The sequence below is a fragment of the Massilia sp. LXY-6 genome, assembly GCF_051233485.1.
GTDB lineage: Bacteria > Pseudomonadota > Gammaproteobacteria > Burkholderiales > Burkholderiaceae_D > Telluria.
Genome location: NZ_JBKFGF010000046.1, coordinates 56,889 through 137,690, shown reverse-complemented (window position 1 = coordinate 137,690; position 80,802 = coordinate 56,889). Strand labels below are relative to the sequence as shown.

Annotated in this window: 80 protein-coding genes, 1 tRNA gene and 1 other RNA gene (1 of these 82 cut by a window edge); 52 read left to right on the top strand and 30 right to left on the bottom strand. The window is 65.7% G+C overall.

Annotated elements, in window-relative coordinates; genetic code table 11:
• From ACI48D_RS20000 to ACI48D_RS19985, 4 genes are all read left to right on the top strand, one after another.
• Positions 1-280 (top strand): electron transfer flavoprotein subunit alpha/FixB family protein (locus ACI48D_RS20000; RefSeq protein ID WP_435572997.1); only part of this gene is annotated, 280 nt, incomplete at its 5' end.
• Positions 281-419: 139 nt separating this feature from the next.
• The gene (locus ACI48D_RS19995; RefSeq protein ID WP_435572996.1) at positions 420-2,210 is read left to right on the top strand and encodes an acyl-CoA dehydrogenase; all 1,791 of its coding nucleotides are present in this window, start codon (positions 420-422) and stop codon (positions 2,208-2,210) included.
• A 220-nt stretch (positions 2,211-2,430) separates the two neighbouring features.
• Entirely contained in the window at positions 2,431-2,826 is a 396-nt protein-coding gene (locus tag ACI48D_RS19990; protein ID WP_435572995.1) for a hypothetical protein, read from the top strand.
• A gap of 243 nt (positions 2,827-3,069) precedes the next feature.
• Positions 3,070-3,810, top strand: a complete 741-nt coding sequence (locus tag ACI48D_RS19985; protein WP_435572994.1) for a hypothetical protein — start codon at positions 3,070-3,072, stop codon at positions 3,808-3,810.
• Between the two features lie 19 nt (positions 3,811-3,829).
• On the opposite strand, the gene ACI48D_RS19980 is transcribed toward ACI48D_RS19985, so the two are convergent.
• Complete coding sequence (locus tag ACI48D_RS19980; protein ID WP_435572993.1) at positions 3,830-4,243, bottom strand: TM2 domain-containing protein; 414 nt, start codon at positions 4,241-4,243, stop codon at positions 3,830-3,832.
• A gap of 248 nt (positions 4,244-4,491) precedes the next feature.
• Between ACI48D_RS19980 and rpsP the strand changes: the two genes are divergently transcribed.
• The 10 genes from rpsP (at position 4,492) to ACI48D_RS19930 (ending at position 13,336) form a co-directional block, all read left to right on the top strand.
• Positions 4,492-4,740, top strand: coding sequence for a 30S ribosomal protein S16 (gene rpsP / locus ACI48D_RS19975; protein WP_047825634.1), 249 nt, complete (start codon positions 4,492-4,494; stop codon positions 4,738-4,740).
• 32 nt (positions 4,741-4,772) lie between these two features.
• Positions 4,773-5,348 (top strand): ribosome maturation factor RimM, encoded by a 576-nt coding sequence (gene rimM / locus ACI48D_RS19970; protein ID WP_435572992.1) that lies wholly within the window; start codon positions 4,773-4,775, stop codon positions 5,346-5,348.
• A 35-nt stretch (positions 5,349-5,383) separates the two neighbouring features.
• Positions 5,384-6,145, top strand: coding sequence for a tRNA (guanosine(37)-N1)-methyltransferase TrmD (gene trmD, locus ACI48D_RS19965; protein ID WP_435572991.1), 762 nt, complete (start codon positions 5,384-5,386; stop codon positions 6,143-6,145).
• A gap of 108 nt (positions 6,146-6,253) precedes the next feature.
• Positions 6,254-6,634: a 50S ribosomal protein L19 gene (gene rplS, locus ACI48D_RS19960; RefSeq protein ID WP_258844539.1), complete on the top strand. Its 381-nt coding sequence runs from the start codon at positions 6,254-6,256 to the stop codon at positions 6,632-6,634.
• A gap of 34 nt (positions 6,635-6,668) precedes the next feature.
• Complete coding sequence (locus ACI48D_RS19955; RefSeq protein WP_435572990.1) at positions 6,669-7,361, top strand: CoA pyrophosphatase; 693 nt, start codon at positions 6,669-6,671, stop codon at positions 7,359-7,361.
• 130 nt (positions 7,362-7,491) lie between these two features.
• Positions 7,492-8,451, top strand: a complete 960-nt coding sequence (locus ACI48D_RS19950; protein WP_435572989.1) for a CobD/CbiB family protein — start codon at positions 7,492-7,494, stop codon at positions 8,449-8,451.
• A gap of 106 nt (positions 8,452-8,557) precedes the next feature.
• Positions 8,558-8,908: a DUF3579 domain-containing protein gene (locus tag ACI48D_RS19945; protein WP_435572988.1), complete on the top strand. Its 351-nt coding sequence runs from the start codon at positions 8,558-8,560 to the stop codon at positions 8,906-8,908.
• 85 nt (positions 8,909-8,993) lie between these two features.
• A complete protein-coding gene (locus tag ACI48D_RS19940; RefSeq protein ID WP_435572987.1) occupies positions 8,994-9,443 on the top strand; it encodes a CBS domain-containing protein in 450 nt (149 codons plus the stop codon).
• 174 nt (positions 9,444-9,617) lie between these two features.
• Positions 9,618-12,392: a M16 family metallopeptidase gene (locus tag ACI48D_RS19935; protein WP_435572986.1), complete on the top strand. Its 2,775-nt coding sequence runs from the start codon at positions 9,618-9,620 to the stop codon at positions 12,390-12,392.
• A 152-nt stretch (positions 12,393-12,544) separates the two neighbouring features.
• Entirely contained in the window at positions 12,545-13,336 is a 792-nt protein-coding gene (locus ACI48D_RS19930) for an SDR family oxidoreductase (RefSeq protein WP_435572985.1), read from the top strand.
• A gap of 39 nt (positions 13,337-13,375) precedes the next feature.
• Here the strand turns inward: ACI48D_RS19930 and ACI48D_RS19925 are convergent, their stop codons facing one another.
• The 10 genes from ACI48D_RS19925 to ACI48D_RS19880 all read right to left on the bottom strand — a co-directional run bounded on the left by ACI48D_RS19925 (position 13,376) and on the right by ACI48D_RS19880 (position 23,929).
• Positions 13,376-14,116, bottom strand: a complete 741-nt coding sequence (locus ACI48D_RS19925) for a GntR family transcriptional regulator (protein WP_435572984.1) — start codon at positions 14,114-14,116, stop codon at positions 13,376-13,378.
• 69 nt (positions 14,117-14,185) lie between these two features.
• On the bottom strand, positions 14,186-15,253 hold the full coding sequence (locus ACI48D_RS19920) for a flavodoxin family protein (protein ID WP_435572983.1): 1,068 nt from the start codon (positions 15,251-15,253) through the stop codon (positions 14,186-14,188).
• A 146-nt stretch (positions 15,254-15,399) separates the two neighbouring features.
• Positions 15,400-16,704, bottom strand: a complete 1,305-nt coding sequence (locus tag ACI48D_RS19915; RefSeq protein WP_435572982.1) for a tetratricopeptide repeat protein — start codon at positions 16,702-16,704, stop codon at positions 15,400-15,402.
• Positions 16,705-16,855: 151 nt separating this feature from the next.
• On the bottom strand, positions 16,856-18,334 hold the full coding sequence (gene nagZ / locus ACI48D_RS19910) for a beta-N-acetylhexosaminidase (protein WP_435572981.1): 1,479 nt from the start codon (positions 18,332-18,334) through the stop codon (positions 16,856-16,858).
• A gap of 19 nt (positions 18,335-18,353) precedes the next feature.
• A complete protein-coding gene (locus ACI48D_RS19905) occupies positions 18,354-19,364 on the bottom strand; it encodes an SIS domain-containing protein (RefSeq protein WP_435573002.1) in 1,011 nt (336 codons plus the stop codon).
• A 13-nt stretch (positions 19,365-19,377) separates the two neighbouring features.
• Positions 19,378-20,481, bottom strand: a complete 1,104-nt coding sequence (gene nagA, locus ACI48D_RS19900) for an N-acetylglucosamine-6-phosphate deacetylase (protein ID WP_435572980.1) — start codon at positions 20,479-20,481, stop codon at positions 19,378-19,380.
• Positions 20,478-21,365 carry a BadF/BadG/BcrA/BcrD ATPase family protein gene (locus ACI48D_RS19895; protein WP_435572979.1) on the bottom strand — a complete coding sequence of 296 codons (888 nt, stop codon included), beginning with the start codon at positions 21,363-21,365 and terminating at the stop codon, positions 20,478-20,480. Before ACI48D_RS19895 ends, nagA begins: the two co-directional genes overlap by 4 nt.
• A 96-nt stretch (positions 21,366-21,461) precedes the next feature.
• The gene (locus ACI48D_RS19890) at positions 21,462-22,541 is read right to left on the bottom strand and encodes an AI-2E family transporter (RefSeq protein WP_435572978.1); all 1,080 of its coding nucleotides are present in this window, start codon (positions 22,539-22,541) and stop codon (positions 21,462-21,464) included.
• A gap of 30 nt (positions 22,542-22,571) precedes the next feature.
• The gene (htpX, locus tag ACI48D_RS19885; RefSeq protein WP_435572977.1) at positions 22,572-23,441 is read right to left on the bottom strand and encodes a protease HtpX; all 870 of its coding nucleotides are present in this window, start codon (positions 23,439-23,441) and stop codon (positions 22,572-22,574) included.
• A gap of 167 nt (positions 23,442-23,608) precedes the next feature.
• A complete protein-coding gene (locus ACI48D_RS19880; RefSeq protein WP_435572976.1) occupies positions 23,609-23,929 on the bottom strand; it encodes a Dabb family protein in 321 nt (106 codons plus the stop codon).
• Positions 23,930-24,041: 112 nt separating this feature from the next.
• Between ACI48D_RS19880 and ACI48D_RS19875 the strand changes: the two genes are divergently transcribed.
• Entirely contained in the window at positions 24,042-26,069 is a 2,028-nt protein-coding gene (locus ACI48D_RS19875) for an acyltransferase family protein (protein WP_435572975.1), read from the top strand.
• Here ACI48D_RS19875 and ACI48D_RS19870 read toward each other — a convergent pair.
• Genes ACI48D_RS19870 through ACI48D_RS19860 form a run of 3 tightly spaced genes read right to left on the bottom strand, consistent with a single transcriptional unit; the run spans position 26,066 to position 29,854 of the window.
• Entirely contained in the window at positions 26,066-26,440 is a 375-nt protein-coding gene (locus ACI48D_RS19870; protein ID WP_435572974.1) for a GFA family protein, read from the bottom strand. The two genes, ACI48D_RS19875 and ACI48D_RS19870, sit on opposite strands and share 4 nt — an antisense overlap.
• 24 nt (positions 26,441-26,464) lie before the next feature.
• The gene (locus ACI48D_RS19865) at positions 26,465-28,453 is read right to left on the bottom strand and encodes a CocE/NonD family hydrolase (protein ID WP_435572973.1); all 1,989 of its coding nucleotides are present in this window, start codon (positions 28,451-28,453) and stop codon (positions 26,465-26,467) included.
• A gap of 54 nt (positions 28,454-28,507) precedes the next feature.
• Complete coding sequence (locus tag ACI48D_RS19860; protein ID WP_435572972.1) at positions 28,508-29,854, bottom strand: GIN domain-containing protein; 1,347 nt, start codon at positions 29,852-29,854, stop codon at positions 28,508-28,510.
• A 154-nt stretch (positions 29,855-30,008) separates the two neighbouring features.
• Between ACI48D_RS19860 and ACI48D_RS19855 the strand changes: the two genes are divergently transcribed.
• The 9 genes from ACI48D_RS19855 to bufB all read left to right on the top strand — a co-directional run bounded on the left by ACI48D_RS19855 (position 30,009) and on the right by bufB (position 37,013).
• Positions 30,009-30,833, top strand: coding sequence for a metal-dependent hydrolase (locus ACI48D_RS19855; RefSeq protein WP_435572971.1), 825 nt, complete (start codon positions 30,009-30,011; stop codon positions 30,831-30,833).
• Positions 30,834-30,871: 38 nt separating this feature from the next.
• Positions 30,872-31,057: a hypothetical protein gene (locus ACI48D_RS19850; RefSeq protein ID WP_047825655.1), complete on the top strand. Its 186-nt coding sequence runs from the start codon at positions 30,872-30,874 to the stop codon at positions 31,055-31,057.
• Positions 31,039-31,551: a hypothetical protein gene (locus ACI48D_RS19845; protein ID WP_435572970.1), complete on the top strand. Its 513-nt coding sequence runs from the start codon at positions 31,039-31,041 to the stop codon at positions 31,549-31,551. The genes ACI48D_RS19850 and ACI48D_RS19845 overlap by 19 nt, the downstream gene beginning before the upstream one ends.
• A gap of 1 nt (position 31,552) precedes the next feature.
• Entirely contained in the window at positions 31,553-33,190 is a 1,638-nt protein-coding gene (locus tag ACI48D_RS19840; RefSeq protein ID WP_435572969.1) for an AAA family ATPase, read from the top strand.
• A gap of 1 nt (position 33,191) precedes the next feature.
• Positions 33,192-34,010, top strand: a complete 819-nt coding sequence (locus ACI48D_RS19835) for a general secretion pathway protein GspB (RefSeq protein WP_435572968.1) — start codon at positions 33,192-33,194, stop codon at positions 34,008-34,010.
• Complete coding sequence (gene mobB / locus ACI48D_RS19830) at positions 33,997-34,539, top strand: molybdopterin-guanine dinucleotide biosynthesis protein B (RefSeq protein WP_435572967.1); 543 nt, start codon at positions 33,997-33,999, stop codon at positions 34,537-34,539. Before ACI48D_RS19835 ends, mobB begins: the two co-directional genes overlap by 14 nt.
• 65 nt (positions 34,540-34,604) lie before the next feature.
• The gene (locus ACI48D_RS19825; protein ID WP_435572966.1) at positions 34,605-34,817 is read left to right on the top strand and encodes a YjfB family protein; all 213 of its coding nucleotides are present in this window, start codon (positions 34,605-34,607) and stop codon (positions 34,815-34,817) included.
• A gap of 209 nt (positions 34,818-35,026) precedes the next feature.
• Positions 35,027-35,311 (top strand): BufA1 family periplasmic bufferin-type metallophore, encoded by a 285-nt coding sequence (locus ACI48D_RS19820; protein WP_435572965.1) that lies wholly within the window; start codon positions 35,027-35,029, stop codon positions 35,309-35,311.
• A 4-nt stretch (positions 35,312-35,315) separates the two neighbouring features.
• Positions 35,316-37,013, top strand: coding sequence for an MNIO family bufferin maturase (gene bufB, locus ACI48D_RS19815; RefSeq protein ID WP_435572964.1), 1,698 nt, complete (start codon positions 35,316-35,318; stop codon positions 37,011-37,013).
• 36 nt (positions 37,014-37,049) lie between these two features.
• On the opposite strand, the gene ACI48D_RS19810 is transcribed toward bufB, so the two are convergent.
• The 3 genes from ACI48D_RS19810 to fumC form a co-directional block, all read right to left on the bottom strand.
• Entirely contained in the window at positions 37,050-37,340 is a 291-nt protein-coding gene (locus ACI48D_RS19810; RefSeq protein WP_435572963.1) for a DUF883 family protein, read from the bottom strand.
• A gap of 169 nt (positions 37,341-37,509) precedes the next feature.
• On the bottom strand, positions 37,510-37,722 hold the full coding sequence (locus ACI48D_RS19805; RefSeq protein WP_435572962.1) for an RNA-binding S4 domain-containing protein: 213 nt from the start codon (positions 37,720-37,722) through the stop codon (positions 37,510-37,512).
• Between the two features lie 192 nt (positions 37,723-37,914).
• Positions 37,915-39,309 (bottom strand): class II fumarate hydratase, encoded by a 1,395-nt coding sequence (gene fumC, locus ACI48D_RS19800; RefSeq protein ID WP_435572961.1) that lies wholly within the window; start codon positions 39,307-39,309, stop codon positions 37,915-37,917.
• Positions 39,310-39,404: 95 nt separating this feature from the next.
• Between fumC and ACI48D_RS19795 the strand changes: the two genes are divergently transcribed.
• From ACI48D_RS19795 to ACI48D_RS19785, 3 genes are all read left to right on the top strand, one after another.
• Positions 39,405-40,556 carry a type IV pilus assembly protein FimV gene (locus tag ACI48D_RS19795; RefSeq protein ID WP_435572960.1) on the top strand — a complete coding sequence of 384 codons (1,152 nt, stop codon included), beginning with the start codon at positions 39,405-39,407 and terminating at the stop codon, positions 40,554-40,556.
• 376 nt (positions 40,557-40,932) lie between these two features.
• Complete coding sequence (locus ACI48D_RS19790; protein WP_435572959.1) at positions 40,933-41,313, top strand: winged helix-turn-helix transcriptional regulator; 381 nt, start codon at positions 40,933-40,935, stop codon at positions 41,311-41,313.
• Between the two features lie 97 nt (positions 41,314-41,410).
• Entirely contained in the window at positions 41,411-41,728 is a 318-nt protein-coding gene (locus ACI48D_RS19785) for a DMT family transporter (RefSeq protein ID WP_435572958.1), read from the top strand.
• A 51-nt stretch (positions 41,729-41,779) separates the two neighbouring features.
• Here ACI48D_RS19785 and ACI48D_RS19780 read toward each other — a convergent pair whose 3' ends face one another.
• Positions 41,780-42,061: a flagellar protein FliT gene (locus ACI48D_RS19780; RefSeq protein ID WP_435572957.1), complete on the bottom strand. Its 282-nt coding sequence runs from the start codon at positions 42,059-42,061 to the stop codon at positions 41,780-41,782.
• Between the two features lie 330 nt (positions 42,062-42,391).
• Here ACI48D_RS19780 and ACI48D_RS19775 point away from each other — a divergent pair, with 330 nt between their 5' ends.
• The 4 genes from ACI48D_RS19775 to ACI48D_RS19760 all read left to right on the top strand — a co-directional run bounded on the left by ACI48D_RS19775 (position 42,392) and on the right by ACI48D_RS19760 (position 48,268).
• Entirely contained in the window at positions 42,392-45,007 is a 2,616-nt protein-coding gene (locus ACI48D_RS19775) for a M1 family metallopeptidase (RefSeq protein WP_435572956.1), read from the top strand.
• Positions 45,008-45,054: 47 nt separating this feature from the next.
• Positions 45,055-47,136 carry a M13 family metallopeptidase gene (locus tag ACI48D_RS19770; RefSeq protein ID WP_435572955.1) on the top strand — a complete coding sequence of 694 codons (2,082 nt, stop codon included), beginning with the start codon at positions 45,055-45,057 and terminating at the stop codon, positions 47,134-47,136.
• Between the two features lie 146 nt (positions 47,137-47,282).
• The gene (locus ACI48D_RS19765; protein WP_435573001.1) at positions 47,283-47,906 is read left to right on the top strand and encodes a class I SAM-dependent methyltransferase; all 624 of its coding nucleotides are present in this window, start codon (positions 47,283-47,285) and stop codon (positions 47,904-47,906) included.
• 179 nt (positions 47,907-48,085) lie between these two features.
• Positions 48,086-48,268, top strand: a complete 183-nt coding sequence (locus ACI48D_RS19760; protein WP_435572954.1) for a CsbD family protein — start codon at positions 48,086-48,088, stop codon at positions 48,266-48,268.
• Positions 48,269-48,337: 69 nt separating this feature from the next.
• On the opposite strand, the gene ACI48D_RS19755 is transcribed toward ACI48D_RS19760, so the two are convergent.
• Positions 48,338-49,552 (bottom strand): c-type cytochrome, encoded by a 1,215-nt coding sequence (locus ACI48D_RS19755; protein ID WP_435572953.1) that lies wholly within the window; start codon positions 49,550-49,552, stop codon positions 48,338-48,340.
• Positions 49,553-49,710: 158 nt separating this feature from the next.
• Positions 49,711-50,808: an AI-2E family transporter gene (locus ACI48D_RS19750; protein ID WP_435572952.1), complete on the bottom strand. Its 1,098-nt coding sequence runs from the start codon at positions 50,806-50,808 to the stop codon at positions 49,711-49,713.
• 120 nt (positions 50,809-50,928) lie between these two features.
• Here ACI48D_RS19750 and ACI48D_RS19745 point away from each other — a divergent pair, with 120 nt between their 5' ends.
• Positions 50,929-51,108: a CsbD family protein gene (locus ACI48D_RS19745; protein ID WP_435572951.1), complete on the top strand. Its 180-nt coding sequence runs from the start codon at positions 50,929-50,931 to the stop codon at positions 51,106-51,108.
• Between the two features lie 148 nt (positions 51,109-51,256).
• Here ACI48D_RS19745 and ACI48D_RS19740 read toward each other — a convergent pair whose 3' ends face one another.
• The 3 genes from ACI48D_RS19740 to ACI48D_RS19730 form a co-directional block, all read right to left on the bottom strand.
• Positions 51,257-53,476, bottom strand: coding sequence for a S9 family peptidase (locus ACI48D_RS19740; protein ID WP_435572950.1), 2,220 nt, complete (start codon positions 53,474-53,476; stop codon positions 51,257-51,259).
• A gap of 342 nt (positions 53,477-53,818) precedes the next feature.
• Positions 53,819-55,228 carry an MATE family efflux transporter gene (locus tag ACI48D_RS19735; protein ID WP_435572949.1) on the bottom strand — a complete coding sequence of 470 codons (1,410 nt, stop codon included), beginning with the start codon at positions 55,226-55,228 and terminating at the stop codon, positions 53,819-53,821.
• Between the two features lie 150 nt (positions 55,229-55,378).
• Positions 55,379-56,287 carry a c-type cytochrome gene (locus ACI48D_RS19730; protein ID WP_435572948.1) on the bottom strand — a complete coding sequence of 303 codons (909 nt, stop codon included), beginning with the start codon at positions 56,285-56,287 and terminating at the stop codon, positions 55,379-55,381.
• Between the two features lie 224 nt (positions 56,288-56,511).
• Here ACI48D_RS19730 and ACI48D_RS19725 point away from each other — a divergent pair, with 224 nt between their 5' ends.
• From ACI48D_RS19725 to ACI48D_RS19710, 4 genes are all read left to right on the top strand, one after another.
• The gene (locus ACI48D_RS19725; RefSeq protein WP_435572947.1) at positions 56,512-57,438 is read left to right on the top strand and encodes a DnaJ C-terminal domain-containing protein; all 927 of its coding nucleotides are present in this window, start codon (positions 56,512-56,514) and stop codon (positions 57,436-57,438) included.
• Between the two features lie 3 nt (positions 57,439-57,441).
• Positions 57,442-57,753 (top strand): chaperone modulator CbpM, encoded by a 312-nt coding sequence (locus tag ACI48D_RS19720; RefSeq protein WP_435572946.1) that lies wholly within the window; start codon positions 57,442-57,444, stop codon positions 57,751-57,753.
• A 95-nt stretch (positions 57,754-57,848) separates the two neighbouring features.
• Positions 57,849-58,445 carry a type 1 glutamine amidotransferase domain-containing protein gene (locus ACI48D_RS19715; protein WP_435572945.1) on the top strand — a complete coding sequence of 199 codons (597 nt, stop codon included), beginning with the start codon at positions 57,849-57,851 and terminating at the stop codon, positions 58,443-58,445.
• Positions 58,446-58,465: 20 nt separating this feature from the next.
• Positions 58,466-59,059 carry a type 1 glutamine amidotransferase domain-containing protein gene (locus ACI48D_RS19710; protein WP_435572944.1) on the top strand — a complete coding sequence of 198 codons (594 nt, stop codon included), beginning with the start codon at positions 58,466-58,468 and terminating at the stop codon, positions 59,057-59,059.
• Between the two features lie 65 nt (positions 59,060-59,124).
• Here the strand turns inward: ACI48D_RS19710 and ACI48D_RS19705 are convergent, their stop codons facing one another.
• Positions 59,125-59,313, bottom strand: coding sequence for a hypothetical protein (locus tag ACI48D_RS19705; RefSeq protein WP_435572943.1), 189 nt, complete (start codon positions 59,311-59,313; stop codon positions 59,125-59,127).
• Positions 59,262-59,582, bottom strand: a complete 321-nt coding sequence (locus ACI48D_RS19700) for a hypothetical protein (protein WP_435572942.1) — start codon at positions 59,580-59,582, stop codon at positions 59,262-59,264. Before ACI48D_RS19700 ends, ACI48D_RS19705 begins: the two co-directional genes overlap by 52 nt.
• A gap of 8 nt (positions 59,583-59,590) precedes the next feature.
• Here ACI48D_RS19700 and ACI48D_RS19695 point away from each other — a divergent pair, with 8 nt between their 5' ends.
• Entirely contained in the window at positions 59,591-59,992 is a 402-nt protein-coding gene (locus ACI48D_RS19695) for a sensor histidine kinase (RefSeq protein WP_435573000.1), read from the top strand.
• A 211-nt stretch (positions 59,993-60,203) separates the two neighbouring features.
• Positions 60,204-60,298: transfer RNA gene (locus tag ACI48D_RS19690), tRNA-Ser, on the top strand.
• 230 nt (positions 60,299-60,528) lie between these two features.
• On the opposite strand, the gene ssrA is transcribed toward ACI48D_RS19690, so the two are convergent.
• Positions 60,529-60,887, bottom strand: a transfer-messenger RNA (tmRNA) gene (gene ssrA / locus ACI48D_RS19685).
• Between the two features lie 138 nt (positions 60,888-61,025).
• Between ssrA and ACI48D_RS19680 the strand changes: the two genes are divergently transcribed.
• A complete protein-coding gene (locus ACI48D_RS19680; RefSeq protein WP_435572941.1) occupies positions 61,026-61,904 on the top strand; it encodes a class I SAM-dependent methyltransferase in 879 nt (292 codons plus the stop codon).
• A 51-nt stretch (positions 61,905-61,955) separates the two neighbouring features.
• Here the strand turns inward: ACI48D_RS19680 and ACI48D_RS19675 are convergent, their stop codons facing one another.
• From ACI48D_RS19675 to ompA, 4 genes are all read right to left on the bottom strand, one after another.
• Positions 61,956-62,612, bottom strand: a complete 657-nt coding sequence (locus ACI48D_RS19675; protein WP_435572940.1) for a glycine zipper 2TM domain-containing protein — start codon at positions 62,610-62,612, stop codon at positions 61,956-61,958.
• 106 nt (positions 62,613-62,718) lie between these two features.
• Positions 62,719-63,426, bottom strand: coding sequence for an HAD family hydrolase (locus ACI48D_RS19670; protein WP_435572939.1), 708 nt, complete (start codon positions 63,424-63,426; stop codon positions 62,719-62,721).
• A gap of 23 nt (positions 63,427-63,449) precedes the next feature.
• Positions 63,450-64,151, bottom strand: coding sequence for a bifunctional 2-polyprenyl-6-hydroxyphenol methylase/3-demethylubiquinol 3-O-methyltransferase UbiG (gene ubiG / locus ACI48D_RS19665; RefSeq protein WP_435572999.1), 702 nt, complete (start codon positions 64,149-64,151; stop codon positions 63,450-63,452).
• Positions 64,152-64,279: 128 nt separating this feature from the next.
• Positions 64,280-64,996, bottom strand: coding sequence for an outer membrane protein OmpA (ompA, locus tag ACI48D_RS19660; RefSeq protein ID WP_435572938.1), 717 nt, complete (start codon positions 64,994-64,996; stop codon positions 64,280-64,282).
• 404 nt (positions 64,997-65,400) lie between these two features.
• On the opposite strand from ompA, the gene gyrA reads away from it, so the two are divergent.
• From gyrA to rfaE1, 13 genes are all read left to right on the top strand, one after another.
• Positions 65,401-68,016, top strand: coding sequence for a DNA gyrase subunit A (gene gyrA, locus ACI48D_RS19655; protein WP_435572937.1), 2,616 nt, complete (start codon positions 65,401-65,403; stop codon positions 68,014-68,016).
• Between the two features lie 208 nt (positions 68,017-68,224).
• Positions 68,225-69,313, top strand: coding sequence for a 3-phosphoserine/phosphohydroxythreonine transaminase (serC, locus tag ACI48D_RS19650; protein WP_435572936.1), 1,089 nt, complete (start codon positions 68,225-68,227; stop codon positions 69,311-69,313).
• Between the two features lie 54 nt (positions 69,314-69,367).
• Positions 69,368-70,438 (top strand): prephenate dehydratase, encoded by a 1,071-nt coding sequence (gene pheA / locus ACI48D_RS19645; RefSeq protein WP_435572935.1) that lies wholly within the window; start codon positions 69,368-69,370, stop codon positions 70,436-70,438.
• Positions 70,439-70,468: 30 nt separating this feature from the next.
• A complete protein-coding gene (gene hisC / locus ACI48D_RS19640) occupies positions 70,469-71,584 on the top strand; it encodes a histidinol-phosphate transaminase (RefSeq protein ID WP_435572934.1) in 1,116 nt (371 codons plus the stop codon).
• On the top strand, positions 71,585-72,493 hold the full coding sequence (locus ACI48D_RS19635) for a prephenate dehydrogenase (RefSeq protein ID WP_435572933.1): 909 nt from the start codon (positions 71,585-71,587) through the stop codon (positions 72,491-72,493).
• Between the two features lie 3 nt (positions 72,494-72,496).
• Complete coding sequence (gene aroA / locus ACI48D_RS19630; protein ID WP_435572932.1) at positions 72,497-73,828, top strand: 3-phosphoshikimate 1-carboxyvinyltransferase; 1,332 nt, start codon at positions 72,497-72,499, stop codon at positions 73,826-73,828.
• 110 nt (positions 73,829-73,938) lie between these two features.
• Positions 73,939-74,601, top strand: coding sequence for a (d)CMP kinase (cmk, locus tag ACI48D_RS19625; RefSeq protein WP_435572931.1), 663 nt, complete (start codon positions 73,939-73,941; stop codon positions 74,599-74,601).
• Between the two features lie 89 nt (positions 74,602-74,690).
• Positions 74,691-76,397 carry a 30S ribosomal protein S1 gene (gene rpsA / locus ACI48D_RS19620; protein ID WP_435572930.1) on the top strand — a complete coding sequence of 569 codons (1,707 nt, stop codon included), beginning with the start codon at positions 74,691-74,693 and terminating at the stop codon, positions 76,395-76,397.
• An 18-nt stretch (positions 76,398-76,415) separates the two neighbouring features.
• Entirely contained in the window at positions 76,416-76,721 is a 306-nt protein-coding gene (locus tag ACI48D_RS19615) for an integration host factor subunit beta (protein ID WP_008446215.1), read from the top strand.
• Positions 76,722-76,875: 154 nt separating this feature from the next.
• On the top strand, positions 76,876-77,178 hold the full coding sequence (locus ACI48D_RS19610) for a LapA family protein (RefSeq protein ID WP_435572929.1): 303 nt from the start codon (positions 76,876-76,878) through the stop codon (positions 77,176-77,178).
• Between the two features lie 28 nt (positions 77,179-77,206).
• Positions 77,207-78,382 (top strand): lipopolysaccharide assembly protein LapB, encoded by a 1,176-nt coding sequence (gene lapB / locus ACI48D_RS19605; protein WP_435572928.1) that lies wholly within the window; start codon positions 77,207-77,209, stop codon positions 78,380-78,382.
• A gap of 12 nt (positions 78,383-78,394) precedes the next feature.
• Positions 78,395-79,798, top strand: a complete 1,404-nt coding sequence (locus ACI48D_RS19600) for a UDP-glucose dehydrogenase family protein (protein ID WP_435572927.1) — start codon at positions 78,395-78,397, stop codon at positions 79,796-79,798.
• 9 nt (positions 79,799-79,807) lie between these two features.
• Positions 79,808-80,802: the 5' portion of a D-glycero-beta-D-manno-heptose-7-phosphate kinase gene (gene rfaE1, locus ACI48D_RS19595; RefSeq protein ID WP_435572926.1), read on the top strand. The gene runs 10 nt beyond the window's last position; the window shows 995 of its 1,005 coding nt (coding positions 1-995); the start codon lies at positions 79,808-79,810; the stop codon falls past the right edge of the window.

Sequence of the window (80,802 nt, the reverse complement as noted above, 5' to 3'; positions counted from 1 at the left end):
CAAGCTGGGCGCCGCCATGGGTGCCTCGCGCGCCGCGGTGGACGCCGGCTATGTGCCGAACGACTGGCAGGTCGGCCAGACCGGCAAGATCGTCGCGCCGACCCTGTACATCGCGGTGGGTATTTCCGGCGCGATCCAGCACCTGGCCGGCATGAAGGACTCGAAGACCATCGTCGCCATCAACAAGGATCCGGAAGCGCCGATCTTCTCGGTGGCCGACTACGGCATCGTCGGCGACCTGTTCGAGATCGTGCCCGCGCTGGTCAAGGAACTCGGCTAAACGACTTCCCGCGCAGGCGGGAACCCATACTGAGCCAACCGGAATCGCACAAGATAGCGCTTCTCTCACTCGCATGGGTTCCCGCCTTTTTCACGACCGACATTTGACGTTTACGTAAACGAAAAATCAGGAGACCAAAGTGAGCTACAACGCCCCTTTGAAAGACATGCTGTTCGTCGTGAACGAACTGGCCAACCTGGCCGAGATCAACCAGTTGCCGGGCTGCGAGGATGCGACCCCGGACACCGTCGAGGCGGTGCTGGAAGAGAACGCCAAATTCTGCGGCGAAGTCGTCGCCCCGCTGAACCATGCGGGCGACAAGGAGCCGAGCTTCTGGAAAGACGGCAGCGTCACCACTTCGAAGGGCTTCCGCGAAGCCTTCACCGCCTTCGCTGAAGCCGGCTGGCAAGGTGTGCAGCATCCGGTCGAATTCGGCGGCCAGGGCTTGCCGAAGCTGGTCGCCACCCCGTGCATGGAGATGCTGCACGGCGCCAACCTGGCGTTCGCGCTGGTCGCCCTGCTGACCGACGGCGCCATCGAAGCCCTGCTGACCGCCGGCACGGACGAGCAGAAGACGCGCTTCATCGAGCCGCTCATCTCCGGCAAGTGGACCGGCACCATGAACCTGACCGAGCCGCAGGCCGGCTCCGACCTGGCCGCCGTGCGCACCCGCGCCGTCCCGCAGGGCGACGGCACCTATAAGGTCTTCGGCACCAAGATCTTCATCACCTACGGCGAGCATGACATGGCCGAGAACATCATCCACCTGGTGCTGGCGCGCACGCCGGATGCGCCCCCGGGCGTGAAGGGGATCTCGCTGTTCATCGTGCCGAAGTTCCTGGTCAACGAGGATGGCTCACTGGGCGAGCGCAACGACGTGCACTGCGTCTCGATCGAACACAAGCTGGGCATCAAGGCCAGCCCGACCGCGGTGCTGCAGTTCGGCGACCACGGCGGCGCGATCGGCACCCTGGTCGGCGCAGAGAACCGCGGCCTGGAATACATGTTCATCATGATGAACGCGGCCCGCTTCGGCGTCGGCATGCAGGGCGTCGGCCTGGCCGAGCACGCCTACCAGCAGGCGGTGGCCTTCGCCAAGGAGCGCGTCCAGTCGCGCGCCGTCGAAGGATCGAGCGGCCCGGTCGCCATCATCAACCATCCGGACGTGCGCCGCATGCTGATGTCGATGCGTTCGCAGACCGAGGCGGCGCGCGCGCTGGCGTATGTGGGCGCGGCGTACAGCGACATCGCCCACAGCCATCCGGAGGAAGCGACCCGCAAGGCCAACCTGGCGATCTACGAATACCTGGTCCCGGTCATCAAGGGCTGGTCGACCGAGATGTCGGAGAACGTGGCGCGCGACGGCGTGCAGGTACACGGCGGCATGGGCTTCATCGAAGAGACCGGCGCGGCCCAGCACTACCGCGACGCCAAGATCCTGACCATCTACGAAGGCACGACCGCGATCCAGGCCAACGACCTGGTCGGCCGCAAGACGGTGCGCGACGGTGGCGCGGTGGCCAAGTCGATCATCGCCCAGGTCCGCGCTACCGAGGCGGCATTGGCCGAGCAGCAGGGTGCGGACTTCGCCGGAATCCGTTCGCAGCTGGCGGCCGGCAGCGCCGCACTGGAGCAGGTGGTCGACTTCGTGGTTGCACATACCAAGTCGGACCCGCGCGCGGTGTTCGCCGGCAGCGTGCTCTACCTGAAGCTGGCCGGCATCGTGCTGGGCGGCTGGCAGATGGCGCGCGCGGCCCTGGTCGCGCAGCGCAAGCTGGATGCGGGCGAGGGCGATGCCGCCTTCTACCGTGCCAAGATCGGCACGGCGCGCTTCTTCGCCGACCATGTCCTGTCGCAGGCGGATGGCCTGCGCCACGCGATCGTCGACGGCAGCGCCGGCGTGCTGGCGCTGGAGGTCGAGCAGTTCTGACGCATCGCGTTTTCGGCGCGGCCACGGCCGCGCGTGCGGTATCGGGCGGCCCTTGCGGGCCGCTTTTCATTTTCAGGACAGATTTCTTTCCTGTTATCCATTGTGCATAAGCTTTAGCTGGCCTCAAAGCGGGCTCATCCAGACGGAACTAACGTGTTCTCAAGCCGCGCATGAGCCGCGCGGCCCACCAATCTGAGTCGGCTCGATGAGGAGAAACACCATGGGTAACGAGGCATACGACGAGGACCGCGATCACGACCACGGCCACAATCACGACCACGACAAGGAGTGCCGGCACGACCACGACCACGACGAGTACTGCAAGTGCAAGAAGGAGCGCGACGAGTACAAGCGGGAGCGTGATGAGTACAGGAAGGAACGCGACGAGTACAAGAAGGAGCGTGATGAGTGGAAGAGGGCGGCCTGCAAGTACAAGAGGGAGCGTGACGAGTACAAGGGCTTCCTGAAGGAAGCTCTGGAACGTCTGGGCGTCGCGGTACGCAAGCTGGATCACCTGCTCGACGACCTCGTCGATGCCAGCAAGAAGATCGGCAGGGATTGCGACAAGGGCCATGACAAGGACCACGGAAAGGAGTGCGAGAAGGACCATGACTGATCCCGGGATCCCGGGTAAACGCCACCAGGGCCGCGGCCGCCGTGCCGCGGCTTTCACCCCGCCAGTTTTCTCGTCACCGTATTAGGCCGCCGGCGGCAAAATGTTGTGCCGCACAGACCCCTGTGCGCGTATCCCGCCGCACTTGAGCGTCCTTAAATTTCCGCTTGATGCATTCCGCATAAAATCGTCGAGTCCGCACCCATTCCACGTTTCCAACGCAGGGCCTGACAAGAAGGAGCAAGCATGTTCACCATGAAGCCTAGAAGGATGTCGCAGATGACGATCAGCCTGGCGATGCTGTCCGCGCTGGGTGCCTGCGGTGGTGGTGGCAACGATCCGCCCACGCCGCCGGTGTCCGGTCCGGAGGCACCGACGCCGGCGACGCCCACGCCGCCGGCTCCACCGGCCCCGCCGACCACCCCGACGCCGCCGACGCCGCCTGCGCCGCCGCCCACCGATCCGGCCCCGCCGCCACCGCCCGAATTGCACCTGGCGCCAGGCTATACCGAGGTCCAGGCGGTCGAGGCCTTGAGCACCCCCTACTGGTCGGACTGGAGCTATACGGGGACGGCTCCCATCGACGGCGTCGCCTGCGCCAGCAGCGAGGCATACCACATCCACGCGATGATCTCGATCTACCGGAACGGAATGCGCCTGGCGCTGCCGAAGAACATCGGCCGCCGCGCCTGCCACTACGATATGCATACCCATGACGGCACCGGCGTGATCCACGTCGAAACCGCGGTGCCCAAGGTCTTCACGCTGGGGCAGTTCTTCTCGCTATGGGGCCAGACCCTGAGCCCCGCCGAGGTGGCCGGGCTGCCGGGCGCGCCGACGTTCTACGTGGTCCAGAACGAACGGATCACGAAGATCACGCAGAATCCCGACGATATCACCCTCGAAGCCCACAAGGAGATCGTGATCGTCACCGGCACGCCGCCCGCCGAGCTGCTGCGCTTCCACTGGAGCACCAGCGGCTTGTGACGGCCGGCGCGTGGATGCGTCAGCCGTAGGCGCCGCCCGTGTAGAGCAGGTCGAACAGGCGTGAGATCGTCGCAATCACGGCGGTGGCGCCGACCAGCATGGTCAGCACCAGCAGCACGGCGAGCAGCCAGTTCGACCGCGATTGCCGGCCGGATGCCGGGTTGAACCTGGCATCCCATTTCTCGTCCGGCGTCACGCCGATGGCGAGTGCTTCGACGAAGCCCGCGATGCAGGAGATGAAGATGGGCAGCAGCACCCAGAATCGATTCGGCGCGTGACCCAGGCCGTAGACAAGGCCGGCCGCCGGCAGGCTGCAGACGTGCAGCAGGCCGAGCCGGTCGACGCCGCCCCTCAGGTAAAAGCGGTGGATGCCCAGGCCGCCGAGGATGAAAGCGAGGGCAGTGGCGAGGATCTTGTTCTTGTGTGTCGACATCGAAGCTGGGCGCTCCTGCTGTTATGAAAAGGAAAGATTCCAGTATCGTGCAAAACGGCTGGCCGCGCCACCAGGCCGTCGCCGGGCCTTGCCGATGGTAGCGCTGGCGAGAAAAATGAGCGATAATGCTGGATTCGGCCGGTCTGCGCGCCGGGTTATTTGTTTTTTATACAAACGCTTGCTGAGGCACGGCGCGGCGCGCTATAATCGTCGGCTTTCTCCGTCCAGCACAATTTTTTGGAAATATTATGGTCGTTATTCGTTTAGCTCGTGGTGGTGCCAAGAAGCGCCCGTTCTACAACATCGTTGCAACCGATTCGCGCAACCGTCGCGATGGCCGTTTCATCGAGCGCATCGGTTTCTACAACCCGATGGCTTCGGGCAAGGAAGTTGGCCTGAACATCACCGCTGACCGTCTGGCCTACTGGCAAGGCGTTGGCGCGCAACTGTCGCCGACCGTTGCTCGTCTGGTCGCTGGCCAGCAAGTTGCTGCCTAAGCAGCACACCAAGTAGCAAAGGTTTTACTGGTTTGACCGATTCAGCAGCAGGGGCCAAGGTCCCACAGGAGCTTGGCCAGATCCCCGGCGACCTGGTCCAGGTCGGGCACATCACCGGCGCCTACGGGCTTCGTGGCGGTATCCGCGTCACGCCTTACTCGACGGATGCCGATGCGCTGCTGAACGTGAAAACTTGGTGGCTCGACAAGCCGGCGCTGCGTCCCGTCCAGGTGCGCAGCGCGAAGTACCATAGCGGCGATGTCACCGCTACCCTGGTCGATGTCACCGAACGCAACGTGGCCGAAGCGCTCAAGGGCGCAACGGTGCAGGTGTCGCGGGCGGATTTTCCGCAACTGCCGGAAGACGAATACTACTGGTCGGACCTGATCGGCCTGGATGCCGTGAACCTGCAGGGCGAAGCCCTCGGGAAGGTCGCCGACATGATGAGCAACGGGCCGCAGTCCATCTTGCGTATCGTGGCTCCCCTTGACCCCAGTGCGCCGGAAGCGAAAGCGGAAGAACGCCTGGTGCCGTTCGTGGACCAGTTCGTCAAGACCGTCGACCTGAAGGCAAAATTGATTACCCTGGACTGGGGCCTGGATTATTGACCCCATCCCGAAGTTCCTGAAGAGACGAGGTCCCGATGCAGTTTGACGTCGTGAGCTTGTTTCCCGAAATGTTCGCCGCACTGACGCAGTCGGGTGTGACCCGGCGCGCGCACGAGCAGGGCTTGTGGAAGCTGTCGATCTGGAATCCGCGCGATTTCACGCAGGACCGCCACCGCACCGTCGACGACCGCCCGTATGGCGGCGGTCCCGGCATGGTGATGCTGGCCAAGCCGCTCGAAGCGACGATCAATGCAGCAAAGCAGCGCCAGGTCGAACTGGGCTTGCCGGCGCCGCGCGTGGTGTTCATGTCGCCGCAGGGCAAACCGCTGACGCACGAGCGCGTGATGGCGCTGAAGGACGAGCCCGGGCTGGTCGTGCTGTGCGGCCGCTACGAAGCGGTCGACCAGCGCTTGCTGGACCGCTGCGTCGACGAGGAGATTTCCCTCGGCGACTTCGTGCTGTCCGGCGGAGAATTGCCGGCGATGGCGCTGATGGATGCCGTGGTGCGGCAATTGCCGGGTGTGCTGGGCGACGACGCCTCGGCGGTCGAAGACAGTTTCGTCAACGGCTTGCTGGATTCGCCGCATTACACACGTCCGGAAGTGTACGAAGGCGTGTCCGTGCCGCCGGTACTGATGGGCGGTAACCACGCCGAGATCATGAAGTGGCGCCGGCAGCAGCAGCTGGCGGCGACCGCGAAGAAACGGCCCGACTTGCTGGACCTGGCGCGCAGCGCCGGTCGTTTGACGAAGGCCGATGAAAAGTTTTTGGCCAGCCTGGAACAGGCGGCCGACTGAGATTTGCACCGTGTTGGTGTAAAAGCGGGCGTAACAACCCGATATTTAATCCCATCCTCTACCGGGCAACCAGTACAGCGCCGGCAAGATGGTTACAGGAGTCATACAATGGATCTGATCCAGCAACTCGAGCAAGAAGAAATTGCGCGCCTCGGCCGCAATATCCCTGATTTCGCACCGGGCGACACCGTTGTCGTCAGCGTCAACGTCGTCGAAGGCAACCGCAAGCGCGCCCAGGCATACGAAGGCGTGGTCATCTCGCGTCGTAATCGCGGCCTGAACTCGAACTTCATCGTTCGTAAGATCTCGTCGGGCGAAGGCGTCGAGCGTACTTTCCAGCTGTACTCGCCGCTGATCGCTTCGATCGAAGTGAAGCGTCGTGGTGATGTGCGCCGTGCGAAGCTGTACTACCTGCGTGAGCGTTCGGGCAAATCGGCACGTATCAAAGAGAAACTGCCGACCCGCAAGACCGCCGCTGCCGCTCAGTAATAGCGCTAGTAGCATGGAAAAGGCATCCAAACGGATGCCTTTTTCTTTTCTGGAGTCCGTTTTGGTAAAACTGCATCTCGATCCCCAAAGTTTGCCCGTCGATGCGATCGCCGGCGAAGCCGCCCTGCCGCCCGAGCGCCTGCAGGCTGCCTGGCTGCGCCAGCGCCTGGCGCATCCGGCAGCCTGGGAGCCGGAGCTGCCGCAAGACTTGCGCACGCGTTTTCCCGTGCTGCGCCGCGCCGCCGTACTGGTGCCGATCGTGCAGCGCCCCGAAGGCCTGACGGTCCTGCTGACCCAGCGCACCGCCCACCTGAACCACCACGCCGGGCAAGTCAGTTTCCCCGGCGGCAGTGTCGAAGAGCTCGACTCCTCGCCGATCGAAACCGCGCTGCGCGAAACCGAGGAAGAGATCGGCCTGGCGCGCCGCCACGTCGAGATCATCGGCGTGCTGCCCGAGCACATCACCGCATCGAGCTACCTGGTGACCCCGGTGGTCGGCCTGGTCACACCGCCGTTCGAGCTCATCGCCGAATCGAACGAAGTCGCCGAGATCTTCGAAGTCCCGCTGGCCTTCCTGATGAGCGGCATGAACCACCAGCGCATGTCCTTCGAGCTGCCGGAAGGGGCAGGGCGGCGCAATTTCTACGCCATGCCCTACGAGCGCTTTTTCATCTGGGGCGCCACGGCCGGCATGCTGCGCAACCTGTTTCACCTCCTGCGAGCATAAAACCTGGATCCCCGCCGGCGCGGGGACGGCATCCGATCGGAATTGGGCGGTGAACGCCGCATTGCTTCAAACGGTCCTCTGCGCTATCGTAGCGGGCAATGAAGCCTGGCAACAATTCAAAGGACCGTGAATGACTTTCTTTTCGATTCTGTGCGCGCTGCTCATCGAGCAGTTAAAGCCGCTGCGCGCAGATAACCAGATCTACGCCGAGATCAAGCGCTTCGCCATGCGCATCGAGGCCTGGTTCAACGCCGGCCAGGTGAGCCATGGCCGGCTGGGCTGGTTCCTGATGATGGCCGGGCTGATGCTGCCGACCGCGATCGTGTACTGGGTGCTGCTGCATTACGGCCTGGTGTTCGCGGCCTTCGCCTGGAACGTGCTGATCGTCTACCTGACCCTCGGTTTCCGCCACTACAGCCATTATTTCACCTCGATCCAGTTCGCCCTGAACGCCGGCGACGAAGCCACCGCGCGCACCCTGCTGGCGGAGTGGACCCGGATCGACACGGTCGGCATGGACAGCGCCGAGATCGCCCGCCTGGCCGTCGAAAAATCGCTGATCACGACCCACCGCAACGTGTTCGGCGTGTTCTTCTGGTTCCTGATGCCGCTCGGCCCCGCCTGCGCCGTCATGTACCGCGTCTCCGAATACCTGGCGCGCGCCTGGAACGAACCCGACCACATGCGCAACGAAGCCTTCGGCCAGTTCGCTGCGCGCGCCTTTTACTGGATCGACTGGATTCCGGTGCGCCTGACCGCGATCGCCTTCGCCGTGGTCGGCAACTTCGAGGACGCGATCTATGCCTGGCGCAACTTCGCCGGCCGCTGGGCCGACGAGTCGAAAGGCATCATCCTGGCGGCCGGCGGCGGCGCCATGGGCGTGCGCCTCGGGTCGCCGCTTGAAACCGCACCGCGCATCGTGCCGCTCGATGCCGCCACCGTCGAGCTCTCCGACAGCGAGGCCGACGTGTTGCCGGGCGAGGAGCCAAGCGTGCGCGCACTCCAGAGCACCGTCGGCCTGGTCTGGCGCGCGCTGTTATTATGGATGCTGCTCCTGCTCCTGCTTTCCGGTGCAGTATTGCTTGGTTAAACACTCCGGAAGAGGACGAGACTGTAAAGGCTCGTCCCCAGGTCTTCTATAAGATATAATACTGGGGTTGTTCTCATCCACGCTTCATGTTTCAGCAAGCAGCACTATGGCCGAGTTACCGCAAACCGCGAAAGAACTCGCCGACGAATTTTTCATTCTCGGCGTTACAAGTAAAGGCAGGCAATTCCGCCCGAGTGACTGGGCTGAGCGTCTGTGCGGCGTCATGTCGTGCTTCCGCCCAGCGGGCAGCGGCGGACCCAACGCGCACCTGAAGTTCTCGCCCTACGTCCACCCGACCGTCGTCAACGGCGTCAAGTCCGTGGTGGTGAACAATGCCCTCAAGAGCGTCGAACCGCTGGCCTATCACTTCGTGGTGAATTTCGCCAAGGACAACGACCTGCAAGTGGTCGACGCCTGCTACGTCCCGCCGCCCGGCGAAAAGAAACCTGGCGTTTGATCTTCCGTCGCAGCTTTGGTTTAATATAGGTCAAAGCTGTTCTACCTTTCGGCGTTAGCGTAAGCGCTTGACGATGGAGGAGGCGATGGAAGTCGGAAAGCTCAGCACCACGGATACCGTGTGCTGCTCCCGCGATGAAAGCGTGCAGGGAGCGGCATTCCTCATGCGCAAGCATCACGTCGGCGACCTCGTCGTGGTCGAGGAGCCGGACGGTGAGCGCATTCCCGTCGGCATCGTCACCGACCGCGATATCGTGGTTTCCGTCATCGCCCTCGGTCTCGACCCCCTCGGCCTGCAGGTGGGCGACATCATGACCGACGATCTGCTCACGGCCGGCGAGAACGACGACGTCTACGCCACCATCGAACGCATGCGCCTGCGCGGGATCCGGCGCGTGCCGGTCGTCTCCGACAGCGGCGCACTGGCCGGCATCGTCAGTGCCGACGACCTGCTGACCTTCCTGGCCGAAGAGATGGAAGAACTGTCCCGCATCAGTCCCTACCAGCAACAGCACGAACGGCGGGCCCGGCAGTAGAGCCGGGCTTTTTACCGCACTGCGACCCTTTTAAACTGCAACTAACCGACATTGGATTGCTGGGTTGCAAACCGGTAAGCCAGCCCTAAGTCTGCCTCTGTTACCATGCTGCGCTGCCGTGCACGAATCGCACGGCACCCATTACGACAGACATGACAGAACAGACGGGGTGACATGAGCTCGAGCTTCCTGCAGCGCGGCGCGGCCGCATACGTGATCGTCGGCAGCCTCGCCGCAAGCGGCGCCGGCCCGGCCTGGTCCCAGCGTGCGCCGAGTACGCCTGATGTGCCGAATGCGCCCGCAACGCTGCCGAAGGGCGTGCTGCAGGGGCCGTCGGTCGAAGGCATCACCGAATACCGCCTGCCGAACGGCCTGAAGGTGCTGCTGTTCCCGGATTCCTCGCGCCCGACCGTGACCGTCAACGTCACCTACCTGGTCGGCTCGCGCCACGAGAACTACGGCGAAACCGGCATGGCCCACCTGCTCGAACACCTGATTTTCAAGGGCTCGCCCAGGCACCGCGACATCACGGCCCAGTTTTCCGACCGCGGCATGCAGTTCAACGGCAGCACCTCGCTGGACCGCACCAATTACTACGAGGTGTTCCAGGCCTCACCGGAAAATCTGCAGTGGGCGCTGGAGATGGAAGCCGACCGCATGACCCATTCCTTCATCGCCAAGAAGGACCTCGATTCCGAGATGACGGTCGTGCGCAACGAGTACGAGGAGGGCGAGAACTCGCCGTCGTCCGTGCTGATGAAGCGCATGCAGAGCGTCGCCTACGACTGGCACGCCTATGGCCGCGCGACGATCGGCAACAAGAGCGACATCGAGAACGTCAAGATCTCGAACCTGCAGAATTTCTATCGCACCTATTACCAGCCGGATAACGCCGTGCTGCTGGTGGCCGGCAAGTTCGACCCGAACCAGACCCTGCGCTCGATCGGCAAGCTGTTCGGCGCGATCCCGAAGCCCAAGCGCACGCTGCCCGATTTCTGGACCGTCGAGCCGACCCAGGACGGCGAGCGCAGCTTCATGGTGCGGCGCCAGGGCGACGTCCAGATCGTCGCCGTGGCCTACCACGTGCCGTCCGGCCTGCACGACGACAGCGACGTGCTGAGCTTCTCTTCGACCATCCTGGGCGACGTGCCGACCGGCCGCCTGCACAAGTTGCTGGTCGAGACCGGCAAGGCCAGCCAGGTGTTCTCTTTCGCACAGACCGGCTATGCGCCCGGCCTGCAGTACTTCGGCGCCGTGGTCAAGAAAGGCGAGCCGATCGAACCCGTGCGCGCCGCCCTGACCGAGGCAGTGGAAAGCTTCGCCCAGCATCCGCCGACGGCCGAGGAAATGGAGCGCACCAAGCGCAGCTACCTGAACGGTTTCGAGCGCAGCCTGAACGATCCGCAGCAAGTCGGCGTGGCGCTGTCCGAAACCGTCGCGCTGGGCGACTGGCGCCTGTTCTTCGTCGGACGGGACCGCGTCCGGAAGATCACCGCCGACCAAGTGGCCGCGGCCGCGGGCCGCTACTTCAAGCGCGACAACCGCGTGACCGGCACCTTCCTGCCGGACGATAATCCGCAGCGCGCGGTGGTTCCGCCGGCGCCGAGCGTGGAAAGCCTGCTGAAGGACTTCAAGCCGCAAGCCTCGACCCTGAGCGCCGAGGATTTCGAGCCGACCCAGGCCAACATCATGAAGCGCACCACGCTCACCACGGCGGGCGGCGTCAAGCTGGCCCTGCTGCCGAAGAAGAACCGTGGCCAAACCGTCACGGTCGACCTGCGCCAGCACTTCGGTGACGAGCAGAACCTGTTCGGCAAGGGCGCGGTGCCGGGCTTGACGGCGGCCATGCTGATGCGCGGCACCGCCCGCTACGACCGCGTGCAGCTGGCCGACGCCTTCGACAAGCTGAAGGTCTCCGGCGGCCTGACCCATTTCCAGACCACCCGCGAGCACCTGGCGGAAGCCCTCGAACTGGTCGCCCATGTGCTGAAGGAGCCGAGCTTCCCGCAAACGGAATTCGAGCAGCTGCGCCGGCAGTCGCTGGTGGCCCTGGAAGCCAGCCGCGGCGAACCGACAAACGTCGCCTCGCGCGCGCTGAACGAGCATTTCGACATCTACCCGAAGGGCGACATCCGCCACGAGACCACGCTCGAAGAGGACATCGCCGACCTGAAGGGCGCCACCCTGGACCAGGTCAAGGCCTTCCATCACGACTACTACGGCAGCAACCCGGCCGAACTGGCCATCGTCGGCGATTTCGACGCCAAGGAGATCGTGCCGCTGGTCGACGGCCTGTTCGGCCGCTGGAAGGCGCCGATGCACGTGGCACCCGTGCTGCGCAAGTACGCGAAGATCGCGCCCATACACCAGATGTTGAACGCGCCCGATAAGGAGAACGGGTTCTACCTCGCGCGTATGAATCTCGACCTGAACATCGACGACCCCGACTATCCGGCGCTGATGCTGGCCGATTACATCTTCGGCGGCGGCGGCGGCCTGAAGTCGCGCCTGCTCGACCGCATCCGCCAGAAGGAAGGCCTGTCCTACGGCGGCGGCACCCAGCTCGTGGCGGGCGATTTCGACCGCGCCGGCATGTTCGCGCTCAGCGCCATCGCGGCGCCGCAAAACCTGGCCAAGGTCGACGCCGCCGTGCACGAGGAACTGGCGCGCGCCCTCAAGGATGGCTTCACGGCTGCGGAACTAAACGGTGCCAAATCCGGTCTCATGCAACAGAGGATCCAGAACCGTGCCGACGACGGTGCACTGGCGGCCGGCTGGACTTCCTACCTGTACCGTGGCAAGACCTACGAATGGTCGGCCGAGTTCGAAAAACGCATGATGGCGGTCACCTTGCCGCAGCTGAACGCGGCCTTCCGCAAGGCCATTGATCCGTCGACCTTGTCGGTTGTGATGGCGGGCGACTTGGCCAAAGCCAAGCCGGCACGTTGAGACACGCATGAATGCAACACTCAGCCGTTCTGTATTTGAAGAAAAGGCTGAGAAACTTGGTCAATGCCCGGTGCGGGCGCTATGATGTTGCCTGTTTGAAGTATTGCTAATAGGCAGCAAACGTTGCGCTGAAATATTGTGAAGGAAGCATCATGAAGGGCATGACCAAGGCGCCGCCGAGCGGGATTTCCTACGCCGGCAAGGTAGCGCTGGTAACGGGCGCCGCCGGCGGCATCGGGCGCGCGATGGCGCTGGCATTCGGGCGCGCAGGCGCCTGCGTGGTGGTTGCCGACAATTCGGTCGACGGCGGCCACATGACCGCCGCGCTCATCGTCGAGGCCGGCGGCAAGGCCTTGTTCGTTAAAACGAATGTAACGTCGGCCGCCGAGGTCGACGCGCTGGTCGACAAGGCGGTGTCGCACTACGGCCGCATCGACGTCGCCGTGAACGGCGCCGGCATCGAGGAGGAATCCCTGCCGCTGGCCGAGGGCGGGGACGAGCAGTTCGACCGCATCATGAGCGTCAACGTCAAGGGCGTCTGGCTGTGCATGAAGAGCCAGTTGCGCCAGATGCTGAACCAGGAAGGCGGCGGCGTGATCTGCAACGTGGCCGACGCCGGCGGCCTGGTGGCGGCGCCGAACCGTGCCATCTACGCGGCGTCCAAGCATGCGGTGGTCGGCCTGACCAAGACCGCGGCCGTGGAGTACGCCAAGTCCGGCATCCGCGTGAACAGCCTGTGCCCGGGTGCCGTGAAGACGCCGATGCTGGTCCGCATGCTCGAGCGCGAGCCGGGCCGCGACAAGAAACTCAAGGCCGCCCACCCGATGGGCCGCATCGCCGAGCCGGCCGAAGTCGCCAGCGCGGCCCTGTGGCTGTGCTCGGAGCAGGCGTCCTTCGTCACCGGCCACCAGTTGGCCATCGACGGCGGCCTCACCGCAATGTAATCGCCGCCCGACCGTGGGCACCACGTGCCCATCATGACATTACGTGGCGCTCAGTTCCGCCACGAAGTCGTACATATCGCCGCGGAAGTAGGACCGGCAAAACTCCACCGCCTGCCCATCCGGCAGGAAGCCCAGCCGCTCGACGCACAGCCCGGCATCGCCTTCCTTCGATTGCAGCAGCTTGGCCTGCTCGGCGTTCAGCAGCAGCGCCGACAGCCGTTGCAGCGCCCGCACCGGGCGCTTGCCGGCCGCTTCCAGCGCCTCGTACATCGAGGTGTCGACCGCATCCAGCGAGGGCAGGGCGGAGGCGGCGATGGTCGCGTATTCCAGGCACATCGGCATGTCGTCGGCGTAGCGGATGCGGTGGAAGCGGTACACCGCCGCGCCCGGCGACAGGCGCAGGCGCAGCGCCTCTTCCGGCGTCACGGTCCCTTCCGAACGCTTCAGCCAGACGCTGCGCGGGGTCCTGCCGCGCGAGCGCATGTCCTCGGAGAACGAGGTCAGCTTGGCGAAATTCTTTTCGATGCGCGTATTGATGAAATTGCCCGAGCCCGGGCGCCGCACCAATAAACCTTCCTCGACCAGGCCGTCGATCGCCTTGCGCACCGTGATGCGCGAGATGTCCAGTTCGGACGCCAGCTGGCGCTCGGCCGGCAGCGCCTCGGCGGGACCGTAGACGCCGCGGTCGATCGCTTCGCGCAGGGCGCGCTGCAACTGCTGGTAGAGCGGCAGGTTGCTGGTGGCGGAGAGGTGGTGCATCAACTGCGCGAGAGAGGACATGCGGCGGATAAGCGGATCGAGTGGAATGATCCGCCGATCATACCAAATAAAGACCGCCTTTCTGACCCTCTATTTTGGCCGCGGGTTGGACAGCCCGCGGTTCACCTCTACCCGCTTGCCCGAGCGGATGTCCCGCACCGTCGCGCCCACCGCGCGCGCGACGTTGCGCACCTCTTCCTGGAAGGCGGTGTCGCGGTCCAGGGTCGCGTGGCTGTCGGCATACGATTCGTAGTAGCCGACGTAGCGGTCGAGCTGCGAGGTCGGGCTGGCCGAGACCAGGCCCATCCAGTCCAGCCAGTCGGACAGCGAGCGGCGGGTGCCCTCGATGCCGGCCACGTCGCCGTGCACCACCAGGCCGTAGGCGCGCCCGGCCAGGTGCTTCGGGTAGTCCCAGTCCTTTTCCAGCGCCTTGGCTTCCTCCGCTTCCTTGCCGTGGGTCGAGCTGGGGTCGGGGTTGCCGCCATCGGCGCAGACCAGGCGGTCGATCATCAGCTTCAGCACGGCCGGCACCTGGTACCAGTAGACCGGGGTGAGGATGATGACGCCATGCGCCTGCACCCAGCGCTCGTAGATCTCGTTCATCCAGTCGTTGTTCTGGTGCAGCGAGTGGTTCGGATAGCAGCTGCAGGGCCAGTGACACAGCGGCATCGCGGTCGACACGCAGGCTTTACACGGGTGGATGTGGCGGTCGAAGTCGGAAGTGAGGAGGGACAGGTCGAGCAGGTCGGTGTCGAAGCCCTCTGCCAGCAGGACTTCCTCGCACATTTTGCTTAGGCGCCAGGTTTTGGAAATCTCACCGGGGCAGGAGCCGTCGTTGCGCGCGGCCCCATTGATCAGGAGGATACGGCTGAGCGTTGTCGGCTCCTTCTGCTTGGCTTCGGCGGCCAGCAGGCGGTCGCGCGCCTCCATCCACTCGACCGAGACCTCGTAGTCGGGATCGGCAAAGCCCGGCCCCGCCTTCACGGTCGACGGCGCCTTGTGCGACTTGATGTAGGCTTGCCAGGCCACTTCCTCGACGGCGGCCAGTTCATGGCCCACTTGCTCGTAGAGCGGATCGAAGAAGTTGCGGGAGAAGCGCAGGCGGAATTCGTCTCGGTCGAGCTTGGCGGGCGCCTGGCCCTTGCGTACGGTGGTCATGACCGGCCTTTCGGAAGAGGTTCCGCGCCGATTATGGAACAGGGTCCTGTTGTAGCCGGTACGCCAGCTAACACAGGAATGAAAAAGGCGGTGCGGCCCTTGGGACCGCACCGCCTTCCGGCAATGCCGATGCCGGCTCGGCGAGCTTACTTCGCGTTGCTGCCGCCCGGGTTCGGGTGGTTCGCCAGCACGATGGCGTACTTGGCGATGTCGGACAGGCCGCCGCCCGCTTTCACGGTCTGGAAGGTCTGGATTGCCTTGTCCTTCTGGCCGGCGCGCAGGTAGGCCATGCCCAGGCGCACCCTGGCTTCGTCAGGCTGCTTCAGGCCGCCCTTGGCGATACCCTGCTCGATGAAACCGATGCCCTTGTCGAACTGGTCCATGGTCACATAGGCCCAGCCCAGGTTGACTAGGCCGGCGCCGGTTTTGGACTTGGCGGCCGAGGCTTCGCCGGACGCGATGTTCTTGGCGTCGTTGGCGGCTTCCTTGGTGGCGCGGTCGCGCAGCTGGCGGTGCTGGGCGGCCGCGCTGCCGGTGCCCAGTGCGCCGGCGGCGAAGCCGGCGTCGACGACCTTCTTGGCTTCGGTCGGGAAGCCGTCCTTCAGGGCCAGCTCGGCCAGTTCGGTGTACATCTCCGGCGTCATCACTTTGACGGCCGCGAATTCGAGGCGCAGCACGTCGGTGATGTTGACTTCCTGGAAGCCCGGCTTGCGCACGACGCCGCGGTTGATCGTGTCCATCCAGTAATCGTCGTTCGGATAGTAGGTGATCAGCTGCTCGAGGCCGTACAGGTAGGCGTTGTCGTCCTTGACGCGGTTGGCGGCCGAGGCGTACAGGCGTAGGTCTTCCGACGACGGTGCCTTGCCGCTCTTTTGCGCGGCTTCCAGTTGCGGACGCAGCAGCTTCATCGCGTTCGCGAAGTCGTTGCTCAGGTAGTAGGAACGCACCAGCGGCGCGGTCGCCGCGTCCGAGTTCGGGTTTTCAGCCTGGAAGCGCTTGAACCATTCGATGGCTTTCGGATAGTTCTTGGCGTTGTAGTACATGCCGGCCAGGGCCTGGGTGAACTGCGCCTTGTCGGCATCCGGCAGCTTGCCCGAGGCAAGGATCGCTTCCAGTGCCGCGATCGAGGCCTGCTCGTTGCCGCTGGCGGTGGCCAGCGACAGCTTCATGCGGTTCAGCACATAGGTTTCATACGGAGTCTTGTCCGGGAAGGCTTCGGCCTGGTTGACGCGATTCTGCACTTCCGTGTAGTTCTTCGCATCCATCAGCGGCTTGACCTGTGCCGGGTCGAGCAGCTTGAACAATTCCGGGCGGACCGTATCCGGCTTCGGCTGGGCGGCGGCCTGGGCGTTCTTGTCTTGCGCGTAGGCGCCGTGCATCAGGGCCGGCGCAGCGTTCAGGCCAATGGCGGCCAGCATCAGGGCTAGGCGGGCAAAACGGAATTGGGACATGAATAATCCTTCTCTTTAATGACGATGATGAAACTATGACAAAGCGTGCATTGTCCCACAAACCGCTGAATGGGGGCCGGACAATTGTGCCCCAGCCGGAGCAGGGGCGGAGTCGTCGTTACAATGCGTTACCGCACCTGCATTCCAGCAATCAAAACCCCGGCACCGGGCACACGCCCTCGGCCTCGATCTCGCCCGCCAGCCAGGCATTGACGGCCTCCAGTGCCGGCGGCGCGAAGCCGTAGGTCATCAGGGCGGGAGCGGCAAAGTCGAGCGCCTGGTACGGGTTCCACAGGGCCAGGTGCAGGTCGGGGCGCCAGGTGGCGCGTGCATGCGGGCCGTAGCGGCGGCGCGACGTGGACGCCAGCACCGTCAGGCGGCCGTCCTGCGGCAGGGCGTCCCAGGCGAAGCTTTCCGGATCGGCGAAGGTCGCCAGTTCGACGTCGTACAGCTTGCCCAGCGAGGCGGCAATCTGCGCCGCCGGCACCCCGGCTTCCGATACGCCGTCGCTGACCACGTCCTGGCGCGCGACCAGGCGCAGGCGGCTGCCCGGCGCGGGGCGCGGCGGCGTGCCGCGTGTAGTGAGCGCGCGGCGCCAGGCGCGTGACATCAGGGCGCGGTCTTCGGCGTCGGTCGCGTAGGGGGCGCTGCCGGCCGGATGCGCCTGCGCCAGCTTGTCGAGCCGGTCCAGGCGAGCCTGGACGGCGTCCATCGGCAGCCTGCCGTCGGCGATCGCGGCGGCGATCGCATCCAGTGTCTCTTCCTGCGTCTCGCGGCTGCCGATCGCCATCACCATGTCGGCCCCGGCCGCCAGGGCGTTCACGGCGGCCTGGCCGGCGCCGTAGCGGTGCGCGATCGCGTGCATGTCCATGCCGTCGGTGATGATCACGCCCTCGTAGCCCATGGTCCCGCGCAGCAGGTCGGTCAGGATCGCACGCGACATGGTGGCCGGGTGCTGCGGATCGAGTGCCGGGTAGACGATGTGGGCGGTCATCACGGCCGGCGCATGCGGGGCGGCGGCGCGGAAGGGCGCGAACTCGAAGCGTTCCAGCTCGGGAAGAATCTTGTCGACCGTGGGCAGGTCGCGGTGCGAGTCGACGTGGGTGTCGCCGTGGCCGGGGAAATGCTTGACGCAGCAGGCCACGCCTTCAAGCTCGCTGCCGTCCATCCAGGCCATCGCCAGTTCGGCCGCGCGCACCGGGTCGGCGCCGAAGGAGCGTTCGGCGATGACCGGGTTGAGCGGATTGTTGTTCAGGTCCAGCACCGGCGCGAAGTTCCAGTTGAAGCCCATGGCCTTCACGGCGCGGGCGACGGCGGCGCCGACGTCCTTCGCCAAGGCCGGGTCGTCGGCCGCGCCCAGCGCCATCGCCGACGGCGGCGGCGGCACCCACAGCGAGCGCACCACGGCGCCGCCTTCCTGGTCGAGCGCGATCAGGGCTTGCGGACCCATGGCATCCAGCAGGGCTCCCGTGAAACGGGTCAGCTGGGCCGCGTCCGTCATGTTCTGGCGGAACAGGCAGGCCCCGCGCACCTTGTGCTCGCGGATGAAGGCGGCGCTGTCCTCGTCCAGTTCGGTGCCGAACAGCCGGATCATGATCAGCTGGCCGGCGAGTTTCCTGTAATCGCTCATCGTATTCGATCCGGTCGATTCAATTCGTTCTGGTGACCTTGCTCAGGTGGCGCGGCTGGTCCGGGTTCAGGCCGCGCGCCTTCGCCAGTTGCGCCGCCATCACGTAGAAGGCCTGGATCGCGACGAGCGGATCGAGGTCGGGCGTGGAAGCCACCGGCAGGTCGAGGTCGCGGCCCGGCACGTCTTGCGGCGCCGCCAGCAGCACGCGCGCGCCGCGTCCGCGCATCTCCTCGGCCAGCGCCACCTGGCCGGCCTGGGCCGGGCCGCGGGTCGCGAAGATCAGCAGCGGATAGCCTTCCTCGATCAGCGCCATCGGGCCGTGCTTGATCTCGGCGCCGGAGAAGGCTTCGGCCTGCAGCGCCGAGGTCTCCTTGAACTTCAGGGCCGCTTCCAGCGCCACCGGGAAGCTGATGCCGCGCCCGACCACCATGATGTTGCGTGCGGGCGCCAGCACGTCGATGGCCTTCGACCAGTCGGTGTGCGCCGCGCGGCCGAGGGCGTCGGGCAGGGCGCGCAGGCCTTCCTTCAGCTCATCGTCGCCCTGCCATTCGGCCACCAGGCGCGCGCCCGCGCTCAGGCTGGTGATGAAGCTCTTGGTCGCGGCCACGCTCAGTTCCTTGCCGGCATGCAGCGGCAGCGCCCATTCGGCGGCCGCGGCCAGCGGCGATTCCACGTCGTTGACCAGCGCGACCGTGGTGGCGCCGCCGTCGCGGAAGTAGCGGATCGGCTCGACCACGTCCGGGCTCTGGCCGGACTGCGAGATCGACACCGCCAGCGTGCCCCTGGTCTGCAGCGGCGATTTATACAGCGTCACCAGCGACATCGGCAGCGAGGTCACCAGGCGGCCGAGGCGCGCCATGGTCAGGTAGGCGAAATAGTTCGAGGCGTGGTCCGAACTGCCGCGTGCCACCGTCACCACGTTGTGGAAGTCGGTCGATGCCAGGCGCCGGCCGAGTTCCGCGTAGCGCTCGACGTCGTTCGACAGTTGCAGGGCGACGCAATCGGCGGCGGATACGGCTTCTTCCAGCATCAGCGAGGTGGGTTCAGAGCTCACACAATTCTCCTTCGATACAGACAGCTTTAATGCACAAGTTGCGGTCGAGGACGACCAGGTCGGCGAAGCAGCCCGGCGCCAGGCGCCCGCGGCGGCTTTCGCCTAAATAATCGGCGGCATTCGTGGACACGCGGCGCGAGGCGTCTTCGATCGACAGGCCGATCGAGACCAGGTTGCGCAGCGCCTGGTCCATGGTCAGCGTGCTGCCGGCCAGGGTACCGTCGGCCAGGCGCACGCCGCCCATGCATTTATGGACGACCTGGCGGCCCAGCATGTACTGGCCGTCCGGCATGCCGGCGGCGGCGGTCGAATCGGTCACGCAGAACAGCTTCGGGATGCTGCGCAGCGCGACCTTGATCGCGCCCGGGTGCACGTGCAGCAGGTCGGGGATGATCTCGGCATACTCGCCATGCGCCAGCGCGGCGCCGGCCATGCCGGGTTCGCGGTGGTGCAGGCCGGGCATCGCGTTGAACAGGTGGGTGAAGCCGGCCGCACCGTGCTCCAGCGCCTTGACGCCATCCTCGTAGGAACCGTTGGTGTGGCCGATCTGCACGCGGATGCCGGCGTCGGCCATTTGACGGACCAGGGCCAGGTGGCCGTCGATCTCGGGCGCCACGGTAATCAGGCGCAGCGGCGCTTCATCGTTGAAGCGCCTGACTTCCTCCATCGAGGCTTCGCGCGCGAACGGCGGCTGGGCGCCCAGCTTGCCCGAGTTGATGTACGGGCCTTCCAAGTGCACGCCGAGGATGCGCGCCTCGTCCTTGCCGCGCTCCTTGCAGGCGGTCCCGATGGCGCTCAATGCGCGTTCGATGTCCTCGACGGGCGCGGTCATGGTGGTGGCCAGCAGGCTGGTGGTGCCGTGCTTCGCGTGCAGGCGCGCGATCACGTGCGGGGCGTCGCCGCCTTCCATCATGTCGCGTCCGGCGCCGCCGTGCACGTGCAGGTCGATGAAGCCGGGCAGGATGTAGTCGTCGCCGTTGGCCGAGGGATCGGCGGGCTGGCCGTCGATGGCGGCGATGGTGTTCGGTTCGCCGCTGCTGACGCGGACTTCGCCGCGGATCCAGCCGCCGGGGGTGAGGATATTGCCTTTCATTGGCGGTCCTTGATATGAAGCGCGATCATGCGCAATGCGCCGGCCGCCGAATCGCCCTGCGGCGCCGTGGCGCGGGCCAGCAGCCCGGCGGGCAGGAAGTTGCGCAGCGCGGCGCCCAGGCCGCCGCACAGGGCCAGCGGCAGCGCGGCGTCGGGGTCGAGCGCATGGGCGATGGCGGCGACTTCACGGCCGGCGTCGAGCAGGATCGCGCGCGCCGCCGGGTCGCCGGCCGCCGGGTCATCCGCATGGCGCAGCACCAGCGGGGCCAGGCTGGCGTAGGCAGTCTGGGAGGCCTTGCCGAGCCAGACCTGGATCGCGTCGCGATGGCCGCCGCAGGCCTCGATCACGCTGTCGGCGAAGGCGCTGCGTGGGCGCCGGCCGTCCAGCACCTGTTCGATGTGGGCGATGGCGCGCAGGCCGATCCAGCCGCCGCTGGCTTCGTCGCCGGCCGGGAAGCCCCAGCCGCCGACTTCACGCCGGGTGCCGTCCGCGAACAGTACTTCGCCGACGCTGCCGGTGCCGATCGCGACGATGGCGCCGGGTGCGCCGCCGTGGGCGCCCATCAGGGTCGTGAAGCCGTCGGTCTCGAGGCGGATCGCCGCATAGCCGGGATTGGCGGCCGTGAACTCGGCCGCCCACTGCTTGTTGTGCACGCCGGCCAGGCCGAGGCCGATGGCAAGGCGTTCGGGGGAAGGCTGCTGGACGCCGCCGGCCGCGAAGGCTGCGGCCACGGCCTGCTGGACCGCGTCCCAGGCGCGGGCGATGCCCAGGCCCAGGCCGGAGGGGCCGCCGGCGCCCTGGGCAATTTCGGCGCCGTCGGCGCGCGCGAGGCGCACGCGGGTGCCGGTGCCGCCGCCGTCGACGCCGATCAGATAATCAATCATGTTGAAGCTCGTGCCGGAAAGGTCAGCGCACTATAGGAGCGGCTGTTAAGCTTGTCAACAGGTATTTAAGTGGTATTCACCGGTTCTGTGCGGCTATCAGCTAAGTTGCTGATCTTTAAGAGGACGACTGGTATTGTCAGTGGTATTGTCCTGCCGGCCCGCGCGCAGCCAGCCGAACAGGAGCGCCATCATGAAGGGACCGACGAACAGGCCGATCACGCCCAGCGTGGACACGCCGCCGAGCAGGCCGAACAGCACCGCCAGGAAGGGCAGGTTGACGGCACGGCCGATCAGCTTGGGACGGATGAACTTGTCGACCATGAACAGCTCGACGGCGCCCCAGCTGAACAGGCCCAGCGCGGCGCCCGAATGGCCTTGCCCCAGCAGCAGCAGCGACACCATCGTGAACGAGAGTGGCGCGCCGCCCGGCACCAGGGCCAGGTAGCCGGTGATCACGGCCAGCAGGGCCGGCGCCGGCGCCCCGGCCAGTGCGTAGGCAATGCCGAGCACGACCCCTTCGAGGATGGCGACCGAGCACAAGCCCAGTGCGGTACCGCGCACCGACAGCGGGAACACCCAGCGCAGCGTGGGGTAGTGGGCCGGCAGCAGGCGTTCGCCGGCGCGGTCGACATAGCGCACCACGGCGGGGCCGTGCACGTAGAGCATGAACAGGGTGAGCAGGGCCAGGAACAGGTACAGGGCGTTCGCCAGGATGTTCGAGCCCCAGGTGCGTGCCGCGCCGGTCAGGTGCGGCATGATGTCGCCGACCGTGCTGCGCGCCAGGATGCTGATCCCGCCCGGCTGGGCCAGGTGCTCGTTCCACCACTTGATCGCCGGCTCGGCCACCAGCGGCAGGCGTTCCAGCCAGGCCGGCACCGGGACCCCGTCCGCATTGAGGTGGGCCAGCAGGTGCTGCACGCCCGCCAGCTCGCTGCTGAGGGCATTGAACAGCAGGATCGAAGGGCCGGCAAAGGCCGCCACCAGCAGCAGGACCAGGAACGCGGCGCTGAGAGGACGCGGCCAGCCGCGCCGCAGCAGGCGCTCGTGCAAGGGCCAGGTGATCACCGCCAGCAGGCCGGCCCAGGCGAGTGAACCCAGGAAGTGCTGGAGCACGAACGCCAGTCCGATCGCAAACAGCAAGGGCAGCGCGGACTGCGCGAATGGCGAATACCGCATGTGGTTCCTGGTCTCCTTCTTGAGCCCGTCTTACGCGCGCTGCAGGGCTGCGATGCGCTCTTCGCAGGACGGGTGGGTGCTGAACAAGGACAGCATACCACCGCCGGCGATGCCGGAGGCGGCCATGTTCCGCGGCAGCTCGCCCTGTTCGATGCCGCCCAGGCGGCGCAGGGCCGCGATCATCGGGCGCGGCGTGCCCATGATGTTGGCCGAGCCGCGGTCGGCGCGGAACTCGCGCTGGCGCGAGAACCAGGCCACGATGATGCTGGCCGCCAGGCCGAACAGCAGGTCGCAGACCACCGAGGTGACGTAAAAGGCGATGCCCGGGCCGCTCCTTTCTTCGTCGCGGCGCAGGAAGCTGTCGACCGCGTAGGCGACCACGCGCGCCAGGAATACCACGAAGGTGTTGACCACGCCCTGGATCAGGGTCAGCGTGACCATGTCGCCGTTGGCGATGTGGGCCACCTCGTGCGCCAGCACGCCTTCGATTTCCTCGTGCGTCATCGATTGCAGCAGGCCGGTCGACACCGCCACCAGCGAGGAATTCTTGGTCGCGCCGGTGGCGAAGGCGTTCGGTGCGCCTTCGTAGATGGCCACTTCCGGCATCGCGATGCCGGCCCGCTGCGCCTGCGCCGCGACCGTGTTCATCAGCCACGCTTCGGTCGCGTTGCCGGGTTGCCGGATCACGCGTGCGCCGGTCGACCACTTGGCGATCGGCTTCGACATCCACAGCGAGAGGAAGGCGCCGCCGAAGCCCATCAGGGCCGCGAAGCCGAGCAGGGCGCCCAGGTTCAGGCCATTCGCGCTCAGGTAGCGGTTCACCCCGAGCAAGCTTGCCGAGATGCCCAGCACGAGCATGATGGCCAGGTTGGTAGCGATAAAAAGGATGATGCGTTTCATGACTGCTTATCCCGATCAGGTTATGTTTCCAAGGCGGAAGCATAACCCAAGCGCCGCATCGGAAAAACGGCAGTTTTTGGAACGATCGCTTCGAAAAAACCGAAGCTCTGCAATCACACCATCGGCCAAGGCGCCGGCATGAGCCGCAGGCGCAGTTCAGGCGGCGCTCATTGCGCCCAGTAGTCAATCACCAGCGAGCGCTCCAGGCAGGCACCCAGCGTGTCGACGAAGGCCTGGTGCGTCTCATGCAGCAGGTAGACGTTGCGATCCTCTTCGCTGGCGAAAGTCAGCGTGAAGCAGTGGGTAAAGCCCTGGTTCAGGCCTTCCGGGCTCACGTTGCTGCCCCATTCGTAAGTGGTGATGCCGGGAATCAGATCTTTCAGCCTGCCGAAGCCGGTGACGATGGCATCGATCTGTTCGACGGTGGCGCCTTCCTTGAACGCAAACAGGACGACGTGGCGCAGGGTGGTGGAGGTGTTGGGAGTCATGCTTCCCATCATAGTCACAGCCAAGCGCGTTGATGCGCACGATTGACACCCGGTTTGACACCAAATAATCGTTGAGCAAGACTGTCGGGATGCGTCATGTGGAGGTGAACACATGGATGTTCGTCGAGACAGCACCGGATCTCTCCAGGCAAGCGCCGCACACGCGATTTCCTACCGCCCGGACATCGATGGCCTGCGCGCCGTCGCCGTCGGCCTGGTCGTCCTGTTCCATGCCTGGCCCAAGTGGCTGCGCTCCGGCTTCATCGGCGTCGACGTGTTCTTCGTCATCTCGGGTTTCCTGATCACCTCGATCATCCTGAAGGACCTGAAGCAGCGCCGGTTCACGATCCGCGGTTTCTACGTGCGCCGGATCAGGCGCATCTTCCCGGCCCTCATCACCGTCGTGCTGGCGGTGCTGGCCTTCGGCTGGTACGTGCTGCTGCAGCAGGAATTCAGCCAGCTCGGCAAGCACATCGCGGCGGCCGCGGCCTTCCTGTCGAACCTGGTGCTGTGGGGCGAGGCCGGCTACTGGGACAACGAATCCGTCACCAAGCCGCTGCTGCACCTGTGGTCATTGGGCGTGGAGGAGCAGTTCTACCTGGTGTGGCCGGTCGTGCTGGCGCTGTGCTTCCGCGTCAGGTTCGGCATCCTGGCCTTCCTGGCCCTGACCCTGACCGGGTCCTTCCTGTACGGGCTGTACGCCACCTTCCACCATCCGGCCGAAGCCTATTTCTCGCCGGTCTCGCGGTTCTGGGAACTGGCGTCCGGCGGCCTGGTGGCGTATGCGATGACCAAGAAAAGCCCGCTGCTGCCGATGCCCTGGCTGGTGTCCGCGATCGGCGTGGCGCTGCTGGCGCTGGGCGCGGTCCTGATCAAGGGCCAGGCCGATTTCCCGGGCGCCTGGGCGCTGCTGCCGGTGCTGGGCACCTGCGCGCTGATCGCCGCCGGCAATACCTCCTTCATCAACCGGCGCCTGCTCGGCAACAGGCTGATGGTGAAGATCGGCCTGGTGAGCTATCCCTTCTACCTGTGGCACTGGCCGCTGCTGTCGTTCGGCTACATCATCGAGGGCGAGAAGCCGCAGCCGACGATGAAGGCGGCGCTGGTGCTGGCGGCGCTGGCGCTGGCTTTCCTGACCTACCACCTGGTCGAGCGGCCGGTGCAGAAGGCGCCGGACCGGCGCCGCGCGATCCAGGGCCTGGTGCTGGCGATGGCCTGCTTCGGGGTGCTCGGGATCATGGTCAAGGGCGGCCTGCTGCGCGAGCGCATGCAGGCCTCCGAGGTGGCCCGCTACATGGGGGCGCTGAACGACCTCGGCTTCCCGGATCCGGCGATGAAGCCGCTGCGCTACCACGGCTCGCTATTCCAGCAGCTTGCCGGGAAAGGCAGCGGCACCACGGTGCTGGTCGGCGACTCCGTCATGGAGCAGTATGCGCCGCTGGTGTCGGCAGGCTTGCGCGAGGCGCGCTTCAACCGCAGCCAGGTGATCTTCGCCACCCAGGGCGGCTGCCCGCCGATCGAGGGCGCGGTGCGCCTGCCGCGCCTGCGCTACCCGACCTGCACCACCTCGGTGAGCGACGCCTGGCGGCTGGCGGCAGCGAAGGAAGTCGACACCGTCGTGATCGCGGCATCGTGGTACGGGTATTTCGCGGACTGGCAGGTGGACGTGCAGATGCCGGTCGGCGGCGGCCTGCAGACCTTTCCGGCGAAGCCCGCGCACGAAGCGGCCTACGCCGCCCTGCACCAGTCGATCGCGCGCCTGGTCGATGCCGGCAAGCGCGTCTTCCTGATCCTGCAGCCGCCGTCGGGCAACCTGTTCGACCCGCGCTCGATGATCACCGGCTCGCGCTTCGGCCAGATGAAGCCGCGCACCGACATGGAACCGTTCCGCGTCGAACGCTTCTACAACGACAACGCCGAGCCGCGCAATCGGCTGCTGCGGATCGCCCAGGCCACCGGCGCGACCGCCATCGATCCGGTCGACACGATCTGCAAGGATGGCATCTGCCCGACCATGACCGCTGCTGGTGAACCGATCTACACCGACCCGGTCCACATGCGGCCCTTCTATGTGCGCAGCAAGGTCCGCTACCTCGACCCGGCCCTGAACGGGACCGATAAAGGCATGGCGATGCGCTAAGCGCTCCAGTTGTCGTTCCTGCCGTCGAGCCAGGAAATCGGCGCCGCCGCCAGTTCGTCGGCCGTCACGTCGTCGAGGCAGTGCACGCTGACCGCCACGTAGGAGCCCCAGCGCGGGGAGAGGCCCTTGCCGAACGGGCGCACGCCGCAGGTCGCGCAAAAGAAGTGCTGCTCGGTGCGCGTATTGCAGCGGTACTCGGACAGCGACGCCTCGCCCCGCAGCAGGCGGAAGGCGTCCGCGGGAACGATCGCCGCCCAGTTGCGCTGCTTGGTGCAGAGCGTGCAGGGGCAGACGCGTGTAACGGCGGATCGTCCCCTGGCCGAGGTCGAGGTCGGCCTCGAAGGAGACCGCGCCGCAATGGCAGCTGCCACGATGCGTCCTCGGGGTGGCCATCGTCAGGGCGCCGCTTCCACGAGCGGCAGTTCGATGAAGCTGCTGTGGTAGATCCGCTGCGTCGCTTTTTTATAGTCGTCCGGCTTGGCGAAGAAGATGTTCTCCACATAGGTCTGCGGATTGCGGTCGTACAGCGGGAACCAGCTCGACTGCACCTGCACCATGATGCGGTGGCCCGGCAGGAACACGTGGTTGGCGGTCGGCAGGCCGAAGCGGTAGGAAAGCGGCCGGTTGGCGGCCAGCGGCTTCGGCTTGTCGTAGCCTTCGCGGTAGCGGCCGCGGAAGATGTCGCCCGAGATCATCAGCTGGTAGCCGCCCATTGCCGGCTGGCTGCCCACCTGGTCCGGATACACGTCGATCAGCTTGACGACCCAGTCGGAATCGGTGCCGCTGGTCGAGGCGACCAGGTTGGCGACCGGCTCGCCGCTGATCTTCACCGGCGCGCCCAGGACGTCCGAGACGAAGGTGGCGACGTCGGTACGGCCCGAGGCTTCGCGCTGGTCGTCCACCATCCAGCGCGGCCAGGACTGGCCCTTCGCTTCGTCGTAGCCGTAGGGCGGGATCGGCCGCTGGCGGAAGGGCACCGGCTTGGCCGGATCGGACACGTATTCGTCATAGGCCCTGGCATCCGCAGGGCCGCCGAGTACCGCCTTCTGCTGCCCGGCCAGGCGCAGTGCTACCTGCCTGATCGCGCAGGCGCCGCCGGCCTGATCGGCGCAGCCGCTCGGCCACGACGCCAGCGTGCGCCATTGGTTGGTGCCGGTCTCGAACGCCGTCACGGTCGGGATGTCGGGGACGGACTCGTTGCCCTTCAGGTGGCGCTCGAGGAAGGGCCGCAGCACCGCCTGGCGCCAGTACAGGGCGGTGTCGCTGCCGAACTTGAGCGCGCCCAGGCTGCTACCGTCGCCGATCGCGCCGCCGTGGTTCCACGGTCCCAGCGACAGGTGGACCAGGTTATTTCTGTCGTTCGGCTTGATCGCCTTGTAGACCGCGACCGGGCCGTAGATGTCCTCGGCGTCCCACAGGCTGTGCACCAGCAGGGTCGGCACCGTGACCGGCTGCTTCGCCAGGATCTTGTCCATCGCCTGCTGCTGCCAGAACGCGTCGTAGGCCGGGTGCTGCACCAGCTTGCGCCAGAAGCCGCTCTGTTCCAGGCCGCGCCGGCGCGCCAGCTCGCCGCTCGACCCGGCGCGCATGTACATGTCGTAGTCGTCGTAGTTCGTGCTATACCACTTGGCCGTGTTCCCGCGCGTGACCACCTGCTCCATGATATACGAGAGGTTGATCTGGCGGAATGCGCCGTGGTGGAACCAGTCGTCGCCCATCCAGCCGTCGACCATCGGGTTCATCGGCACCGCGGCCTTCAGCGCCGGGTGCGGGTTCACCAGCGCCATCAGGGGCAGGAAGCCATCGTAGGAAATGCCGATGATGCCAACCCGGCCGTTGGTCTCGGGGATGTTCTTGACCAGCCAGTCGATGGTGTCCCAGGTGTCGGTCGAGTGGTCGACCGGGGTCGGGTTCAGCGGGCCGTGCAGCGGGCGGTTCATCACGTAGTCGCCTTCCGAACCGTACTTGCCGCGCACGTCCTGCACCACCCGGATGTAGCCGCCTTGCACGATCACGTCGGCGGCGTTGTCGTAGCCGGTCAGGATGCTCTCCAGGTCCGAGCTGTCGGCGTGGCTGGTCATGCTGGCCGCGTCGTAGGGCGTGCGGGTCAGCAGGATCGGCGCCTTGTTCCCCCCATTCGTCGCGCCTTTCGGCACGATGATGACGGTGTTCAGGCGGGTGCCGTCGCGCATCGGGATCATCACGCTACGCTTGACGTAGTTGAAGCCCTCGGTCGGCGCCTTGAATTCCGCCGGGGTCTCCGAGGGCAGGGCGGGATACTGCGGCGCCGGGGCCGGGGCCGGCGCCGGCGCAGTCTGGGCCTGGGCGAGGCTTGCCGCAGCCAGCGCGCAGATCAGCGCCAGGCGGGTGCTTGGTGACTTCATGGGTGTCCTTGCTCTTGTCATGAACGGTTACATTAGCACAAGGCTTAGCCCGTTTTAATTCGCCATCTGGCGCGATCCGCTGCGGTCGACCAGCAGGGCGGTCCTGCCCTTGTCCCTGCCGATCACGTTGACGGCCGCGCTGCCCGGGCCGCGCACCGAGATGTCGGTCTGGCCGGCCTCCAGGCGGCGCCCTTCGAGGCTGCCGGAACCGCTGATCTGCGCACTCACCTGCGCCACGCTGCCGTCGATGCGGGCGTCGCCGGGGCCGTCCATTTTCAGCAGCAGGCGCTTGCCGGACATGCTGGCGGCCAGGCCGCCGGAGCCGTGCAGTTCGGCGTCCAGGGTGTCGCTGACGTTCTGCAGCTTCACGCCGCCGGGGCCGCGGCTGCGCACGATGGCCTTGTCGACCTTCAGTTTGTCGCCGTTCAGGTCGCCCGAGCCGCTCACCTCCACGCTCAGCTCGCCGACGCTGCCGTCGATGCGGGCGTTGCCGGGGCCGGCCAGGCGCAACTGGCCGGACGCCGCCTGCAGGCCGCGCACGCTCAAGTCGCCCGAACCGTGGACTTCGGCGTCGAAGCGGCGGATGTTCCCGCCGATGCAGGCATTGCCCGGTCCGCGCTGCACGCTGTGGGCGCCTTCGACCAGCAGGTCGCAGCCTTCGAAATCGCCCGAACCGCTGCTTTCCAGGTTCAGTTCGCGGCTGGTGCCGGACAGTTTCAGGTCGCCGGGGCCGCGCATCCGCGCCGTCACTTTCACCACGCGCAGCGCGTCCGCCGTCAGGTCGCCCGAACCGCTCAGCCGGGCGGCCAGCGCGTTGCCGATGGCGGCCAGGCGCACGTCGCCGGGGCCGTGCATGTCGACCTCGACGTCGCCCGCCTGCAGGCGGCGCAGGTCGAGGTCGCCGCTGCCGCTGCTCTCCAGCGCCAACTGGCGCACCGCGCCGCTCGCGCGCAGGTCGCCGGGGCCGGTGCTGATCAGCGTGAAGCGCTCGCCGTTGGCACGGTCGAGCTCGACGTCGCCGCTGCCGCTCATCCTGAGGCTCTTCAGGCCGGTGGCGCCGATGGTGACTGTGGGAATGTCGCGGCGCTTGCCGAAGCCGAAGCTGACACTGAATTTGCCGGCCGGGCGCACGATGAGGGTAGCGCCGCGCACCGCGACTTCCATCTCGTCGAGTTGCTTGCGCTCGCCCGAGACCTGCACCGCCTGGCGCGCCTGGGCATCGATCACGACGTGGTAGGGGCCGGACAGTTCGATGGCGTCGAAGGCGCCGACCTGGCGCTGTTCGGTGACGATGCCGGTGGCCTGGGCCTGTGCCGGCGCCTGGGCGAAGCTGGCGTGGCTGGCGATGCTGGCGCAGGCGATGGCGGCGGCGATGGCGGTGAGCTTGATGGCGGTCTTCATGATCTCGTTCTTCTCGTTATCGATGGAATGTCGGCGGTGCCGGGAGCCTGAACGATAGGGCAAGCCCGGAGTGCCTGCATGCGAAAACCGACGGACGCGCAAAAACGCGGGATCAACGGCAGAACAGCGGGGCCGGACGGGGTATATTTGGCACATGTCCACGCTCACCGTCCGCAAGCTGAACGTCGACCTCTCCAGCGGCTTCGCGCGCCACTGGCTGGGCGGCGACGTGTATCGCACCGCCTTCATGAACGCGCTGTCGATGAGTTTCCCGCTCGGGGAGCAGATGTTCATCGACAGCGTGCGCGCGGCCCCGCTTGACGCGATCCCCGATCCGGCCCTGCGCGCCGAGGTGAAGGACTTCGTCGGCCAGGAAGCCAGCCACCGCTTCGTCCACCAGCAGTACAACGCGGAACTGGCGCGCCAGGGCTTCGGCTACACGCTGGAAGCGGAGATCCGCGCCCGCATCGAACTCGTCTCGAAGCTGCCGGCGCTCGACCGCCTTGCGATCACCTGCGCGTTCGAGCACTACACGGCGATGTTGGCCGACTACGTGCTGCGCCACCCCGAATGGCTGGACGGCGCCGACCCGCAGATGCGCACCCTGTGGTCCTGGCACGCGGCCGAGGAGAGCGAGCACAAGGCCGTCGCCTTCGACGTTTACCGGGCCGCCGGCGGGGGCTACCGGAAGCGGGTGCTCTGGTACCTGCACGTCAGCCTGATCTTTTTCTGGGATAGCGGCCGCCAGACCATGCACAACCTGCGGCGCGACCGCGCGGCCTGGCGCTGGAGTACCTGGGCCAGTGCGGCGCGCGCCTGGTTCGGCCGCAAGGGGCTGGCCTGGCACCTGTTGAAGCCCGGCCTGGATTACCTGGCGCCGCGTTTCCATCCATGGCAGCATGACAATCGTGCCCTCCTGCAGACGTGGCTCGATCGCAATGACGACAGCTACCGTGCGATCGGCAGCACCTCGGCCTGAAAATGTCATAATGGATGGTTCGTGAAAGGGAGAAATTCGTGATTCGCTATTTGGGCACACGCAAGAATGCGGAAGGTGCCGCCGTTTATGTCTTCATCGTCAACGGCATGGAAAAGGAAGTGCGCGAGCACGCCCTGAAACAGCATCCAGGCTGCTACGATGCGCTGCCGGCGTCGGTGAAGGCGAAGATCGCCGCCAACCGCGCATGGTTGTCCAAACTGTGAGCTTGCCCGCGCGGACGGCGCTGGTGTCGCTGTTGCTCTCGTGCGCCGCCGGCGCGGCGTCCGCCCAGGCCCAGGACAAGCAGCCATCCACCCTCGGCCCCGTGATCGGCAGCGCGCTGCTGTGCCGCGGGCAGGTCGACAACAGGTATTTTTATTCCTGGCTGAGCGCCCATTTCGGCGCCCCGTACAAGCACGAGGGCGGGGCCTACTGGTTCCGCACCGGCGAGGCCAGCTTGTGGGGCACCCCCGTCAGCGAGGTGATGGTCGGCGACGACACCAATGAACTGGCCTTCGTGGCCGCGGTGGCCGAAGTGCCGCCGGACCAGCTCGAGCAGGCGGTCCGCGCCGCCGCCGGCGTGCGCCACCTGGCGACGGACACGTCGCCTTACCCTTTGCGGGTTTCCCATGCCGGCAGCACGATTGCCTACTATAGTGCAGGGGCCAAAAGCAAAATATACTGCGCGAAGTTCAAACCGCTTCCGGCACGGCCTTAGCATGTACACAGACTACTTCAACCTGAAGCAACAGCCGTTCTCGATCGCGCCCGATCCGCGCTACCTCTTCATGAGCGAGCGCCACCGCGAGGCGCTGGCCCACCTGCTGTATGGGATCGGCAGCGGCGGCGGCTTCGTCCTGCTCACCGGCGAGATCGGCGCCGGCAAGACCACCGTGTGCCGCTGCTTCATCGAGCAGATTCCCGACAACTGCCGCCTGGCCTATATCTTCAACCCCAAGCTGACGGTCGAGGAATTGCTGCTGACGATCTGCGACGAGTTCCGCATCGAACTGCCGCCCGCATCCGCCGGCACGCTCGGCGTCAAGGGTTACGTCGACGCCATCAACGGCTACCTGCTCGACAGCCACGCCCAGGGCAACAACAACGTGCTGGTGATCGACGAGGCGCAGAACCTGTCGCCCCAGGTGCTGGAGCAGCTGCGCCTGTTGACCAACCTGGAGACCAGCGAACGCAAGTTGCTGCAGATCATCCTGATCGGCCAGCCCGAGCTGCGCACCATGCTGGCCCAGCCCGAGCTGGAACAGCTGGCCCAGCGCGTGATCGCGCGCTACCACCTCGGGCCGCTGTCCGCATCCGAGACCGGCGCCTACGTCGCGCACCGCCTGACGGTGGCGGGGGCACATCCGGGCAACCCGATTCCGGGTTCGCTGGCGCCGCTGATCCACCGCCTCACGCATGGGGTGCCGCGCCGCATCAACCTGCTGTGCGACCGCGCGCTGCTCGGCGCCTACGTCGAAAACAGCCGTGAGGTGACGCCGAAGATCCTGCGCCGCGCCGCCCAGGAAGTGTTCGCCGGCGAGGGTCCGGCGCCGGGCGGGCGCGCTGCGGCGCCGCTGCGCTGGCCGCTGGTGGCGGGCGGGGTGCTGGCCGGGGCCGCGCTCAGCGCCGCGGCGTGGCAGGCGGTGCCGCATGCGTCCGCGCCGGCGCGGGCGCCTGTTGCCGCCGCCGCCGTGGCCAAGCCGCGTGCGCAGCAGCCTGCAGCGACACCCAGGGTGGCCGACACGGGCACTGCGTCCGCCAAACCGCTGCTGCTGGCAACCCAGACCGAAGCACTGCGCGAGCTGGGCACGCTATGGGGCCAGCAACTGCCGACCGAACAACCCTGCCAGGGCGCGCCGAAGCTGAACCTGCGCTGCTACCAGGGGCGCGGCGGCCTGTACGAACTGCGCCTGCTCGACCGTCCGGCCATCGTCGCCCTGCACGACGGCCAGAAGCTGGGCTATGCGGTGCTGACGGCGATGGACGAGAACAGCGCCACGCTGAGCGTCAACGGCCAACGCCAGAAGGTCAGCCTGGCCGCGCTGGCGACCCGCTTCGACGGCGAATACACGACCTTGTGGAAAGTGCCGCGTGCCTTCCGCGAGGAGGTCCATCCCGGCGACACCGGCGCCGACGTCGACTGGATCGCCGGGCGCCTGGCGCAATTGAACAAGCTGGAGGCTCCGCCCGCCGAGCGGCCGCTCGACGAGCCCACGCGGCGCCTGCTGCGCGCCTTCCAGTCCGGACAGAACCTGAAGGCGGACGGGGTGGCCGGTCCGCGCACCTATATGCGCCTGAACCAGCTGAGCGGGGTCGACGAACCGCACCTGCTCGCCGCCAACGGGACGGGAAAATAATATGTCATACATCCTCGAAGCCCTGAAGAAGGCGCAGGCCGAGCGCCAGCTGGGCAATGCGCCGACCATCCACGCGCCGCAGCCGGCGCAGGCGGCCCAGCCGGGCCTTGCCGCCAGCCGCAAGCCGCTGTTCATCGGCCTGGGGCTCGGTGTGCTGGTGGTGGCCGCCGCTGCGCTGTTCCTGTGGCAGCGCGGGCCAGGGCCGGCCGCGCCGGCAGCGGCTCCCGCGGTGCTGGCGCCTGCCGGGCAGGTGGCGGCGTCCGTGCCGCCGGCCGCTGCCCCCGCGCCCGCGACGCGCGCAACGCCCGCAGCGACGGTACCATCCATGGCCGCGGGCGCCGCGTCGAACACGCTGGTGGTGAGCGCACCGCCAGCGCCACCGCCGGCGCCGCGTCCACACGTGGCCGAGGCGCCTGCGCGCGCCGTGCCATCCCCGGCGCCGTCCGCTGCCGCCAGGGCAGGGCGGGACGCGCTGGCGTCCGCCGCGCCGCCGCGTGCTGCGGCTGCGACCACGGCACCGCCGGTTCCGCCGCGGTCCGCCGCCGCAGCGCCGCGCGCCGCTGTGGCATCTGCCGCGCCGGCGCTGGAAGACAGCCTGCCTTACCTGCAGCAGCTGCCGGACGCGACCCAGCGCGAGGTGCCGCGCGTGAACTTCGGCGGCTATATGTATTCGGCCAACCCGGCCGACCGCCTGCTGATCGTCGACAAGACCCTGCGCCACGAAGGCGAGGAAGTCGCGCCCGGTCTGGTGCTGGAGAAACTGCTGCCGAAGGCGGCCGTGATGAATTTCCGCGGCGTGCGCTACCGTGTCGCCTACTGAGGCCGGCGCCGCGGGGCAGGGTGGGGTGCTGGGCGTGGTCGGCTGGTCCGGCAGCGGCAAGACCACGCTGCTGGAATACCTGGTCGGCCAGCTGGCGGCGGAGGGCCTGCGCGTCAACGTCATCAAGCACAGCCACCACGACATCGTGCTCGAGCCGCCGCAGAAGGACAGCGCGCGCCTGCGCACGGCCGGCGCCGCCGAGGTGATGATCGCGTCTCCCTACCGCTTCGCGATCCAGCACGAGCTGCGCGGCGCCCCCGAGCCCGCGCTCGAAGAACACCTGGCGCGCCTGGCGCCGGCCGACCTGACCCTGGTCGAAGGCTACAAGTGGGCGGCGATCCCCAAGCTCGAAGTGTTCCGTCCCGAGCTCGGCCGCTCGCCACTGTATCCCGAGGATGCGCGGATCGCCGCGGTGGCGTCCAGCGTCGCCGCGCCGCCCGGCCTGGCGCGGGATGTCGCCTGGCTCGACCTGAACCAGCCGGCAACCGTATTGCGCTGGATCAAGCGTCGTCTGGTGAGCGCAGCCTAAAGTTTTGCCCCGGCCTGCCGTTACATGAGGATATCCCGCATTGGGCCCTCACACAGGAGACCGTCATGGACGTCATGGGAGTTGCCAAGCTCGCCACCAGCATCGCCGATACCGGAACCCGGCAGGACGTCAGCATCGCCGTTCTCAAGCGGGCGCAGGACATCCAGGCATCGGCCGCCACCCAGCTGCTGGACGCGGTGCAGTCGGCCGCGCCGGCGCCTCAATTGTCGCAAAATCTGCCGGCGCACCTGGGCAAGAACGTCAACACCACTGCCTGAACCAAATCGGCACCGGTCCGGCGATGGCGCCGGCAAAAAATAAGCGGGCGCGTCAACAGAATCGCGGCCCGGCGCGTTATGCATTCCACGTACCCGGCGCGAGGGCAGGCCACACAATAGACCCGCTCTTGCCGCCACCATCGCTGCCCCGCGCAGCCGCACAAGGCCGTCCCCGCCGGTGTACGCATTCCGAAGGAGAATCCCTATTCATGAATAAACGACAAGCACTGCTTGCTGCCGCGCTCGCGAGCGTGTGCGCCGCGAATGCGACCGCCAAGGGCCAGATGGACATGCAGGCCAAGGGCGAACAGGAAAAATGCTATGGCGCGGCCAAGGCCGGTCAGAACGATTGCGGCACGGCTACGCATGGCTGCGCCGGCCAGGCGGCGGTCGACAACAATCCGGCTGAATGGCGCAACGTTCCCAAGGGCAGCTGCGGGAAAGCCGGCGGCAAGCCGACGCCGCCGCAGCAGCAGGGCAAGCAAGACAAATAAGGCCGTGACAAATAAGGCCGTGATGCATGCGCTTGCGGCACGCGGCGTCGGCATCGGCCTGCGCGTGCCGCACTACCGCCAGCTGTTGGAGCAAGGCCCTGCGCTCGGCTGGCTTGAAGTGCATACGGAAAACTACCTGGCCCGCTCGGGCTGGGACTGGCATGTATTGCAATCGCTGCGCCGGGATTATCCGGTCAGCCTGCACGGCGTCGGTCTGGGCCTGGGTTCGGTCCACGGCTTTTCCGAGGAGCACCTGGAACGCGTGCGTGCGCTGGCCGCGGCGATCGAGCCGGCCCTCGTCTCCGAGCACCTGAGCTGGGGCGCGCTGCGCGACCGCCAGCTCAACGACCTGCTGCCGCTGCGCCTGGATGCCGCCGCGCTCGGCCTGGTCGCCGCCCGCGTCGAGCGGGTGCAGGACGCGCTGCGGCGCCCGATCCTGGTCGAAAACGTTTCCACCTACCTGCGCTTTGCCGGTGACGCGATGAGCGAAGCCGAATTCCTGGCCGCGCTGGCACGCCGCACCGGCTGCGGCATCCTGCTCGACGTCAACAACCTGTACGTCAACCAGTGCAACCACGGCGAGGATGCCGTCGCAGCCCTGGATGCGCTGGCGGGCCTGCCGCCGGGGACGGTCGGCGAACTGCATCTGGGCGGCCATCTCGTCACCGCGCTTGCCGTCATCGACCACCACGGCGACCGCATCGCGCCACCCGTGTGGACACTGTACCGCGAGGCGCTGGCGCGCTTCGGCGCCGTGCCGGCCCTGGTCGAGTGGGACACGGACGTGCCGGCGCTCGAGGTGCTGCTGGAAGAGGCGAGGGAAGCCGAGCGTATTGCCGCCGAGGTGGCGGGCGAGCCGGTGCGAAGCCTTGCGTCCCGAGCGCCTGCGCCGCTTACCAGCGTGGCACAGCCCGCAACGGACGACGGCGGGCTGGCCGAGCTGCAACAGGCCTTCGGCGCCGCCCTGGTCGACCCCGCGCTGGCACCGCTGCTGGCACCCCGGCTCAAGGGCGATGCCGGCCGCCTCGGTATCTACCGCGGCAATCTCAGCAGTGCCTGGCGCCGCGCGCTGGCCTCGGCCTATCCGGTGCTGCGCCGGCTGCTGGGCGAGGAACGGTTCGACGGTCTGGCACGCGCCTATGGCCGGCTTCAGCCGGCGCAGGACCCGGACCTGAACCGCTTCGGCGCCGGCCTTGCCGATGTTCTTGCTGGCGATGAGGACCGCCCCTGGCTGCCGGACCTTGCCCGTCTCGAATGGTCGGTCCACGAATCCTGGTACGCGCCGGATGCGCCGGCGCCTTCCGCATCCGGCCCGCGCTCGGTGCTGGCCGGCTTGCGTCCGGATCAGTTCGGAGCCAGCCGCGCGATCCTGCATCCGTCGCTGCGCCTGCATGCATCAGGCTGGGCCACGGCTCCGCTGTGGCTGTCCCTGCAGCCGGACGGCGCCGCGGCTCCCGCGCAGATGAAGCAGGCGAGCCACGCCCTGGTGCTGCGCGCCCACTGGCAGGTGAGCGTGCGCGAGCTCGGCGCGGCAGAGTATGCGGCGCTGGCGCGGCTGGCGGATGGGGCGCATTTCGGCGCCGCCTTCGATGCGGCCTTCGACGTCGACGAGGAGGCGCCGATCGCGGACTGGCTGGACGGCTGGCTGAAGAGTGGCGTGCTGACGGGGATCGTTCAGGAAGCCGGCCCGCCCTCGGCGTAAGGCGGGGCCGGCGCAGGTACGGTGGCCCTGGGGGTTTCAGTGATAGCGGAAGGCGCGCAGGACGCGTTCTTCGCCGGTTTTATCGTGGTGCATCTCATTGGCGGCCCGGGTGGCTTCGATCATCCGGGACAGCTGTTCCTCCTCGAAACGGGCCAGTTCTTCGTTGGCCGCATTCAAGGCCATGGCCAGCTTGGCGCGCGCGCTCTGGTACACGAGGCCGGTGTAATGGTCGGTGTTCTTGAGCAGTTCTTCCGCATTTTCGATAACGAGACGCAGGTCGCCGATGAGCCTCTGCTGCGTCATTGAGCTTGGGTCTGGGGTATCCATCTTCCTCACCTTTAGCCGATTGTTACGCCTTCAATATAGAGAAGGAGGACTGCCCAAGTTTGTCAGCGCGCAAACGTCACCCCTACAGCCGGGGACGGCTAATCCGGTGCGACCGGCAGGTGCATCCGACAGGACGCACCGCTTTTTTGTGAGCGAAAGAGGAACTTTTTTAGCGGACAGTGATCCGCACATCCCCAACGCTCACGACCTGGCCGGCACGGATCTTGGCAGTCTTGCGCAGTTCCTTCTTGCCGTCGACCGACACCACGCCGCTGGCTACCATGATCTTGCCGGCACCGCCGCTGTCGACGAAGCCGACGAGCTTGAGCAGCTGGTTGAGTTCAATGAACTCGGATGTCAGTTCAAAAGTTGTTGTTTGCATTCTATCCTCGGTTAAAAACGGGTGGCGTACTGTAGAGCCTGCCCAAAAACGTCTGCCGCAAATACGTCGTCCCCGCAAATACGTCGTCCCCGCAAATACGTCGTCCCCGCGGAGGCGGGGACCCAAGCTAAGCGTCTTCAATCGGCTCAGCTTAGGTCCCGCCTTCGCGGGGACGACGGATAAAGCCTGATCTTAGCCCGGATGCGGCCGGGTCATCTCGATCGGCACGATCCACTGGTCGAACTGTTCCTCGCTGACGAAGCCGGACTGCAGCGCCGCCTGGCGCAGGGTCAGGCCGTCGTGCTGGGCGGTCTTGGCGATCTGCGCGGCGCGATCATACCCGATATGCGGTGCCAGGGCGGTCACCAGCATCAGCGACTGCTCCATCAGTTCGCCGATGCGCTTGCGGTTCGGCTCGATGCCCTGGGCGCAGTGCTCGTCGAAGGAACGCATGCCGTCGGCCAGCAGGCGTACGCTCTGCAGGAAGTTATGGGCGATCATCGGCTTGAACACGTTCAGTTCGAAATTGCCTTGCGAGCCGCCGACGGTGATGGCGACGTCGTTGCCGAATACCTGGCAGCACAGCATCGTCATCGCCTCGCACTGGGTCGGATTGACCTTGCCCGGCATGATCGAGCTGCCCGGCTCGTTTTCGGGGATGGTGATCTCGCCCAGGCCCGAGCGCGGGCCGGAGGCCATCCAGCGCACGTCGTTGGCGATCTTCATGAGGGCCGTCGCCAGGGTCTTGAAGGCGCCGTGCGCCGCGACCATCGCGTCGTGGCCGGCCAGGGCCATGAACTTGTTCGGCGCGCTCTTGAACTGCAAGCCGGTGCGCGAGGAAAGCTCGGCCGCGATGCGGTTCGCGAATTCCGGATGCGCGTTCAGGCCGGTGCCGACCGCGGTGCCGCCGGCCGCCAGCAGCAGCAGGCCGGGGAGACTCCCCTTGATCGCCTGCTCGGAGAACTCGAGCTGGGCAACATAGCCGGAAAATTCCTGGCCGAGCGTGAGCGGGGTCGCGTCCTGCAGGTGGGTGCGGCCGATCTTGACGATGCCGGCGAAGTCGCGCGACTTCAGCTCCAGCGTGCCGCGCAGCCTGGCCAGCGCGGGCAGCAAGTCCTTGGCGACGGCGGTGGCGGCCGCCACGTGCATCGCGGTCGGGAACATGTCGTTCGAGGACTGGCCCATGTTGACGTGGTCGTTCGGGTGCAGCAGGCGCGCTTCGCCGCGTTCACCGCCCAACAGTTCGGAACCGCGGTTGGCCAGCACCTCGTTCATGTTCATATTGCTCTGGGTGCCGGAACCGGTCTGCCAGACCGACAGCGGAAACTCGCCCGGGTGGCGTCCCTCCAGCACTTCGTCGGCGGCGCGCATGATGGCGTCGGCCTTGTCCTGAGGCAGTTTGCCGAGCGAACGATTGACGGCGGCGGCGGCGCGCTTCACCTGGGCCAGCGCGGCGACCAGCTCGGGCGCCATTTTCTCGGTCGAAATGTGGAAGTGGTGCAAGGAGCGCTGGGTCTGCGCCCCCCACAGTTGGCTGCCCGGCACCTCGATCGGGCCGAAGCTGTCCTTCTCGATCCTGTTTTCCATAGATTCGTCCTGACTTTTTGTTAGTAGGGAAGTATCGCTAAAGAGTGTACCGCAACGGCCGTTAATGACGTTAAGGCTTCGAATTCGTCACCCATATGCTCCGCTGCTCCCGCCGTTTCCTGTCCACGCTCGCTGTCGCCGCCACTTTCGCCGGTGCCCTTGCTTGCGCTCATTCCGCCGAGCTGGGCGAGGCGCGGGTGTCGTCCCACATCGGACAGCCGCTGGTGGCCGACATCGAGCTGGGGATGATCGACGACCCGGCAGCCAGGGTGAGCGTGCGCCTGGCCAGCCCCGAGGTCTACAACGGTGCCGGCATCGCCATGCCGCCGGTGCTGGCGAGCGTGAACCTGGCGGTGATGCGGCGCGACGGCCGCCAGTTCCTGCACGTGACCTCGCTGCGGCCGGTCGATGCCGAGCACCTGCACCTCTACCTGGAGCTGCAGGACAAGGGCCAGCGGTCGGTGCGCCTGGCCACGCTGTGGCTGACGCCGGACCCGAATCCGGCCCCGGTGCGGGCGCCCGAGCCCGTCCTGGCGCCGGTCCCGGCGGCAGTAGCGCACGCGGAACCGGCGCCGCAGCCGGCGCCCGTTCCGCCGGCCGCGGCGCCCATGCCGGCGCATCAGGCCGTGGCCGCGGCGCCCATGCCGGCGCATCAGGCTGTGGCCGTGCCGGCGTCCCGGTCCGCCGCCGTGCGCAAGCCCGAGCCCGTCCGCGCGAAGCCGAAGGCGCTGCTTCCCGCAGCGGCGCCTCTGGCGCTGCCCATCCACGCACAGCCAGCCGCCCCGGCGGCCTGCGCACTCCAGGCAGGGCAGGCCAAGGTCTGCGCCGCCCTCGACGCCAAGAATGCCGAGCTTAACAAACAGATCGGCGTGCTGGAGGGGAAAGTGAAATCGCTGCAGGCCACGCTGGGGACGCCCGCACCCGCACCCGCACCAGCACCCGCACCCGCACCCGGGGCGGTCCACGCGCCGGCCGGCCCAAAGCCCATCCATGCGATCAAGCCGCTGGTGCCGCGCAAGCCCAGGGCGCCCGAAGCGGACGAGGGCCTGCCGTGGGGCTGGATCGGTGGCGGCGCGGCCGCCTTGCTGCTGGCGCTGGGCGGCGCCTTCCTGCTGCTGCGGCGCCGCGCCAGGCCGGTGCGCAAGGTCGACATTCCGGCCCGGCCGCGCCTGGTCGACCGGCTGCGCGGGAGTTTTCCCCCGCGCACGAAAGCAGGCGCGGAAGCGGCCGAGCCGACCCTTGAATAGCCGCGCACAAACTCGTCTACACAAGATTAAAATTTACGTTATACTCAGTCTCATGTGATCTTTATGACCACGAAACGGCTCAGGATCCGGCGCAGCCACCACCGATAGCGTGGCGCGACAACCGGATGATCGTTGAAGAAACGCCTGTACCCGGAAGCGGTTTGCCTGCCTACAGTGGCAGGCGGACGCCGGAGGCAACCGGCAAGAGGCGACGCCAGGGGATGCTTGGCGATCGCTCTCCCCAATTCCCGAAACCCGCACGGATCCTCCGTCGCGGGTTTTTTCTTGCCCGAGCATGCCTGCGCACGCTTGAAATGAGGCGAACGGCCGGGTTCGCCTGCATGGCTTAGGATGTCATGATTGGCAAGGAGAGAAAATGAACGACATGTCCCCGGACCACGCGCCGCGTGGCGATGTGTTTTCCGATAGTTGCCCTTCGCGCGAGGTGCTCAAGCATGTGACCGGCCGCTGGGGCGTGCTGCTGCTGGTGGCTTTGGGTGACGGCACCCAGCGCTTCGGCGAGCTGCGCCGCAGGGTCGGCGGTATCAGCGAGAAGATGCTGGCCCAGACCCTGGTCTGGCTGGAGCAGGACGGTTTCGTGCAGCGCATCGCCCATTCGATGGCGCCGCCGCGGGTCGAGTACCGGCTGACCCCGATGGGGGAGGAGATCAGCCGCAAGCTGGCCGACCTGGCGGAATGGATCGAGGACAACCTGGCGGCGATCGTGGCCGCGCAAGGCAGGCCGCTCACCGGCTGACTCAGCGGCAGCTTCCCGGTAGAATAGGCGGACGAGGACGACCTCGCCCATGTCGGGAACACATGCGGGACGGCCCGGCTCTTCTGGAGGAGCTGTCATGCCCTGGGTCTTGCTGGTCGTTGCCGGTCTTTTCGAAGTCGTATGGGCTTATTCGATGAAGCTCTCGAACGGTTTCACCCATCTCACGTATTCCCTCATTACCCTCGTCATGATGACGGCAAGCTTCGGCCTGCTGTCCCTGGCGATGCGCTCTTTGCCCTTGGGCACGGCCTACACGATCTGGACCGGCGTCGGCGCGGTCGGCGCCTTCGTCGTCGGCATCGTGCTGCTGGGCGAGCAGTTCAGCCTGGTCCGCCTGTGCGCGGCCGCGCTGATCGTCAGCGGACTGGTGCTGATGAAGCTCTCCACCCATTAAAAAACCCCTGGGACGCGAATCGCAGGGGTTTGCATGGCAAAGCGCTTGAGTTCAGTGCGCGCTCATCGCCCGCTCGAGTTGTCCATGCCACGGCTCGGTCACGTCGCGCACGGCGCGGTCGTTGGCCATGATCTGCTTGAGCAGGTCGATCTTGCGCAGGCGTTGCGTGCCTTCCAGCGCCGGCACGCCCGACTTGGTGGCGCTCGCCTGCAGGGCACACTGGATTTCCATGCGGGCCAGGCCGTCGAAGTCGCCATCGCGGGCGGCGACCGCCATCCGGCCGCTGAGGGCGGCGATGTTTTCGTACATGGCGAGGACTTCGTTGGACGTCATGGTGCACCAGGAGGCATGAATTCCGGCCGGATTGCCGGGTATCTTGGTCGTTATCGGCCACGCTTTTGGGAACTTTAGGGTTTTCAAAAGATTTTTTTCAAATTTTTTTTCGACAACAAGATTCTGCCCGCTTCACGGGGAAGCCAGCGCCGGGAGCAGATAGCCGAAACGCCTACTATTCCCCGGATCGTGCATTCCAGCGCGGCTTTTTGCAGTTCGTCGCAATCCTGTCATCCTTGCTCTGTCCCTTGCTTATAGTGCAAGCTGGATCGGTGCGCCACAGCAGCGCCGACGATAACAAGACAGAGAGAAAAAAAGGGAGAACAGTCCATGAGACGATTCCAGGCGCTCGGCGCTACCGCGCTGGCCATCGCCGCCATCGGCGCCCATGCAGAGGCACCATATTCTTTTGATAAGACGCCGGGCAAGCTGCCCAAGAACGTCATCCCGCTCGAGTACCAGGCCCACCTGGCGCCGGACATCGACGCGAATACCTTCCGCGGCAACGAGACGATCGAGATCGAGGTGCTCAAGCCGACCTCGACCATCATGCTGAACGCCGCCGCGCTGGAGATCGACAGCGCCAGCCTGACGGGTAAGGGAATCGAGGCGCTCGCGCTGGCGCCGGTGCTGGACGACAAGCAGGAAACCCTGAGCTTCACCCTGCCGCGCGAACTGGTACCGGGCCGCTACCGGCTCGACCTCACGTTCCGCGGCAAGATCAACCGCGAAGGGCGCGGCCTGTTCTACGTGAATTACCAGGCCGGTAAAGCCGACAAGAAGCTGATCGCCACCACGATGGAGCCGACCGATGCGCGGCGCATGCTGCCGACCTGGGACGAGCCGGCCTTCCGCGCGAAGTTCCGCCTGTCGGTCGACCTGCCGGCCGGCCTGAAGGCGTATTCGAACACGCCGGTCGACCAGCAGGCAGCGATCGCCGGCGGCAAGCAGCGCATCAGCTTCAAGCCGACCCCGAAGATGCCGAGCTACCTGGTGGTGCTGGCTGCCGGCGAGTTCGAGCGCATCAGTGCGAAGCAGGACGGGGTCGAGATCGGCGTCGTCACCACCGAGGGCAAGAAGGACAGGGGCGCGTTCGCGCTGGGCGCCAGCCGCGACCTGCTGCACTTCTATAACAATTACTTCGGCCTGCCTTACCCGCTGGCCAAGCTCGACCAGATCGCGATCCCGAACGGTTTCAATGGCGCGATGGAGAACTGGGGCGCCATCGTCTACAACGAAAACACCCTGCTGTACGACCCGAAGAGCAGCCCGGAGCACGTGCGCCAGATGACGTTTTCGGTGAATGCCCACGAGATGGCGCACCAGTGGTTCGGCAACCTGGTGACCATGGCCTGGTGGGACAACCTGTGGCTGAACGAGGGCTTCGCGTCCTGGATGGCGTCCAAGGCCACCGACCACTTCCACCCGGAGTGGCGCCCGTACCTGGCGAACATCGGCGACCGCGAGCGCGTGATGAACCTCGACGCGCGCAAGACCACGCACCCGATCCAGACCCCGGTCGAGACCGAAGCCCAGGCCGCCGACGCCTTCGACGACATCACCTACGAGAAGGGCCAGGCCTTCCTGCGCATGCTCGAGGCCTACCTGGGCGAAGACGCCTTCCGCAAAGGCATCCGCGCCTACATGGCGAAGCACCAGTACTCGAATACCACCTCGGCCGACTTGTGGACGGCGCTCGAGCAGGCGTCCGGCAAGCCGGTCGGCAAGCTGGCCGCGGACTGGACCACCCAGCCGGGCTTCCCGCTCATCAAGGTCGCGCAAGCCTGCGAGGAGGGCAAGCGCAAGGTGACCCTCAGCCAGCAGCAGTTCCGCCTCGACGAACCGGCCACGGAAAACCGCTTGTGGAACGTGCCGCTGCAGGTCGGCACCGTGAACGGCAAGGCGCTGACCACGCTGCTGACCGGCGCCAGCACCAGGGTGACGCTGCCCGGCTGCGAGGGCACGCTGGTGGTCGATCCGCACAGCGTCGGCTACTTCCGCATCCAGTACGACCGCGCCAGCTTCGACGCCCTGGCCGGCCAGACCGCGCGCCTGCCGGACGCCACCCGCCTGAAGCTGCTGAACGATACCTGGACCCACGTCACGGCCGGCAGCATGCCGCTCGACCCCTGGCTGACGCTGGCCGGGGAGCTGCGCGACGATCCGCGCCTGGCGGTCTGGGAGGCGATCCTGTCCGACCTGAACTTCCTCGATGCACTGGCGCGCGGCGAACCGGAAGGCCCGGCGGTACTCCGCTTCATCGTCGGCTTCGTCAGGCCGAAGATGGCCAGGCTGGGCTGGGACGAGAAGCCGGGCGAGAGCGCCGAGGACGCCCAGCTGCGCGCGCTGCTGGCCGGCGCGCTGGCACGGGCCGGCGACGAGGAGGCGATCGCCCAGGCGCGCAGCCGCTTCCAGCGCTGGCTGAAGGAGCCGGCAGCGGTCAGTCCGGCGATGATCGGTTTCGTGCTGTCCGCCGCCGGCCGCTACGCCGACGCCCCGGCCTTCGCCGCGATCGAAGAGCGCATGCAGCGGACCCAGAACAACGAGGAGCGCGCGCGCCTGCTCGGCGCGATGATCCAGGCGCAGGATCCGGCGCTGGCCGACAGGGCGCTGCGGATGGCGCTGGCGCCGTCCACCCCGCCGACCATGGTCGCCCGCATCGTGCAGGGCGTGGGGCGCGAGCACCTGGACCAGGCCTGGAACTTCGCCGTCGCCAACCGCGAGCAGCTGATGAAGACCCAGGATGCGGTCAGCCGCAACCGTGCCTTCCCGGGTATCGTCGGCGCCTCCTCGAACGCCCGGGACGCCCAGCGCATGGAAGACTTCGTGCGCCAGAACTTCGAAGCCGATGCGCAGGTCGAAGCGCAGCGCGTCGCCAGCGGCATCCGCGTGCGCGCGGCGCAGAAGGCACGCCTGCTGCCGCAAGTACGCGAGGCGCTGAAATGAGCAGGCGGTACTACAATAACAACATCACTCACCAGGAAGGGAACTCCATGAAGACCAGATGGACACCAGTCAAGACCGCGATCGTGCTCGCCCTGTGTGGCGCCACCGTCATGTCGATGCCGACCCAGGCGCAGCAGGCCGGCGCCGGCGCGCCGAAGGCCGAGGCACAGGCCAATCAAACCGAGGCCAGCGCCGCCATCCGTCCCGGCGACGACTTCTTCGCCTGGGCCAACGGCGACTGGCTCACCAAGACCGAGATCCCGGCCGACCGCAGCTCCTGGGGCGCGATGGGCGCACTGGCGGAAGAGACCAACCAGCGCATCGTCAAGATGATCGAGGACCTGGCCGCCGACAAGAACCTGAACCTCGAAGCGCGCAAGGTGTCCGACTACTACCGGACCTACATGAACGAGTCCGCCATCGAGGGCAAGGGCGTCACCCCGATCAAGCCGTTGCTGGCGAAGATCGACGCCATCAAGGACAAGGCCGGCCTCGTGCGCACGCTGGGCGAGTCGATCCGCGCCGACGTCGACCCGCTGAACAACACCGACTTCTTCACCGAGAACGTGTTCGGCCTGTGGGTCGCGCAAGGCCTGCACGACCCCACCCGCCACATGCCCTACATCCTGCAGGGCGGCCTGGGCATGCCGGACCGCGCCTACTACCTGGACAACAGCGAGCGCATGGCCGGGCTGCGCACCAAGTACCAGCAGCACATCGCGACGATGCTGAAACTCGCCGGCTACGACAATGCCGAAGCGCGCGCCGCCAAGGTGTTCGCGCTGGAAGTCGACATCGCGAACACCCACGGCAGCCGCGCCGACTCGGCCGACGTGCAGAAGGCCGACAACACCTGGACCGTGAAAGATTTCACCGCCAAGGCCCCGGGCATGGACTGGAAGGCCTTCTTCAAAGCCGCGCGCCTGGGCGACCAGCAGAAATTCATCGTCTGGCATCCGTCGGCGGTAGTCGGCGAGGCGGCGCTGGTGCAGAAGGTCGACCTGGCCACCTGGAAGGATTACCTGGCCTTCCACCGCATCAACCAGCTGGCCAACGTGCTGCCGAAGGCCTTCGCGGACCAGCGCTTCGATTTCTACGGAAAATCCCTGAGCGGCACCCCGCAGCAGTCGCTGCGCTGGAAGCGCGCGCTGGGGGCAACCAACGAGGCGATGGACGAGGCGGTCGGCAAGATCTACGTGGCCAAGTACTTCCCGGCCCAGAACAAGCTGCGCCTGCAGCAGATGGTGAGCAATATCGTCGACGCCTTCGGCAAGCGCGTCGACAAGCTCGACTGGATGGCGCCGGCCACCCGTGCCCAGGCCAAGGAAAAACTGCGCACCCTGTACGTGGGCGTGGGCTATCCGGACAAGTGGAAGTCGTACGGGGGCCTGAAGGTCGTGCCCGACGATGCCTTCGGCAACGCCTTGCGCGCCGACGAGTTCCATACCGCCCAGGAGATCGCCAAGCTGCACCGCAAGCCGGACCGCACCGAATGGTCGATGCCGCCGCAACTGGTCAACGCCGTCAACCTGCCGCTGCAGAACGCGCTGAACTTCCCGGCCGCGATCCTGCAGCCGCCGTTCTTCGACCCGAAGGCTTCGGACGCCACCAACTACGGCGCGATCGGCGCCATCATCGGCCACGAGATCAGCCACAGCTTCGACGACCAGGGCGCCCAGTTCGACGCCCAGGGCCGCCTGCGCGACTGGTGGACCAAGCAGGACATGGAGCACTTCAAGGCCGCTTCCGCCAAGCTGGTGGAGCAGTACAACAGCTACAAGCCGTTCCCGGACCTCGCCGTCAACGGCCAGCTGACCTTGTCGGAAAACCTGGCCGACCTGGCCGGCCTGGCCGCTGCCTACGATGCCTACCGCGTGGCTTCGGCCAAAGGTGATGGCAAAGGCGCCAGCGAAGAGGGCGACCGCCAGTTCTTCACCGGCTTCGCGCACAGCTGGCGCAACAAGGCGCGCGAAGCGGCCGAGCGCCGCGGCATCCTGACCGACGGCCACGCGCCGCCGCAGTACCGCGCCGCCACCGTGCGCAACCTGGACGCCTGGTACAAGGCCTTCGACGTGCAGCCAGGCCAGAAGCTGTATTTGGCGCCGGAAGACCGCGTCCGGGTATGGTAAAGCCTGGTAAAAGTTTGTAGAAGGTAACGGACACCTGCGCTACGGAGGCCAGCCTAGAATGAATGGCCTGGCATTCCTTACCGCAGGTGCTCATGCAGCAGCATTATCTCGACATCAGGCGGCGCATGCTGCGCCCGCATCCTTACATGGACCACGATTCCGACTTCCGGGAAATTTCCGAACGCACCTTGCATCACTACGATGAGGTGGCACCGCGCTTCTTCGCCGGCACGATCGACCACGACGTCAGCCAGAACATCGCCGCCCTGCTGGACGCGATCGAGGCCGAAGCGCCTTTCACCATCCTCGATCTCGGCTGCGGCCCGGGACGCGACCTCAAGACTTTCCGCGAACTGGGCCACCGCGCCATCGGCCTGGACGGCAGTCCCCGGTTCGTGGAAATGGCAGCGAGCTATAGCGGCTGCGAAGTGTGGCTGCAGAACTTCCTCGACCTCGACTTGCCGGACGGCCTGTTCGACGGCATCTATGCCAACGCCTCGCTGTTCCACGTGCCGCGCAGCCTGCTGCCCAAGGTGCTGGGCGAGCTGCGCGAGGCCCTCAAGCCGGGTGGCGTGCTGTTCAGTTCCAACCCGCGCGGCAACAACGAAGAGGGCTGGAATGGCCCGCGCTGGGGAAGTTTCCACGACTATCCGTCCTGGGAAGCCTTCCTGGTCGAGGCCGGCTTCGCGCCGATCCAGCATTACTACCGGCCGGCCGGTCTCCCGCGCGATCAACAGCCCTGGCTGGCCAGTGTGTGGCGTAAAAATTGATTCCACTACGTTAACCGGCGAACAGAGTATGGCTCGCAATCGGCCCAAGATGGAATCGTGCCGCTCGACAGCCGGGCGGTTGCGACGGGACCTCGACACCACCACCAGCTCCGGCGGTCCACCGGCTGGGATGCGCAGCGGATCGAGGGTTCGTTAACTTACTGAAAGGAGGTGTCCATATGAACGAGGACCAGATCAAAGGCAAGGCCAAAGACATTGGCGGCAAGATTCAGGAAGGTGTCGGCAATGCCGTTGGCAGCAGCGAGCAGCAAGCCAAAGGCCAATCGAAACAGGTCGAAGGCAAGGTGCAGGAAAAAGTTGGGGATGTGAAAGACGTTATCAGCCCCAAGGGTAATCGCTGATCTGCGTTGCCTAGGCGCTACCCTCCAGACAGCCGCCCTCGGGCGGCTGTCTTCTTATTTGCTTCCGATTTACAAGGACCTGAGGTACTGCGCCAGGTCCGCCACCTCGTCCGGGCTCAAGCCCAGCGCCTTGCGCTCGTTATACGTCCTCACCACATCTTCCAGCGTCGCCGCCTTTCCGTTATGGAAGTAGGGCGGGTGCTGCCACACGCCGCGCAGGGGCGAGGTGCGGTATTTCTTGGTCGCGCTGCGCGAGGCATAGCTGGGTGCGCCATTCGGTTCCGGTTCGCTCACCACTTCCGAGACCTCGTGCAGGCGTTCGTTGGCATCGGTGAACTTCGGTCCGCTGTGGCAGCTGATGCATTGACCCTTGCCATTGAAAAGCAGCTGGCCGCGCACGGCCGCCACCGCATCGAAGCTGCCCGCCGGCGGCGGCGGGGCATCGAGCGAGAGCTGGTAGGCGCGCAGCGCCGGCAGCAATGGCTCCACCAGGTTGACGTTGCCGTTGGTGATGTCTACGCCGATGCGCGCATCGGCGAAGTGTCCCAGCCCGCCCATCTGGGTCACGGCCACGTAGCGGTTCCAGTAGCTGACGTCGTCGCCGTCGCCGGTATAGGTGATGCTGTGGATGTCCTTCAAACCATAGGCCGGCGGAATCACCACCGGGCCGTTCTTGCCGTCGATGTTGAAGCGCGGATCATACTTTCCTGGCCCCCAGGAGTTGTACACGGCCTTTTGCGCGGCGCTCAGGACGGGCGAGAGCGCGATGATCGCGCCCGGGTTCAGGTCGCGGTTCGGCCAGCCGTCCAGGCGCTTGCCGATTCCTTTCGCAAAGGAATTATCGACGGTCGAATGGCACAGCGCGCAGGTGATGCCGACGCGCTTGAGCACATCCTTGCCGCCGACCGTTTCCACCTGCCCGGCCAGGCCGACGACGGCGTTCAGCTTGAGCAGGGTGATGGTGGTCTGCGGGCTCTTCAGGTCCACGCTGCCGTTCTTGATTCCCTGCTGTACGTCCGCCGGCAAAGCGTCGGCGTCGACCTTCAGGCCGACCGCCAGCGCGGTGGTCGGGTCGACCACCGCGGCGATGACTTCATGCATGCGCAAGGTATCGGTCCATTTGGCCTCGTCGCCGTAGGTGTTGAACCGGAATACTTCCTTGCCCTTGGCGATGAGCGCCGCATCCGACTCCGGCGGTGGCGGGTGGTGGTTGCTGCCTCCGCAGGCGGCAAGAACGGCCAGCGGTATGAGAACGGCTGGCCTGCGAACATGGCGCGTCAGCATGGTGGTCTCCTTTGTAGAACGGACGATGCCGTTTCATGTACACGCTACGCCAGGGAAGCAGCGCCGCTTTCGGCTATCGCAAGCAGCGGCTTGCGCGCGGCGGTGCTTCTGCGTGCGGCATTAGATGAAGGGCGTGGGCACGCCGTTCCCGCAGGGGATCAGGAATCGCGCTTGTCCTCGTCGCGGTCGCCGAGGATGTCCTGCACGTACAGCATCTTCACCAGCAACATCAGGCTTGCCGTCAACGGCGTCGCCAGCGCGATGCCGGCGAAGCCGAAGATGGTGCCGAACACCAGCTGCATCACGATGATCAGGGCCGGCGGCAGGGATACCGCCCAGGAATCGATCATCGGCTGCATGACATAGCCGTGCATCATCTGGATACCAAGGAACAGCAGGGTCGTGTAGAGGGCCAGTTGCGGGTCCACCGACAGGGCGATCAGCACCGCCGGCACGCCCGCCATGATCGGGCCGAGGTAGGGAATGAAGTCGAGCAGGCCGGCGATGATGCCGAGGATAAGCGCCAGCGGCACGCCCAGCAGGCTCAGCCCGATCGAGGTCGCGGTGCCGGCGATCAGCATCGAGCAGGAAGTGCCGAGCAGCCAGCGCGCCAGGGTGCCGCCGATTTCGTCCAGCACCTGGCCGGCGCGCTCGCGCTTGCGCGGCGGGACCAGCTTGATGAAGCCGTCGATATAGCGGCGTGGCGACAACGCAAAATAAATGCCGACGAACAGGATGATGGCGATGTTGGCGATCGCGCCCAGCACGCCGCCGAAGAACAGGCCGGCGTCCGGCGCCATCCGGCCGAGGTATTGCATGAGCTGCTTGGGCTGCGGCAATTCGCTGGCGATGCGCCTGAGCAGGGGATGGTGTTCGACCATCTGTTGCAGGCGCTGCAGCGAGGCCGGGATCTCCTTTGCCAGCTGGTTGGCCTGCTCGGCGATCCGCGGCGCCATCGCCCAGCCGCCCAGGCCGATCATGAGCAGCAGCAGGACCACCACGATGACCAGGCCGAGCTTGCGGTTGATGTGAAAGCGGCGGCACAGGATGGCGCTCAGCTCGTACAGGAAGATGGCGAACAGGATGCAGGCAAACACCAGCAGCAGGGCATTGGCCGCGTAGTAGATGCCGGCCAGCAGGGCCAGGAACAGGGCGGCGATCCCGTCGACGAGGGCGAAGCGGCGCATCAGGCGGCGATGCACGGGCGTCGGCGTGGCGGCATCGCCGGCGGGCGGGGTGGGATCTTGGTCGTTCATGACAAAATGCTATCCTGGTGCTGGCCGGAACGGCGCGCGGCTGAGCTATGTGCGTGCGCGAACGGAACCGTCCATCGAGCATTCTTATCATGGAGTCACAGTCAATGAAAGGAGAGCACCATGAACTCGAATCAAGTCGAAGGCAAACTGCAAGACATCGGTGGCAAGATCCAGGAAGAAGCCGGCAAGCTGGTCGGCAACCAGGAGCAGCAGGTGAAAGGCCTGAAGAACCAGGTCGAGGGCAAGACCCAGGAGAAGGTGGGCGATGCGCAGCAAACCATCCACAACGCGACCAAGTAAGCTGAACCGTAGGGTGGGCGCGGCCGGCGTAGGCAGCTCGTGCCCACGCGGTTGATCGCAAAAAAACAGCCGCTCGAAGCGGCTGTTTTTACGTCGGCGTGGGCACGTTCGTTTTGAGGCCCCCAGCCTCAAAACCCCACCCTACGCCTTACTTCGCATCGGTCCCACCGAGGTTCTTCTTGAAGAAGGCCTCGATCATCCCGTACACGTGGCGCTGGCCGGCACGCGACGAGATGCCGTGCTTGGCGCCCGGGTAGGTCATCAGCTCGAAGCGCACGTTGCGGTTCACCAGCGCGTCGATCAGGCGGGTCGAGTTGGTGAACAGCACGTTGTCGTCCGCCATGCCGTGCACCAGCAGCAGCGGCGACTTCAGGCCGTCCAGGTGGGCAAACACGCCGCTCTGCTGGTAGGCTTCGGGATTCTGCTTCGGCCCCGTGCCCAGGAACTGCTCGGTGTAGTGGGTGTCGTACAGCGACCAGTCGGTCACCGGCGCCACCGACACGCCCATCGCGATCTTGCTTGACCCCGCTTCCAGCAGGCGCAGGGTCATGAAGCCGCCATAGCTCCAGCCGAACACGCCGACGCGCTTCGGATCGACGAAGCTCTGCTTGGCCAGCCAGTCGACGCCGGTCAGCTGGTCTTCGACTTCGTGCTTGCCCAGTTCGCCGTAGATGACGTCGGTGAAGGCGCGCTCGCGGCGCGACGAACCGCGGTTATCCAGCGTGAACACGACGAAGCCCTGCTGCGCCATGTACTGCTTGAACAGGTTGCCCCAGCCGCGGGTGACCTGCTGCGAGTGCGGGCCGCCGTAGACGAACAGGAAGACCGGATAGCGCTTGGCCGGGTTGAAGTTGGCCGGCTTGATCATCGAGTAGTACAGGGTCTGGCCGTCGTGCGCCTTGATGTTGCCGAATTCGGTCGGCAGATGGCTCGACACGTACTTCGCGTACGGATGGTCCTTGTTCAGCTCGTTATGCTCGAGCCACTCGACCATCGAACCGTCGGCCTTGCGGATCGACACTTGCGGCGGGGTCTTCGGATCGGAAAAGGTGTCCACGAAGATCTTGCCGTTCTTGGCGAAGGTATCGTCGTGCCAGCCGTCCAGCTTGGTGATGCGCACCGGCTTGTCGGCATTGCTGCCGTCCAGGTTCAGCGCGTAGGTCTGCTTGTCGATCACCGCATCCTTGTTCGAAGACACGTAGACCTTGCCGGTTTCTTCGTCCACGGCCAGGATCGCGTCGACGCCCCATTCACCCTTCGAGATCGGGTGCAGCTCTTTCCCGTTCAGGTCGAACAGGTAGAGGTGGTTGCGGCCGCTGCGCTCCGAGGCCCAGATGAAGGCCGGGCGGTTTTTCAGGAATTTCAGGTCGTCGTGGATGCTGACCCAGGTCTTCGAGGTTTCGGTGAAGAGGGTGCGCTGCGCCAGGCTGGCGGCATCGACGGCGACCAGGTCGAGGCGCTTCTGGTCGCGCGACTGGCGCTGGTAGACCAGGGTCTTCCCGTCGGCACTCCAGTCGGCGCGCACCAGGTAGATGTCCTTCTCGGCACCGAGATCGACCTTCTTCTGCGCGCCGGTGGCCGGGTCGACGATCATCAGGTCGACCAGCACGTTCGGATCGCCGGCGGCCGGGTAGCGCTGGTCGATGACTTCGGTGCGGTCGGCGAAGATCTCGAAGCGGCGCACGACCGGCACCGGGGCTTCGTCGTAGCGTTTATAGGCGATCGCGGAGTCGTCCGGCGCCCAGTAGTAGCCGGTGCGCTGGCCCATTTCTTCCTGGGCGACGAACTCGGCTTCGCCGTTGTGGATGCTGCCTTTGCCATCAAGGGTGAGCTGGCGTTCCTTGCCGCTCGACAGGTCGATCACGACCAGGTTCTGGTCGCGCACGAAGGACACGTAGCGGCCCTTCGGCGAGATCTTCGGATCGCCCACGTTACCGGAGGCAACCTTGCGCGCATTGTCCGGATTGGCGACGTCGACCAGGTACAGGTCGCCGGCGATCGGCACCAGGATCTGCTTGCCGTCGGGCGACCAGCTGTAGCTGATGATGCCGGACAGGCTGGCGGTACGCGCGCGCTCACGGCGCGCCTTTTCTTCCAGCGACAGGTTTTCAAGCGGGACCAGTTTCTTGGAGTCGACCAGGCGGTGCGTGGTCTTGTCCTTCATGTTGTATTCCCACAGATCCATCTGGAACTGGTTGTCGGCGCGGCCGCGCAGGAAGGTCACGCGTTCGCCATCGGGCGACACACGCACGTTACGGACGCCGGGACCGGATAACGCCGGGTCGGCGTAGATGCGGTCCAGGGTCAGGCGTTCCGCGGATGCGGGAACGGCCGACAGGGCGGCCAGGAGGCAGAGAAGAAGGCGCATGGGTTGTCTCGTGGGTAAAAAATTAATTTTGTGCAACTACGAGACGATACCAGACTCAGGGATGAAAAGCTGTAATGATGTCTTGTTTTTGGAATGGCTTTTTCGGTACCTCCACGGCCGGGACGTCGAGGACTATCTCGATCAGATCGACCGCGAAACTGCCGACGTGAACGACGACATGTCCCAGGAGGAAAAGGGAGACATCCTTGCCGACCTATAAAACGAGCTCGGCAACTACCGTTGAGCACCTCAGGAGCCCTCAGCGGATGCCCAACGAATTGCTCTATATCGGCAGGGCCGGCGAGCATGACATCATGAGGGCGGCATCGCAGTAAGTGCCGCTCAGCCTTTTGCCTGGGCCTCGCGTACCCGCAGCTTCGACAGATTGTTGAGCGACCAGGCCAGCAGGACGGCCGCCACCGTCAGTCCCAGCACCAGGCCGATCCAGAAACCGGTGGCCTGCATCGGCGCGCTTGGGCCCCACGGGAACCAGTCGGGGGCCAGGCCCAGGATCCAGCCGACCGGCAGGGCCACGCCCCAGAAGGCGATCATCTGGATCAGCATCGGCGAGCGCGTCACCTTGTAGCCGCGGATGCTCGAGGCGGCCGCGACCTGGGTCGAGTCCGACAGCTGGAAGATGGCGGCGAACAGCAGCAGCATCGCGCAGGTCGCCTGCACCGCCTTGTCGGAGGTGTACATGGCCGCGACCTGCCAGCGGAACAGGGCGATGAATACCGCCGACAGCAGGCCGAAGAACACGCACAGGCCGGTGCCGGTCCAGGCCACGAAGCGCGCGCGCACCGGGTTGCCTTCGCCCATCGCCTGGCCGACGCGGGTGAGGGTGCCGATGCCGAAGCTCAGCGGCACCATGAACACCAGCGAGATGAAGTTCAGTGCGATCTGGTGCGCCGACACCTGCACCACGCCGAAGCGCGCCACCAGCAGGCTGACGATGCCGAAGGCGCTGACCTCGGCGAAGTGGGTCACGCCGATCGGCAGGCCGAGGCGCAGCATGCTGCCGATCTCACTCCAGTTCGGGCCTTCCCAATGGGTGAACGGATAAGTTGCGCGGTAGGCCCCGGACACCCTGATCCAGCCGACCATGGCGGCCAGCATCAGCCACACGCCGCTGGCCGTGGAGATCGCACAGCCCAGCGCGCCGAGTTGCGGAAAGCCGAACTTCCCGAACACCAGCACCCAGTTGAGCATCACGTTGTAGAGCAGGCCGCAGATCGCGATGATCATGATCGGCTTGGTCTGGTTGATGCTGGTCGTGTAGCCGTACAGCGCGCGGTAGCAGCCGAAGGCCGGCATGCCCAGGCTGATGATGTGCAGGAAGGTCTTGGCGCGGTCGGCCACCGCCTGTTCCAGGCCGATGTGGTCGAACAGCAGCGCGCAGGCATTCGCCGCCAGGCAGCCGGCCACGCCGACGAGCAGGCCCATCCACAGCGATTCGCGCACCGAATGCGAGATCTTGTCGAAGCGCCCGGCGCCCATTTCGTGGGAGACCACCGAGTTTACGGCCATCATGATGCCCATCACCGTCACCAGGATGATCGACCACACCGAGGTCCCGAGCGACACCGCCGCCAGTTCGGCCGCGCTGACGTGGCCCGTCATCGCCACGTCCGCCACGCCCATGCCGACGGTCGCGAGCTGGCCCACCAGCATCGGCCACGACAGGCGCCACAAGGTCGCGATTTCGGTGCGGATCGGGGTAGAAGCGTGCGTGGTGGTAACAGTAGACGTCATGACTCGGTTTGCGAACGAAACCGATGATTCTACCGTAGGGTGGGCGCGGCCGGCGTAGGCACCCCGTGCCCACGCGTAACGTTCGCAAACTGCAGCGTCCGCGTGGGCACCTGATTGATGCCCCCGGCATCAATCAACCCTACTGCTTGCTTAATGCCGCCCGGCCTCGCGCGGCGGCACCGTCTTCAGATAGGCGTACAGGGCGCGCACGTCGGTATCGTTCATCTGCCTGAGCGAGCCGAAGGGCATGACCGGGCTGATCGGCTTGCCGTCCGGGCGGTGGCCGCTGCGCAGCATGTCCATGAACAGCTCCGGGGTCGGGTAGCGGACCATGGCACTGCCCTTGCCGGACGTCAGGTTGGCGGCGGCCGGCCAGGACGACGGCGTGCCGGGGATCCTGCCGCCGCTCAGGGCCGCGCCGTGGCAGCCGATGCAGGCGTTCGCCACGTAGGCGCCGTACTGCGGGGTGATGGCGGGAGCGACCGCGGAAGCCGGCGCCCGCGCATGGTCGATCTTCTCGGACGCGTCCTGGATCACGCCGAAGGCATACAAGGCCTTCACCTGGGCCGGCACGTCGATCATCGCCTTGTTGCCGGACACCGGGCGCATCTGCTGGAGGAAGGCGATCAGGGCCGCCATGTCCTCGTCGGTCAGGCGGCTGTAGTCCTCGCTGGGCATCATCATGACCGGGTTGCCGTTCGGCTTGACGCCGTGGCGCACGGTGCGCACCCAGTCGACGACCTTGTAGCCGGCCGTGGTGCCGTTCGGGCCGCCGGTGATGTTGGGCGCGACCACGTGCATGCTGCCGTCGTTCACGATGGTCTTGCCGGCACCGTCGCCGCCATGGCATTCGGCGCAGCCGCGCGTGTTGTACAGGTAGCGCCCGTGCTCGACGCGCGCGGGATCGGGCACCACGTCCAGCGCCCGCACCTGCAGCGCCACGTTGCGCGCCATCTTGCGCTCGCCCAGCGCCTTGCCGACCACGGTTGCCGCCACGCCCAGCAGGCCGAGCGCCACCAGCGCGACGCTGGTCCGTTTGACCCATTTGCTCATGCTCATGTGCCACTCCCAGGGAAATACCTTCGTATTGCCAATTTAGCACTGCTCAGCCGTTATGCCTAGCTGGTTGAACGATGGGGAATGTGCTGCCGTATGTGCGGGATCAGCAGTCGTATGCGCCGTGCATGCGCTCCGCCATCGGTGCCGGCCATGGTTGAAAAGGAAACAGTCGCCGCCATATTGTGAGTAATTGAACATCCAATCCACCATCCAGGAGCGAGCTCGTGGAATACAAGGACTATTACCAAACCCTCGGTGTCGAACGGACCGCGTCCGCCGACGACATCAAGAAGGCTTACCGCAAGCTGGTCCGGCAATACCACCCGGACGTCAGCAAGCACAAGGACGCGACCGAGAAGACCAAGGAAATCAACGAGGCCTACGAGGTCCTGGGCGATGCCGAAAAGCGCGCCGCCTACGATGAGCTCGGCCAGGGCAGGCGCCACGGCCAGGAATTCCAGCCGCCGCCGGACTGGGGCCAGCAGTACGATTTCGGCGGCGGCGGTGGCAACGCGGAAGACATCTTCGCCGACCTGTTCGCCCACATGGGACGCGGACGGCGCCGCGGCGCGGGCGCGGGCGCGGGCATGGGGGGCGCCGGTGGCTTCCAGATGCGCGGCGAGGACATCCACGCCGCCATCTCGATCGACCTGCGCGACGCCTACCAGGGCGCGACGCGTACCATTGGCCTGCGCGCCGGCCAGCAGGAAAAGACCTTGAGCGTGAACATCCCGAAGGGCGTGACGCCGGGCCAGCAGCTGCGCCTGGCGGGCCAGGGCCATCCGGGCATGGGCGGCGCCGGGCCGGGCGACCTGTTCCTGGAAATCCAGTTCGACCAGGATCCGCGCTACCGCGTCGAAGGCAGCAGCGTGTACCAGAACGTGCCGGTGACGCCGTGGGAAGCGGCGCTCGGCGCCAGCATCCCGGTACCGACGCCAGGCGGTACGGTCGAGGTGACGGTGCCGCCGGGCTCGCAGAGCGGCCGCAAGCTGCGCCTGAAGGGCAGGGGCATTCCGGCATCCCAGCCGGGCGACCTGTACCTGATCCTCGACGTGGTGCTGCCGCCGGCCACCAGCGACCGCGCGCGCGAGCTGTACCAGCAGATGGCGCGCGAGCTTGCCTTCAACCCACGCGAACGCATAGGAGCATAAGCGATGCATGAGATGACGAGCCTGAGCGGCGTATTACTCGACGACGTCGCCCTGACCCTGGATGAACTGGCGCGCGCCTGCAATGTCGAACCGGACTGGGTCGTGCGGCGGGTGCAGTCCGGCATCCTCGGCGGCCAGCCCGCGGTGCAGATCACGGAATGGCGCTTCCGCAGCGGCGACCTGCTGCGCGCGCGCCGGCTGCTGCGCGTCGAGCGCGATTTCGACGCCAATGAAGACGTGGCCGCGCTGGTGGTCGACCTCGGCGACGAGGTGCGCCGCCTGCGCTCGCGCCTGCACGCACTGGGTCTCGACTGAGTTTCGGGCAGGCACGCGCGCGCCGCCCGGTAGCGGGCAAAACTACAATCGGCCCTCCCACAGCGATAACTTTCTATCGACTACAAGGAGCCTATATGCAACAGAATTCCCAACAACAAGGGGGCCGCGCCCTGCAAGGAAAACGCGTCGCCATCCTGATGACGGATGGCGTGGAGCAGGTCGAATACACGGGCCCGCGCAGCTTTCTCGAAGAGCAGGGAGCCCAGGTGACGCTGGTGTCGCCGAAGCCGAGCGGCGAGGAGATTCAGGGCTTCCATCACCTCGACCTGGGCGACAAGTTCAAGGTCGAGATGGACGTGCGCGATGCGCGCCCGGGCGACTTCGACGCGCTGGTGCTGCCGGGCGGTGTCGCCAATCCGGACCAGTTGCGCCTGTCGACGGAGGCGATCACCTTCATCCGCGAATTCGGCCGCGAGAACAAGCCCATCGCCGCCATCTGCCATGGTCCGTGGACCCTGATCGACGCCGACCTCGTCACCGGCAAGCGCATGACCAGCTGGCCGACCCTGCAACTCGACCTGCGGAATGCCGGTGCACAATGGAGCGACGAGCAGGTAGTGGTTGACGGCAAGCTCGTCACCAGCCGCAAGCCGGACGACATCCCGGCCTTCAACCAGGCCATCCTGAGCGAACTGGCCGCCGTGCAGCCTGGACAATCCGGCGCCCACTAAGGCCCAGACTAGGAGCGTATATGGAACAAGTTGAGCAAGCAGGCAGGCCGCTGCAAGGCAAGCGCGTCGCCATGCTGATGACGGACGGCGTCGAGCAGATCGAGTACACCAGCCCGAGGTCCTACCTGGAGGAGCGCGGCGCGACCGTGGTGCTGCTGTCACCGAAGAATGCCGGCGAGGAAGTGCAGGGTTTCAACCACCTGCAACCGGGAGACAAATTCAGGGTCGAGATGAACGTGCGCGACGCCAATCCGACCGACTTCGACGCCCTGGTCCTGCCCGGCGGCGTGGCCAATCCGGATATGCTGCGGCTGAGCCGGGAAGCGATCGACTTCATCCGCGGCTTCGATGTCGAGGACAAACCGGTGGGCGCGATTTGCCACGGTCCCTGGACCCTGATCGATGCCGGCATCGCCACCGCCAAGCATCTCACCAGCTGGCCGAGCCTGAAGCGCGACCTCACCAATGCCGGGGCCGAGTGGACCGACGACGAAGTGGTGATCGATGCGCGCCTCGTCACCAGCCGCAAGCCGGCCGACCTGCCGGCGTTCAACGACGCGCTGGCGAAGGAGCTGATGATGGCGGCGGGGACCGATCCGGGGCCGACTTCGTAGGCGGATCCCGCAAAAAAAAGACCAGGCCGGAGCCTGGTCTCGGATATCACGCCGAGGGGCGACGATCAGAACTTGTAGCTTGCTGCGACGGACACGCGGCGGAACTGCGAGACGTAGCCGTCGCGCCAGGTGATCGGATAGTCCTGTTCGAAGATGTTGTTGACGTACAGGCTCAGCTTGACGTGATCGATGCCCGAGTAGGTCAGCGAGTAATCGAAGGTGGTGTTGCTGCCGACGTGGTTACAGGTTGCCATGTTTTCCGGGCGACTTTCTGCGTGACGCAGTAGGTCGGCGAGGAGTTGCTGTTGTTGCCCCAGCCGCTGTTGTAGTTCATGGTGATCGAGTGGTCGACATCACCCTTCTTCATGTATAGCTTGGTGACGGTCTTCAGGCGCGACGCCGGGAAGTCGTACAAATCCCAGGTGCCGGCAATGTTCTCGTCATACGCGTTCAGGGCCTGGCTGTAGTTCTGGTACTTCCAGACGTAGCTGCCGTCGAGTTTCAGACGGAAGTCCGTGTTCATGTGCGCGCCTGCGTCGGCGAGCGCTACGACAGGGCTGCGCCAGGAGGATTGATCTCGGCATCGTCGGGACCGAGGAGCACGCCGCACCGCCATGCTTCTCCGGCAACGCCGAGAGCCTGCGTATCCTGGCCGGCAACCCGGTTGACAATGCACTGCGCTACACCCCATCCGGAGGGCAGGTCGGCGTCAGCGTCATCCGTACCGATCGGGAAGTGCTGGTGCGGGTGGCCGACGACGGACCCGGCATCCCGCCCGCCAACCGGGAGCGTGAGTTTGACCGCTTTTACCGGGTTACCGGCCATGACGAGCGGGGCGGCGGACTCGGCCTGTCGATCGTGCGCAGCATCGCCGACGCGCATGGTGCCACGGTGACGCTGGACAACGGAGCGGCGGCCGTGGACTATCAGTAAGCGTTGGTTTCAAAGAAGCGAGGGCGAAACCGGCGGCGTAATCATGGACCCCTGCAGGTCCTGACAGGGCCGAGATCCATTGTTGCGTGGCTTGCAGAGCCAGATGTTCGAAAGCCTATGCTGGGCAGTAAGCCTGACATTGTAGTTAATTCTTGTGGGACGGCCATATATATTGGCGATATACCACTTTCAGTTAAAATTGGTTAGCAGAGAAGGGGTGGCCGAGCGGTTCAAGGCACCAAAGGTTGAAACTTTGGTTCCTATAGGTTTCTGTAGGAGACGCTGGTTCGAATCCAGCCCCCTTCTTTTGAGGCGAAAGGCAAAAATCGCTGCGCGATTTCGCTTGGTCAGACGAATCGGAGAGCCGTTGCGCTTGCAAGCGCAACGTCGCTCCGCCGGCTCGCCGCGGTGCGGCGAGAATTCCCGGCTCCGCCCCACGTCCGTGCCGGACGTGGATTCGATGCCCGGCTGCGCATGCGGGTATTCAAAAACAAAGCCCCACCGGCTTGCGCCGGCAGGGCTTTGTTTTTGAATACTGGTGGAGGCGGTGGGAATCGAACCCACGTCCGCAAGCACTCTACAGACAGTTCTACATACTTAGCACTATCTTTTAATTTAACCAGTACAACGGGGATGTGCACCCTGTGTACTAGCGAGTTACCTTAAATTTCGGAAGCAACCAAGTAACCCGGTTGATTCCTAGCCTCTGTAAATGACTCTACTTGCCTTGCGGCACACCCCAGAGGCGAGGTGGTGTAGAGCTAGCAGCGATTAAGCTGCGAGTGCGTACGAGTTATCGTTTGCAGTTATTGATTTCTGGATGTATTTACGAGGTAACCAGTCCTCGGTATGCCCTGCGCTGCTTTGCAACCCACGTCGAAACCAGGTCGCCCCCCAACGAAGAAAGCTCATTGTACTCCAAACCGGGGCGATGTGCAGTGATCCGCCTCTCTCGAAATTGCAAGCGAATGTTAGCTTTCGATAGATTTTAGTTGTCAAACAAGGACTACAATCGGCTCGCAGGAGATGTCCAATGAAGACCAATGGAGACCATGACCATATGAGTTGCATCGTATGTGGCACCCCGCAAACCGCCGGCCTGGCCGGATGGCATGCGGCCTGCCGCGGATGTGGGTACGAAAGCGCCGCTCTGCAGGGCGCGATCAATGAAAAGCCGCTTGGCGCACCCGTCGACGAGGATGAGCGCGAGCTGGGCCTGAAGGCGCTGCGCCAGGAGAATTTCCGCGATATCGTCGAGCTGGCAGGCGCATTGGCCCGGCCGGGCGCGCACCGCCTGCTCGACGTCGGTTGCGCCCATGGCTGGTTCCTGGAGACCGCCCGCGAGCGCTTCGACGTGCTCGGCATCGAGCCGGATGCGGTGGTCGGGGGGCGCACCCTGGCGCGCGGCCTGCCTGTGCGCCAGGGGTATTTCCCGGATGCGCTCCAAGCCGGCGAAAGCTTCGACATCATTGTCTTCAACGACGTCATCGAACATATTCCCGACATCCGCGCCGCGCTCGACGCCTGCCATGCGCGCCTGGGCGAGGGCGGCTTGCTGATCCTTAACCTGCCGAACAGCGCCGGCTTCTTCTACCGCCTGTCGAAAACCTTCGCCAAGGTGGGCTGGCGCAGCCCCTTCGAGCGCCTGTGGCAGAAGGGCCTGCCTTCGCCCCACGTTCATTACTTCCGTCCCGCCAACCTTGAACGCCTGGTAGGCAGGCATGGCTTCGCCTGTGTCCATTCCCAGGAGTTGCCCTCCTTGCGCGCCAAGGGCTTGCTGGAGCGGATCCGCTGCGCCGGCGGTATGTCGGGACCGTCGCTCTACCTGCAGTACGTGGCCGTGCTGTGTTCGATTCCGCTGCTGCGCCTGTTCCCAAGCGACATCATCGTCAGCGTTTTCCGCAAGACGTAAAAAAGCCGCAGGGCTTGCGCACCTGCGGCTTCTTCAAGCTGAGCGCGAAGATCAGCGGTTGGTGTTGATCATCTGGTTGCCCAGCATGCCGCCGCCGATGATGCCGGCAACGGTCGCCAGTTTCTTGCCGTTGCCGCCGCCGACCTGGTTACCGATCAGGCCACCGATCACGGCGCCGGTGCCGATACCGACGTAGTTCGGCTGCGGCGCCGGACGCGGTGCCGGGGCATAGTACTCGTCGCGGGCATAGGTGTGGTGCACGACCGTGCGCTGATGGGGCGCAGTATGCTTGGCCGGCACTTCCTTGATCACGGTTTCCTTGATGACCACCGGTGCCGGCGCAGGGGCGGCGGCCGGAGCGGACTGCGCGTACATCGCTGCCGGCTGGGCATACGCGCCCTGGACCGGCTGGGCATAGGCGACCGGCTGGCCCTGGACCGGCTGGGCGTAGCCGACCGGCTGGCCCTGCATCGGCTGGACGTATGCGTTGACCGGAGCGGCGGCCGGGGCCGGGGCGCCGGCATAGGCAGGCGCATAGCCGTTCTGCGAAGTCATCAGTGCCGCGGCTTGCGGCGACGGCGCACTGTTCGAGCTCGGCAGGATGCCGGTGATCGCCGCCGCCCCGACCAGGCTGACGATGACCACGGATGCCGCGGCGGCTGCCATCAGCGGGTGGATACGGTTGGTGGTGGTCTTGATCGCTTCCATGTTGTCTGCTCCTGAGATGTTGCGTTGTTCTATGGGAGTAGATTAACGGCCGGAATCATGTAGGGATAGACCTGTCCCTGTATCAATCGTAAATATGTGTAACGGTTCAGGCCGATGCTTCGGACGCACGCGCCGCGTTGAGCGTCTCGCGCAGTACTTGCAGCAGGTGCAGTGGCGTCTCCAGCAGATAGTCGGCGCCCCAGCTTGCCGGAGGAATCTCGCCGCAATAGCCCCAGCCGCAGGCCACCGTGACCATGCCGGCGGCACGGCCGGCTTCGACGTCGCGCAGGTCGTCGCCGACGTACCAGCAGTCCTCGGGCGCCAGGCCCAGCAGGCGTGCGCCTTCGAGCAGCGGGGCAGGGTGGGGCTTGGCGTGCGCGGTGGTGTCGCCGGACACCACGCAGCCCGCATGCGCCAGGCCGATCTGCGGGATCAGCGGGTCGGTAAAGCGCATCGGCTTGTTGGTGACCACGCCCCAGGCCATGCCGGCCTGCTCGATGCCCTTCAGCAGCTCGGTCACGCCGTCGAACAGCGAGCTCTCCACCGCCATCGCCGACTGGTAGCGGTCGAACCACTGCAGGCGCAGCTCTTCGTAGCCGTCGTCGCCCGGGGCCAGGCCGAAGGCGGCGCCGATCATGCCGCGCGCACCGGCCGAGGCGGTCGGGCGCAGCACCTCGTACGGCGTCGGTGCGAGGCCGCGCTCGGTGCGCAGCCAGTTGACCGCGGCGGCGAGGTCGGGCGCGGTGTCGGCCAGCGTGCCGTCGAGGTCGAACAGGACGGCGCGCGGCGCAGGCAGGCGGGAAGGAAAGGTCATGGACTGCGGATTCGTGATTCGGGTTAAAGCGGCTTGGTACAGGCCACCATGTAGTTCACATCGGTGTCCTGGTTCAGCGAATAGATCTTGGTGAGCGGATTGTAGCTCAAGCCCTTCAGGCCATCGAGCTGCAGGCCGGCGGCGCGGATGAAGCCGGAGAGTTCGGCCGGGGTGATGAACTTGGCGTAGTCGTGGGTCCCGCGCGGCAGCATGCGCAGGACATATTCGGCGCCGATCACCGCGAACAGGTAGGACTTCGGATTGCGGTTCAGGGTCGAGAAGAATACATGGCCGCCCGGTTTCACGAGCGTGGCCGCGGCGCGCACGATGGCGGCCGGATCGGGCACGTGCTCGAGCATTTCCATGCAGGTGACGACGTCGAACTGGCCCGGCTCCTCGGCGGCCATGTCCTCGGCCGCGATCAGCTTGTAGCGCACCTCGACGCCCGATTCCAGGCTATGCAGGTCGGCCACCTTCAGTGCCTTCTTCGACAGGTCGATGCCGGTCACCTTTGCGCCCTTGCGCGCCATCGATTCGGACAGCACCCCGCCGCCGCAGCCGATGTCGATCACGTTCTTGCCGCTAAGGGGCACGCGCGCGTTGATCCATTCCAGGCGCAGCGGATTGATCTCGTGCAGTGGACGGAATTCGGACGTCGGGTCCCACCAGCGGTGGGCCAGTTCGCTGAATTTCTGGATTTCCAAGGGGTCGGCGTTGGCCGTCATCGGTTGCGTAGTCATAGGTCGGAATAATAGCGGAAATGTCGCAGGGCGACGGTTGCGTCGCGAAAAGGCGCATAAAAAAACCCCGCCGCAGCGGGGTTTGATCGGGGCAAGCAGCCCGCAGCGGCAGATTACTGCTGCTGGGTGCCGCGGGTACCGACGACTTCGATTTCCACGCGGCGGTTCTTGGCACGGCCGGCGGCAGTCTTGTTGTCGGCCACAGGCTGCTTCTCGCCCTTGCCTTCGGTGTAGATGCGGTTCGATTCCACGCCCTTGCTCTGCAGGTAGGCCTTGACGGATTCTGCACGGCGGACCGACAGCTTCTGGTTGTAGGCATCGGTGCCGATCGAGTCGGTGTGGCCGACGGCGATGATGACTTCCAGGTTGATGTCTTTCAGCTTGCTGACCAGGTCGTCCAGCGATGCTTTGCCGGCCGGCTTCAACACGGCCTTGTCGAAGTCGAAGAAGGCGTCAGCCGAGTAGCTGACCTTTTCCGAGGTCGGGACCGGAGCCGGTGCCGGGGCAGGAGCCGGGGCAGGTGCCGGTGCTTCGACCGGGGGTGGCGGCGGCGGAGCGACGCACTTGCCGTTTTCGAGTTTCTCAGGCGCCACGCACAGCGGTGCGTCGCAGCCCGGGACCGCGTCGGCCGGGGTCCAGTAGCCGGTACGCCAGCACAGGCCGAAAGGATTGCGCGCGATCACGCCGCGGGCATCCTGCACGTAAGCGCTGTACGGCCTCGGCGCCTGGATGTCGGTCGTCAGCGGTGCATACGGCGCTGCGCTTTGCGCGAAAACGCTGCCGGCCATCGCTGCCGAAGCTGCGAGCATGAGGGTTGCTATTTTTTTCATATTTTTTCTTCCTTTCGGTAAATTCTTCGCGCTGCGAAAGTGCGCCAGCAAACGCATGAGCAGGCACATAGGCAGAATATTAACATCTTGCACGGATGTGTCCGTTTCGCATTGTGAAACAAGCAATTAACTTCTCGGCCATTTTGCCACATACGCCACATCCGCACGACCAGAGGCGGCCCAATTGCGGCGCATGGGATTTGTCGCGTTGTTTCTGCGCAACAACGCGCTGTGAACGGATCGTAAGCTTGACGAAAGTTTATGACAGGCATGTGTCAAACTGGCAAACGTGCACACGCTTGGCGTGCTGGGCTTGCTTTCAAAATGCACTGCTGATATAGCGCGCGTGGTAAAATCTACCCCTTGGAAACTTCCTTTATCGCCTGAAAGCAGTCGACCCGCCCATGGATCAATTCGCAAAAGAAACAATTCCAATTTCTCTGGAAGAAGAGATGCGCAAGAGCTACCTCGATTACGCCATGAGCGTGATCGTGGGTCGTGCTCTGCCGGATGCGCGCGACGGTCTCAAGCCGGTGCACCGCCGTGTGCTGTTCGCGATGCACGAGATGAACAACGTGTGGAACCGTCCTTACCTGAAGTGCGCCCGCGTGGTCGGCGAGACCATGGGTAAGTTCCACCCGCACGGCGACGCCTCGATCTACGATACGCTGGTGCGCATGGCGCAGGATTTCTCGCTGCGCTACACGCTGGTCGACGGGCAGGGCAACTTCGGTTCGATCGACGGCGACAGCGCCGCGGCGATGCGCTACACCGAGTGTCGCCTGGACAAGATCTCCCAGGAGCTGCTGGCCGACATCGACAAGGACACGGTCGATTTCCAGCCGAACTATGATGGCAAGGAAAAAGAGCCGACGGTCCTGCCGACCCGCATCCCGAACCTGCTGGTGAACGGCTCCTCGGGTATCGCGGTCGGCATGGCGACCAACATCCCGCCGCACAACCTGTCCGAAGTCATCAACGGCGCGCTGCACGTGCTGCGCAATCCGGACTGCACGATCGACGAGCTGATCGAGCTGATCCCGGCGCCCGACTTCCCGACCGCCGGCATTATCTATGGCGTCTCCGGCGTGCGCGACGGTTACCGTACCGGCCGCGGCCGGGTGGTGATGCGCGCCAAGACCCATTTCGAGGAATACGGCAAGGACGGCGGCCGCGTGGCCATCATCGTCGACGAGCTGCCGTACCAGGTGAACAAGAAGTCGCTGCTCGAGCGTATCGCCGAGAACGTGCGCGACAAGAAGCTGGAAGGCATCTCCGACATCCGCGACGAGTCCGACAAGTCGGGCATGCGCGTGGTGATTGAGCTGAAGCGCGGCGAAGTGCCGGAAGTGGTGCTGAACAACCTGTACAAGCAGACCCAGCTGCAGGACACCTTCGGCATGAACATGGTGGCCCTGGTCAACGGCCAGCCGAAGCTGCTGAACCTCAAGCAGATGCTCGAGAGCTTCCTGTCGCACCGCCGCGAAGTCGTCACCCGCCGCACCGTGTTCGAACTGCGCAAGGCGCGCGAGCGCGGCCACATGCTGGAAGGCCTGGCCGTCGCACTCGCGAACATCGACGAGTTCATCGCCATCATCAAGGCCGCGCCGACCCCGCCGGTCGCGAAGGTCGAGCTGATGCAGCGCACCTGGGACTCGTCCCTGGTGCGCGAGATGCTGAGCCGTACCGAGCTAGGGGCCGCCGGCGGCATCGAAGCCTTCCGTCCGGAACACCTGCCGAAGCACTACGGCATGCAGCCGGACGGCCTGTACCGCCTGTCCGATGAGCAGACGCAGGAAATCCTGCAGATGCGCCTGCAGCGCCTGACCGGCCTGGAGCAGGACAAGATCGTCAACGAGTACAAGGAAGTGATGGCCCACATCGCCGACCTGCTCGACATCCTGGCCAAGCCGGAGCGCGTCACCAGCATCATCGTGGACGAGATGGGCCAGATCAAGGCCGACTACACCGAGAATGGCAAGGATGCGCGCCGCTCGGCCATCGAGCACAACGCCAGCGATCTGGAAACCGAAGACCTGATCACCCCGCAGGACATGGTGGTGACCCTGTCCCACACTGGTTACATGAAGTCGCAGCCGATCTCGGAATACCGGGCCCAGAAGCGCGGCGGCCGCGGCAAGCAGGCGATGGCGACCAAGGACGAGGACTGGATCGACCAGCTGTTCATTGCCAACACCCACGACTACATCCTGTGCTTCAGCAACCGCGGCCGGATGTACTGGCTGAAGGTGTGGGAAGTGCCGCAGGGTTCGCGCAACTCGCGCGGCAAGCCGATCGTGAACATGTTCCCGCTGCAGGACGGCGAGAAGATCACGGTGGTGCTGCCGCTGTCGGGCGAGAACTCGAGCTTCCCGGAAGACCATTACGTCTTCATGTCCACCAGCCTGGGCACCGTCAAGAAGACCCCGCTGCGCGACTTCAGCAACCCGCGCAAGGCCGGCATCATCGCGGTCGACCTGGACGAAGGCGACTTCCTGATCGGCGCCGCGCTCACCGACGGCAAGCACGACGTGATGCTGTTCTCGGACGCCGGCAAGGCCGTGCGCTTCGACGAGAACGACGTGCGCCCGATGGGCCGTACCGCGCGCGGCGTGCGCGGCATGAATCTCGAAGAGGGCCAGAACGTGATCGCGCTGCTGGTTGCCGAGAACGAGCAGCAGTCGGTCCTGACGGCCACCGAGAACGGCTTCGGCAAGCGTACCCCGATCCTGGAGTACACCCGCCACGGCCGCGGCACCAAGGGCATGATCGCGATCCAGACCACCGAGCGTAACGGCAAGGTCGTGGCCGCGACCCTGGTGAATGAAACCGATGAGATCATGCTAATCACGACCGGTGGCGTGCTGATCCGCACCCGCGTGGCCGAGATCCGCGAGATGGGCCGCGCGACCCAGGGCGTGACCCTGATCGCGGTGGAAGACGGCACCAAGCTGTCCGGCCTGCAGCGTGTGGTCGAGAGCGACGTCGACGAAGTCGAGCTGGAGCCGGCACCGGAGTAATCCTGTCCTGTTCCACTTGAGACGGCCCGTGCAGCGATGCGCGGGCCTTTTTTTTGCCGGCGTTCACCGCGATTTGCTGCATTGCGGCGAAAAATCAGACCGCATAAGGATTTTTTGCAAGTTTCGTGCGAAAATCAAGCTCTCCTGTCCTCGATGCCGGGACAGCAACAGGCCTGCCGCAAGGCGGCAACGCAAAGGAAAGGTGCGCGTGACCCAGGTTTTCAATTTCTCCGCCGGCCCAGCCGTCCTGCCGAAAGAAGTGCTGCAACAGGCTGCCACCGAAATGCTCGACTGGCACGGCAGCGGCATGTCCGTCATGGAGATGAGCCATCGCGGCCCCGAATTCATCTCGATCTACAAGCAGGCCGAAGCCGACCTGCGCGAATTGCTGAACGTTCCGGCCAATTACAGGATCCTGTTCATGCAGGGCGGGGGACTCGGCGAAAATTCCCTCGTGCCGCTGAACCTGGCGGGACGCAAGCCCCAGCCGGCCACGATCGACTTCGTGCAGACCGGCTCCTGGTCCAGCAAGTCGATCAAGGAGGCGCGCCGCTACGCCAACGTGAACGTCGCCGCCTCCGGCGAAGCGGGCGGCTTCACCAGCGTGCCGCCGCAGGAGAGCTGGAAGCTCAGCGATGACGCGGCCTACCTGCACGTCTGCACCAACGAGACCATCGACGGCGTCGAATTCAACTTCGTGCCGACGGTGCAGGGCGATACGCCGCTGGTCGCCGACATGTCCTCGCACATCCTGTCGCGCGCCATCGACGTGTCGAAATACGGCGTCATCTTCGCCGGCGCCCAGAAGAACATCGGCCCGGCCGGCCTGACCCTGGTGATCGTGCGCGACGACCTGCTGGATGACGCGCTGCCGATCTGCCCGGGCGTCTTCAACTGGCGCGCGGTGGCCGAGGCCGACTCCATGCTGAACACGCCGCCGACCTACGCGATCTACATCGCCGGGCTGGTGTTCGCCCACCTGAAGCGGCTGGGCGGCGTGGCCGAGATGGAGCGCCGTAACATCGAAAAAGCGCGCCTGCTGTACGAGGCGCTGGACGCCGACGATTTCTACCGGAATCGCGTGGCGCCCGAATGCCGTTCGCGCATGAACATACCCTTCTACCTGCGCGACGAATCCCTGAACGACCAATTCCTGGCCGGCGCCAAGGCGCGCGGGCTGCTGCAACTGAAGGGCCACAAGTCCGTCGGCGGTATGCGGGCATCGATCTACAACGCGATGCCGATCGAGGGCGTGCAAGCCCTGGTCGATTATTTGAACGAGTTCGCCGGGCGCTGACGCCCGCGGTGCGCGCCCATGCGCGGCGCGCGAACTCCCATGAATGAGCAGACAATGACAGACAAACTACAACCCCTGCGCGAACAGATCGATGCGATCGACGCGCAAATCCTCGACCTCCTGAGCCGCCGCGGCAAGGTCGCGCAGGAAGTCGGCCACGTCAAGGCCGAGACCAATGCGCCGGTGTTCCGCCCCGAACGCGAAGCCCAGGTGCTGCGAAAGGTCGCCGACAACAATCCCGGCCCCTTGAAGGACAAGGACGTCCAGACCATCTTCCGCGAGATCATGTCGTCCTGCCGCGCGCTGGAAAAGCGCGTCACGGTCGCCTATCTCGGCCCCACCGGCACCTTCAGCGAGCAGGCCGTGTTCCAGCACTTCGGCAGCGCCGTCGAAGGCTTGCCCTGCGTGTCGATCGACGAGGTGTTCCGCGCCACCGAGGCCGGCACCGCCGACTATGGCGTGGTCCCGGTCGAGAACTCGTCGGAAGGCGCGATCAACCGCACCCTCGACCTGATGCTCGGCACCACCGCCATCATCAGCGGCGAAGTCTCGATCCCGGTCCACCACAGCCTGATGAGCAAGACCGGCAGCATGGACGGCGTAACGGTCGTATGCGCGCATTCGCAGGCACTGGCCCAGTGCCAGGCCTGGCTGAACCTGCACCACCCGAACGTCGAGCGCCGCGCCGTCGCCTCGAACGCCGAAGCGGCCGTGCTGGCCAGCCAGGACCCGACCGTGGCGGCGATCGCCAGCGAAATGGCGGGCGAGCAGTACAAGCTGGGCGTGGTCCAGGCCCACATCCAGGATGATCCGCACAACCGCACGCGCTTCGCCGTGATCGGATGCCAGGCCGCCGGCCCGTCCGGCCAGGACCGCACCTCGCTGGTGCTGGCCGTGCCGAACAAGGCCGGCGCCGTCTACAACCTGCTGGCGCCACTGTCCAGGCACGGCGTGTCGATGACGCGCTTCGAGTCGCGCCCGGCGCGCATCGGCACCTGGGAGTACTACTTCTACGTCGACGTCGAAGGCCACCACCAGGATGTGCAGGTCGCGCGCGCGCTCGACGAGCTGAAGGCCAATGCCGCCTTCTTCAAGGTGCTGGGCTCCTACCCGGTCGGCCTGTGATCCCTTATTTATTAGTTATCGAGAGTCCCCATGTCGCAATTCGGTCCTGAATACGTCCGCGCCATCGCCCCCTACCAGGCAGGCAAACCCATCTCCGAAGTCGCCCGCGAGTTCGGCCTGGATGAAGCCAATATCGTCAAGCTGGCCTCCAACGAAAACCCGTTCGGCGTGCCGGAGTCGGCGAAGCAGGCGATGCTTGCTGCCGCCGCGGAGCTGGGCCGCTATCCGGACGCCAACGGCTTCGAACTGAAGGCTGCGCTGTCCGCGCGCTACGACGTGCCGGCCGAATGGATCACCCTCGGCAACGGCTCCAACGACATCCTCGAGATCGCCGCCCACGCCTTCGTGCAGAAGGGCCAGGCGGTGCTGTACTCGCAGTACTCGTTCGCCGTGTACGCGCTGGCGACCCAGGGCGTGGGCGCGCGCGGCATCGTCGTCCCGGCCAAGGATTACGGCCACGACCTCGACGCGATGGCGGCCGCGATCGACGCGGATACCAAGTTGGTGTTCATCGCCAATCCGAACAACCCGACCGGCACCTTCATTCCGGCGGCCGAGATCGAAGCCTTCCTGGCCAAGGTGCCGGCCGGCGTGATCGTGGTGCTGGACGAGGCCTACAACGAATACCTGGAGCAGAAGGACCAGTTCGAGTCGACCCAGTGGGTGCGCAAGTTCCCCAACCTGATCGTCTCGCGGACCTTCTCGAAAGCCTACGGCCTGGCCGGCCTGCGCGTCGGTTTCGCGATCGCCCAGCCGGCGGTGACCGACCTGATGAACCGTATCCGCCAGCCCTTCAACGTCAATTCGCTGGCCCAGGCGGCGGCCATCGCGGCCCTGAACGACAAGGCCTTCCTGCAGAAGGGCTTCGAGAACAACCGTGCCGGCTACCGGCAGCTGACCGCCGCCTTTGAAGAGCTCAAGCTCCAGTACGTGCCGTCGCACGGCAACTTCGTGCTGGTCAAGGTGGGCGAGGACGAGGGTGCGGGCAATCGCGTCAACATCGCGCTGCTGAAGCAGGGCGTGATCGTGCGCCCGGTCGGCGCCTACGGCCTGCCGCAATGGCTGCGTATCTCGATCGGATTGCCGGAAGAGAACGCACGCTTCATCGACGCCCTGCGCGAGGCCTTGAAGAAGGCGCTGGCCTGAATGTTCGATAAAGTCGTCATCGTCGGCGTCGGCCTGATCGGTGGCTCCTTCGCGCTCGGCCTGAAGGCGGCCGGCGCGGTGCGCGAGATCGTCGGGCTCGAACGTTCCAGTGAAGCGCTCGCAAGGGCGCGGCAGCTCGGCATCGTCGACGCGGTATCCACCGATCCGCAAGAAGCCCTGCACGGCGCCGACCTGGTGCTGCTGGCGGCGCCGGTGGCGCAGACCGCCGGCATCCTCGCATCGCTGCTGCCGTGGCTGGAGCCGCATACCATCGTCACCGACGCCGGCAGCACCAAGTCGGACGTGGTCGCCAGCGCGCGCGCCGTGCTGCAGGAGCGCATTCACCAGTTCGTGCCCGGCCACCCGATCGCCGGGCGCGAATCGAACGGCCCGGATGCCGCCATCCCCGACCTCTACCGCGGCAAGAAGGCCGTGCTGACGCCGCTGCCGGAAAATCCGCCAGCCAGCGTGGACAAGGTGGCCGCGGCCTGGCGCGCATGCGGCGCCATCATCCATACCCTCACGCCGGGCGAGCACGACAAGGTGTTCGCCGCCGTCAGCCATCTGCCGCACCTGCTGGCGTATGCGCTGGTGGACGACATCGCCAACAAGCCGCATGCGGACCTGCTGTTCCAGTATGCGGCCAGCGGCTTCCGCGACTTCACCCGCATCGCCGGCTCCTCGCCCGAGATGTGGCGCGACATCAGCCTGGCCAACCGCGATGCGCTCCTCGGTGAGCTGGATGCCTATCTGGCACAATTGAACGGCCTGCGCGCGCGCCTCGCGGACGCCGACGCTGCCGGGCTCGAAGCCGTGTACGGCAACGCCCAGCGCGCGCGCCGCGCATGGATCGAAGCGATCGAAACCTTCGAGACGCCGCCCAGTCCGGACCAGGAATCAGGAAAGTAATCTATGACGCAGTCCAAACTCTACCCCGAACACCTCGACCTCGAACCGGTGATGCACGCCGAAGGCACGGTTCGCCTGCCGGGCTCGAAGAGCATCTCCAACCGCACGCTGCTGCTGGCGGCGCTCAGCGAGGGCAGCACCACCATCCACGACCTGCTGGCTTCGGACGACACCCTGGTGATGCTGGGCGCGCTCAAGTCGCTCGGCATCCAGTGGGAACAGCTGGATGAGCGCACCCACGTGGTGCACGGCGCCGGCGGCGTCCTGCCCACGCATGAGGCCGACCTCTTCATGGGCAATGCCGGCACCGCGATCCGTCCGCTGACGGCGGCCCTGGCCGTGATCGGCGGCGACTACACCCTGCATGGCGTGCAGCGCATGCACGAGCGCCCGATCGGCGACCTGGTCGACGCCCTGAACGCGGTCGGCGCCCAGATCGAGTACACCGGCAACCCGGGCTATCCGCCGCTGCGGATCCGCCGCGGTCACCTGCACGCCAGTCGCATGTCGGTGCGCGGCAACGTCTCGAGCCAGTTCCTGACCGCACTGCTGATGGCCGCGCCGCTGATGGCCAAGGACCAGCCGGTCACCATCGAGGTCGAGGGCGAGCTGATCTCCAAGCCCTACATCGAGATCACCCTGAACCTGATGCGCCGCTTCGGCGTGGCGGTCGAGCAGGATGGCTGGTCCGCCTTCACCGTGCAGCCGGGCCAGCGCTACCAGTCGCCGGGCAGCATCCACGTGGAGGGCGACGCCTCGTCGGCGTCCTACTTCCTGGCGGCCGGCGCGATCGCCGGCGGGCCGGTGCGGGTCGAGGGCGTGGGTCGCGACAGCATCCAGGGCGACGTCCGCTTCGCCGACGCGCTGGAGCAGATGGGGGCGACGATTGTGCGGGGCGACACCTGGATCGAGGCGCGTTCGAACGGCGTACTGAAAGCCATCGACCTCGACTTCAACCATATCCCGGACGCCGCCATGACGATCGCCGTGGCCGCCCTGTATGCCGACGGGCCCAGCACGCTGCGCAACATCGCCAGCTGGCGCGTGAAGGAGACCGACCGCCTGGCCGCGATGGCGACCGAGCTGCGCAAGGTCGGCGCCATCGTGGAAGAGGGCGAGGACTACCTGCGCATTACCCCGCCGGCGGAGCTGTCGCCGGCCACCATCGACACCTACGACGACCACCGGATGGCGATGTGCTTCTCGCTGGCTTCGCTGGACGGCAAGGCGCGGCGCGGCAACGCGATGCGCATCAACGACCCGAAGTGCGTGGCGAAGACTTTCCCGGATTATTTCGAAACGTTTGCGTCAATCGCCAAAGACGACTTATCCTGACGGCTTTGCAGGGTGGGTGCCATGTGCCCACGCGTGACGTTCGCATCATGCCGGCGTCCGCGTGGGTACGGGGTGCTCACCCTACGTATTGGTGAACAAATAATATACGCATGCCAAACTCGAATATCCCCGTCATCACCATCGACGGCCCGACCGCGTCCGGCAAGGGCACGGTGGCCCACCGCGTCGCCGACCACCTGGGTTTCCACCTGCTGGACTCCGGCGCCCTGTACCGCCTGACCGCGCTGTCGGCGCTGCGCCGCGGCACGCTTCTTACGGACGAGCATGCGCTCTCGAAGGTGGCCGAGCACCTGCCGGCCCGCTTCAACGGCGGCCACATCTACCTGGGGACGGAAGACGTCAGCCAGGCCATCCGCGCCGAGGAAGTCGGCAACACGGCCTCGAAGATCGCGGCCCTGCCGGGGGTGCGCCAGGCGTTGTTCGGGCTGCAACTGGGCTTTCGCCAGACCCCCGGCCTGGTGGCCGACGGACGCGATATGGGGACCGTGATCTTCCCTGGAGCCGAGCTGAAAGTCTTCCTGACGGCAAGCGTTGAGGCACGTGCGCAACGCCGGTATAAGCAATTGATTGACAAAGGGTTTTCTGCTAATATGGACGATCTGCTGGAAGATTTGCAGTCCCGCGATGCGCGCGATACCCAGCGCGCCGTGGCACCCTTGACTCCGGCAGAGGGTGCGCATCTCCTCGATACCTCGCACATGACCGTGGACGAAGCGGTGGCGTTGGTACTCGACTGGTGGGCGCACAGCTAGTGGTGCCCGGGAGCGTTCCCGGGTGTGTTTCAACCTGACCCAGTTCAGATGGCATATCGCCGTTCTGCTGGCTAACCTTTCAAAAACTCATGGCTACTGCAGCAAATCAAGAAACCGGCATGGAAAGCTTCGCAGCACTCTTCGAAGAGTCGCTGTCGCGTCAAGACATGCGTTCGGGCGAAGTCATTTCGGCCGAAGTCGTGCGTCTGGATCACAACTTCGTGATCGTCAACGCTGGCCTGAAGTCGGAAGCTTTCATCCCGATCGAAGAATTCAAGAATGACCAGGGCGAACTGGAAGTCAACGTGGGTGACTTCGTTTCCGTGGCCATCGAATCGCTGGAAAATGGTTTCGGCGATACCATCCTGTCGCGCGACAAGGCCAAGCGCCTGGCATCGTGGCTGGCTCTGGAAAAAGCAATGGAGTCGGGCGAGATCGTCACCGGCACCGTGAATGGCAAAGTCAAGGGCGGCCTGACCGTCCTGACCAACGGCATCCGCGCATTCCTGCCGGGTTCGCTGGTCGACACCCGTCCGGTCAAGGACACCACCCCGTTCGAAGGCAAGACCCTCGAATTCAAGGTCATCAAGCTGGACCGCAAGCGTAACAACGTCGTGCTGTCGCGTCGCGCCGTCATCGAAGCATCGATGGGCGAAGAGCGTGCGAAGCTGATGGAAACGCTGAAGGAAGGCACCGTGGTCACCGGCGTCGTCAAGAACATCACCGACTACGGTGCGTTCGTCGACCTGGGCGGCATCGACGGCCTGCTGCACATCACCGACCTGGCATGGCGTCGTGTGCGTCACCCGTCGGAAGTCCTGACCGTCGGCCAGGAAATCACCGCCAAGGTCCTGAAGTACGATCAGGAAAAGAACCGCGTTTCGCTGGGCGTCAAGCAACTGGGCGACGATCCGTGGACCGGCCTGTCGCGTCGCTACCCGCAAGGCACCCGCCTGTTCGGTAAAGTCACGAACCTGACCGACTACGGCGCGTTCGTGGAAGTCGAGCAGGGCATCGAAGGCCTGGTGCACGTGTCCGAGATGGACTGGACCAACAAGAACGTGGCTCCGAACAAGGTTGTCCAGCTGGGCGACGAAGTCGAAGTCATGGTCCTGGAAATCGACGAAGAGCGTCGTCGTATCTCGCTGGGCATGAAGCAGTGCAAGGCGAATCCGTGGGACGACTTCGGCATGACCCACAAGAAGGGCGACAAGGTCAAGGGTTCGATCAAGTCGATCACCGACTTCGGCGTGTTCATCGGCCTGCCGGGCAACATCGACGGCCTGGTGCACCTGTCGGACCTGTCCTGGACCGAAACCGGCGAAGAAGCCGTGCGCAAGTTCAAGAAGGGCGACGAGCTGGAAGCCGTGGTTCTGGCAATCGACGTCGAGCGCGAGCGTGTCTCGCTGGGCGTGAAGCAGCTGGAAGGCGACCCGTTCAACAACTTCGCTTCGCTGAACGACAAGGGCACCCTGGTCACCGGCACCGTGAAGTCGGTTGAGCCGAAAGGCGCCGTGATCGCCCTGAGCGACGAAGTCGAAGGCTACCTGCGCGCTTCGGAAATCTCGCGTGACCGCGTGGAAGACGCCGGCACCCACCTGAAAGTGGGCGACAAGGTCGAAGCCCTGGTCATCAACATCGATCGCAAGGCTCGCAGCATCCAGCTGTCGATCAAGGCGAAAGATAACGCAGAGACCCAGGAAGCCATGCAGAAGCTGGCTTCGGACAACAGCGCTGCTACCGGCACCACCAGCCTGGGCGCACTGCTGAAGGCCAAGTTCGACAATAAAGGCTAATAGCCCGGGACCGCGCAGATGACCAAGTCCGAGCTGATCAACCGCCTGGCTGAGCGTTACTCTCAGCTGGTGGCAAAAGATGCGGAATACGCTGTCAAGACCATCCTCGATGCGATGACCAACGCCCTGGCGACCGGCCAGCGCATCGAGATCCGCGGTTTCGGCAGCTTCGCGCTGAACAGCCGGCCGCCCCGCATCGGACGCAATCCGAAGTCCGGCGACAAGGTGATGGTGCCCGAAAAACGGGTGCCGCACTTCAAGCCGGGCAAGCAGTTGCGCGAGCGGGTCGACGCGATGGTCGGGCAACCGATCATCGAGGACTGAGTCGTCTGCCGTCTGGCGGAGTCTTCCGGCAGGAAGACGAAAACGGCATCCTATTTTGGATGCCGTTTTTTTTCGTCCAGGCCGGTTCTTTGAAAACTCGTTTCAAATATGCGACACTGCGCCTTTGCAGTCATTCCTCACAGGACCTATTGAGATGAAGATCGTTTCCGCCATCCTCGGATGCATCCTGTTCGTCCTCTTTTTCGGCTTCGCCCTCAAGAATACCGATCCGGTGGATCTGCATTTCTTCCTGGGTTACGAATTGCGCGGACCGCTGGTGCTAATGCTGCTGGCCTTCTTCATCGCCGGTGCCTTCCTCGGCATCCTGGCGGTCACGCCCACCGTGTTCCGCCACCGCCGCGAAAGCTCCCAGCACAAGAACACCATCCAGGCCCTGCAGAGCGCCGCAGGCACCGCCGCGAGCGCCCCGCAACCCGACAGCGTCACGCCCCACTGAGCTGTCGTCACAACAGAACAAGAATCACATGGAATTTGAAATCTGGTGGCTGCTCGGCATCCCCGTCTTTTTTGCCCTCGGCTGGATCGCCGCCCGCGTCGACATCAAGCAACTCGTCTCCGAATCGCGCAGCCTGCCACGCGGCTACTTCAAGGGCCTGAACTTCCTCCTCAACGAGCAGCCGGACAAGGCGATCGACGCCTTCATCGAGATCGTCAAGCTGGATCCCGAAACGGCCGAGATGCACTTCGCGCTCGGCAACCTGTTCCGCCGCCGCGGCGAGACCGAGCGCGCCATCCGCGTCCACCAGAACCTGCTGTCGCGTCCCGACCTGCCGATCGAGCAGCAGGTGCACGCCCAGTACGAACTCGGCATGGACTACCTGAAGGCCGGCCTGCTGGACCGCGCCGAGGAAACCTTCAACCTGCTGGTCGACACCCAATACGGCGTGCAGGCGCGGCGTGCGCTGCTCGAGATCTTCCAGCGTGAAAAGGAATGGCGCCGCGCGATCACCGCCGCCGAGGGCCTGCAGGAATCCGGCGCCGGCGCCCAGCACAAGGAAATCGCCCAGTTCTATTGCGAGCTGGCCCAGGACGCGCTGGTCCACATGCAGCCGGCCGACGCGATGCAGCTGCTGGACAAGGCCCTGCAGGCCGACCGCAAGAGCGTACGCGCGACCATGCTGTACGGCGACGCCCAGACCGCCCAGGGCGACATCGAAGGCGCGCTCAAGACCTGGCGCCGCGTCGAGCAGCAGAGCGTGCCCCACGTGGCGCTGGTCGCGGCACGTTTGATGGATGGCTACCGCAAGGTCGGCCGGCCGCAGGAGGGCGTCAACCTGCTGCGTTCCTACCTGTCGGAAGCATCATCCATTGATCTGATCGAGGTAGTGTTCAAGGCCGTCATCGAACTGAACGGCGTCGACGCTGCCAAACAGCTTGTGGTGGAGGAGTTGCGTCGCAACCCGACACTGCTTGGCCTGGATAAATTGCTGGAGGCACGCCTCATGGATGCCCCGGCAAATGTCTGGGAAGAATTGTCGATGGTGAAGAACCTCGTCCACGGATACACCCAGAAGCTGGCACGCTACCAGTGCAGCCACTGCGGTTTCAAGGCACGCCAGTATTATTGGCAATGCCCGGGATGCAGCAGGTGGGAGACTTATCCCCCTCGCCGTACCGAAGAACTGAATGTCATGAATTGATGAATTAAGAATATGAAGATTACGATTATCGGCACCGGCTACGTCGGCCTCGTCACCGGCGCCTGCCTCGCGGAACTCGGCAACGATGTGTTCTGCCTCGACGTCGACCAGCGCAAGATCGACCTGCTCAACAACGGCGGCATCCCCATCCACGAACCGGGCCTGGAAGAGATCGTCGCGCGCAACCGCGCCGCCGGCCGCCTGCATTTCTCGACCGACGTCGCCGCCAGCGTGGCGCACGGCCAGCTGCAGTTCATCGCGGTCGGCACCCCGCCGGACGAGGACGGCTCGGCCGACCTGCAGTACGTGCTGGCCGCCGCGCGCAGCATCGGCCGCCACATGGACGGCTTCAAGGTCATCGTCGACAAGTCGACCGTGCCGGTCGGTACCGCCGACCGCGTTGCCGCGGCAATCCGCGAGGAGCTTGCGGTCCGGGGGGCCGAAAGCGGACGCCTCCTGGCCAACACCGAGTTTACCGTGGTGTCGAACCCGGAGTTCCTGAAGGAAGGCGCCGCGGTCGAGGACTTCATGCGTCCGGACCGCATCGTCATCGGCCACGACAGCTCGCCCAACGGCCAGCGCGCGCGCGAGCTCATGAAGCTGCTGTACGCGCCGTTCAACCGCAACCACGAGCGTACCTACTGGATGGACGTGCGCTCGGCCGAGTTCACCAAGTACGCGGCCAACGCCATGCTGGCGACCCGCATCTCGTTCATGAACGAGCTGGCCAACCTGGCCGACAAGGTCGGCGCCGACATCGAGGCGGTACGTCACGGCATCGGCTCCGATCCGCGCATCGGCCACAGCTTCCTGTATGCCGGCGCCGGCTACGGCGGTTCCTGCTTCCCGAAGGACGTGCAGGCGATCGAGCGCACCGCGCGCCAGTACGGCCAGGACCTGTTGATCCTGAGCGCCGTGGAAGCCGTCAACGAACGCCAGAAGCACGTGCTGGGCCGCAAGGTGGTAGCGCGCTTCGGCGAAGACCTGTCCGGCAAGCGTTTCGCCGTCTGGGGCCTGGCCTTCAAGCCGAACACCGACGACATGCGGGAGGCGCCATCGCGCGTGCTGCTGCAGGAACTGGTCGAGCGCGGCGCCACCGTTGCCGTGCACGACCCGGTGGCGATGGCCGAGGCGCGGCGGGTGCTGGCACTTGATTTCGGCCATGATGCGCTCGGCGAGGAAAAGCTGGCGCGCGTCGAATTCAAGGATGCGCCGATGGACGCGCTGCAAGGCGCCGAGGCGCTGCTGATCGTCACCGAATGGAAGGCTTTCCGCAGTCCGGATTTCGAGCAGATCAAGGAACGCCTGAAGCACCCCGTGATCATCGATGGCCGCAACCTCTACGAACCGGCCCTGATGACTGCGCAGGGCATCGAATACCACGGGATCGGCCGCTCGGTCCTGACCAGCAAGTGAGGTCCGCCGATGTATAAGGACATTCCAAGCCGCCTGCTGCCGACCGACAGCTACCGCCAGGCCGAGGCGCCGGAACTCGAGAAGGTACGCCTGCTGGTCGTGGGCGACGTGATGCTCGACCGCTACTGGTTCGGCGACGTCGCGCGCATCTCGCCGGAAGCCCCGGTGCCGGTGGTGCGCATCGAGCGCCGCGAAGCCCGCTTGGGCGGCGCCGCCAACGTGGCGCGCAACGCCGCCGCCCTCGGCGCCCATTGCGGCCTGTTGGGCGTGGTCGGCAACGACGAGGCCGGCGACGAGGTCGAGCAGATCCTGCGCGAATCCAGCATCGACAGCTACCTGAAGCGCGACGAGGCGATTTCCACCATCGTCAAGTTGCGCGTGATCGGCCGGCAGCAGCAGATGGTACGCATCGACTTCGAGGAAGCACCCAGCGAAACCACGCTGCGCGACAAGCTGACCCAGTTCAAGGCCATCCTGCCGGACTACGACGTGATCGTCCTGTCCGACTACAACAAGGGCAGCCTGGTGAACGTGGCCGAGATGATCCGCATGGCGCGCGAGGCCGGCAAGACCGTCATGGTGGACCCGAAGGGCGACGACTTCACGCCCTACCGCGGCGCCACCATGCTGACCCCGAACAAGTCCGAGCTCAAGCGCATCGTCGGCAGCTGGAAGACCGAGGAGCAGCTCACCGAAAAGGCGCAGACGCTGCGTGAGGAGCTGGGCCTGACGGCTCTGCTGCTGACCCGCTCGGAAGAGGGCATGAGCCTGTACACGGCCGACGAGGTGCTGCACGTGCACGCCGACGCGCGCGAGGTCTACGACGTCTCCGGCGCGGGCGACACCGTGATCGCGACCATGGCCGCGATGCTGGGCTCGGGCGCGCCGCTGGCCGAAGCGCTGGCCACCGCCAACCGCGCCGGCGGCATCGTGGTCGGCAAGCTGGGCACCGCCACCGTCACCCGCGACGAGCTGTTCGCGCACCGCCGTCGCACCGACGGCTC

What these genes read in the sequence shown, in the direction of transcription:
- ACI48D_RS19765 (WP_435573001.1), top strand. Translation starts at nt 47,283, where the DNA reads ATGGACCACGATTCCGACTTCCGGGAAATTTCCGAACGCACCTTGCAT.
- ACI48D_RS19990 (WP_435572995.1), top strand. Translation starts at nt 2,431, where the DNA reads ATGGGTAACGAGGCATACGACGAGGACCGCGATCACGACCACGGCCAC.
- rplS (WP_258844539.1), top strand. Translation starts at nt 6,254, where the DNA reads ATGGATCTGATCCAGCAACTCGAGCAAGAAGAAATTGCGCGCCTCGGC.
- trmD (WP_435572991.1), top strand. Translation starts at nt 5,384, where the DNA reads ATGCAGTTTGACGTCGTGAGCTTGTTTCCCGAAATGTTCGCCGCACTG.
- ACI48D_RS19920 (WP_435572983.1), bottom strand. Translation starts at nt 15,253, where the DNA reads ATGACCACCGTACGCAAGGGCCAGGCGCCCGCCAAGCTCGACCGAGAC.
- ACI48D_RS19785 (WP_435572958.1), top strand. Translation starts at nt 41,411, where the DNA reads ATGCCCTGGGTCTTGCTGGTCGTTGCCGGTCTTTTCGAAGTCGTATGG.
- ACI48D_RS19840 (WP_435572969.1), top strand. Translation starts at nt 31,553, where the DNA reads ATGTACACAGACTACTTCAACCTGAAGCAACAGCCGTTCTCGATCGCG.
- rpsA (WP_435572930.1), top strand. Translation starts at nt 74,691, where the DNA reads ATGGCTACTGCAGCAAATCAAGAAACCGGCATGGAAAGCTTCGCAGCA.
- gyrA (WP_435572937.1), top strand. Translation starts at nt 65,401, where the DNA reads ATGGATCAATTCGCAAAAGAAACAATTCCAATTTCTCTGGAAGAAGAG.
- ACI48D_RS19890 (WP_435572978.1), bottom strand. Translation starts at nt 22,541, where the DNA reads ATGCGGTATTCGCCATTCGCGCAGTCCGCGCTGCCCTTGCTGTTTGCG.
- ACI48D_RS19825 (WP_435572966.1), top strand. Translation starts at nt 34,605, where the DNA reads ATGGACGTCATGGGAGTTGCCAAGCTCGCCACCAGCATCGCCGATACC.
- lapB (WP_435572928.1), top strand. Translation starts at nt 77,207, where the DNA reads ATGGAATTTGAAATCTGGTGGCTGCTCGGCATCCCCGTCTTTTTTGCC.
- ACI48D_RS19880 (WP_435572976.1), bottom strand. Translation starts at nt 23,929, where the DNA reads ATGACTCCCAACACCTCCACCACCCTGCGCCACGTCGTCCTGTTTGCG.
- ACI48D_RS19865 (WP_435572973.1), bottom strand. Translation starts at nt 28,453, where the DNA reads ATGAAGTCACCAAGCACCCGCCTGGCGCTGATCTGCGCGCTGGCTGCG.
- ACI48D_RS19930 (WP_435572985.1), top strand. Translation starts at nt 12,545, where the DNA reads ATGAAGGGCATGACCAAGGCGCCGCCGAGCGGGATTTCCTACGCCGGC.
- htpX (WP_435572977.1), bottom strand. Translation starts at nt 23,441, where the DNA reads ATGAAACGCATCATCCTTTTTATCGCTACCAACCTGGCCATCATGCTC.
- ACI48D_RS19950 (WP_435572989.1), top strand. Translation starts at nt 7,492, where the DNA reads ATGACTTTCTTTTCGATTCTGTGCGCGCTGCTCATCGAGCAGTTAAAG.
- ACI48D_RS19790 (WP_435572959.1), top strand. Translation starts at nt 40,933, where the DNA reads ATGAACGACATGTCCCCGGACCACGCGCCGCGTGGCGATGTGTTTTCC.
- ACI48D_RS19700 (WP_435572942.1), bottom strand. Translation starts at nt 59,582, where the DNA reads ATGAACACGGACTTCCGTCTGAAACTCGACGGCAGCTACGTCTGGAAG.
- ACI48D_RS19805 (WP_435572962.1), bottom strand. Translation starts at nt 37,722, where the DNA reads ATGCAAACAACAACTTTTGAACTGACATCCGAGTTCATTGAACTCAAC.
- ACI48D_RS19855 (WP_435572971.1), top strand. Translation starts at nt 30,009, where the DNA reads ATGTCCACGCTCACCGTCCGCAAGCTGAACGTCGACCTCTCCAGCGGC.
- ACI48D_RS19730 (WP_435572948.1), bottom strand. Translation starts at nt 56,287, where the DNA reads ATGAGCATGAGCAAATGGGTCAAACGGACCAGCGTCGCGCTGGTGGCG.
- ACI48D_RS19835 (WP_435572968.1), top strand. Translation starts at nt 33,192, where the DNA reads ATGTCATACATCCTCGAAGCCCTGAAGAAGGCGCAGGCCGAGCGCCAG.
- hisC (WP_435572934.1), top strand. Translation starts at nt 70,469, where the DNA reads ATGTCGCAATTCGGTCCTGAATACGTCCGCGCCATCGCCCCCTACCAG.
- ACI48D_RS19635 (WP_435572933.1), top strand. Translation starts at nt 71,585, where the DNA reads ATGTTCGATAAAGTCGTCATCGTCGGCGTCGGCCTGATCGGTGGCTCC.
- ACI48D_RS19720 (WP_435572946.1), top strand. Translation starts at nt 57,442, where the DNA reads ATGCATGAGATGACGAGCCTGAGCGGCGTATTACTCGACGACGTCGCC.
- ACI48D_RS19935 (WP_435572986.1), top strand. Translation starts at nt 9,618, where the DNA reads ATGAGCTCGAGCTTCCTGCAGCGCGGCGCGGCCGCATACGTGATCGTC.
- ACI48D_RS19610 (WP_435572929.1), top strand. Translation starts at nt 76,876, where the DNA reads ATGAAGATCGTTTCCGCCATCCTCGGATGCATCCTGTTCGTCCTCTTT.
- nagA (WP_435572980.1), bottom strand. Translation starts at nt 20,481, where the DNA reads ATGAAAGGCAATATCCTCACCCCCGGCGGCTGGATCCGCGGCGAAGTC.
- cmk (WP_435572931.1), top strand. Translation starts at nt 73,939, where the DNA reads ATGCCAAACTCGAATATCCCCGTCATCACCATCGACGGCCCGACCGCG.
- ACI48D_RS19905 (WP_435573002.1), bottom strand. Translation starts at nt 19,364, where the DNA reads ATGCTGGAAGAAGCCGTATCCGCCGCCGATTGCGTCGCCCTGCAACTG.
- pheA (WP_435572935.1), top strand. Translation starts at nt 69,368, where the DNA reads ATGACAGACAAACTACAACCCCTGCGCGAACAGATCGATGCGATCGAC.
- ACI48D_RS19980 (WP_435572993.1), bottom strand. Translation starts at nt 4,243, where the DNA reads ATGTCGACACACAAGAACAAGATCCTCGCCACTGCCCTCGCTTTCATC.
- aroA (WP_435572932.1), top strand. Translation starts at nt 72,497, where the DNA reads ATGACGCAGTCCAAACTCTACCCCGAACACCTCGACCTCGAACCGGTG.
- ACI48D_RS19740 (WP_435572950.1), bottom strand. Translation starts at nt 53,476, where the DNA reads ATGCGCCTTCTTCTCTGCCTCCTGGCCGCCCTGTCGGCCGTTCCCGCA.
- ACI48D_RS19760 (WP_435572954.1), top strand. Translation starts at nt 48,086, where the DNA reads ATGAACGAGGACCAGATCAAAGGCAAGGCCAAAGACATTGGCGGCAAG.
- ACI48D_RS19985 (WP_435572994.1), top strand. Translation starts at nt 3,070, where the DNA reads ATGTTCACCATGAAGCCTAGAAGGATGTCGCAGATGACGATCAGCCTG.
- rpsP (WP_047825634.1), top strand. Translation starts at nt 4,492, where the DNA reads ATGGTCGTTATTCGTTTAGCTCGTGGTGGTGCCAAGAAGCGCCCGTTC.
- ACI48D_RS19955 (WP_435572990.1), top strand. Translation starts at nt 6,669, where the DNA reads ATGCCTTTTTCTTTTCTGGAGTCCGTTTTGGTAAAACTGCATCTCGAT.
- ACI48D_RS19810 (WP_435572963.1), bottom strand. Translation starts at nt 37,340, where the DNA reads ATGGATACCCCAGACCCAAGCTCAATGACGCAGCAGAGGCTCATCGGC.
- ACI48D_RS19770 (WP_435572955.1), top strand. Translation starts at nt 45,055, where the DNA reads ATGAAGACCAGATGGACACCAGTCAAGACCGCGATCGTGCTCGCCCTG.
- ACI48D_RS19755 (WP_435572953.1), bottom strand. Translation starts at nt 49,552, where the DNA reads ATGCTGACGCGCCATGTTCGCAGGCCAGCCGTTCTCATACCGCTGGCC.
- ACI48D_RS19670 (WP_435572939.1), bottom strand. Translation starts at nt 63,426, where the DNA reads ATGACCTTTCCTTCCCGCCTGCCTGCGCCGCGCGCCGTCCTGTTCGAC.
- ACI48D_RS19600 (WP_435572927.1), top strand. Translation starts at nt 78,395, where the DNA reads ATGAAGATTACGATTATCGGCACCGGCTACGTCGGCCTCGTCACCGGC.
- ACI48D_RS19750 (WP_435572952.1), bottom strand. Translation starts at nt 50,808, where the DNA reads ATGAACGACCAAGATCCCACCCCGCCCGCCGGCGATGCCGCCACGCCG.
- ACI48D_RS19705 (WP_435572943.1), bottom strand. Translation starts at nt 59,313, where the DNA reads ATGGCAACCTGTAACCACGTCGGCAGCAACACCACCTTCGATTACTCG.
- ACI48D_RS19820 (WP_435572965.1), top strand. Translation starts at nt 35,027, where the DNA reads ATGAATAAACGACAAGCACTGCTTGCTGCCGCGCTCGCGAGCGTGTGC.
- ACI48D_RS19925 (WP_435572984.1), bottom strand. Translation starts at nt 14,116, where the DNA reads ATGTCCTCTCTCGCGCAGTTGATGCACCACCTCTCCGCCACCAGCAAC.
- ACI48D_RS19715 (WP_435572945.1), top strand. Translation starts at nt 57,849, where the DNA reads ATGCAACAGAATTCCCAACAACAAGGGGGCCGCGCCCTGCAAGGAAAA.
- ACI48D_RS19710 (WP_435572944.1), top strand. Translation starts at nt 58,466, where the DNA reads ATGGAACAAGTTGAGCAAGCAGGCAGGCCGCTGCAAGGCAAGCGCGTC.
- ubiG (WP_435572999.1), bottom strand. Translation starts at nt 64,151, where the DNA reads ATGACGGCCAACGCCGACCCCTTGGAAATCCAGAAATTCAGCGAACTG.
- ompA (WP_435572938.1), bottom strand. Translation starts at nt 64,996, where the DNA reads ATGAAAAAAATAGCAACCCTCATGCTCGCAGCTTCGGCAGCGATGGCC.
- ACI48D_RS19735 (WP_435572949.1), bottom strand. Translation starts at nt 55,228, where the DNA reads ATGACGTCTACTGTTACCACCACGCACGCTTCTACCCCGATCCGCACC.
- ACI48D_RS19895 (WP_435572979.1), bottom strand. Translation starts at nt 21,365, where the DNA reads ATGATTGATTATCTGATCGGCGTCGACGGCGGCGGCACCGGCACCCGC.
- ACI48D_RS19775 (WP_435572956.1), top strand. Translation starts at nt 42,392, where the DNA reads ATGAGACGATTCCAGGCGCTCGGCGCTACCGCGCTGGCCATCGCCGCC.
- ACI48D_RS19780 (WP_435572957.1), bottom strand. Translation starts at nt 42,061, where the DNA reads ATGACGTCCAACGAAGTCCTCGCCATGTACGAAAACATCGCCGCCCTC.
- ACI48D_RS19945 (WP_435572988.1), top strand. Translation starts at nt 8,558, where the DNA reads ATGGCCGAGTTACCGCAAACCGCGAAAGAACTCGCCGACGAATTTTTC.
- ACI48D_RS19860 (WP_435572972.1), bottom strand. Translation starts at nt 29,854, where the DNA reads ATGAAGACCGCCATCAAGCTCACCGCCATCGCCGCCGCCATCGCCTGC.
- nagZ (WP_435572981.1), bottom strand. Translation starts at nt 18,334, where the DNA reads ATGAGCGATTACAGGAAACTCGCCGGCCAGCTGATCATGATCCGGCTG.
- fumC (WP_435572961.1), bottom strand. Translation starts at nt 39,309, where the DNA reads ATGGAAAACAGGATCGAGAAGGACAGCTTCGGCCCGATCGAGGTGCCG.
- ACI48D_RS19675 (WP_435572940.1), bottom strand. Translation starts at nt 62,612, where the DNA reads ATGGAAGCGATCAAGACCACCACCAACCGTATCCACCCGCTGATGGCA.
- ACI48D_RS19745 (WP_435572951.1), top strand. Translation starts at nt 50,929, where the DNA reads ATGAACTCGAATCAAGTCGAAGGCAAACTGCAAGACATCGGTGGCAAG.
- ACI48D_RS19615 (WP_008446215.1), top strand. Translation starts at nt 76,416, where the DNA reads ATGACCAAGTCCGAGCTGATCAACCGCCTGGCTGAGCGTTACTCTCAG.
- ACI48D_RS19940 (WP_435572987.1), top strand. Translation starts at nt 8,994, where the DNA reads ATGGAAGTCGGAAAGCTCAGCACCACGGATACCGTGTGCTGCTCCCGC.
- ACI48D_RS19845 (WP_435572970.1), top strand. Translation starts at nt 31,039, where the DNA reads ATGGTTGTCCAAACTGTGAGCTTGCCCGCGCGGACGGCGCTGGTGTCG.
- ACI48D_RS19875 (WP_435572975.1), top strand. Translation starts at nt 24,042, where the DNA reads ATGGATGTTCGTCGAGACAGCACCGGATCTCTCCAGGCAAGCGCCGCA.
- ACI48D_RS19680 (WP_435572941.1), top strand. Translation starts at nt 61,026, where the DNA reads ATGAAGACCAATGGAGACCATGACCATATGAGTTGCATCGTATGTGGC.
- ACI48D_RS19795 (WP_435572960.1), top strand. Translation starts at nt 39,405, where the DNA reads ATGCTCCGCTGCTCCCGCCGTTTCCTGTCCACGCTCGCTGTCGCCGCC.
- ACI48D_RS19915 (WP_435572982.1), bottom strand. Translation starts at nt 16,704, where the DNA reads ATGTCCCAATTCCGTTTTGCCCGCCTAGCCCTGATGCTGGCCGCCATT.